This window comes from Allomesorhizobium camelthorni, assembly GCF_011045125.1.
Classification (GTDB): Bacteria; Pseudomonadota; Alphaproteobacteria; order Rhizobiales; family Rhizobiaceae; genus Allomesorhizobium; species Allomesorhizobium camelthorni.
Genome location: NZ_JAAKZF010000006.1, coordinates 1 through 111,402, shown reverse-complemented (window position 1 = coordinate 111,402; position 111,402 = coordinate 1). Strand labels below are relative to the sequence as shown.

The 111,402-nt window shown below is 62.7% G+C and carries 111 protein-coding genes, 1 tRNA gene and 1 pseudogene (1 of these 113 only partly in view); 54 read left to right on the top strand and 59 right to left on the bottom strand.

All coding sequences use genetic code 11. From position 1 onward, the window contains the following. The 3 genes from G6N73_RS07735 to G6N73_RS07725 form a co-directional block, all read right to left on the bottom strand. Window positions 1-263, bottom strand: partial view of a hypothetical protein gene (locus G6N73_RS07735; protein WP_246251750.1) — the 5' end (the start) only. Its footprint begins 931 nt before the window's first position; only the first 263 of its 1,194 coding nucleotides appear in the window; its start codon is at window positions 261-263; its stop codon lies off the left edge, out of view. A 42-nt stretch (window positions 264-305) separates the two neighbouring features. After that, the gene (locus G6N73_RS07730; protein WP_165025772.1) at window positions 306-2,534 is read right to left on the bottom strand and encodes a DUF3604 domain-containing protein; all 2,229 of its coding nucleotides are present in this window, start codon (window positions 2,532-2,534) and stop codon (window positions 306-308) included. Between the two features lie 216 nt (window positions 2,535-2,750). Continuing rightward, complete coding sequence (locus G6N73_RS07725; protein WP_165025636.1) at window positions 2,751-3,725, bottom strand: helix-turn-helix domain-containing protein; 975 nt, start codon at window positions 3,723-3,725, stop codon at window positions 2,751-2,753. A gap of 227 nt (window positions 3,726-3,952) precedes the next feature. Here G6N73_RS07725 and G6N73_RS07720 point away from each other — a divergent pair, with 227 nt between their 5' ends. The 14 genes from G6N73_RS07720 to G6N73_RS07655 all read left to right on the top strand — a co-directional run bounded on the left by G6N73_RS07720 (window position 3,953) and on the right by G6N73_RS07655 (window position 16,936). Beyond that, window positions 3,953-4,393 carry a hypothetical protein gene (locus G6N73_RS07720; RefSeq protein WP_165025633.1) on the top strand — a complete coding sequence of 147 codons (441 nt, stop codon included), beginning with the start codon at window positions 3,953-3,955 and terminating at the stop codon, window positions 4,391-4,393. An 87-nt stretch (window positions 4,394-4,480) separates the two neighbouring features. Beyond that, on the top strand, window positions 4,481-5,296 hold the full coding sequence (locus tag G6N73_RS07715; RefSeq protein ID WP_165025630.1) for a transporter: 816 nt from the start codon (window positions 4,481-4,483) through the stop codon (window positions 5,294-5,296). 63 nt (window positions 5,297-5,359) lie between these two features. Next, window positions 5,360-6,010: a hypothetical protein gene (locus G6N73_RS07710; RefSeq protein WP_165025627.1), complete on the top strand. Its 651-nt coding sequence runs from the start codon at window positions 5,360-5,362 to the stop codon at window positions 6,008-6,010. A 26-nt stretch (window positions 6,011-6,036) separates the two neighbouring features. Then, the gene (locus G6N73_RS07705) at window positions 6,037-6,819 is read left to right on the top strand and encodes an outer membrane protein (protein WP_165025624.1); all 783 of its coding nucleotides are present in this window, start codon (window positions 6,037-6,039) and stop codon (window positions 6,817-6,819) included. 120 nt (window positions 6,820-6,939) lie between these two features. Continuing rightward, on the top strand, window positions 6,940-7,230 hold the full coding sequence (locus G6N73_RS07700; RefSeq protein ID WP_165025621.1) for a hypothetical protein: 291 nt from the start codon (window positions 6,940-6,942) through the stop codon (window positions 7,228-7,230). A 155-nt stretch (window positions 7,231-7,385) separates the two neighbouring features. After that, on the top strand, window positions 7,386-7,811 hold the full coding sequence (locus G6N73_RS07695) for a hypothetical protein (RefSeq protein WP_165025619.1): 426 nt from the start codon (window positions 7,386-7,388) through the stop codon (window positions 7,809-7,811). Window positions 7,812-7,836: 25 nt separating this feature from the next. Beyond that, window positions 7,837-8,403 (top strand): OmpA family protein, encoded by a 567-nt coding sequence (locus tag G6N73_RS07690; RefSeq protein WP_165025616.1) that lies wholly within the window; start codon window positions 7,837-7,839, stop codon window positions 8,401-8,403. 97 nt (window positions 8,404-8,500) lie between these two features. Next, entirely contained in the window at window positions 8,501-9,187 is a 687-nt protein-coding gene (locus G6N73_RS07685; RefSeq protein WP_246251747.1) for an LssY C-terminal domain-containing protein, read from the top strand. Window positions 9,188-9,752: 565 nt separating this feature from the next. Beyond that, the gene (locus G6N73_RS07680; RefSeq protein ID WP_165025610.1) at window positions 9,753-9,902 is read left to right on the top strand and encodes a hypothetical protein; all 150 of its coding nucleotides are present in this window, start codon (window positions 9,753-9,755) and stop codon (window positions 9,900-9,902) included. A 290-nt stretch (window positions 9,903-10,192) separates the two neighbouring features. Continuing rightward, window positions 10,193-10,570, top strand: coding sequence for a hypothetical protein (locus G6N73_RS07675; RefSeq protein WP_246251744.1), 378 nt, complete (start codon window positions 10,193-10,195; stop codon window positions 10,568-10,570). Window positions 10,571-10,593: 23 nt separating this feature from the next. Further along, window positions 10,594-12,927 carry a Mu transposase C-terminal domain-containing protein gene (locus tag G6N73_RS07670; protein WP_165025607.1) on the top strand — a complete coding sequence of 778 codons (2,334 nt, stop codon included), beginning with the start codon at window positions 10,594-10,596 and terminating at the stop codon, window positions 12,925-12,927. Between the two features lie 3 nt (window positions 12,928-12,930). Next, entirely contained in the window at window positions 12,931-14,040 is a 1,110-nt protein-coding gene (locus G6N73_RS07665; RefSeq protein WP_165025604.1) for an ATP-binding protein, read from the top strand. After that, window positions 14,037-15,866: a TniQ family protein gene (locus G6N73_RS07660; protein WP_165025601.1), complete on the top strand. Its 1,830-nt coding sequence runs from the start codon at window positions 14,037-14,039 to the stop codon at window positions 15,864-15,866. Before G6N73_RS07665 ends, G6N73_RS07660 begins: the two co-directional genes overlap by 4 nt. A gap of 365 nt (window positions 15,867-16,231) precedes the next feature. Continuing rightward, window positions 16,232-16,936, top strand: coding sequence for a hypothetical protein (locus tag G6N73_RS07655; protein WP_165025599.1), 705 nt, complete (start codon window positions 16,232-16,234; stop codon window positions 16,934-16,936). Window positions 16,937-16,974: 38 nt separating this feature from the next. Here G6N73_RS07655 and G6N73_RS07650 read toward each other — a convergent pair whose 3' ends face one another. Then, entirely contained in the window at window positions 16,975-18,897 is a 1,923-nt protein-coding gene (locus tag G6N73_RS07650) for a competence protein CoiA family protein (protein ID WP_165025596.1), read from the bottom strand. Between the two features lie 628 nt (window positions 18,898-19,525). Here G6N73_RS07650 and G6N73_RS07645 point away from each other — a divergent pair. Both G6N73_RS07645 and darG read left to right on the top strand, forming a co-directional pair. Then, window positions 19,526-19,999, top strand: coding sequence for a DarT ssDNA thymidine ADP-ribosyltransferase family protein (locus G6N73_RS07645; protein WP_165025593.1), 474 nt, complete (start codon window positions 19,526-19,528; stop codon window positions 19,997-19,999). Between the two features lie 130 nt (window positions 20,000-20,129). Continuing rightward, window positions 20,130-21,242 carry a type II toxin-antitoxin system antitoxin DNA ADP-ribosyl glycohydrolase DarG gene (gene darG / locus G6N73_RS07640; protein ID WP_165025591.1) on the top strand — a complete coding sequence of 371 codons (1,113 nt, stop codon included), beginning with the start codon at window positions 20,130-20,132 and terminating at the stop codon, window positions 21,240-21,242. 177 nt (window positions 21,243-21,419) lie between these two features. Here the strand turns inward: darG and G6N73_RS07635 are convergent, their stop codons facing one another. The 4 genes from G6N73_RS07635 to yghU form a co-directional block, all read right to left on the bottom strand. Then, a complete protein-coding gene (locus tag G6N73_RS07635; RefSeq protein WP_165025589.1) occupies window positions 21,420-22,493 on the bottom strand; it encodes a transglycosylase SLT domain-containing protein in 1,074 nt (357 codons plus the stop codon). Window positions 22,494-22,932: 439 nt separating this feature from the next. Continuing rightward, entirely contained in the window at window positions 22,933-23,274 is a 342-nt protein-coding gene (locus tag G6N73_RS07630; protein WP_165025587.1) for a helix-turn-helix domain-containing protein, read from the bottom strand. A gap of 172 nt (window positions 23,275-23,446) precedes the next feature. Then, window positions 23,447-23,857: a hypothetical protein gene (locus tag G6N73_RS07625; RefSeq protein ID WP_206078721.1), complete on the bottom strand. Its 411-nt coding sequence runs from the start codon at window positions 23,855-23,857 to the stop codon at window positions 23,447-23,449. Between the two features lie 11 nt (window positions 23,858-23,868). Then, window positions 23,869-24,732, bottom strand: coding sequence for a glutathione-dependent disulfide-bond oxidoreductase (gene yghU, locus G6N73_RS07620; RefSeq protein WP_165025583.1), 864 nt, complete (start codon window positions 24,730-24,732; stop codon window positions 23,869-23,871). Between the two features lie 259 nt (window positions 24,733-24,991). Here yghU and G6N73_RS07615 point away from each other — a divergent pair, with 259 nt between their 5' ends. After that, window positions 24,992-25,174: a DUF1508 domain-containing protein gene (locus G6N73_RS07615; protein ID WP_165025581.1), complete on the top strand. Its 183-nt coding sequence runs from the start codon at window positions 24,992-24,994 to the stop codon at window positions 25,172-25,174. A gap of 98 nt (window positions 25,175-25,272) precedes the next feature. Here G6N73_RS07615 and G6N73_RS07610 read toward each other — a convergent pair whose 3' ends face one another. The 4 genes from G6N73_RS07610 to G6N73_RS07595 form a co-directional block, all read right to left on the bottom strand. Then, on the bottom strand, window positions 25,273-25,629 hold the full coding sequence (locus tag G6N73_RS07610; protein ID WP_246251742.1) for a hypothetical protein: 357 nt from the start codon (window positions 25,627-25,629) through the stop codon (window positions 25,273-25,275). Between the two features lie 374 nt (window positions 25,630-26,003). Continuing rightward, a complete protein-coding gene (locus G6N73_RS07605; protein WP_165025578.1) occupies window positions 26,004-26,990 on the bottom strand; it encodes a glycoside hydrolase family 25 protein in 987 nt (328 codons plus the stop codon). Window positions 26,991-27,240: 250 nt separating this feature from the next. Beyond that, window positions 27,241-27,438, bottom strand: coding sequence for a hypothetical protein (locus G6N73_RS07600; RefSeq protein ID WP_165025575.1), 198 nt, complete (start codon window positions 27,436-27,438; stop codon window positions 27,241-27,243). A 103-nt stretch (window positions 27,439-27,541) separates the two neighbouring features. Continuing rightward, a complete protein-coding gene (locus tag G6N73_RS07595) occupies window positions 27,542-28,006 on the bottom strand; it encodes an aminoacyl-tRNA deacylase (RefSeq protein WP_165025572.1) in 465 nt (154 codons plus the stop codon). A 266-nt stretch (window positions 28,007-28,272) separates the two neighbouring features. Between G6N73_RS07595 and G6N73_RS07590 the strand changes: the two genes are divergently transcribed. Then, window positions 28,273-28,569: an acylphosphatase gene (locus G6N73_RS07590; protein ID WP_425484061.1), complete on the top strand. Its 297-nt coding sequence runs from the start codon at window positions 28,273-28,275 to the stop codon at window positions 28,567-28,569. Between the two features lie 67 nt (window positions 28,570-28,636). Here the strand turns inward: G6N73_RS07590 and G6N73_RS07585 are convergent, their stop codons facing one another. The 9 genes from G6N73_RS07585 to G6N73_RS07545 all read right to left on the bottom strand — a co-directional run bounded on the left by G6N73_RS07585 (window position 28,637) and on the right by G6N73_RS07545 (window position 43,153). Further along, window positions 28,637-29,563 carry an alpha/beta fold hydrolase gene (locus G6N73_RS07585; protein ID WP_165025566.1) on the bottom strand — a complete coding sequence of 309 codons (927 nt, stop codon included), beginning with the start codon at window positions 29,561-29,563 and terminating at the stop codon, window positions 28,637-28,639. A 127-nt stretch (window positions 29,564-29,690) separates the two neighbouring features. Further along, window positions 29,691-31,136 carry a PAS domain S-box protein gene (locus G6N73_RS07580; RefSeq protein ID WP_165025563.1) on the bottom strand — a complete coding sequence of 482 codons (1,446 nt, stop codon included), beginning with the start codon at window positions 31,134-31,136 and terminating at the stop codon, window positions 29,691-29,693. A gap of 180 nt (window positions 31,137-31,316) precedes the next feature. Next, on the bottom strand, window positions 31,317-35,915 hold the full coding sequence (locus G6N73_RS07575; protein WP_165025561.1) for a translocation/assembly module TamB domain-containing protein: 4,599 nt from the start codon (window positions 35,913-35,915) through the stop codon (window positions 31,317-31,319). After that, window positions 35,912-37,894, bottom strand: coding sequence for an autotransporter assembly complex protein TamA (locus G6N73_RS07570; RefSeq protein WP_425484063.1), 1,983 nt, complete (start codon window positions 37,892-37,894; stop codon window positions 35,912-35,914). Before G6N73_RS07570 ends, G6N73_RS07575 begins: the two co-directional genes overlap by 4 nt. 181 nt (window positions 37,895-38,075) lie before the next feature. Further along, complete coding sequence (locus tag G6N73_RS07565; protein WP_165025559.1) at window positions 38,076-39,068, bottom strand: SDR family oxidoreductase; 993 nt, start codon at window positions 39,066-39,068, stop codon at window positions 38,076-38,078. Window positions 39,069-39,200: 132 nt separating this feature from the next. Beyond that, entirely contained in the window at window positions 39,201-40,712 is a 1,512-nt protein-coding gene (amaB, locus tag G6N73_RS07560; RefSeq protein WP_165025557.1) for an L-piperidine-6-carboxylate dehydrogenase, read from the bottom strand. Between the two features lie 135 nt (window positions 40,713-40,847). Continuing rightward, entirely contained in the window at window positions 40,848-41,900 is a 1,053-nt protein-coding gene (locus tag G6N73_RS07555; RefSeq protein WP_165025555.1) for an aldo/keto reductase, read from the bottom strand. Between the two features lie 123 nt (window positions 41,901-42,023). After that, window positions 42,024-42,473, bottom strand: coding sequence for a hypothetical protein (locus G6N73_RS07550; RefSeq protein ID WP_206078720.1), 450 nt, complete (start codon window positions 42,471-42,473; stop codon window positions 42,024-42,026). Window positions 42,474-42,646: 173 nt separating this feature from the next. After that, complete coding sequence (locus G6N73_RS07545) at window positions 42,647-43,153, bottom strand: DUF1993 domain-containing protein (RefSeq protein WP_165025553.1); 507 nt, start codon at window positions 43,151-43,153, stop codon at window positions 42,647-42,649. A gap of 124 nt (window positions 43,154-43,277) precedes the next feature. On the opposite strand from G6N73_RS07545, the gene G6N73_RS07540 reads away from it, so the two are divergent. Further along, window positions 43,278-44,327, top strand: coding sequence for a DUF1176 domain-containing protein (locus tag G6N73_RS07540; RefSeq protein WP_165025552.1), 1,050 nt, complete (start codon window positions 43,278-43,280; stop codon window positions 44,325-44,327). Window positions 44,328-44,377: 50 nt separating this feature from the next. Continuing rightward, a complete protein-coding gene (locus tag G6N73_RS07535; protein WP_165025550.1) occupies window positions 44,378-44,725 on the top strand; it encodes a GFA family protein in 348 nt (115 codons plus the stop codon). Between the two features lie 15 nt (window positions 44,726-44,740). On the opposite strand, the gene G6N73_RS07530 is transcribed toward G6N73_RS07535, so the two are convergent. The 8 genes from G6N73_RS07530 to G6N73_RS07495 form a co-directional block, all read right to left on the bottom strand. Then, window positions 44,741-45,622, bottom strand: coding sequence for an alpha/beta hydrolase family protein (locus G6N73_RS07530; RefSeq protein WP_425484060.1), 882 nt, complete (start codon window positions 45,620-45,622; stop codon window positions 44,741-44,743). 84 nt (window positions 45,623-45,706) lie between these two features. Beyond that, window positions 45,707-47,317 (bottom strand): NTP transferase domain-containing protein, encoded by a 1,611-nt coding sequence (locus G6N73_RS07525; protein ID WP_165025548.1) that lies wholly within the window; start codon window positions 47,315-47,317, stop codon window positions 45,707-45,709. After that, window positions 47,314-48,027 (bottom strand): XdhC family protein, encoded by a 714-nt coding sequence (locus G6N73_RS07520; RefSeq protein ID WP_165025546.1) that lies wholly within the window; start codon window positions 48,025-48,027, stop codon window positions 47,314-47,316. The genes G6N73_RS07525 and G6N73_RS07520 overlap by 4 nt, the downstream gene beginning before the upstream one ends. 4 nt (window positions 48,028-48,031) lie before the next feature. Next, a complete protein-coding gene (locus G6N73_RS07515; protein WP_165025544.1) occupies window positions 48,032-48,370 on the bottom strand; it encodes an XdhC family protein in 339 nt (112 codons plus the stop codon). Continuing rightward, entirely contained in the window at window positions 48,367-49,647 is a 1,281-nt protein-coding gene (locus G6N73_RS07510) for a vWA domain-containing protein (protein ID WP_165025543.1), read from the bottom strand. Before G6N73_RS07510 ends, G6N73_RS07515 begins: the two co-directional genes overlap by 4 nt. Further along, window positions 49,648-50,577, bottom strand: a complete 930-nt coding sequence (locus G6N73_RS07505) for an AAA family ATPase (protein ID WP_165025540.1) — start codon at window positions 50,575-50,577, stop codon at window positions 49,648-49,650. Window positions 50,578-50,616: 39 nt separating this feature from the next. After that, window positions 50,617-51,111 (bottom strand): flavin reductase, encoded by a 495-nt coding sequence (locus G6N73_RS07500; protein ID WP_165025537.1) that lies wholly within the window; start codon window positions 51,109-51,111, stop codon window positions 50,617-50,619. A gap of 76 nt (window positions 51,112-51,187) precedes the next feature. Beyond that, window positions 51,188-51,526, bottom strand: a complete 339-nt coding sequence (locus G6N73_RS07495) for an antibiotic biosynthesis monooxygenase family protein (RefSeq protein WP_165025534.1) — start codon at window positions 51,524-51,526, stop codon at window positions 51,188-51,190. A gap of 181 nt (window positions 51,527-51,707) precedes the next feature. Between G6N73_RS07495 and G6N73_RS07490 the strand changes: the two genes are divergently transcribed. Continuing rightward, the gene (locus G6N73_RS07490; RefSeq protein ID WP_165025531.1) at window positions 51,708-52,775 is read left to right on the top strand and encodes an ABC transporter substrate-binding protein; all 1,068 of its coding nucleotides are present in this window, start codon (window positions 51,708-51,710) and stop codon (window positions 52,773-52,775) included. Then, entirely contained in the window at window positions 52,775-53,779 is a 1,005-nt protein-coding gene (locus tag G6N73_RS07485) for a P1 family peptidase (RefSeq protein WP_165025528.1), read from the top strand. Before G6N73_RS07490 ends, G6N73_RS07485 begins: the two co-directional genes overlap by 1 nt. A gap of 18 nt (window positions 53,780-53,797) precedes the next feature. On the opposite strand, the gene G6N73_RS07480 is transcribed toward G6N73_RS07485, so the two are convergent. Further along, the gene (locus tag G6N73_RS07480) at window positions 53,798-54,037 is read right to left on the bottom strand and encodes a DUF2171 domain-containing protein (RefSeq protein ID WP_165025525.1); all 240 of its coding nucleotides are present in this window, start codon (window positions 54,035-54,037) and stop codon (window positions 53,798-53,800) included. 128 nt (window positions 54,038-54,165) lie between these two features. On the opposite strand from G6N73_RS07480, the gene G6N73_RS07475 reads away from it, so the two are divergent. The 4 genes from G6N73_RS07475 to G6N73_RS07460 all read left to right on the top strand — a co-directional run bounded on the left by G6N73_RS07475 (window position 54,166) and on the right by G6N73_RS07460 (window position 57,027). Further along, complete coding sequence (locus G6N73_RS07475) at window positions 54,166-54,882, top strand: DUF2259 domain-containing protein (protein ID WP_165025522.1); 717 nt, start codon at window positions 54,166-54,168, stop codon at window positions 54,880-54,882. Next, window positions 54,879-55,418 (top strand): hypothetical protein, encoded by a 540-nt coding sequence (locus G6N73_RS07470; RefSeq protein WP_165025755.1) that lies wholly within the window; start codon window positions 54,879-54,881, stop codon window positions 55,416-55,418. The genes G6N73_RS07475 and G6N73_RS07470 overlap by 4 nt, the downstream gene beginning before the upstream one ends. 61 nt (window positions 55,419-55,479) lie before the next feature. Further along, the gene (gene purB / locus G6N73_RS07465; protein WP_165025519.1) at window positions 55,480-56,787 is read left to right on the top strand and encodes an adenylosuccinate lyase; all 1,308 of its coding nucleotides are present in this window, start codon (window positions 55,480-55,482) and stop codon (window positions 56,785-56,787) included. A gap of 63 nt (window positions 56,788-56,850) precedes the next feature. After that, window positions 56,851-57,027 (top strand): hypothetical protein, encoded by a 177-nt coding sequence (locus G6N73_RS07460; protein WP_165025516.1) that lies wholly within the window; start codon window positions 56,851-56,853, stop codon window positions 57,025-57,027. Between the two features lie 15 nt (window positions 57,028-57,042). On the opposite strand, the gene G6N73_RS07455 is transcribed toward G6N73_RS07460, so the two are convergent. Beyond that, complete coding sequence (locus G6N73_RS07455) at window positions 57,043-57,855, bottom strand: VOC family protein (protein WP_165025513.1); 813 nt, start codon at window positions 57,853-57,855, stop codon at window positions 57,043-57,045. 166 nt (window positions 57,856-58,021) lie between these two features. On the opposite strand from G6N73_RS07455, the gene G6N73_RS07450 reads away from it, so the two are divergent. Beyond that, complete coding sequence (locus G6N73_RS07450; RefSeq protein ID WP_165025753.1) at window positions 58,022-58,570, top strand: RBBP9/YdeN family alpha/beta hydrolase; 549 nt, start codon at window positions 58,022-58,024, stop codon at window positions 58,568-58,570. Here G6N73_RS07450 and G6N73_RS07445 read toward each other — a convergent pair. Together G6N73_RS07445 and G6N73_RS07440 are read right to left on the bottom strand one after the other, a co-directional pair. Then, complete coding sequence (locus G6N73_RS07445; RefSeq protein ID WP_165025511.1) at window positions 58,567-59,337, bottom strand: HpcH/HpaI aldolase family protein; 771 nt, start codon at window positions 59,335-59,337, stop codon at window positions 58,567-58,569. The genes G6N73_RS07450 and G6N73_RS07445 overlap by 4 nt on opposite strands. Window positions 59,338-59,440: 103 nt before the next feature. Further along, complete coding sequence (locus G6N73_RS07440) at window positions 59,441-59,761, bottom strand: DUF1476 domain-containing protein (RefSeq protein ID WP_165025508.1); 321 nt, start codon at window positions 59,759-59,761, stop codon at window positions 59,441-59,443. Window positions 59,762-60,032: 271 nt separating this feature from the next. On the opposite strand from G6N73_RS07440, the gene purC reads away from it, so the two are divergent. From purC to G6N73_RS07390, 10 genes are all read left to right on the top strand, one after another. Continuing rightward, a complete protein-coding gene (gene purC, locus G6N73_RS07435) occupies window positions 60,033-60,827 on the top strand; it encodes a phosphoribosylaminoimidazolesuccinocarboxamide synthase (RefSeq protein WP_165025505.1) in 795 nt (264 codons plus the stop codon). A 37-nt stretch (window positions 60,828-60,864) separates the two neighbouring features. Then, window positions 60,865-61,107, top strand: a complete 243-nt coding sequence (gene purS / locus G6N73_RS07430; protein ID WP_165025502.1) for a phosphoribosylformylglycinamidine synthase subunit PurS — start codon at window positions 60,865-60,867, stop codon at window positions 61,105-61,107. Between the two features lie 271 nt (window positions 61,108-61,378). Next, the gene (purQ, locus tag G6N73_RS07425) at window positions 61,379-62,065 is read left to right on the top strand and encodes a phosphoribosylformylglycinamidine synthase subunit PurQ (RefSeq protein WP_165025499.1); all 687 of its coding nucleotides are present in this window, start codon (window positions 61,379-61,381) and stop codon (window positions 62,063-62,065) included. Window positions 62,066-62,100: 35 nt separating this feature from the next. Continuing rightward, window positions 62,101-62,505 carry a hypothetical protein gene (locus tag G6N73_RS07420; protein ID WP_165025496.1) on the top strand — a complete coding sequence of 135 codons (405 nt, stop codon included), beginning with the start codon at window positions 62,101-62,103 and terminating at the stop codon, window positions 62,503-62,505. Window positions 62,506-62,570: 65 nt separating this feature from the next. Next, the gene (gene purL / locus G6N73_RS07415; protein WP_165025493.1) at window positions 62,571-64,796 is read left to right on the top strand and encodes a phosphoribosylformylglycinamidine synthase subunit PurL; all 2,226 of its coding nucleotides are present in this window, start codon (window positions 62,571-62,573) and stop codon (window positions 64,794-64,796) included. Window positions 64,797-65,112: 316 nt separating this feature from the next. After that, window positions 65,113-65,661, top strand: a complete 549-nt coding sequence (locus G6N73_RS07410) for a membrane-anchored protein (RefSeq protein WP_246251737.1) — start codon at window positions 65,113-65,115, stop codon at window positions 65,659-65,661. Further along, complete coding sequence (locus G6N73_RS07405; protein ID WP_008836596.1) at window positions 65,609-65,842, top strand: BolA/IbaG family iron-sulfur metabolism protein; 234 nt, start codon at window positions 65,609-65,611, stop codon at window positions 65,840-65,842. Before G6N73_RS07410 ends, G6N73_RS07405 begins: the two co-directional genes overlap by 53 nt. A 30-nt stretch (window positions 65,843-65,872) precedes the next feature. Continuing rightward, a complete protein-coding gene (locus tag G6N73_RS07400) occupies window positions 65,873-66,160 on the top strand; it encodes a hypothetical protein (protein ID WP_165025487.1) in 288 nt (95 codons plus the stop codon). A 25-nt stretch (window positions 66,161-66,185) separates the two neighbouring features. Next, a complete protein-coding gene (gene grxD / locus G6N73_RS07395; protein WP_165025484.1) occupies window positions 66,186-66,521 on the top strand; it encodes a Grx4 family monothiol glutaredoxin in 336 nt (111 codons plus the stop codon). 150 nt (window positions 66,522-66,671) lie between these two features. After that, window positions 66,672-67,871, top strand: coding sequence for a Bcr/CflA family efflux MFS transporter (locus G6N73_RS07390; RefSeq protein ID WP_165025750.1), 1,200 nt, complete (start codon window positions 66,672-66,674; stop codon window positions 67,869-67,871). Window positions 67,872-67,874: 3 nt separating this feature from the next. Here the strand turns inward: G6N73_RS07390 and ttcA are convergent, their stop codons facing one another. From ttcA to G6N73_RS07370, 4 genes are all read right to left on the bottom strand, one after another. Beyond that, on the bottom strand, window positions 67,875-68,726 hold the full coding sequence (gene ttcA / locus G6N73_RS07385) for a tRNA 2-thiocytidine(32) synthetase TtcA (RefSeq protein ID WP_165025481.1): 852 nt from the start codon (window positions 68,724-68,726) through the stop codon (window positions 67,875-67,877). A gap of 107 nt (window positions 68,727-68,833) precedes the next feature. Continuing rightward, window positions 68,834-69,451, bottom strand: coding sequence for a 30S ribosomal protein S4 (gene rpsD / locus G6N73_RS07380; protein WP_165025479.1), 618 nt, complete (start codon window positions 69,449-69,451; stop codon window positions 68,834-68,836). A 277-nt stretch (window positions 69,452-69,728) separates the two neighbouring features. After that, complete coding sequence (locus G6N73_RS38235; protein WP_165025466.1) at window positions 69,729-71,450, bottom strand: adenylate/guanylate cyclase domain-containing protein; 1,722 nt, start codon at window positions 71,448-71,450, stop codon at window positions 69,729-69,731. Window positions 71,451-71,544: 94 nt separating this feature from the next. Beyond that, window positions 71,545-71,958 (bottom strand): winged helix-turn-helix transcriptional regulator, encoded by a 414-nt coding sequence (locus G6N73_RS07370; RefSeq protein ID WP_165025464.1) that lies wholly within the window; start codon window positions 71,956-71,958, stop codon window positions 71,545-71,547. Window positions 71,959-72,104: 146 nt separating this feature from the next. Here G6N73_RS07370 and G6N73_RS07365 point away from each other — a divergent pair, with 146 nt between their 5' ends. Continuing rightward, a complete protein-coding gene (locus tag G6N73_RS07365) occupies window positions 72,105-72,743 on the top strand; it encodes an NAD(P)-dependent oxidoreductase (RefSeq protein ID WP_165025462.1) in 639 nt (212 codons plus the stop codon). Between the two features lie 22 nt (window positions 72,744-72,765). Here the strand turns inward: G6N73_RS07365 and G6N73_RS07360 are convergent, their stop codons facing one another. The 3 genes from G6N73_RS07360 to G6N73_RS07350 all read right to left on the bottom strand — a co-directional run bounded on the left by G6N73_RS07360 (window position 72,766) and on the right by G6N73_RS07350 (window position 74,675). Then, window positions 72,766-72,957: a DUF3008 family protein gene (locus G6N73_RS07360; RefSeq protein WP_165025461.1), complete on the bottom strand. Its 192-nt coding sequence runs from the start codon at window positions 72,955-72,957 to the stop codon at window positions 72,766-72,768. Between the two features lie 67 nt (window positions 72,958-73,024). Beyond that, window positions 73,025-73,825 (bottom strand): glutamate racemase, encoded by an 801-nt coding sequence (gene murI / locus G6N73_RS07355; protein WP_165025459.1) that lies wholly within the window; start codon window positions 73,823-73,825, stop codon window positions 73,025-73,027. After that, window positions 73,818-74,675 carry an RNA methyltransferase gene (locus tag G6N73_RS07350; RefSeq protein ID WP_165025456.1) on the bottom strand — a complete coding sequence of 286 codons (858 nt, stop codon included), beginning with the start codon at window positions 74,673-74,675 and terminating at the stop codon, window positions 73,818-73,820. The genes murI and G6N73_RS07350 overlap by 8 nt, the downstream gene beginning before the upstream one ends. 85 nt (window positions 74,676-74,760) lie before the next feature. Between G6N73_RS07350 and G6N73_RS07345 the strand changes: the two genes are divergently transcribed. Both G6N73_RS07345 and G6N73_RS07340 read left to right on the top strand, forming a co-directional pair. After that, complete coding sequence (locus G6N73_RS07345) at window positions 74,761-75,093, top strand: TfoX/Sxy family protein (protein WP_165025454.1); 333 nt, start codon at window positions 74,761-74,763, stop codon at window positions 75,091-75,093. A 135-nt stretch (window positions 75,094-75,228) separates the two neighbouring features. Then, window positions 75,229-76,440, top strand: coding sequence for an NADP-dependent isocitrate dehydrogenase (locus G6N73_RS07340; RefSeq protein ID WP_165025451.1), 1,212 nt, complete (start codon window positions 75,229-75,231; stop codon window positions 76,438-76,440). An 81-nt stretch (window positions 76,441-76,521) separates the two neighbouring features. Here the strand turns inward: G6N73_RS07340 and alaS are convergent, their stop codons facing one another. After that, window positions 76,522-79,188, bottom strand: coding sequence for an alanine--tRNA ligase (alaS, locus tag G6N73_RS07335; protein ID WP_165025448.1), 2,667 nt, complete (start codon window positions 79,186-79,188; stop codon window positions 76,522-76,524). Between the two features lie 188 nt (window positions 79,189-79,376). After that, a complete protein-coding gene (gene recA, locus G6N73_RS07330; RefSeq protein ID WP_165025445.1) occupies window positions 79,377-80,465 on the bottom strand; it encodes a recombinase RecA in 1,089 nt (362 codons plus the stop codon). Between the two features lie 282 nt (window positions 80,466-80,747). Between recA and G6N73_RS07325 the strand changes: the two genes are divergently transcribed. Together G6N73_RS07325 and G6N73_RS07320 are read left to right on the top strand one after the other, a co-directional pair. Continuing rightward, complete coding sequence (locus G6N73_RS07325) at window positions 80,748-81,722, top strand: carbohydrate kinase family protein (protein WP_165025442.1); 975 nt, start codon at window positions 80,748-80,750, stop codon at window positions 81,720-81,722. Next, window positions 81,712-82,629 (top strand): pseudouridine-5'-phosphate glycosidase, encoded by a 918-nt coding sequence (locus G6N73_RS07320; RefSeq protein ID WP_165025439.1) that lies wholly within the window; start codon window positions 81,712-81,714, stop codon window positions 82,627-82,629. Before G6N73_RS07325 ends, G6N73_RS07320 begins: the two co-directional genes overlap by 11 nt. Window position 82,630: 1 nt before the next feature. Here the strand turns inward: G6N73_RS07320 and G6N73_RS07315 are convergent, their stop codons facing one another. Beyond that, on the bottom strand, window positions 82,631-82,954 hold the full coding sequence (locus tag G6N73_RS07315) for a TfoX/Sxy family protein (protein WP_165025436.1): 324 nt from the start codon (window positions 82,952-82,954) through the stop codon (window positions 82,631-82,633). Window positions 82,955-83,018: 64 nt separating this feature from the next. Here G6N73_RS07315 and G6N73_RS07310 point away from each other — a divergent pair, with 64 nt between their 5' ends. After that, entirely contained in the window at window positions 83,019-83,516 is a 498-nt protein-coding gene (locus tag G6N73_RS07310; protein WP_165025434.1) for a GFA family protein, read from the top strand. Here the strand turns inward: G6N73_RS07310 and sufA are convergent, their stop codons facing one another. Beyond that, window positions 83,517-83,903, bottom strand: coding sequence for a Fe-S cluster assembly scaffold SufA (gene sufA, locus G6N73_RS07305; RefSeq protein WP_165025431.1), 387 nt, complete (start codon window positions 83,901-83,903; stop codon window positions 83,517-83,519). Window positions 83,904-84,074: 171 nt separating this feature from the next. Between sufA and G6N73_RS07300 the strand changes: the two genes are divergently transcribed. Next, window positions 84,075-84,380, top strand: coding sequence for a DUF1236 domain-containing protein (locus G6N73_RS07300; RefSeq protein WP_165025428.1), 306 nt, complete (start codon window positions 84,075-84,077; stop codon window positions 84,378-84,380). 156 nt (window positions 84,381-84,536) lie between these two features. Here the strand turns inward: G6N73_RS07300 and G6N73_RS07295 are convergent, their stop codons facing one another. The 7 genes from G6N73_RS07295 to G6N73_RS07265 form a co-directional block, all read right to left on the bottom strand. Next, the gene (locus tag G6N73_RS07295) at window positions 84,537-84,926 is read right to left on the bottom strand and encodes an SUF system Fe-S cluster assembly protein (protein ID WP_165025425.1); all 390 of its coding nucleotides are present in this window, start codon (window positions 84,924-84,926) and stop codon (window positions 84,537-84,539) included. A 5-nt stretch (window positions 84,927-84,931) separates the two neighbouring features. After that, on the bottom strand, window positions 84,932-86,173 hold the full coding sequence (locus G6N73_RS07290; RefSeq protein WP_165025422.1) for a cysteine desulfurase: 1,242 nt from the start codon (window positions 86,171-86,173) through the stop codon (window positions 84,932-84,934). 150 nt (window positions 86,174-86,323) lie between these two features. Beyond that, window positions 86,324-87,592, bottom strand: a complete 1,269-nt coding sequence (sufD, locus tag G6N73_RS07285; protein WP_165025419.1) for a Fe-S cluster assembly protein SufD — start codon at window positions 87,590-87,592, stop codon at window positions 86,324-86,326. A 9-nt stretch (window positions 87,593-87,601) separates the two neighbouring features. After that, complete coding sequence (gene sufC, locus G6N73_RS07280) at window positions 87,602-88,357, bottom strand: Fe-S cluster assembly ATPase SufC (RefSeq protein WP_165025415.1); 756 nt, start codon at window positions 88,355-88,357, stop codon at window positions 87,602-87,604. Beyond that, window positions 88,350-89,222 carry an Abi-alpha family protein gene (locus tag G6N73_RS07275; RefSeq protein ID WP_165025412.1) on the bottom strand — a complete coding sequence of 291 codons (873 nt, stop codon included), beginning with the start codon at window positions 89,220-89,222 and terminating at the stop codon, window positions 88,350-88,352. The genes sufC and G6N73_RS07275 overlap by 8 nt, the downstream gene beginning before the upstream one ends. Window positions 89,223-89,229: 7 nt before the next feature. Continuing rightward, window positions 89,230-90,747 (bottom strand): Fe-S cluster assembly protein SufB, encoded by a 1,518-nt coding sequence (sufB, locus tag G6N73_RS07270; protein ID WP_165025409.1) that lies wholly within the window; start codon window positions 90,745-90,747, stop codon window positions 89,230-89,232. Between the two features lie 171 nt (window positions 90,748-90,918). Further along, complete coding sequence (locus G6N73_RS07265) at window positions 90,919-92,082, bottom strand: cysteine desulfurase family protein (RefSeq protein ID WP_165025406.1); 1,164 nt, start codon at window positions 92,080-92,082, stop codon at window positions 90,919-90,921. A gap of 226 nt (window positions 92,083-92,308) precedes the next feature. On the opposite strand from G6N73_RS07265, the gene G6N73_RS07260 reads away from it, so the two are divergent. Further along, complete coding sequence (locus G6N73_RS07260; protein ID WP_165025403.1) at window positions 92,309-92,983, top strand: alpha/beta hydrolase; 675 nt, start codon at window positions 92,309-92,311, stop codon at window positions 92,981-92,983. Here G6N73_RS07260 and G6N73_RS07255 read toward each other — a convergent pair whose 3' ends face one another. Together G6N73_RS07255 and G6N73_RS07250 are read right to left on the bottom strand one after the other, a co-directional pair. Beyond that, window positions 92,984-93,265, bottom strand: coding sequence for a helix-turn-helix domain-containing protein (locus tag G6N73_RS07255; protein ID WP_165025746.1), 282 nt, complete (start codon window positions 93,263-93,265; stop codon window positions 92,984-92,986). Between the two features lie 11 nt (window positions 93,266-93,276). Beyond that, window positions 93,277-93,588: a type II toxin-antitoxin system RelE/ParE family toxin gene (locus G6N73_RS07250; protein WP_165025748.1), complete on the bottom strand. Its 312-nt coding sequence runs from the start codon at window positions 93,586-93,588 to the stop codon at window positions 93,277-93,279. A 275-nt stretch (window positions 93,589-93,863) separates the two neighbouring features. On the opposite strand from G6N73_RS07250, the pseudogene G6N73_RS38230 reads away from it, so the two are divergent. After that, window positions 93,864-94,049 (top strand): annotated as a pseudogene (locus G6N73_RS38230) (YegP family protein); the annotation flags it as partial. A 257-nt stretch (window positions 94,050-94,306) separates the two neighbouring features. Here the strand turns inward: G6N73_RS38230 and G6N73_RS07240 are convergent. Then, the gene (locus G6N73_RS07240) at window positions 94,307-95,431 is read right to left on the bottom strand and encodes an anhydro-N-acetylmuramic acid kinase (RefSeq protein WP_165025399.1); all 1,125 of its coding nucleotides are present in this window, start codon (window positions 95,429-95,431) and stop codon (window positions 94,307-94,309) included. A 105-nt stretch (window positions 95,432-95,536) separates the two neighbouring features. On the opposite strand from G6N73_RS07240, the gene tyrS reads away from it, so the two are divergent. After that, window positions 95,537-96,790, top strand: coding sequence for a tyrosine--tRNA ligase (gene tyrS / locus G6N73_RS07235; protein WP_165025397.1), 1,254 nt, complete (start codon window positions 95,537-95,539; stop codon window positions 96,788-96,790). A 210-nt stretch (window positions 96,791-97,000) separates the two neighbouring features. Here the strand turns inward: tyrS and G6N73_RS07230 are convergent, their stop codons facing one another. Continuing rightward, window positions 97,001-100,408 (bottom strand): DUF3971 domain-containing protein, encoded by a 3,408-nt coding sequence (locus tag G6N73_RS07230; RefSeq protein ID WP_165025395.1) that lies wholly within the window; start codon window positions 100,406-100,408, stop codon window positions 97,001-97,003. Window positions 100,409-100,501: 93 nt separating this feature from the next. Between G6N73_RS07230 and G6N73_RS07225 the strand changes: the two genes are divergently transcribed. The 4 genes from G6N73_RS07225 to clpX all read left to right on the top strand — a co-directional run bounded on the left by G6N73_RS07225 (window position 100,502) and on the right by clpX (window position 104,538). Then, a complete protein-coding gene (locus G6N73_RS07225) occupies window positions 100,502-100,969 on the top strand; it encodes a peroxiredoxin (RefSeq protein WP_165025393.1) in 468 nt (155 codons plus the stop codon). Window positions 100,970-101,109: 140 nt separating this feature from the next. Then, a complete protein-coding gene (locus G6N73_RS07220) occupies window positions 101,110-102,213 on the top strand; it encodes an FAD-dependent oxidoreductase (RefSeq protein WP_165025392.1) in 1,104 nt (367 codons plus the stop codon). A gap of 133 nt (window positions 102,214-102,346) precedes the next feature. Then, entirely contained in the window at window positions 102,347-102,979 is a 633-nt protein-coding gene (locus G6N73_RS07215; protein ID WP_165025390.1) for an ATP-dependent Clp protease proteolytic subunit, read from the top strand. Window positions 102,980-103,269: 290 nt separating this feature from the next. Further along, window positions 103,270-104,538, top strand: a complete 1,269-nt coding sequence (gene clpX, locus G6N73_RS07210; RefSeq protein ID WP_165025388.1) for an ATP-dependent Clp protease ATP-binding subunit ClpX — start codon at window positions 103,270-103,272, stop codon at window positions 104,536-104,538. Window positions 104,539-104,908: 370 nt separating this feature from the next. On the opposite strand, the gene G6N73_RS07205 is transcribed toward clpX, so the two are convergent. After that, window positions 104,909-106,222, bottom strand: a complete 1,314-nt coding sequence (locus tag G6N73_RS07205) for a DUF1513 domain-containing protein (protein ID WP_165025386.1) — start codon at window positions 106,220-106,222, stop codon at window positions 104,909-104,911. A gap of 280 nt (window positions 106,223-106,502) precedes the next feature. Here G6N73_RS07205 and lon point away from each other — a divergent pair, with 280 nt between their 5' ends. Together lon and G6N73_RS07195 are read left to right on the top strand one after the other, a co-directional pair. Beyond that, window positions 106,503-108,917, top strand: a complete 2,415-nt coding sequence (lon, locus tag G6N73_RS07200; RefSeq protein WP_165025383.1) for an endopeptidase La — start codon at window positions 106,503-106,505, stop codon at window positions 108,915-108,917. Window positions 108,918-109,114: 197 nt separating this feature from the next. Then, on the top strand, window positions 109,115-109,387 hold the full coding sequence (locus G6N73_RS07195; protein WP_165025381.1) for an HU family DNA-binding protein: 273 nt from the start codon (window positions 109,115-109,117) through the stop codon (window positions 109,385-109,387). 179 nt (window positions 109,388-109,566) lie between these two features. On the opposite strand, the gene G6N73_RS07190 is transcribed toward G6N73_RS07195, so the two are convergent. After that, entirely contained in the window at window positions 109,567-109,806 is a 240-nt protein-coding gene (locus G6N73_RS07190; RefSeq protein WP_165025378.1) for a hypothetical protein, read from the bottom strand. Window positions 109,807-110,004: 198 nt separating this feature from the next. Beyond that, entirely contained in the window at window positions 110,005-110,253 is a 249-nt protein-coding gene (locus G6N73_RS07185; RefSeq protein ID WP_165025375.1) for a glycine zipper domain-containing protein, read from the bottom strand. A gap of 200 nt (window positions 110,254-110,453) precedes the next feature. Between G6N73_RS07185 and G6N73_RS07180 the strand changes: the two genes are divergently transcribed. Further along, window positions 110,454-110,978, top strand: a complete 525-nt coding sequence (locus tag G6N73_RS07180) for a hypothetical protein (RefSeq protein ID WP_165025372.1) — start codon at window positions 110,454-110,456, stop codon at window positions 110,976-110,978. A gap of 181 nt (window positions 110,979-111,159) precedes the next feature. Here G6N73_RS07180 and G6N73_RS07175 read toward each other — a convergent pair. Beyond that, a tRNA-Asp gene (locus G6N73_RS07175) sits at window positions 111,160-111,236 on the bottom strand. Window positions 111,237-111,402 lie beyond the last annotated feature (166 nt).

Sequence of the window (111,402 nt, the reverse complement as noted above, 5' to 3'; positions counted from 1 at the left end):
GAGACGGCCGACTCGGCAATGGCCTCGTTGGCCGGGACCTCGCCCTTGACGATTTCTATGACGCGAAAACCGCTCCGATCGGCCAACGGGACTGCAAGAACGGCCTCGTCGGCCGAGTCAAGTTTTTGCCCCGGTGTGATCACCGTCCCTGAAAAGCATATGGCGCAGGCCTGCCCTTCATCCACGCCGAAGCCTATCGCCGCCACAACGAACAGCAACCTCAGAATCTGCAACGATGGTCTCCCGGACAGCAGCAAGCCCATCTCCATGAATTGACCCAGGCCTGAGCCTGGGCCAATCACTTTCTAGAACGGCGACTTCTGTTGATCGAGCGGATCAAGCGCCTGCGGGGTTGGAACGACCTCGTAGTTGGCGAAGCCGAACTCGTTGCTGCGCGCGGCAAAATACTTGTCGCCAACCTTGTAGACGGTCGCCTCGTACGGCATGTTGCCGAGGGTGGTCACGATGGCTCCGTCCTTGATCGCGTAGGCAGTACCCGCGCCCAACGAGCCGCCATGAAACACGTCGCCCACTTCGCTTGGCTTCGGAATTTCGCCGTTGACGTTGCCGATCAGGCGCTGTCCGGATGTCGTCCATGCGATGCTGAAGACGTCACCGGTGACAGTGTTGCGAACCCATGTCGTCTTGCCTACGACCAGATCGTTAAGTGCCTTGTCGTCCAGCGCGGTAGCGCCTTGCGCCTGCAAGTCGGCCACCGTGGTGCCTTTGACGGTCGTCCGCTGTTCCTTGGTCGGCGTATACCAGATAGGCGAGGTCCATGCGCGCTCCTGGATCGTTGCCGGCACATTGTCCGGAGGTGCCACGCCGACCTCCTTGGCCTGGATCGTAGTCCAGCGAGGCGTGGGAATCTCGAGGGTCCGGGCATAGTAGAATGCGTCAAGGCTGGGATCGAATTCTGGATCCGTCCATGTTCCCTTCAATTCGACGCTGCCGATTGTGTTGGTGTAGCTTGCGTCGGCGATGTTCACCGTGCTGCCGATCGGCGGAACGACGCCGGTGAACTGATCGGGCGTGCGGTTCCCGGCCCAGGTCACGTCAAAGATCTTCTCGAAGCTTTGCCCATTCTTCGACCACCCCTTGACGATCTGGATGCGGTCGAGATTGCCCGAGGTCGGGTCCTTCAGCGCCCAGACTACGAAGGAAGGCGCCTTACCGTCCCCCAACGGTGGCAGATCGCCTCCCATCGGAACGCCACTTGCATAGGCCGCCTTCACCCAGTCCGCCTGGTCGACAGCTGCGGCCACGTCGGCGCCGCCGAAGAGGCGCACCTTGATGTGCGGTCCGCTTGTGGCAAAGGTCTCTTTCCTCTGCATGGCGTCAAAGAGCGATGCACGGGTATTTTCCTCGGCCCAGAGTCCGGTCAATCCCGCCGGGTTCTCAAGCCTGGTATCGAGACCCGCGAACAAGAACCCTGCCATGCGCTGCTTCATCTCGCCGTCCGCGTGCCCATGGCCGCCATAGAAGTTATTCTGGCGGTAGGGCACGCCGGTGTTGTGCGAGTCCGAGCCGCCGACAAAGCCAGTCTTATAGGGGTTGTAGTCCCGCGCCTCGTTCATCGCCAGACCGTCCTTGAGCGCCTGCCGGATATAGCTGCCGGGGACTTGCGGAAAACGCCCGGACGGATCGCCGAGGAGATAGGTGAGGATTTCGAAATTGGCGAACTCGTCGTTGGGCGACAGCGTCGGATGGGTTTCCGATGCGCCCTTGATCTGCTTGATCTCCGTCAGCCTTTCGTTGCGATCCCGGGATGCTGCCCAAGCTGCATCGATCGGCCGACCTTTCTCGTCGACATCGGTCGGGAACATGTGGCCGTCGGAGAGGTTGGCGTTGTGCGAGATCGCCAGCAGTTCGTTGCCCTCCTTGCGCTGACCGTCCATCCAGTTCCAGAGGTCCGAGGGATCGCTCGAATCGATCGAGCTAAAGGGTGTCAGCGGAACCTTCGCGCAATCCTTGAAGAAGACATTGCGATGCATGTTGCGGTTGTTCGGCGTCGACGTCCATTCATAAGAGCAGAAGGCCGTGAATTTGCCCGGTTCGTTGGCTTGGTCGGCCATTCCGACGTTCTGCTTCCAGACAGATCCGGCAACTTCAGGAGAAATCAGTTCCTCGATCGGCTTCTTGTCCACGATCGTCCCGCCGAGCCAGAGATAGATGCGCTGAATGTCAGCGGGAGAATGCACGATCAGCTTCTGCGCGATCGGCAGCTTGGCTATATCCGAGCCCGGTGTGTTGGCGAGCGAAACCGTACCGACATATTCGGAATGGTCGGTAACGCCCATCCAGTCGAGCGGCGTATCGATTTTGATGTCGTAGCCAAGCGGGTGCTTGATGGTCTGGCCTTTCGCGTATTTATAGGCGTCGGCCGGCGAGGTCTTGGTATTGCCGAAGATGTAGGCGTCGAACGACCAGCCCGTATGAACGTGCGTCTCGCCAAAGAAGGCCTCACGCTCCTGGGCCAGCGCTGAACCGGCCATCAGGGTCGAGGTCATCGCCAGAGCGCTCGCGCGCACCATGAGTGTCGACAGATGTATCCGCAGTCCGGCCATCGCTTGCTCCCTCCGAATTTTAGATGCAACGGCTTGATACCGTTGCAGAAGCTCCGCCATCTTCCCTTGGGACAAGATGCACTACGATACTAGTTGCGTCCGCCCGATCAATCTTGCCATATCGTGCCAAATCCGGAGGGCTCGCCTCGATGAATGTGGGGCGCCCGTCGGTTTGGTTAATCCCTATTGCAAGTCGCCTGGGAAGCGAGATGGCGCGGTCCCCGTCCAACGCTTGAACGCGCGCGTGAAGTGTGCGGGGTCGCTGTAGCCGACCCTGTAGGCGATCTCAGTCATTTTGTGCTCGCCTTCGTAAATCAGCCGAAGCGCCTCGCCGCGACGTGTCTCGTCGAGCAGATCCTCGAAATCGACGCCGCAATATTTGAGGCGCCGCTGAAGGGTTCGGGCCGACATCCCCATCCCTTTTGCGATCGCCTTCAGCTTGAGTTGCCGATGATGTGAGAGGCGTTCGACCAGCAGGCCTGCCGCGCCGACCGTCGACCGCAGTGATTCGGTCACCTTGGAAGCCTCGTCCACCTGGTTTTGGAGGGGCATGTCGAGCAACGCGCGATCGAATTCGATCATATCGTGCGCCGCGCCCATTTCGATGTTCGGACCGAGACATTCCTCGAGCGCATCGTCGCCGCGCGCCCTCGGGGCGGCGAGATGGACCCGTATCGCGGACGGTTCGCCGGCCATCAGCGGTACCTTACGCAACACCGCTAGGCTTCCGTAGATGAACTGTCTCGGATCCATTTCGCAACGACCTGTGAAGCGGTAGACGATTCGAGCAGTCCGGCCTTCCGTGATTAACCGAACACTTGATCCCTGATGAAGCATTGAAGCGTTGGCTGCGGCCACCTCGCAGGCATGGGCCACATCCGCTGACTTCAGGATCGACTTTCCCCACATCCCGAGTGAGCGCAATTCGGTCATATTGCCGACATGCGCGCCGCCAAACCGATCCTGTGTTGCCGCTACCATTTCATTGGCCACGTGGAAGCAAAGCACGCGTGGCAGCCAAGCGTCCGGATCCTGAAAAATATTCGGAGAGATGCCAAGGCGCTGGAAAAACTCGATCGGGGACACGCCTCGCCGAGCCAAGTAAGGCGCGACCTGCAAGAAACTTCTTATTTTGATGGACGGTGCTGAATTCAACATTCGAGAAACAATTGTCACCAAAAGGCAAGACGCAGCACGCGCACTATAGCAAGATGCGATAAACTTGAAAGACTTGGAAAAGCGAAAAGATAACGATGCGTTCCAGGGTTCTTGCCGCATGTCTTGCCGCATGGATTCACGCGGCCCCGGCCAGCGCATGCGGTTTCGAAAACCCGCAAGCTGTCGCGCTAGCTACGCTCAATTTGAGCTATCCGGATGCGGTCCATGTGCTCGCGGCAGTCTGGCGGGCCGAGGATGCAGGCTTGCTGATGCCTCGGTGGGATAGCGCCAATGGGTCGGGACCACTCGCCTTCTATCGCGCCGCCTCGGCGGTGAAGAAACTCGGCGCCAACCTTGCCGACTCGCTACCGGCAGAAACCGGCCTGGCAATGTCGGTCGTGCTAATACCGCAGGTGATGTGGACGCGCTTTGAGGTCGGACGTGAGGGTCTGAGCGTGCAAAGCCATTCCGAGGGACCCGGGGATGGCGATCTGGTGATCGTAACCGAAGAGAAAGTCGTTCGGGATCTGGTGTACCGGAAGCTGGACGCGGGGACCGCCGAAAAAACCGGGCTGCTGCGATTCTACGGAGACCCGGAAGGAATTGCAAACGTGCGGGAGGCGCTGGCGAAGACCTCAGGCGCCACTCTCGCATTACCTGGCAGATGAACCGTTGGCGGCGTCTTCTCCGGTGCCGGCAACTTCTGAAGATGTCCTGGCGACTGATGCCCTATTGCACATGAAGGATAGTTGCCAATGAGATTTAGTCCTGACTGTCTTTGCGCCTGTCTAATTGTGACATCAAGTTTAGGATGTTGTGCCTCGGCATATGCGGATGACGATACTCAAGAACTCGCCAAGAAGCTGTCGAACCCGATCGCGTCGCTGATCAGCGTACCGTTCCAGTTCAACTACGACAGCGGTTACGGTGCTGACGATGGCGAAAAGGCCTATGTCAACGTCCAGCCGGTCATCCCGTTCTCTCTGAACGACGACTGGAACCTGATATCGCGCACCATCTTGCCGATCGCTTGGCAGAATGACATCGCGGGACCGTCGGGCGACCAGTTCGGCCTTGGCGACATAACGCAGAGCCTGTTCTTCTCGCCGAAGGAACCCACCGTCGGCGGCATCATCTGGGGCGTCGGTCCGGTCTTCCTCGTTCCGACCGCCACCGATCCGTTGCTTGGCAGCGATCAATGGGGCGCCGGGCCAACCGCCGTCGTCCTCAAGCAGTTTGGCGGGTGGACGGTCGGCACGCTGGCCAACCACATCTGGTCGTTCGCCGGCGATGACGACCGAACTGACATAAACTCCACATACATGCAGCCGTTTATTTCGTACACGACACATGATGCCTGGACATTCAGTCTGAACACCGAGAGCACCTACAACTGGGAAGCCGAAGAATGGTCTGTCCCGGTGAACTTCACGGTCTCGAAGCTCGTCAAGTTGGACAAGCTTCCGGTCAGCCTCACCGGTGGCGTGCGCTATTGGGCGGAAAGCCCAGACAGCGGACCCGACGGCTGGGGATTCAGAACCGCGATCACGCTGCTCTTTCCCACGAAATGACACTCGCTCTTTGCAGCAGCGCGATACCGGCCGCAGCAAATCGATAATAGGAGGGTTAATCCCATGCGTTTGAAAACTACTCTGTTCCTGATGATGGCCCTGGGCGGAATGTATGTTTCCGCTGGATCGGGTCTTGCCCAGGATGCCATCGCCTCTCCTGCCAGCAAGCAGATCGGCGCCGCCAAACCCCAGATGGAACCGTCGCTAATCGTCCTCAATTCCGGTGGCGCCAAACTCGCCGATGGCCAGCTCGTTCTTTCCGGCATCTCCACGAATTCAATTGTGTTCGCAGATCGGCCCGTCAGGGCTGCCGGCCACGTGCTGACCACGCATCTGTTGGAAGAATGGGCGACGGGCGAAGACAGTTTCGCCAAGGATCCGCCAAATGCCACGGTATCGGTTCTCGATAAGGCCGGGGGATCGGTGGCCGATGTGGTGGTAACCCTGCGGTCGCCGAAGCTCGAGGGAGATACGTTGACCTTTGCCGTCGACGTCCTGGAAGGAAGCCTGGACGGCGCGGATGGCCCGGCTTCGACCTTCATCGACATCATCGGTATGCCGTTGACGCCTCTATCCTTCGCTGGCGCCGCTCGTCGCGCGGCCTATCGCGGCGCATGGTACGCGGGAGCTGCAGCAGGAGCTGCCGCGGCTGCTGCCCCGTACTACTATGGCCGCCCACGGTGCGGCTACTATCCGTATCCGCCTTGTTACTGATCCACCCGAACACGAAGGAGCCTTCCATGAAAAGCATCGTCAAGGTCTGCTTGATCTGGGCGGCTCTTTCACCAGCCTCGGCCGGCGCTGCGGATCTCATTGTCGCCGCCGCACCCGAGCCTCAGCCGGTCGCCGAAAGCGGGTGGACCTTCTCGGTCACGCCCTATTTCTGGGCAGCCGGGCTTTCGGGCGAGCTGTCCCAGTTCAACCTGCCGGTCGTCGACGTCGACGCCAGCTTCAGTGATATCTTCGACAATCTCGACTTCGCCGCGATGCTGATCGGCGAGGCCCGCAACGGTCCCTACAGTCTGTTTGGTGACCTGATTTACGTCAAGCTTGGTGCCAGCAGCGATACGCCGCTCGGCATCGCCGCCGACAGCGCGGACGTGGATGCCTCCACGTTCGCCGGACTGGTCGGGGCTGGCTACTCCGTTCTCGAGGGTCCCACGGGACGCCTGGACGTCGTCGGCGGCGTGCGCGTGTGGTCGGTCGACACCGACATCTCATTCAGCGGTGGGATCCTCGATGGTCAGACCCGAAGCGACGGCGCGACCTGGGTCGACGGCCTCGTCGGCGTGCGCGGCAACTACGCCTTCACACCCAACTTCTACGCGACGGGCTGGGGGCTGGTCGGCGCCGGCGGGGCAGATATCGATTGGGACCTCATGGCCGGCATTGGCTACAACATCAATGAGACCTTCTCCGCAACACTCGGCTATCGGGCGCTCGGCGTAGACTACAGCGAGGACGGCTTCCTGTTCGACGTGGTGCAGCAGGGGCCGATCGCCGGGTTGACGATCCGTTTCTAGGAATAACGTACGTCCTGCCCTGCAATATTTATCGCAGGAAAGATAGCGCAAGCGACGCATCTGATTGACAAGGAGGCATCTGCAATGAGGACATATCAGTCGAAGGGAGTGCTGCTGACGTTGGCGATCGTCGGCAGCGTTATGGCTGGAAGCGGGAAAGCGGCGGAAGAAGCCGGCCTTGGCACTGTCGTTCCAGAAGCCGAAATGACCATGTTTTGTCAGACCGCGGCAGCCGCAAAATTTGAAGTGCAACTCGACGCCATTACGACAGATCCGCCGGTCAGTCGGGAGGGAAAGCTTCTGGTGTTGGGCACGGTGGACGGCGAAAACCGTGATCTCGGTTTCGACTGCCGCTTTGAACAGAACGGAGCCTATCTCGGCATAATCGGTGCGCCCGCCATGAGTGATTGACAAGAAGCAAGATGAGCTGCCGTCATCGCACTGCGACAGCACAAGATCGGTTGCGGGTTAGCGTGCCAGCTTAGACACGAAAGCTTGCTGCGTGAAGAAGCGCAAAGGCGTCCCCGGTCGAGTTTCTGACCTAGCGCCAAACACAGGAGGGATGAATGACGAATAGAATTGGCGCGCTTGGCGGAATGCTGCTGGCGTCGCTGCTCGCCTGGATCGGCGCCAGCCATGCACAGACCGTCAGCTATGCCGATGCCATGACGATGCTCACCAGAGATTGCGGCGCCGACGTGAAGAGGTTTTGCAGGGGGCTGAACCTCGGAAACAATGAGATAAGGAACTGCCTCGTAGGACACCAGGGACAGGTCTCGCCTCAGTGTACCGCGACTCTGGATGCTGTCACGGCGTCGATCGAGCGGCGACTGGCCGCGCAAGCCAGCGTCTTCAAGGTGTGCGCCGGAAACGCGAAGCAGCATTGCAAGGGCGTCGTTGGGGAGGTGCATATCCTCCAATGCCTTATCAAAACCGAGCGAGTCGACAGCGACAAATGCAACCAGGCGATAACGGATGCCGGATGGCGCTGAACCGCGCGACACAGGGAGAACAATTATGGCCTTTTCATTTTGCGGCAGTTTAGTTGTGGCGCTCCTTGTCTGGAGTGGGTCGGCTGCAGCCCAGCAACTGACTGATAGGCAGCTGATCAGTACCCTTGGCCAGATGACCGCAACCGCGCCTGTCGTCGATGTCGGTTTACTGGTTCAGGAAGCAACTGCGAATGTCACCCGCGGTGTCGCCGAGTTGCCAAACTGGGGCAAGCTTGCCCAACTTCCGCAGCTGGCCGTCGAAATTGATTTCGAGAACAACTCGGTCGCAATCGAGCCGGAGTCCTACCGCACGATGGGGCTGATCGCTGATGCGCTGCACCATCCACAGCTGCGCCACTACAAGTTTCTTGTCGTCGGTCATACCAATGCCACTGGCAAAGCCGAACACAACCTCGAACTCAGCCTGCAGCGCGCCGACGCTATCATGATCTCTCTGACCACCACATTCGGAGTGCCGCCTGGCCAACTTATCGCGATTGGCGTGGGGCAAGAGTTGCCTCTCGACGCTGCCAACCCGAAATCTCCAGTGAATCGCCGGGTTCAGCTCGTCAATTTGGGGGTGACCAAGTAGCGCCGCCGCTAGGCGAGGCCACTTAAGACAACCGACAATCGGCGACTGATCCGGTGAGTGCTAAAAAGGTCGAGTTGCGATGCGTCGACAAACCATAATGCGCATCCTACTGCATGGTTCGTTGGCCTTGGTTGTGGTGTACCTGCTCTTGGCCTACTTCGTGGTCCCTGAAATCTGGATCATGCGTGACGAAGGGCGGATTTCCAAATTCGACAGCATGGTCACCACAACGGGACAGGACATTCCGGGTGACCCGATTAACGTCGGCCTCGTGGGGACGAAAGAACAAGTCATGAGGGCGTTCGCGGCGGCGAATTGGGGCCCGGCGGACGCGATCACTTTGCGCAGCTCGATCGACATAGGTTTGAGCGTGGTTCTGGATCGGCCCGACCTCGATGCGCCCGTCAGCCCGTTGTATTTCGAAGGAAGAAAACAGGATCTGGCATTCGAAAAGCCCGTCGGCCAAAGCGCTGACCAGCGCAATCACGTCCGCTTCTGGCTGACGACCCGGCTTGCCAACGATGGCCGTCCGATTTGGCTTGGTACCGCTAGCTTCGACCGAGGCGTCGGACTAAGCCACGACACCGGTCAAATCACCCACCACATTGGGCCTGACATCGACGCCGAGCGCGATCTAGTGATCCGGGACCTTTCGGATGCGGGACAGGTTTTGTCGACGCAAGAGATCGAGGGCCGCGGAGCGACAAAGGATGGACGCAACGGCGGCGGCGATCCCTACTTCACTGATGGGAAGGCGATCGTTGCGTTCCTTAGAGCAACGTAACCCGTCGCGTTCGCACCAGCGATGTCCGCTTCTGGAGGACGGCAGAAAGCCAGCGGAATGACCGCAATGGGGCGCAAAGCTGCCGCCATCGTGAGAGGACGGAGGCCGCCAGCGGGTGATATGCCGACGTTCTGCAGAGTGAGTAGCGCATCGCGAACCGGTCACACGATGCCGCAGTCTTGCGTCCGTATTGAAAGGCTGCTCGAGATCGAACGCGTCACGCGATCGATGCCGATCGTCTCATCCCAGAATCCCTCGGTTTAGAATCTGCGATCGGAAAACATCAGATCCTATCAAATCCGATGAATCCTGGTAACCACTCCTACATTTCTTGACGCCAAAAGGCGCTCCCGGCAGCGATCTTGCCGGCGGCAGAGGGGCAGCATTCAGTGTTCAAGTTCATATCGATAGCAGAGCGGAACGGCCGCGAAGCATTGGGCTGAGGCCCCGGTATGTTCATGCCGGACACTCACCCGGCTTGCAGTCCGTTCCCTCGACATCTGATCCGACAGCTCCGCGGACGTTCCGCGGAGACCGACAGTTTGCGTTTCAGAGGGAGTTTACCATGCGCAAGAGGGTTTCCATCGACCATTCCATTCCGCGGGCAGCGGTGCCTAAGGAACTCCATCCCGATTGGCTGGCCTCCGCCGCCGTGACGGCACGTGCGGAGCGTGACGGCGAAACCACCGAAAGGAGCTTGTCTATAACGCTCTGACGGAGGGCGGTGGTTCTTGGATTCCGCCGGAACCTAGCCGCGCCTCCCGCCCGATCCCGCTGCGCTCAATCGCGTCTTATCGCGGCTCCATCGTTGACCACGCCCGCAACCGGGAATTCGTCTACGAGAGTCTGCCCGAGCGGGGCTTTCTCTACATCGCGTTAACCAACCACGAAGTGGTCGACTATCATGACCAGCCGCCCAGGGTGGACTTCGTCTATCCCGACGGAACGCTAGGTCATCATTGGTTCGACGCGCTTCTGACGTTGCACGACGGACTCCGGGTTGCCGTGGACGTCAAGCCGAAGGACAACGTCGAGAAGACGGGAATCCATGAAATTCAGAGGCTGATCAAAGAGCAGGTCGGGAAGCGATTTGCTGACGTCTACCTGGTACGAACCGAGGACAACATCCACCCGGATGACGTTTTCGACGCGTGGCTTCTGCTGCGCGCCCGCCGTTTCGCCTGCGCCGCGTCTGATGCGGTCGTGGCGGGGCTCGCGCGGGGCTTGCACGGATGGTGCCGCGTTCGCGACCTTGTCGTCGCGTCAGGGCTCGGCGGTGCCGCTTTCAACGCCGCCGTCCGCCTGATCGGCGACGGCGGGCTCGAGGTTCGGGACTACGCCCGGATTTCTTACGAATGCTTCGTCAGACGCGCCCGCGTCTGACTTTCCCAACAAAGGAGGATTCCATGAACGTCTTCAACGGTGACCAATTCCGCTCTTCTGCTCCAACGACCTATGGTTTCGGGCCTGGTCACGTGTTCGCAATTCGCGACCTTGATGACCTGCTTTACGAATACGTCAGCCATGATCGGCACGTACTGACCGCGAAGCCAGTCTCCAATCCGGAGCTTCCTCAAGTGTTCACGCAGGAAGAGTTCCGCGCGCTGGTCGACGCAGGAAAGGTCGATCCCCGCATCGAGCAGAACAGCGTTTCCCGCCAGACCCTCCTGGCCCGCAACCCCGACATCAAGTCCATCCGTGACCTGGCAGATGCCGAGCAGGATGAGCTGTCCTTCTACTGGCAGCTCTGTCGGCATGTCGTTCAGATGTACGATGACGGCGCGACTAGCCTCACTGACAAGGCGCTGCAGAAAGCGATCGCGAAAATCATGGGGAAACTGGTCTTCGGCGCAGACAGCTCTGAAGATGAACAGCCTCGCCGAAAGCCCGGGAAAGGCAAAGCCGCAAAGGAGCCGGGCGAGCGCAAGATCAAAGCCCGGAAGCGGGTGGCCAACTACGAGATTCCCGCCCCTTCTACTCTACGCAAGTGGATTCGGGTCCTCGTCGAGCACGATTGGGACATCCTGGCGCTGCGTGACCACCGCAAGGGCCGTGTCGGCTATCACGTCCCGAAGGTCACCGATCCTCATTCCGTCGCTCTGATGGCGAAGTGGGTTCAGCAATACCTCGACCGAAGCCGCCCCTCCGCCGCGACGCTTTACAAGCTGATGACAGGTTCTGTGCGGCTCGAGGACGAGAACGCGGTGCGGGAGCGTATGGGCAAGCATCCGTTGCCTCACAACGAAACGCCGTCGTTCGCAGCGGCGAACGTGGCGCGTGCGGCTGAAGGGCTTCCTCCCCTACTCTTGCCATCGAAGAGCACCTTCGAGCGAGCTATCAGGAAGCTCGACAAATACCAGGTCGTGCTGGCGCGGCAGGGCCCCGAAGCTGCCCGGAAGCAGTTCAAGGTCAGCGGCAGACGCGAGGTGGTGCTGTTCCCGGGGGAGCGTGTTTCTATTGACTGCTGGCGAGTCCAGCTGAAGACCGCGAAACTACCTCAGGAGTTCTGGGCGGGCCTTCCTGAAAAGCTCATCGGGGTGGCTGGAAAGGTGCGCCTCATTCTGTGCCTTGCCATCTGCGAGGCCACGAAGGTGGTACTTGGCGCAAGGCTTGCCGTGAATGCCGGTGGCGAAGTCGCGATGCGTACGCTGGAGATGGTTTGCCGCAACAAGAACGCGATCGCGTTGGCGGCAAGTTGCCGCTCGAGCTGGGACCATGCCTGCACCCCCATGACGGTGCCGACTGACTCGGGGCCTGAGTTTATCGACTCCGCTTTCCGTTGCGCTGTCCGCGACATCGGCTCCGCGAACGAAATCGGCCCTGCTTCGCATCCGGACGCACGCGGCGTGGGAGAACGGTTCTTCAAGACGGTCGACGTACAACTGATGCCGTTCTTCCAGGGTCGTACCTTCTCCGGCATCGACGACAAGGGCGAAATTGATGCTGGTGCCGTCACCAACGTCGTCGCAGAGACGCTCGGCAAGGCACTCGTGCGGTACGTCGTGGATGCCTACCACAATACGCCACACGGGGGGCTCGGCGGGCAGACACCCAACGATGCCTGGGAGGAACGTACCGCCCTTCATCAGGTTCTGCCTCCGCCTCCGGCCCACAGGCTGCGCACCGTTTTCGGTTTCTCGGACAACAGGCGCATCCAGAACCGTGGCATCCGCTTCCTCGGCCTCTACTACCGCTCAAGTGAACTTGCCCTGCTGCGAAGGAGCGTCGGGCAGGCGGACGTGCGGATCAGGGCTGACCTCGAGAACCTGGGGACGGTCTGGTTTTCGAAGAACGTGCCTGGTGCCAAATGGGAGTCCGCCAACTGTGATCTCGACATGGAAGGCGTTTCCGCGGCGCTCTGGATCGACACCGAAGCAGCCCTGCGTCGCAAGTACGCCAATGTCGCAAAGCTGAGCGAGCATATCGTTTATGCAGCGCTCCGCGATCTCCGCGAGACGGGCAGGCATTCCGCGGCTGCGGCCGGGATCGGTCCGTCAACCATGGCACGCGAGGATATCCTGAAGCACGAGACGGAAATCGTCCGCCACTTCGGCTACGTGACCGCTGGCGAACGCGGGCATTCGTTCGATGGCTTCGATGGCATCGATGCCATCGATGGCGATCTTGCACAGGATTCCGAGGTTCCTTTGGAGAGTGGCGAGGTGGCTAGCGAGGAGTCGCAGCGTCCAGTCACGCGTCGCCGTGGACGTCTCGGCTCTGATTTTCTCAGGAAGGAGTAGACCATGAACATGATGAACCCTCAGCCTATGAACTCCAAGTCCGCCGCCTTCTTCCAGCGGATCTTGGCGAACCAGTCGGACAAGCGACGCTCTGTGAACGAGGCGATGGGCAAGGTCCTGTCGGTCTACTTGCCGACTATCTATGAGGAGCAGTTGAACGAGCAGATCGATTGGCTGCTGGACTCAATGCTTATCGAACTGGGCCAGCAGCCCGGCGTCCCCGCGCTTGAGAGCCAGGTGCGCGGTGGTCGGGTGCTTATCGTCACTGGGAAGGCGGGCGCCGGCAAGTCGCGTGCGCTCGCCCATGCTTTCGTCACTCGTCCCGAGTTTGAAGGATTCGGCAAGCCGGGATGTGAACTGCTTTCGGTCGTGGCTCCCTCGCCCTTCACGCTGGGCGCGCTCGGCAACGAGATCGCCCGCAAGCTCGGGTACCACGGCCGCAGGGAGATTCAGCACAGCAAGGTCTGGCCCGTCGTGCGTGAACTGATGAAGGAAAGCGGCGTGCGCATCCTGCATATCGACGAGGCGCAGCACGGAGACGAGATCAACAGCGACAAGGCGGCTCAGGAAATGGAGAACACCTTGAAGCGGATGATGCAGGAGGACGAGTGGCTTGTGTGGCTCATCCTCTCAGGCCTGCCCGAGCTGTCCAGGTTCTGCCAGGATGACGACTCGATGAAGCGGCGCGTGAGGGTCGTGGAGTTCGAACCGTTGAGCTTTGCCACTCATGCCCAGCCGGTTCAGAACATCTTGAGTGATCTCGTCGCCTTGTGCCCAGCCGTAACATGCAACAGCCTGAAAGCCGACGACTTCGCTCACCGTCTTCTTCACGCTGCGACTTACCAGTTCGGCATTCTCGTGGAATACGTCCAGGATGCGATCGCTGAGTGTCTCACTGTGAACGGCGGCGGCGATCTGGGCATCGGCCATTTCGCTGACGTGTATACGATCCGGACGGGCGTGAGGGACGACGCATTGAATCCTTTTCTCGCTGCCAACTGGCTCGCGATTCCGGTCGAGTCGGCCCTCTACGAGGACGTCCTTGATGACACAGGCAACCCCACGGGCATGAGAAAGCCAAAAGGTCGCCAGACGAAGGGCATCAGGAAATGAGGCTGACTCTGACCCTCGACAACGGTGACGGTGAAACTCCTTCCGATTTCACGTCGCGGCTTTCGGCGCGCGCATGCAGGGACAGTCTGCGGGACTTCTGCCTCGACTTCGGTCTCGACGCCCAAGGCATCATTGACGGCCGTGCTGAGTCCGTCGGCAGGCTGGCCGATCTTGCCGGAGTCGACCAGGACGGTCTCCTCGCGGAAGCGTTCGTCAGGGTCGGAAACCAGCGGCGGTATAAGCACAAGGGGCAGGACCTGCTGTGGAGCAGCCTCCTGCGCAGCCGCGTCCGCATGTGTCCCGCGTGCATGACGGAGGACATCGAGAACCTCGATTGCAGGATTGCTGCACGGCCCCACCGCCGTAGCATCTGGATCATCAAGCCTATCCGCACCTGCATCCGACACGACATGGCGCTCGCAGAAATCGGCTCACTCGAATCGCCAGCGCAGCTGCACGACGTGTCGCAGGTGATTGCGTCCGCCCTGCCCCGGCTTCCGCACCTGCTCGACCATGCCACACGGCGCACACCGTCAAGCCTCGAGTGCTACATCGTCGACAGGATCGCAGCCACAGCCGGAGTGTCGTGGCTGGACGGCTTTCCACTTCATGCGGCGCTCCATATCGCGCACGTCCTCGGTGCCGTGGCGCAGCACGGGTCCGACGTCGTCTTGGACGATCTCAGCGATGATGCTCTGTGGCAGTGTGAGGCGGCAGGTTTCGCGATCGCCGACCGCGGCGAAACCGGGATCCTGTCGCTGCTGGATGATCTTCGCGAGCGCTTCCGTGACAGCCGATACTACGGGCACGGGCGCAAGGCGACGTACGGGCGCCTTTATGACTGGCTGGCGCACGAGAACTCCGATCCGGCTTACGACCCCCTTCGCGAGATCGTTTTCCGACATGCGGTGGAGACCATGCCGCTCGGGCCGGGCGAGAGGCTGCTCGGCCGGGAGGTTGTCGAGCGGAGGACGCATTCGATCCGCTCCGCCTCCCTGGAGTTCGGCTTGCATCCGAAACGGCTACGCAAACTCCTGCGGACGGCAAAGCTGACGGGGAAGCAGTCGGACGTGCTGGCGGACGACCGGGTGGTCTTCGACGCAGAAGCGGCCGAACCCTTTCTCCGGGATCTGGCGCAGAGCATGAGCCTCGAGGAGGCCAGAGAATATCTCAACGTCCCCCGCCCGCATGATCGCGGTCTGTTGGAGCGGGGCCTGATCAACCCTATGATCACCGGAGGAAGGTCCGACGGCGAGCACGCCTTCCTCAGGAGCGATCTCGACGACCTCCTCGAGCGGCTGCTCCGGAATGCAGACCCGATGCTCTGTGGCGATACTGCGATGGTTCCGATGATCACGGCGGCAAAGCATTCGTGCTGCGCGGTGATGGACATTGTCGCGCTGGTGCTGGACGGGAAGCTGAAGCGGGTCGGGCGGGACACTTCCGACAGGGGTTTCATCTCCGTCCTTGTCGACGCCGAGGAAGCTAGGCCGCACGTGGTCGGCCCTGCATACGAGGGCCATTCATTGAGGGAATTGGAGAGCCTCCTGCCCGCGAAATCACGAGCGGTGAAAGCGCTCCTGGAGCAAGGACTCCTAGTGGCCGAAACCGTGAAGAACCCGGTGACGGGATGGATGCAGCCTGTGGTCCTTCCGGATGAGTTGGCACGGTTCAAGAGCGAGTTCGCGTCGCTGCATATTCTCTCTAGGGAAGGAGGCGAACACATCCGGCGCGTGAAAAAGTCGCTGGTTGCCGCCGGCGTGCATCCGGTCGCCGATCCCGAACTTCTCGGGCAGACGCTCTATCGCAGATCCGATCTCCCGTAAGCCCCTCAGCATTGCTGCTTTTTCAGTAAGCCCCGGCCTCGTCGACCGGGGCTTTTTCTTTGGGCCGCCTGGCCGTCAGTGTGCCTTGGATTCTGAGCCCGCTTCGTACGACGCGTTCGTGAGCCCCGATGAAGCACTCTTAAAAAAGAGCGAGTGATTACAGCCACTTACAACCATAGGTGAGCAAAATAGCGTGACGCGTCAGGCCTGACCCTGACGCGTCACGCTATCTCGCTCTACGTCATGATAGATGGCTCGTTCGACACACGAAGTCTGCTCACCTCGTTCAAACGGCCTGGAAGTCTGGGCCGTTTCCTATTCCAGACTTCGCCATCTGAGCAGTCAGCACGTAAAAGGACATGAAAATGGGCGCAATCAATCTTGCCGACAATGAAAAGCGTTCCATCGAGGCCATCGACGAAGGAAATCTAACGAAACTGATCGACGAGGCAATTTGGCAAGAGAATCCCGTACCCCTATACGGATTGTCTCTCTCCAGCTGCGGATCCGATGTCGCCGGAAAGCTGAGTTACTTCGAGGCGGCTCTTAGAGAATGCCGAGCAGCCAAATCAGCTAAAAAGCGTGAAGAAACAGGGACACGTGCGAAGCATGCCGGAAATGAGTTGGCATTCGCCTTCAGGTCATTGAAGCGGCGCATGGAAATTGAAGAGCAAGAAAGCCAGCTTTTCTACGTCGAAGACCACATCTACACTCCGCACTCCTTCACCAAGAACATCGAGGTCAGGGTGTCATATCGTTGGCGCCGCACCGTCGAGGACACTTGGGCACACGGGCGTATTACCTTCCATCATCAGGCCAATCCGCACCCCGCATATATGCAGCCGCGTCCAAAAAGGAAGCCGAGCGCCGCGCAACAAGCACGGGACCTACAGGACGAACTGTGCCGGACGTGGGAACATCTGAAGGATATGGCGCTCTACACTCTCAGGGACTACTTCAGGGACGGGGGCGACGGAAGCAAGATACCCGAAACGTTCAAAGCGAGGACCGATTCTTACACCGGGGACTTGAACAACCGCTGCGCCGAATTCTGGCACGAGAAAACCTAGACGCTAGTCTGACACATCGCGACCCGCACAGATGTCGGTCAACGTCGTGGCCTGAAACTCTCCGAAAGAAGGGCAAGACATTCGTCGAACGTCTGTTGGTCGATGCAATGTTCCTCTGGTCGCTTCCCGTCAAGACAGTGGTTTGATGAACGAACCCATAGGTCTCCGCGGCTAATGTCCCGGTAAGCCGTGCGTGCCTGGCGATAAAGCTTGTCGATCAGATCACGTCGACGTCTTTCCTGGTCAAATTTCCGCAGTCGGTCCATTTTCCAACTCTCGAGAGCCATCATGGCGTTGGTCCATCCGCGACTAGACGACATCGCCGCTTCGCGCGGAGTATCGCCCTCCAATTCCTCCAGAGAGGTATCAAGCCAAGCTGTTACGACATCAATATCGAACACACTGCAGGCTGCCACCAATACGTCGTTGACTCTCTTGGATGCTTCTAACTCTTTCCGCTTTTTCTCGTCAGCTTCCTTTTGCGCGGCCGCCATTTGCTTCGCCTCAGCCCGAATGGCGATCTCTTCCATGACAGGTAGACCGATGGCTTCGTTCGGACGAGGCGGGTACTCTGCCATCTCGTCCCGAAGCGTCTTGAGACGATGGACGAGAATCTCGAACGCTTCGTCGTCCGCGATCGCCTCCTTTGGCACAATGCCCTCGCCGACCTCAGAAATGAGCCAGCCATCAAAGTCGAATTGATCCTTCAGCGAAACCGTGTGAATTCTTGCCATTACCTGGTCAGTGAGCAACTTCAACTGCTCAGTACGCTTGTAGGGTCTTTCGAGTTCGTCCTTCCGCGGTTGGGTCAAAAACTGAAACCCGCGTCCCGCGATCAACTCGTCATGCTCTGACCCCTGTTTTAGAACTCCCGACCTCTCGAGTTTCGAGAGGAAGTTGCGCAGCGCGAGCCATGGGGAAAGTTGCTTGCGGCCGGTAACCCTCTGGATGATGGCAGCATCCTCCTTGCTGACATACGCGAAGTTGTCCGCGATCCATCCCTGTTTCTTGAAAGCGTCGAATGCCTGCTTGTGAGTGAACGCCGTGCCCGGCATCGCCAATTCCAAGAGGACAAAGGACCGCCATTCGCGATCTGAAACAAGAAAGCCCGTAACGGGCTCATTATACACGATGGCGGGTTCAAGTCCGAACTCCATCGCTTTGGCTTCCCAAACCCCAGGCGATCCAGAGACTGGCTGAGGTAACTTGGCAAGCATTGCACGGATTCGCCTCTCTTGGACTTCAATTCGATCTCTCTCCATCGCCGCAAGGCGGGCGTGTGCACTAGCCGTCCTAGGATTATGCAGCCAGGAGCGAGGGGCATCCGACAGTATCGCCTGTTCCAAGGACTCCAGCGGTTGGTCCCGGTATCCAGAAAGATCGATTTCGATGGCTCCGATATCCATCACCCGCAGCTTCGCAAGTTTATCTGGCCCGCACTCATGCGTGACCATAAATTCAACATGCAGAATTCTATCGCCTTTCTGGCAGACAACGTCCGGCACGACCTCGCCAACCCTCTGTTCGAGCATGGCGCTTTCGAAGTGGAATTCCTGCTCCCGGACGACCTCCAGAGAATTCCTGCCATCGGTCGCGTCGAGTGCAGACAGACGGATCCAGAGCGCTTTCGCCAAGACTGCCTTTGCGAACTTGTGAAGCGCGGTTTCACCAGGAGACTGGCAATCGACGCCTTCCACGGCATGCTGAAAGTGCCTCCGCTTCTGGCCCCTGTGAGCAACCATGCGGCGACCACATCCAGGACAGACACACCTGCAGGCCAGCCCGGACGACACGTCCTCGATGTGGAGCGGATCTCCGGTGTCAATGGATTCGGCGACGACTAACTTGCCGTCGTCCGAACAGGAAATCAGTTCGTGTAGGGTGATTTGCCTTGAGCGCGCAATTTGATCCCCCTCGACAGAGGGCGGGTTGTCCAGGCTTATAATGGCTGTCAGACGCATTCACTAATCATAGTCCAGATCCGGGCTTCAAGTCATGTACGCATCAGCTCTGGCAACGCGGCTTGCATAAATTGCCAGTCGCTCCGAGTTAACCACCCATCATTTTCCCGATCGACTCCTACGCGCGTTCCGGCTATGAACCCGGGCATGTTCAGGACGGCGCACATACAGCTTTGACTTCTCCGGTGGCCCAGTGGCCGCCATGACGCTGTCTGCCTGCAACCTGGAGCCTGAACATGCCCTTCCCCTCACCCGCCATCGCATAGCGCGGCTTGCCGCCTCGGCCCGCTCATCGCGTGTCGCCTCCGGAGTGACGTCGATCTCTGATCCCGAACTTCCCGGGCGAACTCGCTGTCGCGGACCCGATCTCCCGTAAGTTCCCATAGCTGCCTTCATTCAAGCCCCGGCCTCATTCGGCCGGGGCTTTTTGCGTTCGTCCGCCTGGCCGTCGATGCGCCTAGGATTCTGAGCGAGCTTCGTGCTACGCGTTCTTGAGCCCCGATGAAGTGCTCGGAAAAATGAGTGAGCGATTCCAGCGGCTTGAAGCTATAGGTGAGCGAGATGCAATGACGCGCCAGGCCGCTATCTTGAATCGTACTGAATTGCTTTGTGAGGGCGAGCAATAGGAATGGACCCACGTGTCACCGAGTTGCACTGTATTATGCCGATGGGAAACATCGACTCGGTTCTGACACACGGCGTACTGTCCTACGAGCGCGCAGCCAAACTGAAGCATCATTCTGTGGCTATGCAGCCGATACAGGATCGGCGCGATCAGAAGCAGGTTCCAGGCGGCTTGAAGCTCCACCAGTACGCCAACCTCTACTTCCATGCGCGTAACCCGATGCTGTTCAAGCGAAGGGCCGGAGCAGCCGACTTGTGTGTACTACGAGTTTCAACGGAGGTGTTCGGTCTCGATGGCACAGTCATCTCGGACCAAAATGCCGCAAGCGATTACGTGCGCTTTCTCCACCCTCGCCAGTGGAAATTGCTGGACTTTGACGACATATACGCGATGGACTGGACACATCCGGGCGATCAGGTCGCCTATTGGCGGCATAAGGCTAGGAAATGTGCTGAAGTTCTGCTCCCCAACGTATAAACCCGAGTTTTCTGACGGGAGCCTATGTCGTTGATGGTGCCGCAGCAAACCGGCTGGCGACGCTTGGATTTGCTCTGCCGATAACCGCCGATCCAGTGCTATTCTTCAGGTAGGAGAATCGAATCCACCCATGTTTAAAGTCCTTATTGGAGATTTATTCGCGAGCCGAGCGCAGACTCTGGTGAACACCGTCAATTGCGTCGGCGTTATGGGCAAAGGGGTGGCCGAACAATTCAAACGCCGCTTTCCGAGAATGTTTGACGATTACCAAAACCGCGCAGCCCACAAGCAAGTTCGCCTGGGTCAGCCTTATCTATTCGAAGATGAGTCAGGCGTACGCATCATCAATTTCCCAACAAAAGATCATTGGCGCTCCCCGTCACGTCTGACGGATATTGAGCGTGGACTCGACTATCTAGCGGCACACTTGGGTAGCTGGGGCGTTACAAGCTTAGCGATGCCACCGCTGGGGTGTGGCAATGGAGGGTTGGATTGGTCCGAAGTTGGGCCGCTTATATTTCAGAAGCTCCATGGCCTTCCCGTTGATGTAGAAGTGTACGCACCCTACGGAACGCCCAAACAGCAGCTGACGGAGGCTTTCCTGGCATCTCCATCTCAGATGAGCTTGGAGGGCAAAGGACGAAAGCCAGATCCACTTAAACCAGAATGGGTTGTGCTTATGGAGGTTCTTCGGGAGTTGCAGGATCAACCATACGCAAACCCGGTGGGACGGACGATCTTCCAAAAAATCAGCTACGTAGTGACCGAGATGGGCGTTCCGACTGGATTCCAGTTTGGAAAGGGAAACTATGGCCCCTTCTCGGGCGACGTTAAGCTAGCGCTTCATGACTTTGCCAACCGCAATTGGCTTCATGAGCAGCATCTTGGACGTATGATGGCACTTCGCGTCGCACCTCAATATGCAAAAGATCGAAATCGCTTTAAAGAGCAGATTGATCGTTACAGGACAAAGACTGCAAAAGCCGTTGACCTTTTCAGCCGGATCAAAAACACGGAGCAAGCTGAAGAGGTTATGACTGTATTATTTGCCAGCCGCCAGCTCAAGAAAAGCAAACGAGACAATGAGCTGACAGAAGAAGAGCTATACGACTATGTACTAGATTGGAAAAATTCCTGGCGTGCTGAAGAGAAGCGACATGCCGTCGCTAGTGCTATTCGTAACCTCGTGTTGCTGGGCTGGCTGAACCTAAAAGTCAGCGAGTCGATAACGGAGGCAGGCTAGTAACAGCGCGCGGTGAAACGCCATCCCTGGCCCGATCTGTGCTCGGCATGGGGCCAAGCCCGAGGATGACGAAGCGGGGGGTACGCGGCAAAACACGAGCGTCAGCGAAAGAGCCCCCGCGTCGCTACCACCCTATCCCGCGAAACAACTCGCACCACTCCGGATTCGTCTTCTCAATCAGGTAGGTCGATCTTGCCGCAGCCAGCGTTTGAGTGATTTCTCGCGCTGCATTGCCATAGCCAGCCGTTCGCCCAAATCGTAGACGAGATTCTCGATGTCGGCTGCTGTCCAGGGCGACAGGGCAGCCTCTTTCACGCGAGTCTCGACATCGCTGTATTTGCCGATGCGGGCTTCTATGAAGGAGCGCATGCGCTGGCGAAACTGGCCCACGGTGAGCTGTTTTCCCTTGGCCTTGAACATCGCGCCGTTGAACCGCGCCGCCTTGGGGAAGAATTCGCTGGCCTTGGCATCGGGCTTCTCTTCGGCGTTCGATAGGAGCTTTGCTGCGCCGTTGGCGCCAAGAAAATGGGGGAGGTAGAGATCCCTCTCGTCCATAGCCGTATCGAGGCGGGCTTCGATGCGTTCCTTGGCGGCGAGCAGGTTCTTGGCCGCAAGCACCGCCGACAAATAGGGGTCGCGCCTGAGCTCCAGGATACGGTCCTCTTCGGCCTCGTCCTCGACGTAATGGTGTTCGCGCTCGCCGTCGGGGCGGGTGAGGATCATCTCCGCCTCGTCGCCCAGGCCGAATTCCTCGCCGTATTTCTTGACGGCCTCGAGCCAGGTCTGGTCGAGGAACTGCATGAGGCCGAGCGCCGATCCTTTGGGCGGACGGTTGTTGATGTCGAAGGAGGACTCCTTTTCGGCGATCGCAAAAAGTGTGTCGGCAGGAAATTGGGTGTCCTTGGCGGCACGCAGGATTTCGCCGGCGATGTGCTGCGAGACCTTGTACTCGCCGAACTCGTGCACCGACATGCCGACGACCATCTGTTCCGCGCCTTCCGAAAGGATGGAGACGGTGTCCTTCAGGGCATCGACCAGCGCGTCTTTGACTTCCTTGCGTTGAGGGACAGTGACATCCGGATCGATGATGTCGAACTCGGGAACGGCAGAGGGGAAATCCAACAAAGGGGATGGAACGACCGTGGAAAGCGCAACCTCGATAACGCCCCCGGGCATTACCCCTGAATGGAGCGGCAGCGGCACGATAGCCACTGTCGCCGCCAAGCCAAGCCCCGCAATTATTTTCGACAAAGGCCGTCCGCTCCCCGAAAGGAGAACGCCCCCGCAAGCAAAGAATTCACGTGTTTTTGGAGTGACGCCAAGGTCCCCCTCCCGTTCCCTGTCGCTGCCCAGTTGCGTTGGAGCAGGTCTATTTCAACGTTGAGCCGTCAACGTCGAAAAAAGACAAGAAGAACGGTCAGTGCGTCCGCTGAATAATCATGGTTCGTGGCGGTACAATGGCCACAGTGCGGCAAAACAGGTCATCATGTACAACAGTGTGATTTTAGTATGCGTTGCGCAACCGATGCATTGCTTGTGAAACTTCCGGTTGCGAGCAGAACGTTCTCCAGGCGTTCCTTGCTCATTCACTTCGGCGTCGGCGATCCGGTTCATTTCATACCCGCACCCCAGCACCCCTGGCGTGGTCCAGCCTTAACCATCGATTCTGAAAAAACGTAACGCCAGACGCCTAGAGCCTCTCCAAGACATCGATGCAAAGCTTCAAACGATCCAGAAGCTCATGCAACGTCCGCAGCAACGTGTCCTTGGCCGCGGCGGGAAAGGCATACGGCGCCTGGCCTTCCGAAAAGCCGCCGACTAGGCTGCCATATTCGCGCAGGATCGCCATTGCCGCTTCGTAGCGACCGGCTGGAATGCGGCTTTGGCCCCGCTCATATTTGCCGAACTGCTTTGGCGAGATGCCGAGCCGCGTAGCGAGCTGTTCCTGAGACAGGCCGGACGCCTTTCTCAACCGCGCAAGCTCCCGGCCCTTGGCCCTGTCATGATCGTCAGGTTTTCGCGAAGTCTGCATGTCGCTGCGTCGTCAAAGCGCGACATTTAGACTCGCCAACCCCTCCCAACAATGCACCCAAGGTTCCTATCGGCCGCTTCCTGGCCACCTTGAATTCCCATAAGAGGAACTCAAAGCGGCGAGCGGCAGGAAGTAACGGACGAATCCCTGGCCCAGCTTCGCGAAAAATCCGCTACTCCCTCGAAGCCAGGCACGGATCGAGCATCACCTGCTCTTCGCCAACGCGCGAATAGCCGCCGGCGAAAAGAACGACGTCGCCCGGCTGCATGTCGTTAGTGCTGTAGGTCACGCACAACACCCGTACGTCCGGCTCCGCGCACATTACGAGATAGGCGAGCGCGCCGTCGGACTCGACCGCCGACAGCGCGCCGCGGACCGACATCGTGATGCGCGCGTCGACCTGCGGCGCGCGCTCCACCCAGCTGCCGATGGTCTCGCAGTTAGCCGGCTGGTCGGCATAGCCCTCGCCGAGCCGGAACGGCCCGGCGGGGTCGCAGCATTCTTGCGCGAGCGGCTGGGTTGCCGCGGCAAGCAGCAGCGCAGGCACAAGCGCCAGAGCCCTTGGCGGGAAGCCCCGGAACATATCGGATGCCCTCACTCCGCCGCGATCTTGTCCTGCGTATTCGTCTCGAAATCGCTGGCGTCGTGGCGCTCGCGCAGTTGGCCCGCCGGGTCGCCGCTGGTGCGGTTGACCATGCGGCCGCGCTTCACGGCCGGCCGCGCATGGAGCTGGTCGGCCCAGCGCAGCAGGTTCTTGTATTCCTGCACCGACAGGAACTCGCCGGCCTCGTACTGCCAGCCCTTCACCATGCCGCCATACCAGGGCCAGATCGCCATGTCGGCGATGGTGTATTCGCTGCCCGCGACAAATTCCGTCTCGGCGAGCCGCCGGTCGAGCACGTCGAGCTGGCGCTTGGTCTCCATGGCGTAGCGGTTGATCGCATATTCGATCTTCTCCGGGGCATAGGCATAGAAATGGCCGAAGCCGCCGCCGAGGAACGGCGCGCTGCCCATCTGCCAGAACAGCCAGGAGAGCGTTTCGGCGCGGGCGGGCTGCTCGGTCGGCAGGAAAGCGCCGAACTTTTCGGCGAGATGGACCAGGATCGCGCCGGATTCGAAGACGCGGATCGGCGTCGGCCCGCTGCGGTCCATCAGCGCCGGGATCTTGGAGTTGGGATTGATTTCGACGAAGCCGCTGCCGAACTGGTCGCCGTCGTTGATGCGGATCAGCCAGGCGTCGTACTCCGCCCCGCTATAGCCGGCTTCCAGAAGCTCCTCCAGCATGATGGTGACTTTGACCCCGTTCGGCGTCCCGAGCGAATAGAGCTGCAGCGGATGCTTGCCCACCGGCAGTTCCTTCTCATGCGTCGGCCCGGCAATCGGGCGGTTGATGCTGGCGAAGGCGCCGCCGCTCGGCTTGTTCCAGGTCCATACTTTCGGAGGGGTGTATTCGGTCATTGGCTCGCACTCGGTTGTAGATCAAGTCAGGGATAGATGGGCCAACGGCCCGTCGACTGCAATGATGTAGGTCGGGCAATCCGGATGCGCCAACGCTGCGGAACAAGCTCGCAACTGTGTGCTGCGTGCACGAAAAATCACACGTCGGGACTCATGCAACCGCACGCGCCCCATGCGGCACGCTCAAGTTGCAGCGGGTTCGTAGAGGGCCGGCGGCGAATCGCCTACGCCTGACGTTGCATCAAGAAAGGGCTGGGCCATGGCATCCTGCACGGACAGAAACGGCGACACCTGGGAAATCTACTACGGGACCGACGGTTACCGCTGGCGGCGCACCGCCTCCAATGGCCGGATCGTCGGAGCATCGACGCAAGGCTATTCGAACCGCGCCGATTGCGTTGCCAACGCCCAGCGCAATGGCATGACCTGCACTCCTGTTTAGCGGTCGTTTTTGACGGCTTTCGTCCAACACCCCGCTGCCTGCGGCGACACCTTCTCTCTCAAGGGAAAGGGGGAATACGTCGCGTTCGGCCAGGCTAATCAGTACCCCTTCGGCGGCACGAACAGGCAGATGGTGCGGCTGTCACTGGCGCCGGCCACCGAGCACCAGTGGTAAACGCCGTCGGGCGAATTCTTCACGCGGCTGTCATTGTAGGCAACGACCTCGCCGGTATTGTTGATCACGTAGCCCTCAGGCCGCTCGCTGATCGCCCTCGCGCTGACTTGGCGGCAGTCGATGCCCGAGCAGCAGGAGTAGGGGTAGGCCCACCCCAGCGGCCTTGCGGCGGTGGGCAGCGCTTCATGCGCGCGGGCGGGAGACGCGGCGAAAATCGGCGCGGAAAGCGTGGCCGCGAGGGCGAATGCGAAATGGGAAGGCGTCTTTTCCAAGTTGAACATAAGCTTTTCCTCTGGCGTGGTGATTTCCCGAGGCGACTCTCCCAAGCTGTCTACTTTTTGTGCAGCTTGAAGGCTGCTTAAACTTTCGGCAAGAGCCCAGGATGTCGCACGCGCTTGCGTTGTGGAGGTGGCAACACGCTTGCATCCGGCGCGACCCACGTGCTGGACGAACACGGGCGACGCGAAAGCCGCAAGGCTGGAGAGGCGCAGCGAAACGGGCGCGGACAGAGAAATCGCAGGCGGGTGAGAAACGGTCGCCGAAGGCGGCGGAAACCAACGATTTGGCGAATGACGAAACGTCCGGAGCCATGGCGGGGGCCGGCTCGCGGGGAGATAAAGGTCGGCGAGAAGCGCCAGCCGGTGAAACCGAGCCCCTACCCGGCGTTCTGCCCCACCCAGGCCCGCCACTTGCTTTCGTCGCCATGGAACACGTTGAGATCGATGCGGCCCTGCACGCCATGCGAAAGCCCGGATCCCGAATATTGCCAGAACACCCACTTGCGGCCGGGATAGACTTTAGCCGGGTGCGCCGCCACCGAGCGCAGCCAGAACGGATGGTCCGGAAATGCGCCCCTCAAATTGTCGCGGTAGAAGTCTGGCGCGGTGTAGATGATCGGCCGCTGGCCGTAATGCGCCTCGAGCCTGTCCATGAAGACCTGCATCTTCTCCAGCACTTTCGCGCGCGACGGACGCTTCCTGCAGTTTTTGGAATCGCCGTTCCATTCGACGTCGATCACCGGCGGCAGCGCGCCGGCGACCTTGGGCACGTTGCGGATGAACCAGTCGGCCTGCTCGCCGGCGGTGCGGCACCAGTAGAAGAAGTGGTAGGCCCCTCGCCTCAGACCCGCCTCGCCCGCCGCACGCCAATTCTTCCTGAACATCGGGTCGAGATGGTCGCCGCCGTCGGTCGCCTTGATGTAGGCGAAATTCGCGCCCTGCGACCGGAGTTTCGGCCAGTCGATCTCGCGCTGCCAGCGCGAGACGTCGACGCCGTGCACCGCGAGCTTCGTCGGCGACCTTTTGCCGAAATTGATCGGCTTGGCGTCGCGGAACCGGTGGCGGTGGATTTTTCCGCCGGCATAGGGCGCTTCGCGCAAAGCCGGCTTCGGCACCGCGACCAGCGCGATCGGCGTCACTTCAGGTTCGGCGGGCTCGGCGACCTCCTCCACCTGCGCGGTTTGCACGACAGCCTCTGCCGGAGCGGCAGTCCCCACATCGGCCTGCGGCACGGCCGCATCGGGTCTCGGGATCGAGCTGGTGGTTTCGAGCGACGGCGCCAGGCCGTCGACGCCGGAACTCGATGTGCATCCGGCAATGCCAAGGCATGCGAGGAGGGAGGCGACGATGGCTGTCGAACGCATTTGGACCCGTACGCAAAACAATTGAGACCGAAGGCGGACGCCAGCGGAGACGATTTCACTAACGGGAGATTACCAAGAAAGATTGAATCCAAAGTTTCCGCACCGGTTAACGATGGCGCGGACGCTTCCGTCGCCATAGATGGCGGCGGTGAAGCGGATCAGAGTCAGTGCGGAAGTGCTTGACCTGCTTGGCGCCTGCGCACCCCAATGTCGGGAGTTTTGTTTAAGCCTGTACCGTGGGTGCCTGCCGCTACACGCACCATCCTTGCTGCAGGGATGCTTTGGCGATCACATGGGCAGGCGGAACAAAGGGCTTGCGGTCCGCCCGGCGGCGCGCCTGTTCGAGCAGCATGCGCACCTCGTCCGGGCGCACGCGGTCGCGTTCCATGACCAGCTTGATCAGCGGATCGCTCAACAGTTCGTCCAGTGTGTCCCTGGTCTCGGTCATCTGTCGCTCCTCGATCGCCGCCCGCACCTTAGATAGGGCGGCGATGATGGCGCGCCAATGTCGCTACGATGACGATCCGATGTCGCGGCGAAAAAAGTTCGCCTCAGCCGCTGATGCGACCGTGCGGCATGCCGTACATCAGACGCTCGAAGCCGTTGCCCGAGACATGCACGAGCGTGCGGTGGTCGCCACCCTCGAAGTAGATATCGCCGCGGCGCTCGAGCCCCTCGTCCACCACGCTGGCTACCCGATAGGGCGCTCCGAAGATCGGCACGGCGCCAGTGTCGCAATCGGGGAACAGCGCGCTGGCTTCTTCCTCGGTGGCGAGTTCGACCCGCTCGCCGACGATTTCGCCGATCTTGGCGAGATCGACCTGGCGCGAAGCGGGAACCACGGCGAGCAGGTAGCCGCTGTCCCATTTCAGCACCACGCCCTTGGCCAGCGCATTGCCGGGCACGTGGCTCGCCTCGGCGGTCATCGCCGACGAACCGGTCTTGCTGTGCCGGGCGACGTCGTACGGCACGTGGTTGTCCTCGAGATATTCCTGCATTGTCATCGCTATACCCATGGCCGTTTCCTTTCGCGGTTGGCTCGCTGCAAGGCGGCCGGGCGGGCGAAAGCAGCGGCGGGGAAATTGCGCGGGAATGGTCGCAGGAGACCGTGCCGCGCCTTGGCCAGTTCCTCGCCGTTTTCGCCGGCTGGCCGAATGGCCGCCCTCTTTTTCGGGACGGCCCTATCAGTGGAAAGAATACACCCGCCGGTCGGCACCGGCAACTGGCCGGCAATGCCCGTTGCATTCCGCCCATCATGCGCCAGATTTGCAAGCAGAGGCGCATGGAGGCCGCGGTGCAGGGTGAACGCAAGGCGATGCTGGTCCGGATCAGCGGCAGGGTGCAGGGCGTGAGCTTCCGTATATGGACGCTTGAGGAGGCCGAAAGGCTGGGGCTGTCCGGCTGGGTCCGCAACGAGGCCGACGGATCGGTGAAGGCGCTGATCGCCGGGCCGGAGACCGCCGTGTCGGCTATGCTCGCCCGGTTCTGGAAGGGGCCGCGGGGCGCTTCGGTTTCCGGCGTCGTTTCCGAAAGCGCCGATCCGGACCAGGCCTCCGCCGGTTTCCGGATCACCGGATAGGTGTTCGCGCAAACAAATGGCCGGCAAAGCCAAAGCCTCGCCGGCCAAAACATTCACTGCCCGATCGCTATTTTCCGGCCACCAGCTCGTCCCAGCTCTTCACCGCAGTCTCGCCGTTCAGGAAGGGAAGCACGGCGCCGGCCAGTTCCGGCGCGAAGAAGACGTCGTAATGGGTACGGTTCGGAATGATCGCCAGCCGGTTCTGCGACAGGTTCTCGCGCATCCAGCCGGCATCCTTCAGCCCGCCGCCGAGCAGCTGGTAGAATTTGATCACATGCTCGGGCCGGTACATGTCGCTGTCGCCGAACACCAGCATGACCGGCATCTTGAGCTTGGACACGTCCGCCGACCAGTCATAGGGCTTGCGCATCAGATTGCCCATCTGATCGAGTAGTTTCGGAAAATCCTCCGGCTTCGGCGCCACCGCGACATAGGAGGCGTACATGGGCGTTTCCTTCATGAACTCCGCCGCCGCCCCGGTGAGTTGCACCTGCTGCGCCTTTATCTCGGGATAAAAGCCGTCGTCGGAGAAGCCGGCCGAAACCAGCGCCAGCCGCCGCACCGCCTCGGGATGCTGCACCGCGAGCCGGAAGGCCGCCCCGCCCCCGAACGAATAGCCCAGCACGTCGACCTTTTCGTAGCCGAGTTCGTCGAGCAGGGCCGCCAGATCGTCGCCGATATCGGGGAGGCTGATGTCGCGGCTCCCGAGCGCCGTGCGGCCATGGCCGTGGAGGTCGACCGCGATCACCTGCCGGCCTTCAGAAAGCGCAGGCAGTACGGGGCCGAACATGTCGATCGAGCCCAGTCCGCCATGCAGAAGCAGCAGCGGCTCGCCCTCGCCGCGGATCTCGTAGTAGTAATTGACGCCGTTAATTTCGGCATGGCCGGCCTTTGCCGGCGCGACGGTTTCGGCCTTCCTGGCCTCCTCGGCGACGGCCGGCACGGCGAGCAAGGCCGCCGCGGAAGCGATGAGGGCGATCAGCGTGGATTTCATGGTGTCGGTCTCCTTGGCTTCGCAGGTCCGCTGACCGGCCTGCTCTGTCGATACCCCAAGGACGAAGGGCAGCGCCGAATGCCGACACGGCGCTCGAAATTTTTTCGCAGGGCGATTCAGACCGGCTCTAGGAAAGTGCGGCGGCTATCAGTTCGGGCCCGCGCTCATCATCTTCGGCCGAAGCTTCGAGATAGGTCATCGGCGCGCGCAGCGTCCATGTCACCCCGTCGGGCGCATAGGTCACGGCGCCCACGCCGCCCAGCGCCGTAGGGGTCACCTTTTCCAACACGATCTTGCCGAAGCCATGCTCGGTGACCTCGGCGACGGCCGGACCGCCGAGTTCGGCCCAGGAGAGGCAAAAACTCTTCTTGCCCTCGCTGTCGCGTTCGAGCGTCCATTCAACCTTGATGGTTCCGCCGAAGGCTGAAAGGGCGCCGTATTTGGCAGAGTTGGTCGCCAGTTCGTGGAAGGCGATGCCCAGATACTGGACGGCATTCGGCTGCAGCACGATCGACGGCCCCGACATGGTGATGCAGTCCTCGTTGCCGAACGGCTTCACCTGCGCGAGCAACAATTCGAACACGGTGGCGCCGCGCCATTCGGCCAGCACCAGAAGATCGTGCGAACGGGCAAGCGCCATGATCCGGTTGCGCACCTGCTTCTCGAATTCGAGCGAATCCCGCGACCTCTTGCTGGTCTCCCGGATCATCGACAGGATCACCGCATACTGGTTCTTCACCCGGTGATTGACCTCGCGCATCAGCATCAGAATGCGATGCTGGCTTTCCTTGCGCTCGCTGATGTCCCTCGCGATCTTCGACGCGCCGATAACGCGACCGGTGGAATCCTTGATCGGCGACACGGTCAGCGAAATGGAGACCTTCGAGCCGTCCTTGCGGAGACGGACCGTCTCATAATGATCGACCCGCTCGCCCTTGCGGATGCGCTCGATGATGCCCGGTTCCTCGTTCTGCCGGTCCTCGGGGATCAGCATTGTGATGGGCTTGCCGATCGTTTCCCGCGCCGTATAGCCGAAGAGCCGCTCAGCCCCCTTGTTCCAGCTTCTGATGATGCCGCCCAGATCCTTGCTGACAATTGCGTCGTCCGACGATTCGACGATGGCCGACAGCAGTTGCTGGCTCTCCTCGCGCTTTTTCTGGGTGCTGAGATCGACCAGCATGTTCAGGGCGCCGATCATTTTGCCCGATCGATCGCGCAAGGGGGTCGGAAAAGCCAGGAAGGGAACACGCGTGCCGTCCGGACGTTCGGCTATGGCCTCGCTGCCCCGGACCTCACGCTCTTCGCGCAGCGCCACGGCCATCGGGCATTCCTCATGCTTCATCGGCGTGCCGTCCGGCCAGCGAAGCCGCCACGAGCCGCACCATTCGTCCTGGCCGATGCGCGGGCGATGGCCCCAAAGCTCGGCGGCGGCCTCGTTGTAGAAGGTGATCCTGCCGGACATGTCGGTGGTGTAGATGGCGGCTGGGAGCACCATCAGCACCTCGCGCCAATGGGACGCTTGCGGCTCCAATGCGTGCAGCGGCACGACGACGTCCTGTTGCGGGATGTTCAAGACGTCTCCCCGGCAGGGTGGAAACGGCAAACTTGCATCCAGTCGTGGTTGGCGGTCTGCATCGAGCCCCCGTTGCGCGAATTCCGGGAATTCCCCTCTGTAGCCAGACCGAATGCGCAGAAAGGGATAAGGTTCCCTGCCTCGCGGAATTTTTTTGGACTCCGGAAGAAATCGCCGGGCTCAGTAATCCTTCTCGTAAAATATGCCGGCGCCGGAATCGCCGCCGGCCCCGACTGAGCCGCGCGCCTTCAGATTGTCGGTGATGTCGAGATTGATGGTGGCGCGCGTGGTTCCGCGCGCCCCTGCTTCGACGCCAAGATAAATGTTATCCTGAATATAGCGCCCTGCCCGCAAGGCGGGGTTGCCCTCCGCGTCGGTGACGACGTCGATATCGTCCAGACCCGTGGCGGAGCGCAGGCTGCCGAGCAGCGAGGTGTTCGCGCCGCCCGCCAGTTCGGCCGCGGCCGCGGCAAGCTGCGCGATCTGGAAAGGCGACAATTCGTTGATGCCGCGGTTGAAGATCAGCCGCGCCAGCACCTCGTCTTCGGGCAGTTCCGGCTGTGAGGAAAAGCTGATGTCGGGGTCGGAGACACGTCCGCTCACCGTGATGAAGACGGTGATATCGTTGCCGCCCGAGCGCGCCACGAAATTGATGAAGGGATCGAGGTCGCCGACCAGCGTCACCGTACCCTCGTCGAAGGTGATGCGCTGGCCGAGGATGGAAAGCCGGCCGCGGATCAGGTTGAAAGCACCGACCGGCTGGACATCTGTCGCCGGTCCGGTCAGGCGCACCGAGCCGCCGACTTCGGCGTCGAGCCCCCGCCCGCGCACGAAGATGCGGGTTGGCGCGCTGACCGCGATGTTGAGCCTGACAACGCTTGGCCGCGCGGTGGGCGTCGGCGTGCCGTCGCCCGCCCTCGCCCGGCGCAGCGTCTCGGCCACCGGTTTCGGTGGGTCGATATGGATGACGTCTATGGCAGCCGCTCCGCCGCCCAAACTCTCCGGCACGGTGATCTCGGCGCGCTCGACCGCTATGTCGCCCGAAACCAGCGGGTCGCGGGTCAGCGGACCGGTCACCGCCAGGCTGCCGCTAAGCGTCGCCACGACGAGATTGCCGTCGGCATAGCGCGCCTGGCTGAGGTTGATCCTGATGTCGGCGGGGAAGCCGGCCAGCGCGTTGGTCGAAACCGAACCCGAAGCCGTGATCGTGCCGCCGGCAGCAATCGCCGCCGACGCGTTGCGGATGGTCACCCGGTCGCCATCGATCGCCGCAGACACCGCTATGTTGCGCAGCCGGATGTTTGTCTGCGGATCGATGAACTGAGCGCCGGAGGTCGAGATCGTGCCGCGTATGGCGGGTTGTCTCAGGCTTCCCGAGATCGTCGCGGCGAGCGAAACCGTGCCGGAAGCCTGGGCGCCGCGTTCCGCCAGGAAGCGGTTGGCGAGCGAAAGCGGCGCCTGGCTGTCGACGGTGACCGAGACGCCGGTGCCCGAGAGCGGCAGCCGTCCGTTGGCGGTGAGTGAGAGCCCCTGCGGGCCGCTCACTCTCGCCGAGGACAGCGTCACCACATCGTTGGCGAAACTGCCGGAAGCGGTTGCATCGAGCGGCGACAGCCCGGCCGAGTCGAGGGCCGAGGCGCGCAGGCCGGCGCCGCGCAGATCGAACGATGCCGCGGGCCGGGCGAGCGGTCCCGTCACCCGGGCGGTTCCCGACAGGCTGCCGCCGAGATTGCGGCCGGGGACAGCGGCGTTGAGAACGGCCAACGGGAACGCATTCAAGGCGACATCGAGCGCCAGCGCTCCTCCGGCCAGCGGCACGCCGCCCCTGACGGTGGCGCGAAGTCCTTCAGGACTGGTGATCGCGGCGTCGACATTCAGCCTTTCAGCGCTCGACGTACCCGTGGCGTCCAGGCTGACCGTACGCAGCCCAGCCTGCCTCAGCGCCTCAGCGGCGATTGACCTGCCCTGCGCATTGAAGCGGATGTCCGGTCTGGCGCGCGTGCCGCCGATCGTCGCCGTGCCGTCGATGGTGCCGCCCAGCGCCAGATCGGGACGGATCGTGTTGGCGATCGCCAGCGGCAAGGCGGCTATCGTAACGGAAAGGTCGAGGCTTTGCGCGATCGTGCCTTGCGCGCTCACACGCCCGCCGCCGACGTCGAAGGCCAGATTGCCGACGGAAATATCCTGTCCCCTGACCTCGAGCGCCGCCGGCTCGACAAGCCGCGCCGCAAGCCCGCCTTGCGCCAGTTCGACGGTCTGCAGGCCGAGCCGCCAGCCGCCATCTACCGGCGACAGCGCGCCGGACGCCGCTGCGGTCGCGCCATTGTCGAGCGTGGCGTCCCCGGAGAAGTTGGTGGTCGCGCCGCTGCTTTCGGCGGTGGCCGAAAGACGCGCCACCTCGATGCCAGCAGCGGTTACTTCGGTTGCTTGCAGCGAGCCGTTGGCGACAGGCACGTTGAAGAGATCGGCGATGCTCGCCTGCAGATCGGCCCGGCCGAGCCTGACCGTATCGGCGACGAGATTTTCGGCGTTCGCCTTGATCGTGGCGTTCTGCCGATCCTGGTCGGGCGCGAGCGTAACATCGGCGTTTACCGCGCCGGTCGCCTGGACCAGCAGCAGCGCGGCGGCAATTGAGACGTCGGCGGAGGCGAGTTTCAGCGCGCCGTCGAACAGGCCGGCGGGGGTCTGGGTGACGTCGCCGGTGATCCGCGTTCCGCCGGCGGAAAAATCCAGCGCGCTCAGCCGGCGGCCGCTTTCGTTCAGCGCAACGCCGCTCGAAAGCTGCACGCGGGTCCCGTCGAGGAAGGCGTTGCCGGTGACCTGCCCGTCGAGGTCGCCCTCACGCAGCGTGCCTTCGAAGCCAATCACCGCCTCGCGCAAGTTCTTGCCGACCAGCGAGCCCTCGGCCACTTCGGCCCCGAAAGTAAGACCGATCAGCCCGCCGGAACCCGATGCGCGGCCCCTGGCCGTCAGGCGGCCTGCGGCGTCCTCGGAGACAAGCGCCAGATCGGTCAGCGCCAGGTCGAAATCGAAATCGGCGGCGTCCGTAGCAAAGCTGCCGTCGGCCGTCATCGAGACCTGCTCGTTGAAGATGCGCAGTCCGTCGGCGACGAGGCCGGTTTCGCCGCGCGCGACGCGGCCGGTGATGCGCGTCTCACCCTGCAGCAGATTGTCGGCGGCGGGGCTGTCGATCGTCAGTCCGGTGGCGACGCCGTCCACGGTCAGATCGAAACCGCCGGTGATCGGCTCCACACTGCCGGAGGCGTCGAGATCGAGCCCGCCCGAAACGTCGCGCCCCGCCAGTTGCGAGAATGGCGCGATGCTCGTCGCGTTGACGGCGATGTCGCCGCGGAAGGCCAGTTCGGCAATGTCGCCCGCCAGAGAGACGCTGAAGCCGTTGCCGGAAAGCAGAGCCCTGGCGAGTTTTACCGGGCCGCCCGCCCGCCAGTCGCCTTCGATGTCGAGGTCGATCGCATCGCCGAGCGCTTCGGCGAAGTCGGCCCGCGTCGCGGTGACGCCGGTGGCGCCGCCGTCGACCGCGAAGGTGATCCGCCGCTCCGCCGGCTGGCTGATGTTCTCGGCCACTCCGTTCGCTGTCAGCTCTATGTTTTGCGCGGCAAAGGTATCGGTGGCGAGTTCGGCGACGGTCAGCGACCCGGTCCAGTTCTCGCTCGCGCTCTCGCCGAACGAGATCGTCAGCGCGGCGCGGCCGACCGTGGTCTGGCCGCCGGGAACAGGCAGCACGACGCGCTCGGCGCTTTGATTGTCAACGGAGGCATCGAGCGTCAGCCTTTGCAGGAAATTGTCGGCGGTGGTTTCGGCGGCGGCGGTGAGGCTCAGCGCGCCGCTGCGCAGGTCCAGGCTCTCGAGCGCGAGCCCTCCGTCGGTCTTGAACACGCCGTCGGCCACAAGCGTCGTCTCGGCGCCGAAGAATTCACGGAAGCGCGGCGGGATCAGCCGCGCGATCGGCCCCTCGACATTGGCGGCAAAGCCAAGCCCGCCGGATTGCTGGCGCAGCCTCGTCGTGCCGGTCAGGACGCGCTCAGCGTCGGCGTCGAGCGTCAAAGCGAGGTCGAGTTCCTCCAGCGGCCCCTCCCCCGCCAAGGTCAGCGCTACCGGCGGCCGGCCCTCGATGTTGAGCACATTGGCGACGATGCCGTTTGCCGGCTCGGTCAGCGAAAGGTCGAGGTCGAGCACCTGCGTGTCGTTGCGATAGATCGCGGTCAGCCCGAGTTGTCCGCCCGGCCCGTCCAGGCGCGTGATGTCAAGCGCGGTGTCGAGCGAGCCGCCCGCAAGCTGGAGCCGGCCGGTGATCGCCAGTTGCGAGGCGAGCCCGAAGACCTCCGCGCCGAATGTGACGCGCGGTACGTCGAGCGCGCCCAAGGTGACGGAAAGCGGCAGGTCCGGCACCCGGAAGGAGCTCGCTTCAGGCGCGGGCAGGCCTTCTTCCGGGAGGGGCCGGCGCAGCACGTCGATGCTGTCTGCCGCAAGCGTCTGGATGTTGAGGCGTCCGAGCAGCAGCGCCGAGCGGGTCCAGACGATGCGGGCATTGGTGATCCGCAGCCATATGCCCTGGCGGTCGGCGATGGTGATTTCGCTGATCGTCGCGTTGGACGACAGCACGCCCTGGATGCCTCTGATCCTGATCTGGCGGTTCGGCGTCGAAAGCTGATCCTCGACGAAGCCGATGAAATAGGATCGGTCTTCCTGCTCCGTGTCCTGCGCGAAAGCCGGCAGCGTGAAGAGAACGAATGCGATGGTCAGGATGATGCGGGTCAAAACGCTTGTCCTATTCCAACGTAGAAAGCCACATCCGGGTCGTCCGGCCCCGGATCGAGCGGCATTGCGAGATCGAGCCTGATCGGGCCGAGCCCGGTAATGTAGCGCAGGCCCGCGCCCACGCCGACCTTCAAATCCTCGGAAAATTCGGGAAATGAATCGGCATCGACATAGCCGGCGTCGGCGAAAGCGACGACGCCAATCGAATCGGTGACGCGGGCGCGCAATTCCGCCGAGCCCTCGATCAGCGAGCGCCCGCCGGATACGTCTCCATCCGGAGACGGAATACCGATGCTGCGATAGGCATAGCCGCGCACGGAACCGCCGCCGCCGGCGAAGAACAGCTTGTCCGGCGCGGTTTCGTCGACCGGCGAGCCAACCACCGAGCCGAGCTTCAGCCGCGCGGCGGCGACGATGCGGTCGTCTTCCCCGAAGCCGTAATAGACGCGGCCTTCGGCGGTCGCGCGAAGCGCCGCGTTGCCGTAGTTGAACTCGAAGAAAGGTTCGGCCAGAACCTCGATGTAGTAGCCCTCGGTAGCATCGGCGGCATTGTCGCGCCGATCGAGGATAAGGCCGCCCAGGAAGCCGACAGTGTCGAAGTCGCGTTCTCCAAAGTCATCGTCGAACCGCGCATGCTCGCCATAGGCGAAGAGCCGCGCCGAGAGATGTTCGGAAAACATGTGGTTGAAGCCCGCCTGCGCGGTGACGGCGGCACGCGTATAGGGGTCGAGCACCTCGCGGTCGCCGATCAGCGAAGCGATGAAATCCGTGTCAGGCGTATAGACGCCCGGCTTGGTGAAAGTCGCCGCGAGCCGATAGGTGAAGTCGGCCGGGTCGAAGCCGCCGCCCTCGCCGGCGTCGTTGCCGATGCCGGCCACTTTGGCGTCGAAGCGCAGCCTTTCGGCGCGGCCGAACAGATTGCGGTGCAGCCAGAAGGCCTCGAAACCTGCCCCGTCGAGCGACGAATAGCTTGCGCCGACGCCAAACCGCCTCGGCAATCGTTCCTGCACGATGACGCTGATTGGCAGCAGGCCATCCTCGCCGATCGCCTCCGCTTCCTCGATACGCTGGGCGCGGAACACGTCGAGCTTGGCGAGCCGCGTATTGGCCCGCTTGATGTCGTCGGGGTCGTATTCGTGGCCGAGCGGAAGATCGGTCATGTAGGCGACGAAAGCCGGGTCCATGCGCTCGGTGCCCTCGACCGTCACCGGCCCGTAAGCCGCCCTGCGTCCGGGATCGAGTTCGAGCGTCGCATCGATCAGATTGACGTCATGCGCTGCTTCCACCCGGCGTTCGATGGCTTTCGCCTTGGCGTGGCCCTGCTGCCGCCATGCCTCCACCGACAGGTTTTCCGCCTGCAGGATGACACCGGAGAGCGCGACCTGGCCCGGCGAGAAGCCCTTGCGCTCCGGCGCTTCGACCTCGTCGTCCGGATCGACGGGCGGCGGCGCGCGATTGACAATGCTGGTCTGGCCGAAATGGAAAAGCGGTCCCGGATCGATGGCGACCCGCACCGCGGCGGGATCGGGCAATTCGGTGTCGGGCGGCAGATCGGCGGCTTCCCGTCCGTCGACCAGGATGCTGATCGAGCCGCCATAGCGGCCCAGCGCATAGAGTGCAGCGAGGACGCGGCGATAGTCGCCGCGCGCCTTGGCCAGAAGCCCCGCCGCGCCGGATGCCGGCTTCTCGCGATCCTGCCACAAAGTGGACGCGCCCTTGAGCGCAGCCTCGACGTCGTCGCCTTCGGCAACCGGCGAGACTACAAAATCGACCGAATAGCGTTGCGGCTCGCCGATGATGTCCTCGGCCTCGTCGTCCTTCGGCTCGAAAATCTTGATTCCGAACAGTTCGAGCGAGGAAGCGGGTTCGGCAATCGCCAGGGCGACAACGCAAACTCCCGCGATTGCCCACAGGCGACTAGAACACAAACCCAGCACAGGCGTCCTCGATGCAGTCCCCACCGCCTCGCGCGCAACCATAACGATATCGGCGCGGCTGCGCATCCAATAAATGTCGGCAATGCAAAGCACTAGCCGCAGGCGTGACCGATCTGCATCAGCCGTCCGCCGTGGCAAGCCTGGTTCGCGGGCAGAGCGTTGGCGATTATGGCGTCGCCGGCCGCGGTGCCGGTAGCCGCTCAGGTTCGTGGCTGCCCTGTTTTCAGTAGCCGCCGTAGCCGCCGATGATCGGCAAGATTTCCCCGGTGATGTAGCTGGAGCAATGCGACGAGGCGAGGAATACGTAGGCCGGCGCGATCTCCTCGGGCTGCGCCGGGCGCTTCATCGGTGTGTCTGCGCCGAACGTCGCGACGTCCTTGGCTTCCTTTTCGGATGGATTGAGCGGCGTCCAGACCGGTCCGGGCGCGATCGCGTTGACGCGGATGCCCCGCGGCACCAACTGCGCCGCCAGTGCCCGCGTGAAGGCGTGGATGCCGCCCTTGGTCATCGAATAGTCGATTAGTTGCTTGCTGCCCGTTATGCCGACGATCGAACCCGTATTGATGATCGCAGAGCCGGATTTCATGTGCTCCACCGCCGCCTGAGCCATATGGAAGTTGCCGTAGAGGTTGGTTTTCAGCGTCGTGTCGAAATGTTCGGGCGTCAGATCCTCGAATTTCGCCGAATGGAGCTGGAAGGCGGCGTTGTTGACCAGAATGTCGAGGCCGCCGAGTTCATCGACCGTCTGCCTTACTGCCGCGCGGCAGCCCTCGCGCGTCGAGATGTCGCCGGGGATCAGGATGCAGCGTTTGCCCTCGGCCTCCACCGCCTTTTTCGCCGCCTTGGCGTCCTCGTGCTCGTCGAGGTAGTTGATGGCGACTTCCGCCCCTTCGCGGGCGAACAGCACCGCCACCGCCCGGCCAATGCCGCTGTCGCCGCCGGTGATCAGGGCGACCTTGCCCTCCAGCTTGTGCGAGCCGATGTAGAACGGCGCGTCGTACATCGGCGCGGGATCGAGCCGCGCTTCCAAGCCCGGCTTGAGCTGATGCTGCTTCGGAAAGGGTGGCTCCGGATAGCGCCGCGCGCCGGCCTGCATGGCTCCTTCCGACTTCTTGCCGGTATCCGCCTTGTCGGCGGCCTCGATGCCGCCCTGGATTTCGCGCTGCTTTTCAGAAGCTTCCGCCGCCTTTGGCGGCGTCTTGGGGTTCTTGTCCATGGTTCCGCTCGCTGTATCGGTCAGTGTGCGTGTGTAACGCCCGAGCGGCGAAACTGTTCTCCGGAAAGACAATGCAAAAAGCCCGGCGCGTGGAAGCGCGCCGGGCTTGGGAGGTTTGCGTTTGACGCCGGCCTAGTCGATGTCGAAGGACACGCCTTGCGCCAGCGGCAGCGACTTGGAATAGTTCACCGTGTTGGTGGCGCGGCGCATATAGGCCTTCCACGCGTCCGAGCCGGATTCGCGGCCGCCGCCGGTTTCCTTCTCGCCGCCGAAGGCGCCGCCGATCTCGGCGCCCGAGGTGCCTATATTGACGTTGGCGATGCCGCAATCCGAGCCGTCGGCGCTGAGGAAGCGTTCGGCCTCGCGCATGTCCAGCGTGAAGATCGACGAAGAAAGCCCTGCGCCGACTGCATTATGCTTGGCCAACACCTCGTCGAAATCGGAATATTTCATCACGTAGAGGATAGGCGCGAAGGTCTCTTCCAAAACCGGACCGGTCTGGTCGGGCATTTCGACCAGCGCCGGCCTGACGTAGAAGGCCGCGGCGTCGCCGGTGTCGATCCGGCTGCCGCCTGTCACCTTGCCGCCTTCGGCCTTGGCATGGTCGAGCGCCTTTTCCATGCCACGGAACGCCGCCTCGTCGATCAGCGGGCCGACAAGGGCGTTCGAGGTCAGCGGATTGCCGACCGAGACGCTTTCGTAGGCCTTCCTCAAGCGCTGGACCAGCGCGTCATAGATGCTCTCATGCACGAACAGCCGGCGCAGCGTCGTGCAGCGCTGCCCGGCCGTGCCCATGGCGCCGAATGCGATGGCGCGCAGCGCCATGTCGAGATCGGCGGACGGGCAAACGATGCCGGCATTGTTGCCGCCAAGTTCAAGGATGGCGCGGGCAAAGCGCTTGGCTAGGCGCGGGCCGACATCGCGGCCCATGCGGGTCGAGCCGGTAGCCGAGACGAGCGCCACCTTCGGATGATCGACCAATGCCTCGCCGACGGCCCGGTCGCCGATCAGCAGCTGCGCCAGACCTTCGGGCGCATCGCCGAAACGGGCCATTGCGCGCTTCAGGATCGCATCGCAGGCGAGCGCGGTCAGCGGCGTCTTCTCCGACGGCTTCCACACAACGGCGTCGCCGCAGACCAGCGCAAGCGCCGCGTTCCAAGACCAGACGGCCACGGGGAAGTTGAACGCCGAAATCACGCCGACCACGCCGAGCGAATGCCAGGTCTCCATCATGCGGTGGCCGGGGCGCTCGGTGGCGATGGTCAGGCCGTAGAGCTGGCGGGAAAGTCCGACCGCGAAATCGCAAATGTCGATCATCTCCTGGACTTCGCCCAGCCCCTCGGACGGGATCTTGCCGGCCTCGATCGAGACGAGGCGGCCGAGTTCGGCCTTGTGGGCGCGCAGCTCCTCGCCGAGCAGCCGCACCAGTTCGCCGCGGCGCGGCGCCGGCACGAGCCGCCAGGCGCGGAAGGCCGCGTCGGCCTGTTCGATAATGCGGGCCGCCTCGGCAGGCGATACCGAACGGACGTCGGCGATCTTCTCGCCCGTGATCGGGCTTTTGGCGGGCAGGTCGCCGCCGGTGAAGCTCTCCTTCGAAACGCCGAGGCTGGTCAGCAGTTCGGCGGTCTCTTGTGCGATTGTCATCGTCAAATCTCTTCTTGCTGTTCGCGATTTGGCTCGCGCGGGCTGGAATTCGCCCGCCGCGAGCGTCAGATGGCGCTTGTTAATTCATTTGCGCGCCGCCGTGAACTCACCAGCGCGCGCAATCCGTCGCGCCAATCAGGGGCACGGATTGCCGGTGCGCTGGTGGATCGCGTCGACCGCCTGCTGCATCTCGTCGGTCCAGCGCACTTCCGCTGAATCGAGCGCCATGTTGAGCTGCGGGATGCTGGTCGCACCGATGATGTTCGAGGTCACGAAAGGCCGGCTGGTGACGAAAGCGTTGGCGAAAAGCGCCGGCTCCATGCCGAAGTCGCGGGCGAGTTCGTTGTATTCGAGCTGCACTTCAGCCGCGTTCGGCGTCTCGTAGCGCTGGCCGCGATTGAAAAGCTGCGAACGCGACCCCTCAGGCCGCGCGCCATGATCGTATTTGCCGGTGAGATAGCCCTGCGCCAGCGGCGAATAGGCGAGCAGCGACACCTCCTCGCGGCCGCAGACCTCGGCCAGATTGACCTCGAAGGTGCGGTTAACGAGGTTGTAGGCGTTCTGCAGGCTGGCGGCGCGCGGCCCCACGCCCTTGTCACTCTCGGCAATGAACCGCATGACGCCCCACGAGCTTTCGTTGGACAGGCCGAAATGGCGAATTTTTCCTGCCTCGACCAGTTCGGTGAATACAGCCAGCGTTTCGGCGATCGGCGTCTCGTCCTCATCGCGCGGCGCCGGCCAATTGCCGACTCGCGTCGAGTTCGATCCCCACGGGACCTGCCGCTCCGGAAAATGGATCTGGTAGAGGTCGATATAGTCGGTCTGGAGCCTTCCGAGCGACTTATCGATCGCGTCGAATATATCGGTACGCACCAGCTTCGAAGGGCGGCCGCCGCGGAACCAGTCATTGGCGGTGCGCCCGACCACTTTGGAGGCGACGATCACGTCCGCCCGGTTTCGGCGCGCTTTCATCCAGTTGCCGATATAGGTTTCGGTCCGCCCCTGCGTCTCGGGCTTGGGCGGGATCGGGTAAAGCTCGGCGGTGTCGAGGAAATTGACGCCGCGCTCGAAGGCGAGGTCCATCTGGGCGTGGCCTTCGGCCTCGGTGTTCTGCTGGCCCCAGGTCATCGTTCCGAGGCAGATTTTGGAAACAAGAAGATCGGTGCGGCCAATACGGCGCTGTTGCATGGTTTGAAATCTCCGGCGGGAAAATGGTTTGGGCGGCAAAGCGCTGGGGTGAGGTGCGCATCATAGCCAGCGCCGGACGGCGCGCCAAGAGGCAGGCGATGCAACAGTTATCCGACCGGCGGATCAGCGCTTCGCGGCGGCTCGCCTTTTGGCGTCGTCGATCAGCATGTTGGCCACCTGCATGCGCACCATGGCGCGCTGGCGCAGATGCGGCGCGACGCGGTCGGGATGGTTCTTGAAGGCGAAGCTGCGCCGCAAGCGGCCGAAATCGGCGGCTGCCTTGGCCTCGTCGAGGCCAAGTTCGACGGCAATGGCGGCCGGCTCGATTGACGGCAGGCCTTCGGCGGGAACGGCGTCGCCGGCCAGCAGCGGTTCGGCCTGGCCGAGCAGCGCCGCCAGTTCTGCCTCGAACTCCTCATTGGTCCGGCGGTATTCGGCGGCGGCTTCGTCGCTCGAAACCTTGATCCGGCCGGAATGCAGTTCGTCGGCGACCGACAGATAGTCGAACGGAATCGACGGCGGCCGTGCCGTATCATCGGCGGGCGCCTTGGCGACGAAGAGATCGTCGAGCAACGAAGCGAAATCGCGGTTTGCGCCCGTTCCGATGACAGCCTCCTCGCCTTTCCCGTTTGGTCCCGATCACCGTTACGAGAATCCGGTTAAAAATCACTCCGAAACTTGCGGACGAATTTACCGGCTAAGCGGCGACCGGCGCAAACGCCCGGCCGCCTCTCGGTTGTGGAGACCTAGATCGCGCCGATGAAATCGGCCTTGCCCAGCGGCACGCCGTTGTGGCGCAGAATAGCGTAGGCGGTGGTGACGTGGAAATAGAAGTTCGGCATCCCGAACTGGAGAAGATACTGCAGGCCGGTAAACTTCCGCTGGCCGCCCAGCAATCTCATTTCGACAGTCCTTTCCTCGGAACCGTCTATGTCGGCGGGCGCGAAGCCTTCGAGATACCGCACCGTTTTCGCGATCCGCTCCTGAAGCTCGGCGAAGGACGCTTCATTGTCCTCGTAGCTCGGGATCTCGCGCCCAGCCAGACGAGAAGCGATGCCCTTGGCGTTATCGCTGGCTATCTGGACCTGCTGCGTCAGCGAGAGCATGTCGGGCGCGAGCCGCGCGGAAAGGAACACTTTAGGGTCGATCTTGCGCGCAGCCGCGTTTTCTTCCGCCTTGGCAAGCACTTGCGACAGCGCGTTCAGCCGGTTGATCAAAACCGGAATCGACGCCTGATACATTGAAATCGTCATGTGGAAATCCCTCGGAACGGGCCGGAATGGCCGAAGCGGAGATAGGTGTTCCACAGGTGGTCTTTCAAGCGCCATCACGACGCCGCAATCCATGCTAGCCTGCTTTCGCTGACGGAGATTCCCGATGAGACAAGCGATTCTCGCAACCGCCATGTCGATGTCAATCGCCGGCATCGCTGCTCCATGGGATGCCCGCGCCGCCGAACCGGACTATCTCGACGACCGCTCCGACGCGGAAGCAGTCGTGAAATCCTTCTACAACGCCATCAACCGCCGCGAATTTTCCCGCGCCTGGTCCTATTTCGGCGAGACCAAGCCGTCGGCGAATTTCGAAAGCTTCGTCGCCGGCTTCGAAGGCACGAAATCCGTGCGCGTCGTGACCGGTGAGCCAGGCGTCGAAGGTGCGGCCGGCAGCACGTTCTTCAACGTCCCCGTCGCGATCGCTGCGACCGGCGTGGACGATACCGAGCGGGTTTTCGCCGGCTGCTATACGGCGCGCCTTGTAAATCCGCAAATCCAGGAGCCGCCGTTTACTGGGCTGCATCTGGAACGCGGCGCGCTGAAACCCTCCGACCAGTCGGCCGAAGAAGCGCTCCCGGCGCAATGCGGCGACGGACCGCCGCCCCCGGCACGCGACGCCGAACTCGAACAGGCGAAGAAAGCTTTCGCGGCAAGCCATGGCGAGGAATGCGCTCCACGGGGCCAAGATGCGCAACCCACCGAACCCGAGCGCTACATTATCAAATTCCACAATACCGTCAGCACTGACGACGGCGAACAGGAAGTGCAACTCTTCCGCTTCTTCTGCACCATGGGTGCCTACAATGAAGCGCATTACTATTATCGGGCCGATAAAGTCCGCGGCGTCAGAGAAATCCATTTCGCGACGCCCGAACTTCAGATCCAGTATCAAAACGGCGACAGCGAAGGAAAAGTCGAGGCCGTAAACATCATCGGCTATCGAAGCGATGGCGAACTCATCAATTCGTTTTACGATGAAGCGACAAAGACCATCACATCGCACGCCAAGTGGCGCGGCGTGGGCGATGCCTCGTCGACCGGAATATGGCTGTTCCGCGATGGCGAGTTCAGTCTCGTCCAGTACGATGTTGACGCGACCTATGACGGCGAGATCAACCCGGAAACCGTGCTCGACTACAACACCGCGCCTTAGGCGCCGCCTACGCCGCTTGCCGACCCTCCATCAATCCAGGGAGAAAACGCATGCTCTACAAAGGCAATTGTCACTGCGGCAAAGTCGCTTTCGAAGTCGAGGGGGAACTCACCGCGGCCGTAGCGTGCAACTGCTCCATCTGCTCCCGCAAGGGAGCATTGCTGTGGGCCGTGCCGCGCGACAGGCTGCGCCTGACCGGTTCCGGAAACGGCATGGGAACCTACGCGTTCAACAAGCATGCCATCGAGCACCGCTTCTGCCGGACATGCGGCATTCATGCCTTCGCCGAGGATGCGGCACTTGAGAGTAAGCCCTCGGCCTACATAAACATACGCTGCCTCGAAGGCGTCCATCTTGCTTCCGTGCCGGTGATCGATTTCGATGGCCGCTCGATGTGAGCGCCACAAGCAAGCTCACCGGACGGAAAGCATCCAGTTGAGCGTTTCGCGCCAATCGGTCATGCGGATCGGGGTGCCGTGAGTCCCGGTCTCGAAGCGCACGAAGCGAACCGGATAGTTCGGCGACTTCGCTTTGATCGAGCGGAAGAATGCTTCCTGCTTCTCGACCGGGAAGACCGTGTCGCGGCTGCCATGGCCGAAGAACACCGGCACTTTCACGCGAAAAGCGGGGCTGGCCAGAAAGCCGTCGTGCCAATGCGAGCCGAGCAGCAGCAGACCGGATAGGCGCGGACCGATCGCCTTGTCGCCCGCGAGGGTCCAGCACAGCGCGCCGCCCATCGAGCCGCAGGCAATGAATATTTTCGCGCCGGGCGACTGCCCGGCATAATGCCCGATCAGCGCTTCGATTTCCGCCGCGCCTTTTCCGCCGAAATCGGAAAAATCCGGCGACAGATAAAGCCCGCCATTTCGGGCCATCAAGTTCTTGATGCGGTTGAAATTGCCGCCGAAGCTGAAGTCGTCGACGCCCTGCTTGCGGCTGCCGCCCTGCCCGTGAAGGTAGATGGCAATGAATTTCGCGCCCTCCCGCCTTCCGACCGCGACATGGCGGATCTTGCCCGCGCCCGTCCTCAGCACCAGATCCTGCTGCGCCTTGCGCACGCCGGTCGAAACATATTTCCCGCGAGCCCGCCTCTCGGGGATTTCGTCGCGGCCGTTGATGTCGCGCATTTCGTTGTAATCCACGACCATGTACGGCCCTTCCCGCGACAGGATGGCTGGATAGGCGAACAGCTCGTCCTTGTAGGGCTTCAGGGTTTCGGCGGAGGCAAGCGAAGGGAGGGCGGACAGTACGAAAATCAAGACAAAGCGGCAAAACCTGATGTGGGATTTTTGCACGCTTGCTCCTCGATTCGGCGGTCCGATCGCATTCTTGTCGTCAAATAATTTGTCAGCAGCAAGATAGTTGTTTGACGGACAGGTTCAGTCCTGCAGCACGCCGCCGGCGCTTTCCAGTGCATCCCTGGTGTCGACATCGATGCCTGCGCCTTCGCCGATCTCGACATCGACGACGTTCAAGCCTTCCGCTTCGACCAGGTGGCGAGCACCGGTATCGCCCTCAAGCTGCGAGACGGCGTGGAACAGAGAGCGCGGCAGGATCACAGGATTGCCGCGCTTGCCGTTGTGTACAGCCCTCACCACCGCTGCGCCGCCCGATTTCTCGAAAGCCCCGATCAGATGATCGAGGTCGCCGGCTGAGATGCCCGGCATGTCTGCAAGTACGATCATCGCGCCCGTCACGTCCGCCGGCAGGCTCGCTACGCCCCGCTTCAGCGAACCGGAGAGGCCTGACGCAAAATCCGGGTTGTGCGCCATCTTCACGTCGAGGCCGGACAGTGCGGTGCGAATTCGATCGGCCTGGTGGCCGGTAACGACGGTCACGCCCCCAGCCCGCGCAGCCAGCGCCCGCTCCGCCGAGCGGCGGACCAGCGGCTTGCCCTCGAACAACGCCAGCAGCTTGTTTGGCCCGCCCATGCGGCTCGAGCGGCCGGCGGCGAGCAGCACGATCTCGACCTTCGGCTCTACAGGCGTGGCTGGTGCCTCGCGCGGCTGCGGCCGGGTTGGGATCTCCATGAGAAGCCCGCCGACGCCCAGCCCGGCAATGTCCGCCGCCGTCACGTTGAGACCGGCGATCAGCCGGTCGAGCACCCAGTCGAAGCCGTTCTCCTTGGGACTGCGGGCGCAGCCCGGCGCGCCGAGCACCGGTTTGCCACCGAGCCTGCCCAGAACCAGCAGATTGCCGGGATCGACCGGCATGCCGGTGCGGACGACCGCGCCACCGGCCGCGCGGATGGCGGCCGGGATGACATCGTCGAAATCGCTGACCGCCGATGCGCCGAAGACGACGACCAGGTCACAATTTTCAGCCAACTTGACGATGGCCGCCGCCACGGTATCCGTCTCATGCGGCGTCCGCAGTTCTTCCGCGGCGCGGCTTTTCGAACGCGCCAGCCGCGCCGCGGTGATGCGCGTGGTTTTTGCGAGCACGCTATCCTTGATGCCCGGCAGCACGGTTTGGACGATGCCGATGCGCTTCGGGCTGAAGGGATGAACGGCGAAAATCTCGCCGCGCCCGCAAAGCCCGGTCACGGCCTCGACCGTGTCACGCGTAGCCGCGAACGGGATGATCTTCACCGTCGCCACCATCTGGCCATGCTCGACCGCGGCAAAATTCGCCAGCGTCGCGATGGTGACGGCGGGATCGACAGCGTTGATCGCATCTATCATCGCCGCATCGACGGTGAATACGCCGGCCTCGCGCGCATGGAGGTTGACACGGCCGGTGGATGGCGGCCTGGCCTCGATGCCGCGAAACAACATCCCTCCGGCGATCCTCGCCGCCGCTTCGTCCTCGCCGAGATCGTCCGGCGCAAGCACCGCCGCGACCACTTCGGCGACGTTCGCTGCCTTCAGCGCCGCGATATCCTCCGCCGTCAGCACATGCGCCTTGCGCAGACGCCTGCCGGCAAGCTGGATGGAATGAGCAAGCACCGCGCCTTCGGCTTGCCCGACCGGAACAGGACCGAACTTCACGCCGCCTCACCTCTGGCGGCGGCGGCCGCCGCTCCGCGCGAGCGGAACGCCTGGATCACTTGCGCCAGCACGGCCACCGCGATTTCCGGAGGACTCGCCGCGCCGATCTCGATGCCGATCGGCGCGTGGATGCGCGCGATCTCGTCTGCCGTCGCGCCCATCGCCAGCAAGCGCTCGACCCGCTTCGCATGCGTCTTGCGGCTTCCCAGCGCGCCGACATAGAAGCAGCCGGCGTCGAGCGCAGCCTTCAGCGCGAAATCGTCGATCTTGGGATCGTGGGTGAGCGCGGCAAGCGCGGTGTAGCCGTCGAGCGGCCGCGCGGCGAGCACGTCCACAGGCCACTCAGGGTGAAGCGTCACGTCAGGAAAACGGTCCTTCGTGGCGAATGCCGTCCTGGGGTCGATGATTTCCAGCGGATAACCGGCCACGCGCGCCATCGGCGCCAGCGCCTGGCTGATGTGCACGGCGCCGATAACCACCAGGCGCGGCTGCGGCAGATGCACGTTGAGGAAAAACGTCCGCCCGTCGGCCTCGACCGAGCCGGAGCTTCCCGACCGGAATGCCTTGGCGGCCGCCTCGCCTAGCCCGCCCGCAACGGCCTCGCCCTCGCAGACAATGCGGTCACTGCCATCGCCGAGGTCGGTGACCAGGATGGCTGCGCGCCGCGCCCGGCGCTCTTCGTTCAGTTTTTTCAGCGAAATAGGATTCATGCGCTCAACCCAGCCGCTCGACATAGACTTTTATGCGCCCACCGCATGACAGCCCGACCTGCCAGGCCGTTTCGTCGGCGACGCCGAATTCCAGCATCCTCGGCTTGCCGGTCTCGATCACGTCGGCGGCTTCCGCGACCACCGCGCCTTCGACGCAGCCACCCGACACCGAGCCGTGGAAATTGCCGGCGGCGTCGATGACAAGGTGGCTGCCGGCCGGGCGCGGGGCGGAACCCCAGGTCTCGACGACGGTGGCGATCGCCACCTCCTTGCCGTCCTGCAGCCAGCCCTCGGCTATCGCCAACGGATCGCGGCTTTCGTCGAGATGAGCGAGATCGTTCATGGTCGATCCTCCGTGAGAAGAATATGTTGCGCCGCGCGCGGCCTGCCAATAGCCAGCCACCGGCGCGGGTCGACATCGCGGCTCGAAGCCTTGTCCAGAGAGGCGCAAAGGTCGGCCAGCGCGTTCAGATTGTGGACCGCGCGAAACTCGTCGACATGCGGCAGCATGGCCCTGACGCCACGGGCGCGCGGCTCGAAACCGTCGAAGCGCAGGAGCGGGTTAAGCCAGATCAGCCGGCGGCAAGATTTTTTCAGGCGCTCCATCTCCTCGCTCAGGGCGGCGACATCGTCGCGCTCGAGCCCGTCGGTGATGATGAGCACGACCGCCCCCTGCCCGAGCACGCGACGCGACCACAGCCGGTTGAATTCGTGCAGCGTATCGCCGATGCGGGTGCCGCCGGACCAGTCCTTCACCGCCGTCGAAGCCTCGGCGAGCGCCTCGTCGGGATCGCGATGGCGCATCTGGCGAGTCAGGTTTGTCAGCCGCGTGCCGAACACGAATGTATGCACGCGCCGCCGCTTCTCGGTCAGCGCATGCAGGAAATGCAGGAATATCCGCGTATACTGGCTCATCGACCCGGAAATGTCGGCAAGCACCACCAGCGGCGGGTGGATTTCCCGCCGCGTGCGGAATTTCGGCAGGATCAACGCACCGCCGGTACGCGCTGCGGAACGCATCATGGCGCGCGGATCGATGGTGCGGCCGCGCTGGTCGAGCTTGAACCGCCGCGTCGCCACCAAGTCGAAAGGCAGAGTAAGCGCCGCGATGGCGCGCTTAGCGTCGCCGATCTCGGCGGCGCTCATCTGGGCAAAATCCTTGCCGCGCAGCACTTCATTGCCGGAAAAGGTGAAGCGCGCATCGACCTCGATCTCGGGAATTTCACGCCGCGGCTGGTTTTTCCGGTGGCCTTCGAACATCGCCTCGCTGACGCGGCTTTCGGCCGTGCGTGGCTTTTCCCGCTCGCGGTGGTCGGGCGCGACCGGCGAAAACATAGCCAGCATCTTCTCGATCAGCTCGCGCGATTTCCAGAACAGCCGGAACGCCTCGTCGAAGGTAGCGTGGTCCTCGTGGCGGGTGACGAGAACGGCATGCAGCGTCCAGTAGAAATCTTCGCGGGTTCCGATGCCTGCCGCCAGCACCGCCTCGATCGCGTCCTTCACCGAAGCCGGCCCGACCCGCATGCCTGCCTTGCGCAGCGCCCGGGCGAAATAGACGATGTTGTCGGCGAGGCGCCCTTCCGGCTTGGCGACTTTCGGAGCGGAAGAGAATTTTTCCATCTACTCGGCCGCCGAAAGCTCCGCCTTCACCTCGTGGAGCAGGCGGCGGCCTTCGCCCTGTTCGATGCGGGCTATGTCGTCCTGATATTTCAACAGCACGCCGATCGTGTCGGAGATGGTTTCGGGGTCGAGTGCGATCTTGTCGAGTTCGGTCAGCGCGCCGGCCCAGTCGATTGTCTCGGCGACGCCGGGCACCTTGAACAGATCGATCTCGCGCAGCTTCTGGATGAAGCGCACGACCTCCGCCGAGAGGCGGTGGTTGGCCTGCGGCACCTTGCGCCGCACGATCTCCAGTTCGCGCGCCGCGTCGGGATAATCGACCCAGTGGTAGAGGCAGCGCCGCTTCAGCGCGTCGTGGATCTCGCGCGTGCGGTTGGTGGTGATGATGACGATCGGCGGCTCCTCGGCCTTGATCGTGCCGAGTTCGGGCACCGTCACCTGGAAATCCGAAAGAATCTCGAGCAGGAACGCCTCGAATGCCTCGTCGGTGCGGTCGAGCTCGTCGATGAGGAACACCGGGGCAGCACCCGCCTCGCCGGTCAGCGCTTCCAGCACCGGCCTGCGGATCAGGTATTTCTCGGAGAACACGTTGCGCTCCATGTCGGAACGCACGACCGATCCCGCCGCCTCCTCCATGCGGATCTCAATCATCTGGGCGGCGTAGTTCCACTCATAGACCGCCGAGGAGACGTCGAGCCCTTCATAGCACTGCAGGCGTATGAGCTTGCGGCCGAGTGCCTGGGCGAGAACCTTGGCGATCTCGGTCTTGCCGACGCCTGCCTCGCCTTCCAGGAAGAGCGGCCGCTTCATGCGTAGCGAGAGGAATAGGACGGTCGCCAGCGCGCGGTCGGCGACATAATCCGCGCCGGCCAGCATGTCGAGCGTCTCGTCGATCGTCTGCGGCGCGGGACGCGGTTGCAACTCGCTCATTCGACCTCCGGAATGCAGGGGCGGCTCCCAGGCTAACCTCTAGAGCGCGCGATATCCCCTGTTGAAATAGATCAGCGGTTCGAGCGTATCGCCGATGCGCAGGCCTGTCACCTTGCCGAAAAGCACTCGGTGGGTGGCGTGGTCCTTGGTGTCGACCAGTTCGCAGTCGAAGACGGCGAGCGCGTCCACCAGCGTTGGCGCGCCCGAAGCGATCGTGTCCCAGCGCGCCATGGCGAAGCGCTCCTTGGGCGGCAGGCCGCTGAGGCCCGAAAATGCGACAGCCAGCGGCTCTTGATCGGCGCGAAGCGTGTTCAGAGCGAAATTGCCGTTTTCCAGGAAGGCATCGTTCTTGGGATTTTCACGGTTGACGCACACCAGCACCGTCGGAGGCATATCCGAAACCGAGCAGGTAGCGATCACGGTAGCACCGCGCTTTCCGGCCGGGCCATCGGTCGTCACCACATGCACGGCGCCGGCGAAGTTCGCCATCGCGTCGCGATAGGCCTGCGGCTCGATGTCGGTTTTCTTCAGCACCGGCGATTTCCCGTGATTTGCGTTGCCCGCTATATATGGCCATGAAGCGCGCGCCACAAGCGAAGCCGGCAAGCCGCTAAATCTCCAGCCGCATGTAGTTGGCAATGTCGGTCTTGATGCCTAGCCGCGAGAACATTTCCTGGCGATCGAAGCCGATATCCGCGTGCAGTTTCGCCACCGCCGCCGACACGCGGGCTATTGCGTCCTGGCTGGACCACTCAACAAAGGTCACGATGTTGAACTCGCCTGGGCCGGATTGCTGCTCGAGGATGAAGTCTCGCACGAAGCCATCCTGGTCCCGCAGCAACGCATGGGTCGTCGCTACCCGGCCCAGGAACTCGTCTCGGCCGTGCTCCGGAACGACGAACTTGTCGACGCGATAGAGTGGCTCGCCATTCGGCTTCTCTTCCACCATCTCATTCTCCTTTCCAATTCCGCTTGCGCGGCATGAGAAAACCAGTCTGCAACCTCAACCATGCTTTAGGTCAAGCGCCATTTTCGTCTTCAATCTCATGAGTTGCGCGGGAAGCGGCCACCCTTTACCAGTGGCGGCAATGCAGGCGGCTGGAGCCGCCGGACGGAGGACGTCGAGCGACATGCGACTTGGCACAAGCTGCCTGGCGGGGATAGCGGGTCTGTTGCTGGCCGCACAGGCGCAAGCGCAGGAGCCGCGACTGGGCTTGTCCACGCCGCTCAGCGGCGCCTCGGCGATCCTCGGCGTCCAGATCCTGGACGGCGCCGCGGTAGCGGCTGGGGCAGAAGAGCTGGAAATCGCCAGCGACGGATGCACCGCCGAAGGCGGCGCAAAGGCCGCGCGCCAGTTCGTCGAGGCAAAGGTGCGGATCGTCGTTGGCTTCCTGTGCACGGAAGCGATTGAGGCGGCGCTGCCAATCCTGAAGCAGGCGGGCATTCCCGTCGTCACCGTCGGCGTTAGGACCGACAGCCTGACGGACGGCCGCGAAAAGACCGGTTGGCCGGTTTTCCGGCTCGGACCGCGCGCCGACGGCGAGAACGCGGCTGCCGCCGCGATCGTACCGAAACTCTGGCGCGACGAGCTTTTCGCCATCATCGACGACGGCACCATCTATGGCCGCGAGCTTGCCGAAAGCGTCCGCGCCTCCGCCGAACAGGCCGCACTAAAGCCGGTATTCACCGACAATTTCCGGCCGCAGATGGACAACCAGGTCGGCCTCGTCGGGCGTCTTCGGAGGGCCGGCGCCACACATGTCTTCGTCGGCGGCGACCGTGACGACATAGCGATCATGGCGCGCGACGCAGCCGCCGCCGGCGGCGGCATGGTCTTTGCCGGCGGTGAAGCGTTGCGCGCCGCGCCCGGCGAAGTGCCGCTTGCCGAGGGAACACTGATGATCGGCCTGCCGGAATGGTCGGAAATCGCCGGCAACGACGCTCTTGCAGCCCTCAGGGAGAGCCAGATCGCCCCCGACGGTTATGTCCTTCCTACATTCGCGGCGGTCGAAATCGCCCGCGCCGCCCTTGCAGATGCGGACGCTACCGGAAAGCCATTGCCGGACATCCTCGCAGAGCGGGAATTCATGACCGCCATCGGGCCCGTCCGCTTCGACGCCAAGGGTGACCTCGCCGACAATCCCTATCGCGCCTTCCGCTATGACGGCGAGCGCTTCATTCCATTGGGAGACGACTGATGTTCCGCCATGGGCCACGCAATCTGATCACCGATGTCGACGGCCTGCTGGTCGGCAATGCAGACGATCAGCGCCTGAAATCGGGCGTCACGGTCGTAGTCTGCGAGGAACCGGCGGTCGCCGGCTACCAGATACTCGGCGGCGCGCCGGGCACGCGCGAGACCGACCTGCTCAAGCCGCACAATTCCGTTCAGGCAGTCAACGCGGTGGTTCTCTCCGGCGGCTCCGCCTTCGGGCTCGACGCAGCTTCGGGCGTGCAGGCGGCGCTGCGCGAGCAGGGAATCGGCTTCGAGGTGGGCGGGTACCGCGTTCCGATCGTGCCAAGCGCCATCCTGTTCGACCTTCGCAACGGCGGCGACAAGGACTGGGGCCGCTACCCGCCCTATCGCGAACTCGGTTACGATGCCGTGCAGGCGGCTAGCCGCGATTTTTCGATCGGCACGGCCGGCGCCGGAACCGGAGCCCTGTCGGCCGGCCTGAAGGGCGGCCTCGGCTCGGCTTCGGTTGTGCTCGACAACGGCATCACCATCGGGGCGCTCGCAGCGGTCAATCCGACGGGCTCGGTGACGGTGGGGCGCAGCCGCCACTTCTGGGCCGCCCCCTTCGAGATTGGCGACGAGTTCGGCGGCCTCGGTTATCCCTCGCCGGTGCCCGAGAACGCCAGGAAGCTCCTGCTGAAATTTCGCGACAGGAACGCGACGGGAAACACCACCATCGCCGTCATCGCCACCGACGCGATGCTGACCAAGGCCGAGGCCAAGCGCCTTGCCATCGCTGCGCATGACGGCTTCGTGCGTGCGATCTGGCCGACGCACACGCCGGCCGACGGCGATCTCGTCTTCGCGCTGGCAACCGGGCGCAGCGGCAAGACGGTCGAACTGGACGACGCGATCGACCTTTATGCCGCCGCCGGCGCGACAATGGCGCGCGCCATAGCGCGCGGGGTCCATGCCGCCACGGCCGCCGAGGGCGATCTGTTTCCGGTGTGGTCCTCTCGCCTCTGAGCGTAGGCTGCTGGGCCGTTATTCTTCCTCGAAAGTGACGGCAACGTCGGAATTGGCCGACAGCCGCACCTTTTCGCCTTCCACCTCGGCGATGAGGCTGGCCGGTATGAAGTGGTGGTGTCCCCGGTGGGAGCCCTCGCCGCTGTCCTTGCGGGTCAGCTTGATGCGCTGCCCCTCAACCTTGTCGACCGTGCCGATATGCACGCCATCGGCGCCGATCACTTCCATATGCTCGCGAATGCCGCTCATGTCGGCCATTGTCTGCCTCCTTGCTTCTGACCTGACGCCCTAACGGTCGGCGGCAGGATTGGATGCATCGCGTTCGTGAACGCGACGTTAGGGTTCGCGCGCGATATTCAGGCGACCTCGATGCCCGCGGAGAAACCATGCGAACCGCACTTGCCCTGCTTATTCTTCTGGCGGTCGCGCCGGCCTCGCTCGCGGGCGACGTCGCCGAACTCGAAATATTGGGCTTCAGCGATGACGGCTCGGTTTTCGCCTTCGAGGAATATGGCGCTTTCGACGGCTCCGGCTTTCCTTATTCCAACCGCTATTACATCGATGTCGACAGCGATGAGTTCCTGCCGGCAACGCCGATCAGGGTACGTCTCGAAGACGAGAACGCCACGGTCGAGGAAGCGCGGCGGCAATCGCGCGAACGCGGCGAAAAGATCGTCGGCCAATCCGAGCTTAATGCAAACCGGGGCTTCACCGCCGGCTCGAATGCGGTGACCGAGCTTTCGGCCGACCCCTATCGGATGATGGTCAATCCGCGGCCGATCTTCTATCCGGTCGACGATCCTCTGGAGTTCCGGCTGGAGGAAATCCCGCTCAACAACACCGCGCAGTGCGAGAACCACGGCGAGATCAACGGCTTCCGTCTCCTGCGCATAGACGCGTCGAAAGGTGGCCAGACGCAGGTTCTGCATGAGGACAAGGCGATCCCGCAGAGCCGCGGCTGCCCCTACGGCTACGGCATAGGCGCGGTACAGACCCTCTATCACGATGGCGGCCTGTCCGCCTATGCGGTGCTCATTTCGTTGCGTACATACGGCTTCGAAGGCCCAGATTTCCGCTGGCTCGCGGTTACGGGACGGTGGTGATCCTGCCGGTCGACAGCGCTGCCCACGGCCGCCCCGCTAGCAGAGCGTTTTCGGCGCGGCTGCGCCGCGCGCGCCCTTCCCTTGCCACAACATTCGCCGGCGCCATCCTGTGGGGGTTGGCGATGGGCGCCGGCGCCTACGCCAACCTTTTCCTGGGCGCCTGGGAAACCCCGGCCAAGCTGCAATTCGTGGCGGCGCTGTTTGCCGTTGGTGGCGCGCTTGCATTCCCCTTGGGGCTGTTCCTCGCCCGCTTCTTCTCCGAGGAGCGGCGTGTCGAGGCCTCCTTCGCCGCTGCTTTGCTCTGCTTCGCCGCCGCTACGGTGGCGGTGACGGCCGTCCTCTACGCTATCCAGTACCGTTCCTACTATTCGGCGTGGCATGCGGAGGCTTTCTCCATCACCTGGATGTTCCAGCTCGTTTTCACGACATTGGCCGCGCTCTATCAGTTCTCGGTGCTCGGCGTCCGGCTGTTCTTCCCGTTCGGTTTTTTGGCGCTGTTCGCCGCCGCATTCTGGTTTGCGCGCAGTCCACGTTGAGCATTTCCGCCGCCTCTGTTAGGACGCGGCAGGATTTGCCTTAAACAGAACTGGACCCGGGATGATCCCTCGTTATTCGCGGACCGATATGGTCGCCATCTGGTCGCCGGAAACCCGCTTCCGCATCTGGTTCGAGATCGAGGCGCATGCTTGCGACGCGCTGGCCGAACTCGGCGTGATCCCGAAAGAAGCCGCCAGGACAATCTGGGAAAAGGGCGCCGCCGCCAAATTCGACGTCGAGCGCATCGACGAGATCGAGCGCGTCACCAAGCACGACGTGATCGCGTTCCTCACTCACCTCGCCGAATTCGTCGGCCCCGATTCGCGCTTCATCCATCAGGGCATGACCTCGTCGGACGTGCTCGACACCTGCTTCAGCGTGCAACTCGCTCGCGCGAGCGACATCCTGCTCGCCGACATCGACCAGCTTCTTGCCGCGCTGAAGCGGCGCGCCTTCGAGCACAAGGACACGGTCACGATCGGCCGCAGCCACGGCATCCATGCCGAGCCGACGACCTTCGGCGTCAAACTCGCCCTCGCCTACGCCGAATTCTCGCGCTGCCGCGAGCGCCTGGTCCACGCGCGGGAAGAAATCGCCACCTGCGCGATCTCGGGCGCGGTCGGCACCTTCGCCAATATCGATCCGGGCGTCGAAGAACATGTCGCGGCAAAGCTCGGCCTGAAGCCGGAGCCGGTGTCGACGCAGATCATACCGCGCGACCGGCACGCAATGTTCTTCGCCACGCTCAGCGTGGTCGCCTCCTCGATCGAGCGGCTGGCAACCGAAATCCGCCACCTGCAGCGGACCGAGGTGCTGGAGGCGGAGGAGTATTTCTCACCGGGCCAGAAAGGTTCGTCGGCGATGCCGCACAAGCGCAATCCGGTGCTGACCGAGAACCTGACCGGGCTGGCGCGCATGGTGCGCTCCTTCGCCATGCCGGCGATGGAGAACGTGGCGCTATGGCACGAGCGCGATATTTCGCACTCCTCCGTCGAGCGCATGATCGGCCCCGACGCGACGATCACGCTCGATTTCGCCCTGGCGCGGCTTACCGGCGTCATCGACAAGCTGGTCGTCTACCCGGAAAACATGCTGAAGAACCTCAACCGGTTCCGCGGCCTCGTCCACTCCCAGCGGGTGCTTTTGGCGCTCACCCAGGCCGGCGTGTCACGCGAGGACGCCTATCGCCTGGTGCAGCGAAACGCCATGAAGGTCTGGGAACAGGGCGCTGATTTCCTTGAGGAACTCCTAGCTGACAGCGAAGTGACGGCCGCCCTCCCGGAAAGCGAGATCCGCGAAAAATTCGATCTCGGCTACCACACCAGGCACGTCGACACGATTTTCCGGCGGGTGTTCGGCGAGGCCTGATTTAAGGAACCCGCCAGTAGCATCACGCGTTGTGCGCCGGTTCAACCGGGATGGGCGGCGAGAATGGCCGATCATGACACGACCACGGCAAACGGTAAGGTAGTGTGGTTCGCCGCCGGAGCGCTGGCAGTGGCCGCGCTGGTGGCGCTGTTTCTCTACGCGGACGGCTATTTCGACCGGTCCAACAGCGTCGAGCTGCGGATCGAGGCGCCCGAGAACGGAACCGTCGAGGGCCAGTAGCGCCCTCTGTCCCGATCATACCTTGTCCGGCACGACTCGGATTACCGTTCCCCAGGGATCCCGGACAGCCTTCTCGGACTGAGCTTCGGCCGAGCGCATCTCGATCCACGAAAGCCCGGCGCGGCCCGGATCGCGCATCCCCGCACCGGCGCTCTGCCAGCGGTTGGCGCCTATATGGTGGTGGTATCCGCCAGAAGACAGGAACACGGCGTCGGCGCCGTACCTGGCAACAGTGTCGAAGCCGAATTCCTCGCGCCACCAATCTTCCGCCGCAACCGGATCGCCGACGCGCAGATGGACGTGGCCGACGACGCTGTTTTCCGGCGCGCCCCGCCAACCGGCATCTCCCGCCGGTATCGCGGCGATCAGCCCGTCAATATCGAGCCTCTGGGTCGCCATCTCGATGGACGAGCCGTTCCACGACCATGCATCCCGCGGCCGGTCGGCATAGATCTCGATGCCGTTGCCTTCCGGATCGTTGAGGTACAGCGCCTCGCTGACCAGATGATCCGATGCGCCGCTCACCGGAATGCGATTTTCGAAAGCGTGCCTTACCCAGCGGGCGAGATCGGCGCGGCTCGGCAGCAGGAAAGCCGTGTGGAAAAGGCCGGCGCTGCGCGGGTCGTCGGGTTTAGCGGCCGGATCGGCTTCGATATCGAGCAAAGGCCGGCCGCCGGCGCCCAGCAGGATCGCTCCGCCATCCCGCGACAGTTCCTCAAGGCCGACGGCATCGCTATAGAATTTTGCAAGCGCCTCGGCGTCACGCGCCTTCAGGCCCACGCGGGCAACGCTGACCGGCGTTGTCGCGGCAAACGGCATTTCTGACATATCGGGCTCCTGTAGCGGCCGGAAAATCGAACTTGCCGCGAACATCGGCATGCGCGGCGCTTCGCGCAAGCACCGCGAAAGCGAACACGCTGTTCATCATAGCGCTGCGTTCGAGTGCATCCGCAAAAGGTTGCATGGCCGGCGCGGCGTGGCTACATGGCGCGCCATGAAGGTCAAGGACGCAGATATACTCATCGTGCCCGGCTACACCAATTCGGGGCCGGAACACTGGCAAAGCCGCTGGCAGGCCAGGCTGTCGACCGCAAGGCGCGTCGAACAGGCGGAGTGGTCGAAGCCGGTTCGCGAGGATTGGACGGCCGAGGTCGCCAAAGCCGTCAACGAGGCCGAGAAGCCGGTGGTCTTCATCGCCCATTCGCTCGGCGTCTCGACGGTCGTCCAGGCGATCCCGCAATTCCGCAAGCCCGTAGCCGGCGCGTTTTTCGTGGCGCCGCCCGACGTCGCCAATCCGTCTATCAGGCCGAGGCACCTGATGACCTTCGGCCCCTATCCGCGCGAGCCGCTGCCCTTTCCCTCTATCGTGGTTTCGAGCAGCAACGACCCGTTCTGCCCGATCGAGGTCGCCGAGGATATCGCCGCAGCCTGGGGCTCGCTGTTCATCCATGCCGGTGAGGCCGAGCACATCAATGCCGAAGCGGGCTACGGCCCGTGGCCCGAGGGCACGATGGCCTTCGCCAACTTCCTGACGAAGCTTTAGCTTATCGATCCGCGGGCTGCCTTCAGCAGCGCCTCTGCACCCAGCGCGATGTATTTCGGCTCGGTGCCCAGCGCCATGAACCGGTAGCCCATGGAGACGAAGCGGCCCGCCATGTTCGGGTCGACCACGAAGATCGCCGCATGCTTGCCCGCTTCCCTGGTGCGGCGCGCGATCGAGGCGACCGTCTCCATCATGTCCTCAAGGCTTCCGTCGACCGTTGCTCCATTGCTCCAGGCGATCGAGAAATCGGCCGGGCCGACGAATATGCCGTCTATGCCGGGCGTGTCGAGAATGCCGTCGAGCGCATCGAGCGCGGCCCGAGTCTCGATCATGGCGAAGGAGACGGTGCGTGCGTTCATGTCGCCGAGCCAGGTGTTGTAGTCGCTGCCTTTGTGCCGCGGAAATGCGTAGGTCGGACCCCAGGAACGCTCTCCCACCGGCGGGTATTTCATCGCGGCGGCAAACTGCTGGGCGTCCGCGACCGAATTCACCATCGGCGCGATCACCGCTTCGGCGCCGAAATCCAGCGCGCGGCTCGCCATGTCGAACCGTCCGACCGGAATGCGGACCACCGGATGCTTCTTGGCATGCATGACCGGCAATATGCCGCGAACCACGCTGTCCTCGTGGTGTCCGCCATGCTGCATGTCCAGCGTGACGGCGTCGAACGCCTGTGCGGCGACGATTTCGACCGTCAGCGCGTCCGGTACGCCCGACCAGGCTGTAAACAAGGTTTCGTCGGCTTCCAGTCGCGTTGCCAGGTGCATGGGGAGCTTTCCTCGATCGGGGACCGCATCTTCACCCGGAAATCCCTAAACGCAAAGAAAAACCGCCCGCTAAGGCGGACGGTTGCATTGGTCCACGGCAGGATCAGCTGTTCTTGACCTCCTCGATCGCCTGCGCCAGCAATTCGTCCATGGTGCGGCGGATCTGGTGGTCCGACTGCTGCACGCCGGCGTCGTCGAAATCCTTGCGCACCTTGCGGAACACGTCGTGGTCGCCGGCTTCCTCGATGTCGGAGATGATGACCTCCTTGGCGTAGGCCTCAGCCTCATCGCCGGTCTTGCCGAGCTTTTCGGCGGCCCAGAGGCCGAGCATCTTGTTGCGCCGGGCGGTCGCCTTGAAACGCTGTTCCTCATCCATCGCGAATTTTTTCTCAAAGCCCTTTTCGCGATCGTTCAAGCTGCTCATGGCTGTTCCTCCGGAGGTGGCTGCGATTCGTCATTGCCGGTCAATATGGGCTTCCCCAGCACAAACCAAAAGGTCGCGCCCGGGTCAATACGCCCTGTCTTCTGCTGCAGTGCGGCATTTCGCTCGGGAAAGCGGTTGATTGGCCTGATTTGCCGATTGAGCAATTGGCGGGATTGGGATAGAGACCGCGTTGAAACCCGTCATTGCCGCGCATGAGCGTTGACGCAAGGGTCGGTTGCCAGGCGCCTGCCCCAATCCAGAGAAAAACCAGATGAAAAATCGCCGCCGCATCTACGAAGGCAAGGCCAAGATCCTCTATGAAGGCCCCGAGCCGGGAACGCTGGTCCAGTTCTTCAAGGACGACGCCACCGCCTTCAACAAGAAAAAGCACGAGATCGTCGACGGCAAGGGCGTCATCAACAACCGCATCTCCGAGCACATTTTCAATCATCTGAACCGGATGGGCATTCCGACCCACTTCATCCGCCGGCTCAACATGCGCGAGCAGCTGATCAAGGAAGTCGAGATCATCCCGCTCGAAGTGGTGGTCCGCAACATCGCCGCCGGCTCGCTGGCCAAGCGGCTCGGCATCGAGGAAGGCACGGTGCTGCCGCGCTCGATCATCGAGTTCTACTACAAGGCCGACGCGCTCGACGACCCGATGGTCTCGGAAGAGCACATCACCGCCTTCGGCTGGGCAAGCCCGCAGGAGATCGACGACATCATGGCGCTGGCCATCCGCGTCAATGATTTCCTGTCCGGCCTGTTCATGGGCATCGGCATCCAGCTCGTCGATTTCAAGATCGAATGCGGCCGCCTGTTCGAGGGCGACATGATGCGCATCGTGGTAGCCGACGAGATTTCGCCGGATTCCTGCCGCCTGTGGGATGTGAACACCCAGGAGAAGATGGACAAGGACCGGTTCCGCCGCGACATGGGCGGCCTCGTCGAGGCCTACCAGGAAGTGGCCCGCCGCCTCGGCATCATGAACGAGAACGAGCCGCCCCGCCCGACCGGCCCGGTTCTGGTTGCTTCCGCCGACGGCCCGAAAGGCAAGCCGCACTGAGCCGGCCCACTCATAACCAGACAGGAGCGTAGCAGGCGTGATCAAGGCCCGTGTGACCGTAACCCTAAAGAACGGCGTTCTCGACCCGCAAGGCAAGGCGATCGAGCATGCGCTTGACGGCCTTGGCTTTGCCGGTGTCGGATCGGTGCGCCAGGGCAAGGTGTTCGACATCGAGATCGACAGCGCAGACCGCGCCAGGACCGAGGCCGACCTCAAGGCCATGTGCGACCGATTGCTGGCGAACACGGTGATCGAGAACTATACTGTAGCCATAGACTGAGGTTGCGCCGGAGACTCTGATGGCGGAAATAAGCAGCGATCTGATCTACGAAATTCTTAAAAGCGTTCAGACACGGCTGAGCAATGTCGAGTCTGTGGCGATAGAGCATTCGCATGGCTTGAACGCAATCCGCGGCCATTTGGCGTCGATGCAGGCCGAGCAGCAATGTGTATTCGATCCTCACACGCATCGACCAGCGACTCGATCGAATCGAACACCGCCTCGAATTGCGCGAACTCGCCGAACCTCAAAAACCATTCGATCACACCACATGAAATCAGCCGTCGTCGTCCTTCCTGGCCTCAACCGCGACCGCGACATGATCGCGGCGCTGACGAAAATCTCCGGCAAAGCCCCGGTCACGGTCTGGCAGACCGACACGGAAATTCCGGATGTCGACCTGGTCGTCATTCCCGGCGGCTTTTCCTATGGCGACTATCTGCGCTGCGGAGCCATAGCGGCGCGCATGCCCGTGATGCGGGCGGTGGCGGAGAAGGCCGAAAAAGGCGTGCAGGTGATCGGCGTCTGCAACGGCTTCCAGATCCTGGTCGAAGCCGGCATGCTGCCCGGCGCGCTGATGCGCAATGACCATCTGAAATTCGTCTGTCGCGAAGTTAAGCTGCGCGTCGAGAACGCCAATACGAGTTTTACGAGCAATTATGCGCCCGGCCAGATCATCCGCGCTCCGGTCGCCCATCATGACGGCAACTACTTCGCCGATCCGGATACGCTGGCCCGCATCGAAGGCGAAGGCCGGGTTCTCTTTCGTTATGCCGAAAACACCAACCCGAACGGCTCGATCAATGACATAGCCGGGATCGTCAATGATCGCGGCAACGTGCTTGGCCTGATGCCGCATCCGGAAAACCTGATTGAAGCCGCGCATGGCGGCAGCGACGGCCGCCCTTTGTTCGAAAGCGCGCTTGGCATCGTTGCCCGGCAACCAGAACCGGCCTGATACCCGGACAATCTCCAGCAGGCGGATCTTTGCGGATGAAGAAATTTGCGATTGTCGCCGGCGCAGCTTCATTGCTTCTGGCGCTGGCGGCCTGTCAGTCCAAGACCCCAACGCCTTCCGGATCTGGAAAGAGCGCTTCGCTGATGGCAATGGAAACGGTCGCCATCGCCGCGCACAAATGCTGGTTCGCCGCCAGGGATCCAGCCTTCAAGGCCTACCGTATGGCAAATGAGCTGAACTCGTTCAGCGGTACGCCGCGCTTTCTGCTGGTTCCGGCGAAGAATTATGAAGGTAAGCCGCTGCTGGTGGTCCAGGCCACGGGAAATTCATCCCGCGTCGACGTATTCGGGCCATTGATGGGCGAGCCGCTCGGCGCGCGCATAGGCGCCGACATCGGACGCTGGGCGGCAGGCAACGATGATTGCGGTGGAACCGCTTGATAATTTCGCGCCATTTGGCGGATTGCGTTAGACAGACTTTCCAGCCCGAGCAACCGGACAGGACCATGACCATTTCCAACACCGTAAAGATCACTGACGAGCTTATCGCCGCACATGGGCTAAAGCCCGACGAGTATCAGCGCATCCTCGACCTTGTCGGCCGCGAGCCGACCTTCACCGAGCTCGGCATCTTTTCGGCCATGTGGAACGAGCACTGCTCGTACAAATCCTCGAAGAAGTGGCTGCGCACGCTGCCGTCAACCGGCCCGCAGGTGATCCAGGGGCCGGGTGAAAATGCCGGCGTGGTCGACATCGGCGACGGCGACTGCGTGGTCTTCAAGATGGAGAGCCACAACCACCCCTCCTATATCGAGCCCTACCAGGGTGCGGCGACCGGAGTCGGCGGCATCCTGCGCGACGTCTTCACCATGGGCGCGCGCCCGATCGCGGCGATGAACGCGCTGCGCTTCGGCGCGCCGGACCATCCCAAGACCCGGCATCTCGTGTCGGGCGTAGTGTCCGGCATCGGCGGCTACGGCAATGCCTTCGGCGTTCCGACGGTCGGCGGCGAAATCAATTTCGACGCGCGCTATAACGGCAACTGCCTCGTCAACGCCTTCGCCGCCGGCCTCGCCAAGACCGATGCCATCTTCCTGTCGCAGGCCAAGGGCGTCGGCCTGCCGGTCGTCTATCTCGGCGCGAAAACCGGCCGCGACGGCGTCGGCGGTGCAACCATGGCCTCGGCCGAATTCGACGACAAGATCGACGAGAAGCGGCCCACCGTTCAGGTCGGCGATCCATTCACCGAAAAATGCCTGCTCGAGGCCTGCCTCGAACTTATGGCGTCAGGCGCGGTCATCGCCATCCAGGACATGGGTGCCGCCGGCCTCACCTGCTCGGCCGTGGAAATGGGCGCAAAAGGCGATCTCGGCATCGAACTCGACTTGGACAAGGTGCCGGTTCGCGAAGAGCGCATGTCGGCCTACGAAATGATGCTCTCCGAAAGCCAGGAGCGCATGCTGATGGTGCTGCGCCCGGAAAAGGAGGAAGAGGCCGAGGCGATCTTCCGCAAATGGGGTCTGGATTTCGCCATCGTCGGCCACACCACCGACGACCTGCGCTTCCGCATCATCCATCAGGGCGAGGAAGTCGCGAACCTGCCGATCAAGGAACTCGGCGACCAGGCCCCGGAATATGACCGGCCATGGGTCGAGCCAATGCCACGCCAGCCGCTCGCCAGGGACGACATCCCGCAAGCCGACATCGCCGACGCCTTGCTGAAAATGCTCGGCGGGCCGGACCTGTCCAGCCGTCGCTGGGTCTGGGAACAGTACGACACGCTGATCCAGGGCAATTCGCTGCAGATTCCGGGCGGCGACGCCGGCGTCGTACGCGTCGAGGGTCATGCCACCAAGGCTCTGGCCTTCTCCTCCGACGTTACGCCGCGCTACTGCGAGGCCGACCCCTATGAAGGCGGCAAGCAGGCTGTCGCCGAATGCTGGCGCAATCTGACGGCGACGGGCGCCATGCCGTTGGCGGCCACCGACAATCTCAATTTCGGCAATCCCGAACGGCCGGAAATCATGGGCCAACTGGTCAAGGCGGTGCAGGGCATAGGCGACGCCTGCCGGGCGCTCGGCTTCCCGATCGTGTCGGGCAATGTATCGCTCTACAACGAAACCAACGGACAGGGCATATTGCCGACGCCGACCATCGGCGGCGTCGGCCTGATCCCGGACTGGTCGAGAATGGCCCGGATCGGCTTTGCCCGCGAAGGCGAGATGATCCTGCTGTTCGGCGCTCCCGACTGGTGGGGCACGCATCTTAGCCAGTCGGCCTATATGCGCGACTTCCACGGCCGCGCCGACGGCCCGCCGCCGCCGGTCGATCTCGCCCACGAGAAAAAGGTCGGCGACTATGTCCGCAAGCTGATCCGCTCCGGCGTTGCGACGGCCGTGCACGACCTCTCAGATGGCGGGCTGGCTGTCGGATTGGCCGAGATGGCGATGGCTTCCGGCATCGGCGCCACCGTCTCACAGCTTGCCCAGGGCGATCCGATCCCGCAGTTTTTCGGCGAGGACCAGGGCCGCTACCTGGTAACGGTCAATTTTTCTGCGCAAAGCGGCGAATTCGAAGCGATGCTCGCCGAGCTGGAGCAACTCGGCATTGTCGCTCCGTGGATCGGCGCCACGGGCGGCAGCGAATTGAAACTCGGGCATACCCGTGCCATACCTGTGGCAGAACTGACCGCTGCTCACGAATCCTGGTTTCCGAGATTCATGGACAAGTGAGCGGCGCGTAGAACTCAAAGGGGGGTTCTGTGTACGGAGGCGGCGTCTGACTGGCTGGACGCATTTTCGGCGGTGGGCCCGCCTGAAATTCGTCGGCCCGAGGCCGCCGCGCCATCCCGGCGGTTTCGCCGGTCCGGTCGTGATCCTGGGTTCTGCACCGTCGAGCGCCAAGCCTGCAGGCTTCGATCCAGCCAGCTACCAAGTCGTCACGGTCAATGCCTCGCAGGCCAAGCTGGACAAGTGGGGCGTCGACAAGCCGGCGGCGACCTTCATCCATTTTTACAACATCGAGGGCGGTTCGGAGAACGCGCGGGCCGTGCGGCATGTGCTTGCCGGGCGGCGGACAGGCGAATTGTACGTGATTCGCTGGACGCTCGGGCTTGAAGCCCTGCAACGCGGCCTCGCTGCGTTCGATTACCGCTATGACCGCCTGCACCAAATATCCAAATACCACCGCATGGCGCTGCATCTGGCGATCATGCGGCGATTGAACGAGGAGGAAGACAATTCCGTTAAATTCTCCAATGGATTGACGGCAGTTTTTTATGCGCTGGCCAGCGGCGCTCCCTCCGTGATCCTCTCCGGCATCAATCCTCATTCCGCGGGTCATTTCTACAACGGGGCCGGCGCCAGACGCTTGCATGCCGAGACCGATCTCGTCCTGATCGAGGAATTGCGCAGGCGCGGCGCGCCGATCTTTACGGCAGATCCCGACGTCGCGCGTATGACCGGTCTTGATCTCTGGTCCGCAAAGTCCGACGTATATGCGACCGCTACTGGCGGATTGTTGAAGCTGATGCGGGAGCAAATCGATGGCTATGGACGCGCACGAGATCGAAAAACTGATCCGAGACGGTATACCTGACGCAAAAGTGACCATCCGCGATCTTGCCGGCGACGGCGACCACTACGCGGCCGAAGTGGTGGCCGAAAGCTTCCGCGGCAAGACACGGGTGCAGCAGCACCAGATGGTCTATGATGCCCTGAAGGGCAATATGGGCGGCGTTCTTCACGCCCTTGCCCTTCAAACCAGCGCTCCGGAGTGATATATCCCCTTTATGGAAGAGACGGAGAGCATGACTGCGGGCCAGATTGCGAACCACACATTCGCATATCTGAGGCGCATCGAAAGCCAACTGAAATCGGTGACGGAAGTGCTTCTCCGGCACGAGACTCGTCTTGGACGCATCGAGCGTGATCTGGGTGATGTGAGAAGGGATTTGGGCGAAGTCCGAAGCGATATCGTTCTCGTTGAAAACCAGATGCTCAACCGCATGAATGAAATTCTTGACGTCGTCCGGCGGCTTGACGAACACAGCCACCGGATATCGATGTTGGAAACACCAAACACGATCGGTTCCTAGACCGACGCAATCTCAGGACAACATGATGAGCGGAATCAACGAATACATAGACAACGAGGTGAAGAGCAACGACGTGGTCGTCTTCATGAAGGGCACGCCGGGCTTCCCTCAGTGCGGATTTTCGGGCCAGGTCGTGCAGATCCTCGACTATATCGGCGTCGACTACAAAGGCGTCGATGTTCTAACCTCGAACGAGCTGCGCCAGGGCATCAAGGATTATTCCAACTGGCCGACGATCCCGCAGCTCTACGTGAAGGGCGAATTCGTCGGCGGCTGCGACATCATCCGCGAAATGTTCCAGGCTGGCGAGTTGCAGAGCTATCTCGCCGAAAAGGGCATCAGCGCCAAGGGCGCTGCCTGATAGGGGAACCAGACCGATAGATTCCGGTTTTCTCCGGAATCGTTTGCAGGATGCGCCGGGCTCTCCGGCGCATTTCCTTTTTGAGCATAGCATTAGGAACTTCTCATGGACCAGCAGGCTGCACCGACCACCGTGGCGACCGGCCTGTCGATCCCGCGCTGGGAGTTCATTGCCCTTGCCGCCGCGCTCATGGCGCTCAACGCGCTCGCCATCGACATCATGTTGCCGGGGCTGCAGCAGATCGGCGCCAGCCTCGGCGTCGCCGACGAGAATGCGCGGCAGTATGTCATCACCGCTTACGTTACCGGCTTCGGCTTGGCGCAGCTTTTCTTCGGCCCGCTGTCCGATCGGTTCGGGCGGCGCGTGCCTTTGCTTGCGGGCCTTGCAGTCTATGTGGCGGCCGCTTTTGCCTGCGCCTTCGTACCGACTTTCGGGGCACTGCTCGCATTCCGTTTCGTCCAGGGTCTTGGCGCAGCGGCCACCCGCGTCATCGCCGTTTCAGTTGTGCGCGATACATTTGGAGGGCGCGCCATGGCGGAGGTCATGTCGCTGGTCTTTATGGTGTTTATGATCATCCCGGTTGTCGCACCCAGCGTCGGCCAGATCATCATGCTGGCAGGCGAATGGCACATGATCTTTGCTTTCATGGGCTTTGTCTCGCTCGCCTTCACCATCTGGACCTGGAGGAGGTTGCCCGAGACGCTGCACGCATCGTTTCGCCGGCCCCTTACCGCCGCTGCAATCACCGACGGCTTCCGCATCGTTCTGACCAACCGCGTCGCCATCTGCTACACCATCGCCATAACCGCCCTTTTCGGGGCATTGTTCGGCTTCATCAATTCCGCGCAGCAGATCTATGTGGGCATTTATGAAGTGGGTGCGCTGTTTCCGATCTATTTCGCGGCCGTTGCAGGGTTGATGGCCCTGTCATCGTTCCTCAACTCCCGCTTCGTCGGAAAGTTCGGTATGCGTCGGCTGGCCCATGGCGCGCTGCTCGGCTTCCTGGCGGTCACGGGCCTGGCGTTCGCCCTGTCACTGCTCGGACCGCTGCCGCTATGGCTGTTCGTGACGCTTTTTGCCCTCGCCATGTTCCAGTTCAGCTGGATCGGCTCCAATTTTAACGCACTGGCCATGGAGCCGCTCGGCCATGTGGCGGGCACCGCCTCTTCCGTTCAGGGTTTCATGCAGACGGTTGGCGGCGGCATCGTCGGCGCCATAATCGGCCAGAGTTTCGACGGCACCGTGGTTCCAATGGCGGCAGGCTATTTTCTCTTGGGGCTGGCCGCGCTCGGAATGGTCTTGGTTGCCGAAAAAGGAAGGCTATTCCAGCCGCACAATCCGCCGGTCTGACGCTTACGGCTTCAGCGCCAGTCCGGCAAAATCGAACAGCTTGCAGTCGAGGAGATGCGATGGCCGGACGTTTGCCAACGCCCGGATCATCGTGTCCTTGCGGCCCGGCATGCGTTTTTCGATGTCGTCCAGCATCTGCTTCATGAGATTGCGCTGCAGCCCTTCCTGGCTGCCGCACAGGTCGCACGGAATGATCGGGAATTTCATCGCGTCGGCGAATTTCTGCAGGTCGGCCTCGGCGCAATGGGCGAGCGGGCGCAGCACCGTCACGTCGCCCTCGTCATTGACGAGTTTCGGAGGCATCGCCGCCAGCCTGCCGCCATGGAAGAGGTTCATGAAAAACGTTTCGAGCACGTCCTCGCGGTGATGCCCGAGCACCAGCGACGAGCAGCCCTCCTCGCGCGCAATGCGATAGAGGTGGCCGCGCCTGAGCCGCGAGCATAGCGAACAGTAGGTGTTGCCCTCGCCGATCTTGTCGGTGACGATGGAATAGGTGTCGCGATATTCGATCCGGTGGCGGATGCCGTGGCCTTCGAGGAAATCTGGAAGGATGTGCTTCGGAAAATTCGGCTGGCCCTGGTCGAGATTGCAGGCGATGAGTTCGACAGGCAGCAGGCCGCGCCATTTCATATCGAGAAGCAGCGCCAGCAGCCCGTAGGAATCCTTGCCGCCCGAAAGCGCCACCAGCCAGCGCTCGCCGGGCCGCGCCATCGCGAACTCGTCGATCGCCTGCCGCGTCTGGCGCAGCAGCCGCTTGCGCAGCTTGTTGAACTCGACCGAGGACGGCGCATCCCGGAACATCGGGTGGCAGCTTGCATCGTCGGTTTCGACGACCAGATCGGGCATCATGTTCATGGGTGGTCCAGCCTGTTTGGCTCAATGGTCCGAACGGCTTACCGGACCATACGGGCAAAGAAAAGGCCGCCCGAAGGCGGCCTTTTAACTTGGACGGAGTATTCCGATTAGCGGGAATAGAACTCGACGACGAGGTTCGGTTCCATCTGGACCGCGTAGGGAACGTCGGCCAGGCCGGGAACGCGGGCGAAGGTGGCGACCATCTTGTTGTGGTCGACATCGATGTAGTCCGGCACGTCGCGCTCGGCGAGTTGCACCGATTCCAGAACGATGACCAACTGCTTCGACTTCTCGCGGACCTCGATCACGTCGCCGGCCTTGCAGCGGTACGAGCCGATATTGGTGCGCTTGCCGTTCACGTTGATGTGGCCGTGATTGACGAACTGGCGGGCCGCGAAGATGGTCGGCACGAACTTGGCGCGATAGACCACCGCGTCGAGGCGCGATTCGAGCAGGCCGATCAGGTTTTCAGGCGTATCGCCCTTGCGGCGGTTGGCTTCCTCGTAGGTCTTCCGGAACTGCTTTTCGGAAATGTCGCCGTAGTGGCCCTTCAGCTTCTGCTTGGCGCGCAGCTGCAGGCCGAAGTCGGAAAGCTTGCCCTTGCGGCGCTGGCCATGCTGGCCGGGACCGTATTCACGCTTGTTGACCGGGGATTTCGGGCGGCCCCAAATGTTTTCGCCGAGACGGCGGTCGATCTTGTACTTTGCTGATTCGCGCTTGCTCATCGCATTCCCTTTCAAAAAGATACACCCGCAACCTCATGTCACGAGTGAAGGAAACGCGCCCTCCTCTGGCCTCCGTTTTCGAGACCTGACAGGATTTCCCACGCACGCTTTGCGAAGAAACCCACGGGACACGTCATTCATGCAAGGCCGGGAAAAGCGATTTTTCATCCGGTCTTGCGGCATTACAACAGAAGCGCCGGACCTTTCGGCCCGGCGTTGGCGGCTGCATAGGCCAAGCGCCGGACGATGTCAATGCATTCGTCGCCGGTCACAGGCCTCAGGCTACCTTCTTGGCCGTCCGGCGCGCCAGAAGCTTGCGCAACTCGTCGCTCACGGCGAACCGCGCCACGCGAACCGGCTCGAACTTCCCCCTGATCATCACCGTATCGAGCGCGGCGCCCTCCATCGAATTGTCCAGCAGCGACAGTGCTTCGGCCGAGGCCACCAGTGTGCAGTCGAGCCGTTTGGCCTCGGCTTCGAGCCTTGCCGCGACATTGCCTGTATCGCCCAGGAACGGCAGCCCGTCCGTGCCACCCTTCCAGCCCGCGCCGACGACGGCCACCCCGACATGCAGCCCCATGCCGATGCGGAACGGCTCGGGCAACTCAGCCCGGAGTTCCGCGTTCAGGGCGTCGATCCCATCCCAAACCCGCAATGCGGCGCTGAAAGCGTCGCGCGCCGCTTTCTCGGCGGTTCCGTCAACGCCGAAGACGCTCATGATGCCGTCGCCGGCAATGTTGGTCACGTGGCCGCCGCTTTCTCTGACCGCTGTCGACACCATCTGGATGTAGCGGTCGAACAGGAACAGCACGTCATAGGGCAGGCGGTCGTCGGCAAGCCGTGTCGACTGACGCATGTCGACGAACAGGGCGGCGATCTCCATCTCGCGGCCACTCCCGATCGCGCCGAATCGGCGCGAGGCCAGGACCGGATCGCTCGCCGGATTGACCAGGGGAACCACCGCAACGTTGCCGGTCGGCCGGATCTGGCAGGCAAGCCGCACGTCCGGAGGAGCGCCGATCCTGGTGAGCAGGCGAAGCTCGTCTCCGCTCGGAGGCGAAAGATACTCAGCTCCGGCAAGGACTCCCACGCGGCAGGTCGAGCAACGGCCGCGCCCCCCGCATACCGAAGCGTGCGGGACGCCTGCCCAACGGCTGGCTTCGAGTACCGAAAAGCCGGCCGGGACCGACACCATGCGGCCATCCGGATAGGCGACGCGGATGGAGCCGTAGCGCCGCGCATGCCAGTTGCGGCCCGCGCGCAGGGTGAAGACGCCCGCGACCAGCCCGCGATAGCCGACGAGAATGCCGTCGACGATGCGGCTCACCTGCGCCCAGTCGCTGGCTTGCCTTGTGCCCGGCCGATCGGCGACATGCTTGCCGAGCGATGCCGGCGCGTTGGCGGCTACATAGCGCATGTCGAGGCCGGCATTCAGGAAGCCGAGAGCGGCGAGCACCGGAACCAGCGTCGCCAGCGCTGCCAGCGCGGGCACCGCGCGCGCATACCATCGCTTGGATCTCAGCCATGCGCGAATGCCCAGGCAGCCATGAATCCACACGATCGCCAGGAGAAGATATTGTCTCGGCAGGCCGAAATCCGGCGTCGCCACCCAATAAAGGTACAGCACGCGATCATAGCCGACACTCAGATCGTAGACGCCCTCGCCGATCCGGATGGCCGCGGCATGGGAGATCAGGAGCAATGGTATCGACAGGCCGAGGGCGATCTGCATTGCCTCGCTTGCCGGCATGCGGAAATGACGGCGCCGGTAGAGCGAGTAGAGACCCAAGGCGACGTGGATGGCGACGGCGCCGTAGAGCAGCACCAGGCCCGGCATGGTCTGCCAGGGATCCAGCAGGAAGTTGGCGGCCGCCTCCATTGTCCCGGCGGATCTGATCCCGAAGGCGTGGTTCAGGAGATGGGAAGTCGCATAGATGAACAGGACCAAACCGGTCGCAAGCCGCAGCGGCCGCATCATCCCGCGTTTGGGGTTACTCACTATCCTGTTCTCCGAGGCAATCCGCGGGCCGGGCGGTTCTGCCGCGGTCAGCCTATCGACCAGCCGGGGAGAGCGCGTCAAGGGCAAAGCGCAGCTATAGCTGCCCCGTATCGAACCTGCTGCGCGCCGCCTTCAGCGCATCGCGGTTGCGCGCCGCCCAGATGCCAAGCGCCGCCACCGGCACGGCGATCGAATGGCCGAGTTCGGTCAGCGCATATTCCACCTCCGGCGGCGTCGTCGGCCTTACCGTGCGCCGCACCAGCCCGTCGCGCTCGAGCGAACGCAGCGTCACCGTCAGCATCCGCTGCGAGATGCCCTCGATCGACCGTTTCAGCGCGTTGAAGCGCGTTGGCGCCGCCTGCAAATTGATGATGACCAGAAGGCTCCACGTGTCGCCGACGCGATCCAGAACCTCGCGTATGGGGCAATTGCCCTCTTCGTCGCGCTCGAAACCCGGATGGCTGTCCAGCATCGGCGCTGCAGCGGAAGCGTTGGTCCGAGCGTTCATGCGGTTCCCTCCAGGTAACCTGGGCAGAAAATCATGCGTACTTACGTGTCCCCGCTTTCGCGGCTAGTGGTGACTTCCGGTAACCTGATTACCACCAATACCTCCTTCGCCAAAGCGGCGAAAGAGCCGGAAACGGAGTATTTCGCATGAAAATCGTACTCATCGGCGCATCGGGCTTCGTCGGAAGCGCCATCCTCAAGGAAGCTGTCAGCCGCGGCCATGCCGTCACCGCCATAGCGCGCGATATCGGCAAGGTCGAGAAGCTTGACGGCGTGACGGCAAAGTCGGTCGACGCCACGGACGTTGCCGGGCTGACGAGCGCTATCGCCGGACACGAGGTCGTGATTTCCGCCTTTAATGGCGGCTGGGGCGACCCGGACATCTATCGCAAGCATCTCGATGGCTCGCGCACAATCGTCAGCGCCGCCAAGGGCGCGAAGACGCGATTGATCATGGTGGGCGGCGCCGGCAGCCTTCATGCGCCCGACGGCAGCCAGTTCGTCGATTCGCCCGAGTTTCCCGCCGAGTGGAAGCAAGGCGCGCTGGCCGCCCGCGACGCGCTCGCCGAACTGCACAACGAGACGGAACTGGATTGGAGTTTCCTGTCCCCGGCCTTCATTTTGAAGCCGGGTGAACGCACCGGAAAATACCGGACAGGCGGCGAGCAGCCGGTGGTCGACGAAGAAGGCCAAAGCACGATCTCGGTCGCCGATCTCGCCGTCGCCCTTGTCGACGAGGCGGAGCGGCCGCAGCAAACGCGCAAGCGTTTCACCGTCGCGTACTAACGGACGGTCCCCCTGCCGGAGATCAGTCCTTCGACTTCTTCTTCTCCGGCAGGCCCTTGCGCTTGGTTTCGGCCAACTCCTCGAGTTGCTTCTCGCTCATGGACTCGACCATGGCCTTGGACGCGCCTTTCAACTCGCTTTTCTTGATCTCGCCGCGCTTGGCCGACAAAGCCGCGCCGGCCGCTTTCTGCTGAGCCTTGGATTTCGCAGGCATCGGTTTGTCTCCCGTGATTGCGCTTCGGGAGGAACTCGGCAAGGCAGGCGAGGTTCCTGACGGCTGCTTATGCGATCGTCAGCCCAAAACCCTGCATCAGCCGGCGGATGGAGAAATCCGGCCTGCCGGAGGTGAAGACGGCGAGGTCCAGACCTTGCACGGCGTCGGCGCGTCTTTCGACGGGCGCGCGCTCGGCAAGCAGTGACAGCGCCCGCCTTGCGATCGCCTCGGCCGGATCCAGCCAATCCACCGGCCAGGGCGCGGTCTTGCGCATCCGGTTGACGAGGAACGGATAGTGCGTGCAGGCGAGCACGACGATGTCGGTCCGGCCGCCATCGCGCTCGATGAAGCACGGCGCGATCTCTGCCCGCACGGCCTCCTCATCGACGAAGCCGTGGCGCATATAGGCCTCGGCGAGCGCAGCCAGATGCGTGCTGCCGACCAGCCGGACATTGCATTTCGAAGCCCATCTGGCGATCAGGTCGCGGGTATATTGCCGCTTCACCGTGCCCGGCGTGGCGAGCACCGACACGAGGCCCGAGCGCGTGCGCTCAGCGGCCGGCTTGATCGCCGGGACCGTGCCGACGAACGGCGTATCGGGATAGGCCGCGCGAAGTTCGGCAAGCACCAGAGTCGAGGCCGTGTTGCACGGAATGACGAAGATTTCGGGGTCGTGCCTGGCGATCAGGTTGCCGCAAAGCTCAACGATACGCGCGCTCAGCGCCTCCTCTTCCCAATCGCCATAGGGGAAGGCCGCATCGTCCGCGACATAGACGAAGCGGCGGTCGGGCATCAGCACGCGGGCTTCGCGCAGCACCGTCAGCCCGCCAATGCCGGAATCGAACATCAGTATCGGCCGGTCAGTCATTCTCGGGCGCCTCCCCGCCTGGCTTGCGCCTGCCGCTTCCGGCACTGGCGTCAGCCTCGGCCTTGCGTGCCGGATAGCCCGAGCCGCGCGGTTCCTTCGGCGAAAAATAGTCGAGCGAAGCGACCACGCCGCGCAGCACTTCGAGTTCCTTTTCCGAAAAGCCGGCGCGGGTCAGCACGGCGCGCACCTTGTCGACCATTTTCGGCTTCTTGGCCGGCGTGCGGAAATAGCCGCGCGCGTCGAGTGCGGCTTCGAGATGCTCGAACAGGCCATGCAGGTGCTCCTTGGCGGCGGGTTTGACCACCGGCCCCGAAAACGCCGTGTCGGTCTCCCGGTCGAGACCGGATTTCATCCACTCATAGGCCATCAGAAGCGTCGCCTGGGCGATGTTCAGCGATGCATATTCGGGATTGACCGGAAAGGTGACGATCTCGTCGGCCAGGCTGATCTCCTCATTGGCGAGGCCGAATTTCTCGCGCCCGAACATGATGCCGGTGCGCTGCCCGGCGCGATGCCGCGCCCGAAGCGCCCTGCCCGCCTCGACCGGCCCGCGCACCGGTTTGAAGCCGTCGCGCTCGCGCGCCGTGGTGGCGAAGACGAATTCCAGGTCGGCGAGCGCGGAAGGCAGGTCGTCGAATACCACGGTGCTCTCGATGACGTGCGTGGCGCGGCTCGCCGCGGCCGTCGCCTTCTCGTTCGGCCAGCCGTCGCGCGGCTTGACCAGCCGCAGTTCCGCCAAGCCGAAATTGGCCATGGCGCGCGCCACCATGCCGATATTCTCGCCCATCTGCGGCTCGACCAGTATGATCACCGGTCCTTCGGCGATCGGCCCGCCTTCCCTGTCTGTCATGAATGCGCTGATCCTTCATTTGCGCGTCTGGGCCGTCCCTGCCATATTCCGCTTCGAAGATGAAGCTCGGGCTAACGGCAGAACGATGGCAAGCCAAATCGCAGACCGTATGCGGGTGCGGACGAAGGACTACGCCAACAGTGACGAAATCCGCATGTTCGGCGGCGTCTGCTTCACCATCAACGGCAACATGCATTGCTGCGCGATGAGAGCCGGCGATGGCCTGTTCCGGGTCGGCCCGGAACAGGAGGCGCAGGCGCTTGCCCGGCCGGGAACGCGACGCATGGAACAGGCCGGGCGCGCGATGAAGGGTTTCGTCATCGTCTCGGCCGACCAACTCGGCGAAGAACAGGCGCTGAAGGACTGGGTCGCGCTCGCCGCCAATTTCGTCGAAAAGCTTCCGCCGAAGAAAAAATAGCGCCGCAAATCGCGCCTCGCGGCGCCGCGTTTCAACAGCGTTTGCGCACGCATTGCCGCTTTGCTATAGGGGCCGCAATCCCTGTCGCGAAGCCCGGAAATCCCGGCGCTCCCATCCGAAAACGAGGTACTTTTCATGGCGAAGATCAAGGTGGCCAATCCCGTCGTCGAACTCGACGGCGACGAGATGACCCGCATCATCTGGCAGTTCATCAAGGACAAGCTGATCCACCCTTATCTCGACATCGACCTCGAATATTACGATCTGAGCGTCGAGCACCGCGACGCGACCAACGACCAGGTGACGATCGACGCGGCCAACGCCATCAAGAAGCACGGCGTCGGCGTCAAATGCGCAACAATCACGCCGGACGAGCAGCGCGTCGAGGAATTCAACCTCAAGAAGATGTGGAAATCGCCGAACGGCACGATCCGCAACATTCTGGGCGGCGTCATCTTCCGCGAGCCGATCATCATGAAGAACGTGCCGCGCCTGGTGCCCGGCTGGACCAAGCCGATCATCGTCGGCCGCCACGCCTTCGGCGACCAGTACAAGGCCACCGATTTCCGCTACCCCGGCAAGGGCAAGCTGTCGATCAAGTTCGTCGGCGACGACGGCCAGGTCATCGAGCACGAGGTCTATGACGCGCCCTCCTCCGGCGTCGCCATGGCCATGTACAATGTCGACGAATCGATCCGCGAATTCGCCCGCGCCTCGCTGAATTACGGCCTGCTGCGCGGCTATCCGGTCTACCTCTCGACCAAGAACACCATCCTCAAGGCCTATGACGGGCGCTTCAAGGACATCTTCCAGGAGGTCTACGAGGCCGAGTTCGAAGAGGAATTCAAGGCGAAGAAGATCTGGTACGAGCACCGCCTGATCGACGACATGGTGGCGTCGAGCCTGAAATGGTCCGGCGGCTACATCTGGGCCTGCAAGAACTATGACGGCGACGTGCAGTCCGACACAGTGGCGCAAGGGTTCGGCTCGCTCGGCCTGATGACCTCGGTGCTGATGACGCCGGACGGCAAGACCGTCGAGGCCGAGGCCGCGCACGGCACGGTCACCCGCCACTATCGCCAGCATCAGAAGGGCGAGGAAACCTCGACCAACTCCATCGCCTCGATCTTCGCCTGGACGCGCGGCCTCGCCCATCGCGCCAAGCTTGACGACAATGCGGAACTCAAGAAATTCGCCGACACGCTGGAAAAAGTCTGCGTCCAGACGGTCGAGGCCGGCTACATGACCAAGGATTTGTCCCTGCTCATCGGCCCGGACCAGCCGTGGCTCTCGACCACGGGCTTCCTGGACAAGATCGACGAGAATCTGCAGAAGGCGATGGCCTGACGCCGCTTCGGTCCGCACCAAAAAGAAAGCGGCCGGTTCCGCGAGGGACCGGCCGCTTGATTCACAGGATTTGATTTCGGCTTAGGCCGCTTCCATCGCTGCCTTGACCGCCGCGATCGCCTCGCCTGATTTCGCCGCATCGGGTCCACCGGCCTGCGCCATGTCCGGACGGCCGCCGCCGCCCTGCCCGCCGAGCGCCGCGGAAGCCGCACGCACCAGATCGACTGCGCTGAACCTGCTTATGAGATCGTCGGTGACCGCCACCACCACGCTGGCCTTGCCGTCTTCGCCTGCGCCTACGAACACCACGACGCCCGAACCCAGCGACTGCTTGCCGGCATCCGCCAGCGGCTTCAGATCTTTCGGCGACACGCCTGACACCGCCTTGCCGAGAAAGCCGACGCCCGCGACGGTCTCGCCGTCGCCACCCGCGTCGGCCGCTGAACCGCCCCCCAGCGCGAGCTTCTTGCGCGCCTCGGCGAGTTCCCTTTCGAGCCTGCGCCGCTCTTCCAGGACAGCCTCGACACGCGAGACCGCGTCGGCCGGCGACACTTTCAGCGCCGCCGCGACCGCCTTCAGGCGGCGATCCTGCTCGTCGAGATGCCGGCGCGCCGCTTCGCCCGTCAGCGCCTCGATGCGGCGCACGCCGGAGGCCACCGCCGCCTCCGAGACCAGGCGGATCAGCCCGATATCGCCGGTGGCGTTGACGTGCGTGCCGCCGCACAACTCGACCGAATACGGCTTGCCTGCCTTGTCGCCATGCGTGGCGGTTCCCATCGAAACCACCCGCACCTCATCGCCATACTTCTCGCCGAACAGCGCCATTGCGCCCTCGGCGATGGCGTCGTCGACGCTCATCAGCCGCGTCGCGACGGGGCTGTTCTGCACGACGATCTCGTTGGCCATCGCCTCGACGCGCTCCAGTTCGGCGGCCGAAATCGGCTTCGGGTGCGAAAAGTCGAAGCGCAGCCGCTCCGGCGCGACCAGCGAACCTTTCTGCGCGACATGGCTGCCCAGCACCTCTCGCAGCGCCTCATGCACGAGATGCGTCGCCGAATGGTTGGAGCGCAGCCGGGTGCGGCGCGCGTGATCGACCTTCATGCCGACCGCGGCACCGGCTTTCAGCGCGCCCTCGGCCACCCGGCCGAAATGCACGATGAGGCCGTCGCCCTTTTTCTGCGTGTCGGTGATGTCGATCGCGAAGCCGTCCCCCGACATCGTGCCGGTATCGCCCATCTGGCCGCCGGATTCGGCGTAGAACGGCGTCTGGTTGACGACGATCGCGACCGTCTCGCCGGCCGAAGCGCCATCGACGACGGCGCCGTCGCTGACCAGCGCCAGCACGATGCCTTCGGCCTCCTCGGTGTCGTAGCCTAAAAATTCCGTCGCGCCGGTCCTTTCCTTGACTGCGAACCAGACCGTCTCGGTCGCGGCCTCGCCGGAGCCCGCCCAATTGGCGCGGGCCTCCGCCTTCTGGCGCTGCATGGCGGCATCGAAACCGTCGAGATCGACCGAAACGCCGCGCTGACGCAGCGCGTCCTGCGTCAGATCGAGCGGGAAGCCATAGGTATCGTAGAGCTTGAACGCAGTTTCGCCATCGAGCCGGTCGCCGCTGCCCAGTTTCTCGGTGGCTTCCGACAAGAGCCCGAGGCCGCGCGCCAGCGTCTTGCGGAAGCGGGTTTCCTCGAGCTTCAGCGTTTCGGAAATCAGCGCCTCGCCGCGCGCCAGTTCCGGATAGGCCAGGCCCATTTCGCGCACCAGCGCCGGAACCAGCCGCCACATCAGCGGGTCGGCCGCACCGAGCAGCTGCGCATGGCGCATGGCGCGGCGCATGATGCGGCGCAGCACATAGCCGCGGCCCTCATTCGAGGGCAGCACGCCGTCGGCAATCAGGAAGCTCGAAGCACGCAGATGGTCGGCGATGACGCGGTGGCTCGCCCGGTTCTTGCCTTCCGCCTTGACGCCGGTCGCCTCCTCGGAGGCATGGATCAGCGTCTTGAACAGGTCGATGTCGTAATTGTCGTGCACGCCCTGCATGACGGCGGCGATGCGCTCCAGCCCCATGCCGGTATCGATCGAAGGTCGCGGCAGCGCGACGCGCTGCTCTTTCGTCACCTGCTCGAACTGCATGAAGACGAGGTTCCAGATCTCGATGAAGCGGTCGCCGTCCTCGTCGGCGCTGCCGGGCGGACCGCCCGGAATCTGGTCGCCATGGTCGTAGAAGATTTCCGAACACGGACCGCACGGCCCGGTGTCGCCCATTGCCCAGAAATTATCGCTGGTGGGTATGCGGATGATCCTGTCCTCGGGCAGGCCGGCGATCTTGCGCCAGAACCCGGCCGCCTCGTCATCGGTGTGATAGACGGTGACCAGGAGCCGCTTTGCGTCGAGGCCGAACTCCTTCGTGATCAGGTTCCAGGCGAGTTCGATGGCGCGCTCCTTGAAATAATCGCCGAAGGAGAAATTGCCGAGCATCTCGAAGAATGTGTGGTGGCGGGCGGTATAGCCGACATTGTCGAGATCATTGTGCTTGCCGCCGGCGCGCACGCATTTCTGCGAGGTCGCGGCGCGCGAATAGGAACGGCTTTCGAGGCCGGTGAAGACATTCTTGAACTGCACCATTCCGGCATTGACGAACATCAGCGTCGGATCGTTGCGCGGTACGAGCGGGCTCGAGGCCACGACCTCGTGACCGTTCTTGCGGAAATAGTCGAGAAATGCCGACCGGATCTCGTTCACGCCACTCATGTCACAGCCTTTGTTGCCGCCCTGCCGGGCAAATTGGACATGGCCTTTTAGCGGGCGCTTCTGGACCTGTCCACAAACACGAATTGGCGGAAAACAGCCGCTTCGCAGGCGATATCCGGCAGGTCCATTCAAAACGAAACCGCCGGCACAAATGGCCGGCGGTTTCGCAGGGATCGGGTCTGAACCGGCTACATCTCGCCGGCTTCGTCCTCGAAACCGTCGCTTGGGCCGCCGCCTTCAAGGAACTTTTCGGCAATCAGCCCGGCATTCTGCCGCAGCGCCAGCTCGATCTCGCGCGCCGTGTCGGGATTGTCGCGCAGGAACAGCTTTGCGTTCTCGCGGCCTTGGCCGAGGCGCTGGGAATTGTAGGAGAACCATGCACCCGACTTTTCGACCACGCCGGCCTTGACGCCAAGGTCGACGAGCTCGCCGGTCTTGGAGACGCCCTCGCCATACATGATGTCGAACTCGACCTGCTTGAAGGGCGGCGCCAGCTTGTTCTTGACCACCTTGACCCGGGTCTGGTTGCCGACCACTTCATCGCGGTCCTTGACCGCGCCGATGCGGCGGATGTCGAGCCGCACCGATGCGTAGAACTTCAGCGCGTTGCCGCCCGTGGTGGTCTCGGGCGAGCCGAACATGACGCCGATCTTCATGCGGATCTGGTTGATGAAGATGACCATGGTGTTGGAGCGCGAGATGGAAGCGGTGAGCTTCCGCAGCGCCTGGCTCATCAGCCGCGCTTGCAGGCCGGGCAGCGAATCGCCCATCTCGCCCTCGATTTCCGCGCGTGGCGTCAGTGCCGCCACCGAATCGACGACCAGCACGTCCACCGCGCCGGAGCGCACCAGCGTGTCGCAGATCTCAAGCGCCTGCTCGCCGGTGTCGGGCTGCGAGATCAGGAGGTTTTCGAGGTCGACCCCGAGCTTGCGGGCATAGACCGGGTCGAGCGCGTGCTCGGCGTCGACGAAGGCGCAGATGCCGCCCTTCTTCTGCGCCTCGGCCACCGTGTGCAGCGCCAGCGTCGTCTTGCCCGAGCTTTCCGGCCCGTAGATTTCGATGATGCGCCCGCGCGGCAGGCCGCCGACGCCGAGCGCTATGTCGAGCCCGAGCGAGCCGGTCGGCACCGTCTCGATCTCGACGATCTTCTCGTTCGCCCCCAGCCGCATGATCGAGCCCTTGCCGAAGGCGCGCTCGATCTGGGATAGCGCGGCGTCCAGAGCCTTTGATTTATCCACCGATTTGTCCTCTACCAGCCGCAATGAATTCTGAGCCATGATACATTACCCCTTGGTCGTCAATGAAGGCCCGACAATCCGGTATCCCTGCAAATTCGTACCTCTTTTGTTCTCATTTGGCAAGAGGGGTCAAGGGCATGATTTCATTGCATTTTCCAATTTTGTTCCAGTTTTGTGCTCGCCGGAACGTTCCGGTCGGCCGAACCACCGGCCCAACCATGCCGCCAAAGGCGACGATTCGGCGCGGCAGGTTGCCCGCCGGGGATGCTGACACTAATGTCGCGCCCAACCTAGAAGAATAGACGCTCGGCAGGCGCTTTCATGTCCTTTCCTAAAATTTTGGCCGTCGGCGGCGCGCATATCGACCGGCGGGGCCAGGTCACAGGCGCCTATGTGCCCGGCGCGTCCAATCCCGGCGTGATGGCCGAGGACGTCGGCGGCGGCGCGTTCAACGCCTTGCGCAATGCGGTTCGCCGCGGTGCGAGCGGCGCTATCATGTCGGTTCGCGGCGGCGATGCGGCCGGCGAGACCGTTTCGCGCGCCATTTTCGACGCAGGGATCGCAGACCTGTCGGCGATCTTTCTCGACCGCACCACGCCGAGCTATACCGCGCTCCTCGACCGCGACGGCGACGTGATCGCAGCGCTTGCCGACATGGCGCTCTACGAGACCGCATTCGCCAAGCAGCTCCGCCGCGCCAGCTTTCGCGCAGCCGTGGCCGAGGCCGATGCCCTGTTGTGCGATGCTAATCTGCCAGCCGACGCTCTTGCGCGTTTGGCCAGGCTGGCGTCGGGCAAGCCGCTCTTCGCCATCGCCATCTCGCCGGCCAAGGTGGTGCGGCTTTCCGAAATCCTGGAAACGCTCTCGTGCCTGTTCATGAATTTTCGCGAGGCAGCCTGCCTTGCCGGATTGCCGGGCGATGCACGCGTTGATGATGTCGTCGCCCGCCTGCACAGCATTGGGCTTTCGAGCGCCGTCATCAGCCGCGGCGGCGCGCCAACGGTGGCATTCGACCGTTCTGGCCTCTTTTCGATCACGCCGCCGCCGCCGCGCAAAATAGTCGACGTAACCGGCGCCGGCGACGCGCTGGCGGGCGCGACCATGGTCGCCCTGCTGCGCGGCCTACCCCTTCGCGAGGCGTTGCGCGAAGGCATGGCGGCGGCGATGCTTGCCGTCGAAAGCCCAGCATCGGCGCCGGAATTTTCCGCCCGCGACTTCACTGCCGCCCTTGCACTTGTGCCGAAGGCCGAGGCGATGCATCAGGACGGCAGAATCGGAGAGACCAATGACGCCTGAGAATGCGCTGCCCTTTATCGACATCCACCCGCCTGTCGCCGACGCATTGGCCGCAGGCCAACCTGTGGTGGCGCTGGAAAGCACCATCATCACCCACGGCATGCCCTATCCCGACAACAGCGCCATGGCCGCCAATGTCGAGAAGATCATCCGCGACGAGGGCGCCACGCCCGCCACCATCGCCGTCATCGGCGGCAGGCTGAAGATCGGGCTCTCCGACGCCGAGCGCGAGGCGCTGGCGCAGACCACGGGCGCAATGAAGCTGTCCCGGGCCGATCTCGGCTTTGCGGTGGCGCAGGGCCGCACCGGCGGCACAACGGTGGCGGCGACGATGATCGCCGCGCACCTTGCCGGCATTTCGGTCTTCGCCACCGGCGGCATAGGCGGCGTGCACAAGGGCGCGGAAAAGAGCTTCGACATCTCTGCCGACCTTGACGAACTGGCGCGCACGCCGATGATCGTGGTGTCGGCCGGCGCAAAGGCCATACTGGACATCGAAAAGACGCTGGAAGTGCTGGAGACGCGCGGCGTGCCGGTCGTGGCGTTCGGCTCGGATGTCATGCCCGCCTTCTGGTCGCGGCAGTCGCCATTCGCCGCGCCGCTGCGGCTCGACACGGCCGAGGAGATCGCGGATTTCTTCAAGACGCGGCGCGTTTTGGGGACCGATGGCGGCATGCTGATTGCCAATCCGGTGCCTGAGACCGACGAGATCGCCGCAGAGGTGATGGCCGGGCACATCCAGGCGGCGCAGCAGACCGCGGAGGCGCAGCGCGTCTCGGGCAAGGCGGTGACGCCGTTCCTGCTGTCGAAAATCCTCGAACTGACCGGCGGCGCGAGCCTGAAAACCAACATTGCGCTGGTGGAAAACAATGCGAGGCTGGCAGCGCGGATCGCACGGGCGCTGTAGTCTATTTCCTGGCCCGCAGCGCCGCCTCGTAGGCCTTTTTCGTCCAGACCACCATCTCTTCCGGGTCGTCGACCGCCGAGACCGGGATCGACCAATAAGGCATCGCCGTCGGCTTGCGGTTCTTCTGGCCGTCATAGATCCACTGCCGCGAGCCGGCCGCGGCAAAGTCGACAGCGCTTTCCTGGTCGGCCTTGAGCAGTATCTCGCCATCGACCTCGAGCCCGACGATCAGGCCGTTGTGGTAGACGCCCTTGCCGCCGAACATCCGCTTGATGGTGACCGGGCCGAGCCCGTGGAAAAGTTCCGCAATGTCGGCATCTTGCATGGCGGGCGATCCTCTTTCACTGTTTGAGACATATTTACCATCATCCAGCCGGGGAGAACACTCGATGCCGATGCTGCTCAAAGGTTCCTGCCGCTGCGGCGCAGTCCGTTTCCAGGTCGCCAGCCACACGCCCGTTCCTTTCATGCTGTGCTACTGCTCCATCTGCCGCAAGCAGCAGGGCGGCGGCGGATATGCGATCAACCTCGGCGGCGATTCGTCCACGCTGAAGATCGAGGGCGAAGAGCATCTCGGTCTTTACCGGGCGGAAATCGAGGATGAGGAGCGCACGCATTGCGAGGTCTCGACCGGCGAGCGCCGCTTCTGCCGGGAATGCGGGTCGGCGCTGTGGCTTTACGATCCGACCTGGCCGGAACTGGTGCACCCGTTCGCCTCGGCTATCGACAACGAACTGCCCAAGGTGCCGGAGCGCGTGCATATCATGCTGAAATACAAGGCATCATGGGTCGAGCCGAACATCCGCGAAGGCGACAAGACGTTCGAGATCTATCCGGAGGAATCGATCGCCGACTGGCACAAGAAGCGCGGGCTATGGGTGGAGTAGCTACGCTGCGCTCTGCGCGCGCGCCTCGGCGAGCTGCTTGAGATCGGCCGGCTTGAGCTCGACCGATTCGCCGCAGCCGCAGGCGGAGCTCTGGTTGGGATTGGTGAAAGTGAAGCCGGTGCGCAGCGCCGTCGCCTCGAAATCCATTACCGTTCCGAACAGGAAGAGTGCGGCTTCCGGCGCGACATAGACATGCGCGCCGTCGCGCTCGATGTGGTCGTCCTTGGGGTTCGGCTCGGTCACCAGATCGACCGTATATTCCATGCCGGCGCAGCCGCCCTTCTTGATGCCCAGGCGAACGCCCTTGGCGTTCTCACGGCTTCCCATGATCTCGTTCACGCGAGCGGCGGCCTTCTCGGTCATGCTGATGACGGCGAAGCGTCCCATATTCCTGTCTCCATTCCATGCAGGTTCAAGGCCTGCCGGATGCTTTCTCATAGCCTAAGATGGTGAAGATTCCCATCCCATGCAAGCTCGTGATCGGCCGTAACATACTTCACTTCTGCGGAACCGTTCGGACCGATAGCGGTTAGGGCACGTCAAACCCAGGAGGTTGAAATGACTTTCCGAAGCACAATTGCCGCCGCCATCCTGCTCGCCGGAACCGCCTTCGCGGCTGCCCAGACCGTCGTGGTCACACCCGAACAGGAGGTCGTGGTCCGTGAATACGTGAAAACCAATCCGGTCATAGTCGACCGTCCGTCAAACTTTGAACTGGTAGTAGGGGCGATCATACCGGATATACTCAAGCCCGGCGAAATTGCCGAAAACACACTGCCGACCAGGTATCAGTATGTCGTCATGGACGGCCGCACCGTGCTGATCGAACCGGAAACCCGAAGGGTCGTTCACATAATCGACTGACGGGGCGCGTTCGGGTGTGTTGAGATTCAGGTCAGGCCCAGGCGAAAATGGCGGATTTCGAGAACCGGAACGGAGCGTACATTCAGGTACGTGAGTACCGGAAGCGCAGAAAGCCGCCATTTGCAGACGGGCATCACCTGAATATCAACACACACCCTAATACCAACCCACCGCCACCTGCGCCTCTTCCGACATGCGATCGGGCGTCCAGGGCGGGTCGAAGGTCATGTTGACCTCCACATCGGAAACGCCTTCGACTGCGCCGACCGCGTTCTGCACCCAGCCCGGCATTTCGCCGGCCACCGGGCAGCCGGGCGCCGTCAGCGTCATATCGATCTTGACCGAGCGGTCGTCCTCGATGTCGATCTTGTAGACCAGGCCGAGTTCGTAGATGTCGGCGGGGATTTCCGGGTCGTAGACGGTCTTCAGCGCCGAGACGATGTCGTCGGTCAGTCGCGCCAGTTCTTCGGCAGGAATCGCCGAAACAGTCTGTGCGCCAGCGGATTCCGCTTGCGTGGGCTCTGTCGTAACCGTTGCGTCGTCCATGCTCATCACCCGAAAAATTTCCGCGCCTTTTCAAGCGCTTCGGCCAGAACGTCGATTTCAGCCTTCGTATTATACATGCCGAACGATGCCCTGCATGTGGAGGTCACGCCAAAACGTTTCAACAGCGGCTGGGCGCAATGGGTTCCGGCCCGCACCGCAACGCCTTGCCTGTCGATCACCATCGCGACATCGTGCGAATGGATGCCCTGCAATTCGAAGGAGACGATCGCGCCCTTGCCCGGCGCATCGCCGAATATGCGCAGCGAATTGATCGAGCGCAGCCGCTCATGGGCGTATGTCTTAAGCTCGGCCTCGTGAGCGGCTATCCGCTCGCGGCCGATCTTCTCCATATATTCGAGCGCCGCGCCCAGCCCGATCGCCTGGACGATCGGCGGGGTGCCGGCCTCGAAGCGGTGCGGCGGGTCGTTGTAGGTGACCTCGTCTTCGGTCACCTCGAAGATCATCTCGCCGCCGCCCTGGAACGGCCGCATCCGCTCCAGCATGTCGCGCTTGCCGTAGAGCACGCCGATGCCGGACGGGCCATAGACCTTGTGGCCGGTGAACACATAAAAATCGCAGTCTAGGTCCTGCACGTCGACCGGCATGTGCACGGCCGCCTGGCTACCGTCGATCAGCACCGGAATGTTTTTCGCGTGCGCGATCCGCACGATCTCCTTGATCGGCGTCACCGTACCCAGCGCGTTCGACATATGGGTGATCGCGACCAGCTTGGTGCGGTCGGTCAGGCGCTTCTCGAATTCCTCGATATGGAACACGCCGAGATCGTCGACCGGAGCCCAGACCAGCTTGGCGCCCTGGCGTTCGCGGATGAAATGCCACGGCACGATGTTGGAATGGTGCTCCATGATCGACAGCACGATCTCGCCGCCCTCGCCGATATTCGGCATGCCGAAACCGTAGGCGACCGCGTTGATCGCCTCGGTGGTCGACTTGGTGAAGACGATTTCTTCCGTGCTGCCGGCGTTCAGGAAGCGGCGCACGCTTTCGCGAGCCTTTTCATAGGCATCGGTGGCTGCGTTCGACAGGAAATGCAGGCCGCGGTGAACGTTGGCGTATTCCTTGGTGTAGGCGTGGTTGATCGCATCGAGCACGGCTTGCGGCTTCTGCGCCGACGCGCCATTGTCGAGATAGACCAGCGGCTTGCCATAGACCTCGCGTGCAAGGATCGGAAAGTCGCGGCGGATCGCCTCGACGTCGTAGGGGGTGGTTTCGACTTTCTGGTCCATATCCAAGTCCTTGCCGCCCCTCATCCCCCTGCCGGGACCTTCTCCCCGTGAATAACGGGGAGAAGGAGGCTGGCCGCGACGCCGACGCCCCCCTCTCCCCGTACTTCACGGGGAGAGGGTAAGGGTGAGGGGCGGCGCGGCCGATCCATGCTACCCATGCGTCGCGAACCAGCCGTCCAGCAGCGCCTCCAGCGCCTCCACGATCGGCTCTTCTTCCAGTTCCTCTATCACCTCGGCAACGAACGCTTTCACCAGCAGCCCGCGCGCCGTCTTCTCGTCTATGCCGCGCGACATCAGGTAGAATAGGTGGCCGTGGTCGATTTCGGTGACGGTTGCGCCGTGCCCGCAGACCACGTCGTCGGCGAAGATTTCCAGCTCTGGTTTGGTCGAAAACTCGCCGTCGTCCGAAAGCAGCAGCGTGTTGCAGGCCATCTTCGCGTCGGTCTTCTGCGCATACTGCGCGACGTTGATGCGGCCCTGGAACACGCCCCGCGCCCGCCCGGTGACGACATTGCGGATCACTTCGGTCGAGGTCGTGTGCGGCACCGAATGGTCGAGCACCATGGTCACGTCGGTGTGGCTGTCGCCGGCCAGAAGGTTGACGCCGCGCAGCTTGAACTCCGCGCCCTCGCCAGTCGCGTCGACCACAACCTCCTGGCGCACAAGCTTGCCGCCGGCATTCATGATGAACAGCGTCAGCTTCGAATTCTTGCCGAGTTCCGCCTTGAACTGCGCGAAATGCGTCGTCGTCTCCGGCTGGTCCTGCACGATGATCCACAGGATCTCGGCATCGTCGCCGAGCAGCAACTGGCTGACGGAGCTTGCGAGCGCCGCTCCGCTGCCGGTCTGGCGTTCGACGATGGTCGCCTTGGCCCCATTGCCGACCCGCACCGGCAGCCGCACATGCGTCTGGCCGCCGGCCTGCACGTTCTGCAGTTCCAGCGGTGCTTCGAGTTCGCGGCCTTCCGCAATGTCGACGAAATAGCCGTCGCCGACGAAAGCGATGTTCAGCGCGCCGATGGCGTCGTCCGAACCATAGGTCTCCAGCGCCGGGGCGAAGCTGCCGTCGGCGAGCTTTTCGACAAGCGGCTGAACGGCCACGCCGTCCATTGCAGCTGGTTTTGCCGAAGCAACACCGTTCAGCACGGACAGCACCGTCGAACCTTCGATGAGCGGCGCAATCGCCCTGGCGTTCGCCGTCTCGTCATGCGGCGGCACGCTGGTCAGCAGCCGGCGCAGATCGGTGTAGTGCCAGGATTCGACGCGCTTGGTCGGCAGGCCGGCCTTTACCGCCTCGATCGCATTGTCGCGCTTGACCATCACCGCGCCGTCGCCCGGCAACAGCGAAAGCCGCTCGCCGAACGCGTCGATGAGCGCCGTTTCGGCGAGCGTGCGCTGGGGCGTGATTTGAAGGTTCATAACCGTCACCTATGCCGCCTCTTCGATGATCCCGGCATAGCCGTTCTCTTCCAGCTCGACCGCCAGCGACTTGTCGCCCGACTTGATGACCTGGCCGCGATAAAGCACGTGGACCGAGTCCGGCACGATGTATTCGAGCAGGCGCTGATAGTGGGTGATGACGACGATGGCGCGGTCGGGAGACCTCAGCGCATTGACGCCGTCGGCCACGATCTTCAGCGCGTCGATGTCGAGGCCGGAATCGGTCTCGTCGAGCACGCAGAGTTTCGGCTCGAGCAGCTTCATCTGCAGGATCTCGGCGCGCTTCTTCTCGCCGCCGGAAAAGCCGACATTCAGCGGACGCTTCAGCATCGCCATGTCCATGTTGAGCGAGCCGGCCGCTTCCTTCACACGCTTCAAAAGCTCGGGGATCTTCAGCGGTTCCTCGTCACGCGCCTTGCGCTGCGCGTTGATCGCCACCTTCAAAAACTCCATCGTCGCCACGCCCGGTATCTCCATCGGATACTGGAAGGCAAGGAAAATGCCCGCCGCGGCGCGTTCGGCCGGATCCATCTCAAGGATCGAGTGGCCGTTGTAGAGGATGTCGCCCTCGGTCACCTCATAGTCCTCGCGGCCGGCGAGCACATAAGAAAGCGTCGATTTGCCGGAGCCGTTCGGCCCCATGATCGCGGCGACCTCGCCCTTCTTCACGGTGAGGTTAAGCCCCCGGATGATTTCGGTGCCGTCTTCGGCGATGCGGGCGTGGAGGTTTCTGATTTCAAGCATTAGTTCCGGTTCCATTTTGTTTCAAGTTAGCAAATTTTTGCCGCGACTCTTTGAAATCAACGCCTTCACAAGCATAAACAAAGTCAAAACCAAATTTCGTTATTGAAATCCAGGAAATATACATCTCTTGGCCGTTGGCTCTGATTTTTGAATCTTCCTTTTTGAGACACCCGTTTCTTATCAAGCACCCAATGTTTAGCTCTCGATCTTTGTAGAAATCAGTGCTAAGCGGCATTGCGCTAGGCCCTCCCACCTGAAGCACGTGAACATTTGCTTGCAATCCCCAGCCCTCGACCCATTCAAGAATCTCGCCCCAGGTTGTCTCCGGTTTTTCGCAAAGTTCCGTTAGCTTCTTAGGTACCGGATTGGGAAAACCACGGTTCGCCATAAGCCAATCGTATTCCAACGATGCAAAGGAACTCGTATCGAGGGCAAAGAAGCGCAAAAGCTCAGCGTCTTTTTTGTCAATTTGTCCCAACAGGTCTGCATACGCCACATGGGCAGACTTGTAGTTTGCGGAAGCCGACGCCAGCAATTCAGCCCATTGTTCAGTAAGATTGTCTTCTGACTCGTCCTCTAAGGATGCCTTTTCGACCCATTGCAGCAGAAACTTTGGAGGCACGGGCCGAAGCTCCAACCCTCTTTCGACAGCAATCTCCCGTGCTCTCGCTATTGCTCGCAACGCAGATGATTGACGAAAGAACCTTATGTGATCGCCGACAACTCCACCCGCCTCCGAAAAAGGACTCAACAGGTCAGCAATCGCATTTGTAATGCGCGAAGCTCCTTCCCCGCTTGCTCGCAGTTCCACTAAGCCAGCGTCGCCCTTCACCGAGACCGAATTCTCCGCTCCATCACTGGTCATCTGCTTCTTACCCCACGCTCCCCTCAAGCGAGATGCCGATCAGCTTCTGCGCCTCGACTGCAAACTCCATCGGCAACTGCTGGATGACGTCCTTGACGAATCCGTTGACGATCAGCGCGATCGCCTCTTCCTCCGGAATGCCGCGCTGCATGACGTAGAATTTCTGGTCGTCGGAGATCTTCGATGTCGTCGCCTCGTGCTCGAACTTGGTGGTCGAGTTCTTAGCTTCCATATAGGGCACCGTATGCGCGCCGCACTGGTCGCCGATCAGCAGCGAATCGCAGTTGGTGAAGTTGCGTGCGTTGGTCGCCTTGCGGTGCGAGGAAACCTGGCCGCGATAGGTATTCTGCGAGAAGCCGGCGGCGATGCCCTTGGAGATGATCCGGCTTCTCGTATTCTTGCCGAGATGGATCATCTTGGTGCCGCTGTCGACCTGCTGATAGCCGTTCGATACCGCGATCGAATAGAATTCACCCTGACTGTCGTCGCCGCGCAGGATGCAGCTCGGATATTTCCAGGTGATCGCCGAGCCGGTCTCGACCTGCGTCCACGAGATTTTCGAGCGGTCGCCGCGGCAGTCGCCGCGCTTGGTGACGAAATTGTAGATACCGCCCTTGCCCTGCGCGTCGCCGGGATACCAGTTCTGCACCGTCGAATATTTGATCTCGGCGTCGTCCAGCGCGATCAGCTCGACCACCGCGGCGTGAAGCTGGTTCTCGTCGCGCTGCGGCGCGGTGCAGCCTTCAAGGTAGGACACATAGGCGCCCTCCTCCGCGATGATCAGCGTGCGCTCGAACTGGCCGGTGTTCTTCTCGTTGATGCGGAAATAGGTCGACAGCTCCATCGGGCAGCGAACGCCCTTCGGCACGAACACGAACGATCCGTCGGTGAAGACAGCCGAATTCAGCGTCGCGTAGTAATTGTCGGAGGTCGGCACGACCGAACCGAGATATTTCTTCACCAGTTCCGGGTGCTCGCGGATAGCCTCGGTGATCGAGCAGAAGATGACTCCGGCCTCGGCCAGCTCCTTCTTGAAGGTTGTCACCACCGAAACGGAATCGAACACTGCGTCGACCGCGACCCGGCCGGACTTGTAGACATTGTCGTTGGCTTCATCGAGCTCGGAATCCGCCGGCTTCTGCACGCCGGCCAGTATCTCCTGCTCGCGCAGCGGGATGCCGAGCTTTTCGTAGACCTTCAGCAGTTCGGGATCGACCTGGTCGAGCGAGGTCGGCCCCGGCGTCGATTTCGGCGCGGCGTAGTAGTGGATGTCCTGGAAATCGATCTTCGGATAGTTGACGCGGGCCCAGGTCGGCTCCTGGAGCGTCACCCAGCGGCGATACGCTTCGAGACGCCAATCCAGCATCCACTGGGGCTCGTTCTTCTTCGCGGAGATGAAACGGATCGTGTCTTCGGACAGGCCCTTGGGCGCCTTGTCCATCTCGATCTCTGTCTCAAAGCCGTATTTGTATTGGTCGACGTCGATCTTTCGGACCCGATCGATCGTGTCCTGCACAGCAGGCATCAGCGTTCTCCATCCACGCCGGGGTCAAGGCCCGGCAGTTTTCAAACTATGGCGCCGCTGGGACGGCGTAAGTTCAATATAGTGCGTTCCTTCAGGCATTTCACCCGCCGGGACTGCAAACCAGCCGCCCCGAAAACACACCGCTCATGGCCTTACGGCCGTTTCCGCCGTTCAGGCGGCCTTGGTCCTGCCGGCACGCCGCGCCAATAGGTCGCGCAACGCCGCCGCAAATTGCACGATCTCGGCATCCGTGGTTGCCTGCCCGATCGAAACGCGCAGCGCGCCTTCCGTATCGGCGTAGCCCATCGCTTTCAAGACATGGCTTGGCCCGACGCGTCCCGAAGAACATGCGGAGCCGGCCGAAAGCGCCACCCCGGCGAGATCGAAGGCGATCTGCGCCGTCTCGGCCTTGATGCCGGGGATGGCGAAGAACACCGTATTGGCCAGCCGCTCGGTGGTGCGCCCGAATATCCGCGCGTCGGGCGCGGCGGCCAGCACCAGATCCTCGATGCCGTCGCGCATGGCGCGGACAGCCCCGATTCGTCCAAGATTCTCCACCGCATGCCGAGCCGCGGCGCCGAAGCCTGCAATTCCCGGCAGGTTCTCGGTGCCGGCGCGGTGGCCCTTTTCCTGACCGCCGCCGGCAATGAGCGGCTTCGGCATCATCAGGTCCGACGCGCCGACGATCGCGCCAACCCCTTTCGGGCCGCCGATCTTGTGCGAGGACAGTATGAGGAAATCGGCGCAACCAGCCGTAATGTCGAGCGGAATCCGCCCCGCAGCCTGCACCGCGTCGAGCGCCAGCACGCCGCCTGCGGCCTTCACCAGCGCCGCGATCCGGCCAAAAGGCTGCACCACGCCGGTCTCGTTGTTCGCGGCATGAACGGCGACCAGCGGCAGGCCCTCGCTTTTATCGTGCTCGTCCAGCGCGGCCTTCAAGGCCGCCAGATCCATCACGCCCTGCGCATCGACGCCGATCCTGGTCACGCGATCCGGAGCAAAACTCCCGCCCGCCAGCAGGCAGGGATGGTCGGCCTCGCAGACATAGAGCCGCGACATGCGGATCGATCCCCGCCCCATGCGCCAGTCCGGCGAAAGCAGCGTCGCCGCCGCTTCCGTCGCGCCGGAGGTGAAGACGACATGTTCTGCCTTGGCATTGACCAGCGTGGCGACATCGCGGCGCGCCTCCTCGACGATCCTGCGGGCGGCGCGTCCCTCGCTGTGCACCGACGACGGATTGGCCGTGACGTCGAGTGCGGCAAGCATCGCCGCGCGCGCCTCTGGCAGCAGCGGAGCGCTTGCATTGTAGTCGAGATAGGCGCGTAGTGCGGCCATTCCGCTCAATCTGTCCTGTCAGTCTGCATTCGGGCGCGGCCGGACGTTATTTCCTTGAAATTCCAAGGCAAGCCGTCCTATTTACCCGCTTTGCCGAACGGGCGGCATCAGCCACCCAGTTTTGAACAATTCTAAACTAGCTTCTAGAAAGACGCCTGTCGCGCGTCAAGGCCAGAGGATGAATTGTTCCAGCCGGCAAGCGTTTTTGTAGGAACTGGAGTCATTCATGCCTGAGGTCATTTTTACCGGTCCGGCGGGTCGCCTGGAAGGCCGTTATCAGCCGTCGACCGAGAAAAACGCGCCGATCGCGATCGTGCTCCACCCGCACCCGCAATTCGGCGGGACGATGAACAACAAGATTGTCTACGACCTCTTTTATATGTTCCAGAAGCGCAACTTCACGACATTGCGCTTCAATTTCCGCGGCATCGGCCGCAGCCAGGGCGAATTCGACCATGGCACCGGCGAATTGTCGGACGCCGCCGCCGCGCTCGACTGGATCCAGTCGCTGCATCCGGATTCAAAGAGCTGCTGGGTCGCCGGCTATTCTTTCGGCGCCTGGATCGGCATGCAGCTTCTGATGCGCCGGCCGGAGATCGAGGGTTTCATTTCGGTCGCCCCGCAGCCCAACACCTACGACTTCTCCTTCCTGGCGCCCTGCCCTTCCTCCGGGCTGATCATCCATGGCGACGCCGACAAGGTCGCGCCGCCGAAAGATGTCCAGGCCCTGGTCGACAAGCTGCATACGCAAAAGGGCATCACCATCACGCAAAAGACGCTGCCCGGCGCCAACCATTTCTTCTCAAACGACATGCAATTGCTGATCGACGAATGCGCAGACTATCTCGACCGGCGCCTTGCCGGCGAATTGTCGGACCCGCGCCCGAAAAGACTGCGGTGATCAGGCCGCGTCGGCGATATCCAACCTGACAGTCAGACCCGCTTTGACCGCTAGGCCGACAAGCGCCTCGATGCTGAAATTGTTGATCTTGCCTCTCAGCAGATCGTTCAGCCGAGGCTGGCTTATCTCCAATCTTCGTGCGGCTTCCTTCTGAGTGACATTCCAACTCCGAATCCTCTGCTCGACGGCAATCAGCAGGTTGGAGCGCATCGTCATCTCGGCCGCTTCTTCGGGCGTGTCTTCCAGCGCATCCCAGACATTGTCGAATATCTGCTGTTCCATCTTCTTCTCCATCAGATTTTCCTGAAGCGCTGGATAGCCAGATCGAGATCTCGCTTCGCCGTTTGCTGGCTTTTCTTCTGAAACGCGTGCAGCACAAAGACCATCTCACCGACGCTGGCGACGTAGATGATCCTGAACGCGCCGGCCTCGTCGCGGATTCGGATTTCCCGCACACCTGGCCCGACCGTTTTCATCGGCTTCCAGTCGCTGGGCTCGATTCCGTGCTGGACCTTGAACAACTGAACACCAGCCTCCTTTCGGGCGGAGAGCGGGAATTGCTTTATCTGCTGTAGCGAATCTCCGAGAAAATTCAGTCGCTTCATCTTCGGGCTCACTCTATATCAGAATTGATATAAGCTCAATAACTAACCGATGCGGGGGAGGCGGGACGGCACATGGAAGCCGGCGAATTGTCGGACTCGCGACCGAAAAGACTGCGGTGATCTATAAGTTACTGCTAACAAAGCCCCTTCATAAACTGTCCCATCTGCGCGCATCGCTTCGGTGGAAAGTCTAGCCTGTCACTCGACAGCCGACTTACTGCGTGGCAGCTTTTGCTTGTGACCGAATCACAATCTCACATGAGGGGATACCGCCCGTGAGCAAATTCGAAATCTACAAAGACAAAAAGGGTGAAACGCGCTTCCGCTATCGCGCCGCCAATGGCGAGATCGTGTTCAGTTCGGAAGGCTACAAGGCGAAAGCCTCGGCAACGAAGGCGATAGAGTCGATCAAGAAGAACGTAGCGACGGCGACAGTCGAAGAAGTCGTCCCTGCCGCCAAGAAGGCGCCCGCAAAGGCGGCCAAGCCTGTGGCGGCCAAAGCCAAGGCCGCTCCCGCCAAGGCAGCCAAGTCGATCGCGAAAAAGGGCGTGGCAAAGGCCGCGGCGGCGAAGGCTAAACCGGCGGCAAAGGCCAAGCCCAAGGCAGCACCAAAGGCCAAGGCCTCCGCGTAACAGGCGGTCTTCCGCGTCGAGCTGCGTCTGCTCCGGTCCGCTCGCTCCCGGCGAGCCGGAGTTTTCTCTGCGGATCGGCGACGACGCTACGGCTTCGCCAGCACGCCGCCGCTGACCGGTTCGCGGCATCCGGTCGTCGTCGGAAAAGTCAGCGGCAAGCCTTTCAGCGAGCGCATCGCCAGATAAGCCCAGGCTTCCGCCTCGGTTGCGTCGCCGTCCAGTCCCGCATCTTCGGCGACGATCACCCGTGCGCCGACCTTCTCCGCCCCGGCTTTCAGGTCGCCGACGATGTGCGGATTTTTCCGCCCGCCGCCGCAGACGATCCAGAGTTTCGGCTTTTCCGGCATGTGCTCGGCCGATTTCAGGATCGCCTCGGCCGAGACTGCGGCAAGCGTCCTGGCGCCGTCCGAAAGCTCCAGCCCGCGCGCAAGGTCGAGCGTGAAATCGTTGCGGTCGAGCGATTTGGGGCCGGATTTCTCGAAGAACGGGTTTTCCAGGTAGCAATCCACCACGGTGCTGACCACGCCGCCTTCGCTGGCGATCGCCCCGCCGGCGTCGAACGGCACGCCGCCCTCCCGGCTGACCCACTGGTCGATCAGCGTGTTGCCGGGGCCGGTGTCGAAGGCGACCGGCGCGCCTTGCGCCGGCACAAAGGTCACATTGGAAATCCCGCCAATATTGACGAACACGACCGGGAATTTTCCCGCAAAAGGGTTTGGCAGCGAGCGCGCGAGCGCCGCATGATAGGCGGGCACAAGCGGCGCGCCCTGCCCGCCATGCGCCATGTCGTTGGCGCGCATATCGCAGACCACGGGAATCCCGGTTTCGCGGGCAAGCAGCGCGCCATCGCCGAGCTGCACGGTCACGCCGGCCGCCGGCCGGTGCAGCACCGTCTGGCCGTGAAAGCCTATGATGTCAGGCTTGCCCCAGTCGCCGGCCTCCGATTTCAGGAACGCCTCGACCGCCACCGCGTGCCTCAGGCTGATTTCACGTTCCAGTTCGGCGAGACCGCCCGACCGGTCCTCGCGCTTGACTATTGCCTTCGCCGTTTCCAGCGCCTCCTCGATGCGCAGGCGAAACGCTGCTTCGTAGGGCACGAACATTGACGGCCCGGCTTCGATATGGTTTTCGCCGTCGGTCTTCACGAACGCGATGTCGATGCCGTCCATGGACGTGCCGCTCATCAGGCCGATCGCGCATAGTGCCGCCATTTTCGCCGCCGTTCTTGTGATTCCTCGTGCGCGGATGCTAAACGCGCGCATCCACTCTTGCCATGGCGGGCGCGCGCCCGCCGCGATGTTCCCCGGGATAGCAAAATGTCCGCCTTCAAGTCCGACTTCCTGCGCACAATGTCCGAGCGCGGCTTCATCCACCAGACTTCGGATGATGCCGGTCTCGACAGGCTTTTTGCGACGGAGACGGTGACGGCCTATATCGGTTTCGACGCGACCGCCAGGAGCCTGCACGCCGGCTCGCTGATCCAGATCATGATGCTGCACTGGCTTCAGCAGACCGGCCACCGGCCGATCGCACTAATGGGCGGCGGGACTTCGATGATCGGCGACCCATCCTTCAAGGACGAGGCGCGCAAGTTGCTCACGCCCGCCGACATCGAGGACAACCTCGCCGGCATCCGCCGGAATTTCGCGCCTTACCTGAATTTCGGCGAAGGCCCCGGCGACGCTATGATGGTCAACAATGCCGACTGGCTGATGGAGATCAACTACGTCAACTTCCTGCGCGATGTCGGCCGGCATTTCTCGGTCAACCGCATGCTGGCTTTCGATTCGGTGAAGATGCGGCTCGACCGCGAGCAGTCGCTGTCCTTCCTCGAATTCAACTACATGATCCTGCAGGCCTACGACTTCGTCGAGCTCTACAAGCGCTTTGGCTGCCGCCTGCAGATGGGCGGCTCCGACCAGTGGGGCAACATCGTCAACGGCATCGATCTCGGCCGCCGCATGGAGAATGCGTCCCTCTTCGCGCTCACCACGCCGCTGCTCACCACCTCCTCCGGCGCCAAGATGGGCAAGACGGCGTCAGGCGCCGTCTGGCTCGATCCGGAAATGCTGAGCGTCTACGACTTCTGGCAATACTGGCGCAACACCGAGGACGCCGATGTCGGCCGTTTCCTGAAGCTCTACACGACGCTGCCGATGGACGAGATCGCCCGGCTCGAAGCGCTCGGCGGCTCCGAGATCAACGACGCCAAGAAGATCCTGGCAACCGAGATCACCGCGCTTCTGCATGGCCGCGCCGCCGCCGAGCAGGCGAGCGAAACCGCGCGCAAGACCTTCGAGGAGGGCGTCACCGCCGACACGCTCCCGACGGTGGAGATCGGCCGGGACACGCTGGAGGCCGGGATCGGCATCCTGTCGCTGTTCGTGACGGCGGGGCTCGCGGCCTCGAATGGCGAGGCGCGCCGCCACATTCAGGGCGGCGCCATGCGCCTCAACGATCAGCCCGTCGCCGACGAGCGGCGCATGGTCACGCCGGCCGACCTGACCGCCGACGGCGTGGTCAAGCTGTCGCTCGGCAAGAAGAAGCACATTCTGGTGCGGCCTGTGTGAGAGTCTGTCTCCCCCTTGCGGGCAGGCCAGTCGCATATGGAACCTGTTTGCAGGCCGGGCTCACCTCCAAGCGCCCTCGTGGTTCGACAGGCTCACCATGAGGGCTACTGGACGATTCGCCACGACTGCGACTTGGCAGAGCCAGACGCAGATGCCCAAAATCCCTCATGGTGAGCCTGTCGAACCACGGGATTTTGGGCGGCTTTAACTTCAATTATACTCAAAAATGGACCGGAATATCCCCGGCGCGATGACCGATAGCGGGTTGACCTGGAGTTGCGGCGACTTGACCGGGCCTTCCAGCTTGTAGGTCACGCCGATCAGCCCGCGGTCGCGGCCGTTACCCAAAATCACGCCGAACAGCGGAATCTCGCCGAAGATGCGATTCAGGCCATAGGCCGGCATGAAGGTGCCGGTCATGGCCATGCGGTCGTTCTTGTCGTAGAGCGTGCCCTGGAAGGTCGTGCCGATCATCGGACCGCGCAGCACGCCATTGTCGAGCTTCAGATAACCGTTTCCCTTGTCGATCTGCGTGGCGCCACGCTCGAATTGTACCCGCGACGTGTCGATGTCCTTGCGGACGGCCTGGTTCAGGCTGCGGTCGCCGCCCGCCGGCGCGGTCGAGACGATCGAGGCGAGATTGGGTTCGTTGACCACCCAGAAATTGGTCGCGTCGACGCGGCCCCGCATCGGCCCGTCGCCCTTGCCGGCCAGAGCGAGCGTGATCGCGCCGCCTTCCATATGCTCGTAGATGTTGAGGAAGCGAAGGATCGCGCCGGCATCCGACGACTGCATGTCGAGCTTCCGGCTGCCGCCTTCGGAAGCGTTCTGGACCGTCACTTTTCCGCCAGCCCCAGACACGGCCGAGACTTTCAGGCCGTTCACCTTGGCGCCGGCGCCGCTGTAGTCGAGCTTCACATTGGACAGTCTCTCGCCGTGAAAGCCGCCCAGGCTTTCCACGTCGAGCGTCAGCGAAACCGGCGCCGAACCGCCCGATGTCATCGTGCTCGCCGCGTCGGAGGTGAATTGCTTGATCAGCGAGCGTGCATCGAAGGATGCACCCTCGACCGCCACGGAATAGCCCCTGCCGGTGCGCTCTACGGTCACGTCGACATCGTCGCTGCGGTTCAACTGCACTCTGTCGAAATCGGCTTTCGCCAGCCCGCCATTGGCCAGCGTCACCGCGCCCTCGATCGCGAAGGATTTGCCCGACAGCGAGAAATCAGAAAGCGTGGTGGTGTCTCCGTCCTTGGCGAGCGTGAAGCTCGCCTCGGCCGCGACGCCCGGCCCCTTGCTCCAGCCGGCCCAGGGAATGTCGAGCCTGGCCTTCGTCAGATCGGCCTTGACCTGCTGCGTCGCGCCCTGCCCGTCGAGTTCGACGCGCACCGGGCCCGAAACCATCAGCGACAATCCCGGCGCTAGCGCGTCGCGCGTTTTGTCGTCGAGGATGAGCGCTATCTTGCGCTGGCGTTCGGGGCCTGCGGGCCGGAGCGGCTCCACCAGCTCGATCTCCGCCTCGGCCCCGTTGAGCTTGCCCTTGGCGGATATGACCGCCTTGTCCGGGTCGACGGTGATCGTGCCGTCGGCATCGCTCAGGGTTTGGCCATTGAACGGCTTGGCCACGGCGAGTTCGGCATAGTTCAGCCTCACCAGCCAATCGAGCGTGCTGCGGTCGATGCCCTTGTGCAGCGGAATGTCGGCCTTCACATTTCCCGAAACCTGCCCGGAAAAATCGTCGGGCGTCAGGTCTATGAAGCGCATCCCGTTGATCGGCTCGTAGGAGGCGAGTTCGGTCACGGCCGCCGCGTCTCCGGTCACGTCGATATCGAGCGCGCCGATCACCGGCTTGCGGTTGGCCTGCTTGATGGCGAGCGTACCGTTGCTTGCGGCGACGCTGCGGCCGCTCGGCATATAGACCGTGCCCGATGAAAGCGCGATGTCGATGTCGTGGCCGGCGAATTCGACCACGCCATTGGCGTCGCGCACCGGCGGTATAAGCCCGGCCGTGTCGAACCGCGTGCCATCGACCTGGAAACGGCCGGAAACCTCTTCCGGCGACAGCGGCACGCCATTGCCGAGCCGGCCGGGCAGCACGCGAAGCTGCATGCGGCCGTCGGGCACGCGCCCGCCGAACACATGATCCAGCACCCACAATCGCGCCTTGTCGGCCCCAAACCATGGCCAAAGCTGCTTCACATGCGAAACCTGCATGTCGCTCACCGTGAAGGCCAGCGCGAAGCCCGGCGCCTTGCCCGGCACGAAATCGAGCGAGGCCGAGCCGAACGCCTCGCCGGAGCCGCTCTTGATCGCCACCTCTTCGGCGACCAGCCGGTTGCTGCCCGGCGTATAGACGCCGTTGATGCCGGTCATGAAATTGAGAGCCGGCTCCGGCGAATCGCCGGGCGCGAGCGTGGCGCTGCTGCTTACGAGTTCGAAGCGGTAGGCCGGCTCCTCACCGGCTTCATCGCTCCGAGGTCTCGGTCCGACCGCGCCGTTGAATTCGAAATTGTTGCGTCCGCTGGCGACGTGAAGCCGGTCGATCTCGATCTTGCCCGAGCCGGCGACGAGCGTTGCGGCGGCCGAAGCGCTGCCGGCGAGGACGCCGCGTGCGCCGAGGTCGAGAGCCGATTCGTGCAGAGTCAGCGCCGCTTGGAGCCGGGCCGGCTCGGCGCCGATCCCTTCCTGTCCCGAAAGTCTGATGTCGATCGCGCCGAGGCGATTCAATCCTTTGCTGGCCTGTTCGCCGGGCAAAGCCGGTTCAGGTGCGGCGGCCGCCGATTGCAGGTCGAGCACGCTGATGCGCCGCGAAACCGGGTCGCGCACAGCCGAACCCTCCAGCGTCACGGCGCGGCCGTCGATCTCGGCTGCGGCGGAAAACGTCAGCTTGCCGGGGCCGGAGGCCGCAAGCGTCGCGCTGACGATCCTGACCACCCTTATCCTGCCGTCTTCCGGCAGCACGATCTCGACATTTTCCAGGTCGAGGCGGTCCGCCGCTCCGGGGCGCACCGCGTCGAGCGCGCGGTGGAGGCGGTCGAACGTCACCTCGATCACGCGGTCGGGATCGATCAGGCCCGCCTCGTTGCGCAGCACATTCGTCCAGTCGACGCCGTCCTGTTCGGGCATCACAGCCGCCATGATGCGGGCGTTTGAGATCGAGGCGCTGCCAAGTTGCACGTTGCCGGAGAGCAGCGGCAGGAAGCGCACGCCGAAGCGCATGACGCCGGCGTCCACCATCGGCGCGCCGTCTTCCCCCTTTTTCAGGCTGACGTCGCGCACTTCCAGCGCCACCAGGCTCGAGCCGTCGAGCGACAGGCGCGCCGGACCGACCGCTGCGTCGACATCCATGCCGGCAAGAGTGCTGATCGCCTTCTCGGCTTCCAGGCGGAGCCGCTCCGAACCGAGGCCGGATACGCCCGCTGCATAGACCAGGCCGGCGATCAGTCCGAGTACAGTAACGGTGACCGCGACGCCGACGGTGCAGGTATTTGCCGTGCGGCGGATCAGGCTCGGCTTCGGTGGCCGGAGATCTTGCCCTTCAGCCGAAGGAAACGCGCCGAGGTCGGCGATTTCGTCGCGCCTGAAGCGAATCTTCTCGTGCTTCCGTAGTTCGTGATCCACACGATATCCTGCATTGAATTCCGGCGTGGACGAATCCGCCGGCGGCATTATAACCCTGTCGGCTCGCGCATGACATCAAACAGGGGCACGGACATGACCGAACTTTCTCCGGGACAGGACGCACCGCAATTCGAGCTGCCGCGCGATGGCGGCGGAACGCTGACGCTCTCGGCCCTGCGGGGCAAGGCGGTCGTCCTCTATTTCTATCCCAAGGACGACACCAGCGGCTGCACCGCCGAAGCGATCGACTTCTCGGCGCTCAAGGCGGATTTCGAGAAGGCCGGCGCGGTCGTCATCGGCATGTCGCCGGATAGCGCCAAGAAACATGACAAATTCAAGGCCAAGCACGGCCTTTCGGTCGATCTGGTCGCCGACGAGGAGCGAAAGGCGATCGAAGCTTACGGCGTCTGGGCCGAAAAGAGCATGTATGGCCGCAAATATATGGGCGTCGAGCGCACCACCTTCCTGATCGACCGCGACGGCAGGATCGCCAGGATCTGGCCGAAGGTGAAGGTGCCCGGCCACGCAGCGGAAGTGCTCGAGGCGGTGCGCGCGCTCTAATCGCTCGGGACCGCTTCTTCCCGGCGGCGTTCATCGTCAATGGCGTGAATCAATTCTGACTGGTTGCCAAGATGGCGCCAGCCTTTATGTTGCCGGCCTCGATTTGAATTGATGCGTGCTGCAACGGGCGGGGAGACAGGGTGAAGGTTGCAGTCGTCGGCGCTGGCATTGCAGGCCTTTCCTCCGCCTGGGCGCTGGCGAAGCGCGGACACAAGGTGACGCTGCTCGAACAGGGCGCGATCCCCAACCCGCTCGCAGCTTCCGGCGATCATCACCGCATCATCCGCCGCGCCTATGGCGCCGCAGCGGGCTACGGCCGGCTGATCACCGAAGCCTATGACGCATGGGATGAGCTTTGGGCTGATCTCGGCAAGAACCATCTCGATCCGCGCGGCTTCATCTGCGTTTCGCGCGAGGCGGGCGACGAGGCCGAGCAGTTTCGCGATGGGCTGGTCGGAGGCGGCTATCCGCTCGAGATGCTCGACGCCGGCGAAGCCGCGGCGCGGTGGCCGTTTCTCGAGCCGGGAACATTTCGCTACGCTTTCTTCTCGCCGGAAGGCGGCGCGCTGCACTGCCGCAAGATCGCGGCGGGACTGGCTAGCTGGCTGCGGAAAAATGGCGTCAACATTTACGAGAACAGCAAGGTCATCGCGATCGACGAGGATCATGGCGAGATCGCGCTCGAATCCGGCGAGAAGATGCGGGCGGACAAGATCATCGTCGCGGCCGGCGCATGGGTGCTCAAGTTATTTCCTCGGCTCGGCGCCGATCTCACAACCTACAGAACGGCGCTCGCCTATGTCGAGCCGCCGGCGGACCTGAAAGCGGCGTGGGAGGCTGCGCCCGTCATACTCGATGTCGGCGGCAAGACCGACGGCTACATCGTGCCGCCCTCCGGCGGAGCCGGCATGAAGTTCGGCTCAGGCCTGCACAAGGTTCCCACCAGCGACGCCGACTGGAACCGTTTTCCGGTCGAAGGCGAGGGCGAGGCGATCCGCGACCTCTTCCGGCCACCGATCGCCCGCATCGGCGAGTACAAGGTGACCGAGGTGGTGACCTGTGCCTACACGTTCACCGCCGACGAAAAATTTCTGGCGGTCGAGCGCGGCAAATGCCTCGTCGTTTCCGCCTGCTCCGGCCACGGCTACAAATTCGGCGCGGCGGTCGGTCGGCGGGTGGCGCGGGCGCTTGAAAGCGGCGACGTGCCGGGCTTGAAGAGATGGCTGCGGGCGGAAGCCGCATAACCGCGTCGTTATCCTGAATTGAGACTCCGCAGGTCGCCCTTGCACAAGGCCGAGCGGGCATCCTATTTAACAGGGGACAATTCAGATCGATTCCGGCTCGCAGGCGCGGACATCCTACAAAGAAGGCTAATCCATGAGGCACCCCGTCGAAACCTACATGAATCTCGTGCCGATGGTGGTCGAGCAGACGAACCGTGGCGAGCGCGCCTATGACATCTTCTCGCGCCTCCTCAAGGAGCGCATCATCTTTATCACCGGTCCGGTCGAAGACGGCATGGCGACGCTTGTGTGCGCGCAGCTTCTGTTCCTCGAGGCCGAGAACCCGAAGAAGGAAATCTCGCTCTACATCAATTCGCCCGGCGGCGTAGTGACGAGCGGACTTGCGATCTACGACACCATGCAGTTCATCAAGCCGGCGGTGTCGACGCTGTGCATCGGCCAGGCGGCCTCGATGGGTTCGCTGCTGCTTTGCGCCGGCCACAAGGATATGCGCTTCGCCACGCCCAACGCCCGCATCATGGTGCACCAGCCGTCGGGTGGCTTCTCCGGCCAGGCATCCGACATCGAGCGCCACGCGCAGGACATCATCAAGCTCAAGCGCCGGCTCAACGAGGTCTATGTCAGGCACACCGGCAAGGACTACGACACGATCGAGCGGACGCTCGACCGCGATCATTTCCTGACCGCCGACGAAGCGAAGGACTTTGGGCTGATCGATAAGGTGATAACGTCGCGCGAACTGATCGAAGGCGCGCCGGCCCTCTGATCGCCCGGCGATGGAAATCATGGCGCGTTTTTGATTGCCCTGCGGCAATTCGGACACAATTTGTTGTTCCCTCGGCGGGGACGGCCACCTACGTTAAGGCGATGTTGAGTTTCGGCGGCTTAGCTTTCAGGCTGGGGCGCCGCGAATCATCATCACGTTTTCTGATTTGTGTTCGTACAGCGTGCGTTGCGGGGCGCCAGAGGTTGGCAGCGGCGTATTCCCGCGATAATTAGGTATGGAGACGCTCAGCCAGAGGACCGGCCGGGTTGCACTGAAAGGACTTGGAAAAGATGAGCAAGGTCAGCAACGGGGGCGGCGACTCCAAGAACACGCTCTACTGCTCATTCTGCGGCAAGAGCCAGCACGAAGTGCGCAAGCTTATCGCCGGCCCGACCGTATTCATCTGCGACGAATGCGTCGAACTGTGCATGGACATCATCCGCGAGGAGAACAAGACCTCGATGGTGAAGTCACGCGAAGGCGTGCCTACTCCGCAAGAGATACTGAAGGTCCTTGACGATTATGTGATAGGCCAGCCCTACGCCAAGCGCGTGCTGTCGGTCGCCGTCCACAATCACTACAAGCGGCTCGCGCACGCGTCGAAGAACAACGATGTCGAACTGGCGAAGTCCAACATCCTTCTGATCGGCCCGACCGGCTGCGGCAAGACGCTGCTGGCGCAGACGCTCGCCCGCATCATCGACGTGCCCTTCACCATGGCCGACGCCACGACGCTGACTGAAGCCGGTTACGTCGGCGAGGACGTCGAGAACATCATCCTGAAGCTTCTGCAGTCGGCCGACTACAATGTCGAGCGGGCGCAGCGCGGCATCGTCTATATCGACGAGATCGACAAGATCTCGCGCAAGTCCGACAATCCCTCGATCACCCGCGACGTCTCGGGCGAAGGCGTGCAGCAGGCGCTCCTGAAGATCATGGAAGGCACTGTCGCCTCCGTGCCGCCGCAGGGCGGCAGGAAGCATCCGCAGCAGGAATTCCTCCAGGTCGACACCGCCAACATATTGTTCATCTGCGGCGGCGCATTTGCCGGCCTGGACAAGATCATCTCGGATCGCGGGCGCAAGACTTCGATCGGATTCTCCGCCACCGTCGCCTCTCCGGAAGACCGGCGCAGCGGCGAGGTCTTCCGCCTGGTAGAGCCTGAGGATCTCTTGAAATTCGGCCTGATTCCCGAATTCGTCGGCCGTTTGCCGGTCCTGGCGACGCTGGAGGACCTTGACGAGCCGGCGCTGATCCAGATCCTGACCGAGCCGAAAAACGCGCTGGTCAAGCAGTACCAGCGGCTGTTCGAGATGGAGAATGTGGACCTGACCTTCCACGAGAACGCGCTGTCGGCGATCGCCAAGCGCGCCATCGAGCGCAAGACCGGCGCGCGCGGGCTTCGTTCCATCATGGAAGCGATTTTGCTGGACACGATGTTCGAGCTTCCGGCGCTGGAAGGCGTGCAGGAAGTCGTGATCTCGGAGGAAGTGGTGACCGGCAGCGCCCGGCCGCTCTACATCTACTCCGAAAAGGAGAAGAAGGGCGTAAGCGCCTGATTTTCCTACACAAGCAATGATTTGCAGCGGCGCCTTCGGGGCGCCGTTTTGCTGTGTGCATTGGGGAAGGGGCACCCCTTTCCGGGGGATAAAATCGACCGCCAGCCGCCGGACGACACGGAAATTTGTGAGCCTTTCCAGCAATTTGGCGGAACAAGGCAGGCGGTCGGCGCCGGAATTTGTGCACAATGTCTTCCGGCTCGCGGTTCGGGCCGCAATTCCTGTCAAAGAAGAGCCGCAGGCTTGCAGGACGGCACATTCTTCACCACCCCCACCCTTTATCCCTCCCCGCAAGGGGGAGGGGGTCGTCAGCGTCCCATTCCAATTACATGCGATTGCCCTGCCGCAAGGGGGAGGTCAACTGGCGGTCTCACGCCGCCGTAATATGGCTGTGGCCGAAGAACACGGGGTAGAGGCAGAGCTCGCGCACGAGACGATGGGTGCCGCGCTCGAACACGAACATGTTCTCCCAATGACCAGTGACGGCATAGTGCTTGTCATCCGGCAGGAAGGTGACGCCGGCGGGATAGCGCAGGCCGACCGTGCGAGTGTCGAGGCTTTTCGACACGGCTCCGGTTGCGCCGTCGAACACCATGACGCGATGCGTGGTGGGGTATGTTGCGATCGCCTCGTCATGGCGCTCGTCGTAGCGGATCGACAGGCCGTGCCGCATGAGCTTCGTCGACTTCGCGTCGCCCATCCTGGTGAGCCGGTTGCGGTAGGCGTCGTATTTCAACGTGGCTGCCGACATGTAGTTGTAGCCGGGGTCCGTCGTGACGTCGGCCTCATAGGCGACGTCTTCGCCCCTGAGCTGGCGTGCATCGTCGCGGTCGCTGCCGTAGCGTGCCTGGATGGCGAAGATGCGGTCCAGCCGTCCGGCCGCAAGGTGGCGCAACTCCGTCTCGTCCCGGCCGGTGATGCGCTTGTCGACCAGCTTGCCGCTCGATACTTCCACCACCGTGATCGACGCCTGCACGACGCCGCGCGGGATGGTGTACTTGCCGGTCTTGGCAGAAATCGTCGAGCCATAATTTGCCGCGACGATGTATTTGCCGTCGGCCGTCAGCCGGATGTCGTGCGGATCGATGCCGTGCGTCGAATAGGCCTCAGTGATTTGCAGCGTCTTGGGATCGCGCACCGTAAGCCGTCCGTAATGTCTTTCGAGCTTGCCCTGGTAAGGTACCGAAGGCGCGCGCTCGGAGAGGATCACCGTTTTCCCGCCGTCGAGATAGATGGCGTGTCCGCCGCCGTGCCAGCCGTCGCCGAGCGAAGGGCCGATGGCCGCAAGCTCCAGCGTCTCCGGGTCGAAGGCGGTGTGCTGCTCGCCGTCCATAGAGCAGAGGACGCCGATCGAGCGGTCCGGCGCGACCTCGACATCGTGTGCGGCGACCGGCAGCAGCGTCTGCTTTATCGAGCCGTCGAATCCGACCCGCGTCAGCATCTTGTAGATCGCCTGGCCGGTGATGGCGCGGTTGAAGCGCCGATTGCTGGCGAGCGGCTTGCCGTTGGCGAAGGCGTGATCCGGAAAATAGCCGGGCACGTAGACAGCGGTTTTCTTCAACTCCTTCGGGACGGCCTTGACTTCAGCACGAGCGGTGGCTTCGGCCGTTCCGGCGGCTGTCGCCGCGCCGGCCAGCGCAAGCAGGGCGCCGCCGGTCAGAATAGAGCGTCGATCAACGGTCATGGCAGTCTTCCGGTCACACTTTCACCACAGCCCAGCGAAAAAGAACTGTCGGCGCCGCAAGCATGAAAACAAGGGCGTCAAAATTGCAAGGCTGGTGCACGGATTCTTGTTCGCTCTTGATCTTTGCGCAACCGGACGCCAACTAACCAATTGTCGGGCCGGGGCTGAATTCCGTGCTGAACTTTCCGTAGCCATTCGGCGTATAGGCGGATCGGTTCGCGGCCGTTAATATGAGATTCGCGGTTGGCCAATGTGCGGCCGCGACATGAAAGGTTGGACAATGGCCAAATTACCCCGATCTTCCGGCAACGGTGTCTACGCAGTCCTCCCACTGCGCGATATCGTGGTGTTTCCGCACATGATCGTCCCGCTCTTCGTGGGGCGTGAAAAGTCGATCAAGGCGCTGGAAGACGTGATGGGCGGCGAGAAGCAGATCCTTCTCGCGACCCAGATGAACGCCGCCGACGACGATCCCGAATCCGATGCGATCTACGACATCGGCACGCTCGCCAATGTGCTGCAGCTTCTGAAGCTGCCTGACGGTACCGTCAAGGTGCTGGTCGAGGGCACCGCACGCGCGCGGATAGCGTCGTTCACCGAGCGTGCAGAATTCCACGAGGCGAAAGCCGTCATGCTTGCCGAGCCCGAAGAGGAAGAGGTTGAGGTCGAGGCGCTTGCCCGCTCGGTGGTCTCCGACTTCGAAAACTACGTCAAGCTGAACAAGAAGATCTCGCCCGAAGTGGTGGGCGCGGCCAGCCAGATCGACGACTATTCCAAGCTCGCCGATACGGTCGCCTCGCACCTTGCGATCAAGATCACCGAAAAGCAGGAAATGCTCGGCACGCTCTCGGTCCGCGAGCGGCTCGAGAAAGCCATGGGCTTCATGGAAGCCGAGATTTCGGTGCTGCAGGTTGAAAAGCGCATCCGCTCGCGCGTCAAGCGCCAGATGGAGAAGACGCAGCGCGAATACTACCTCAACGAGCAGATGAAGGCGATCCAGAAGGAACTCGGCGAGGGCGAGGACGGCCGCGACGAGGCCGCCGAGATCGAGGCGCGCATCAAGAAGACCAAGCTTTCAAAGGAGGCCCGCGAAAAGGCGGAAGCCGAACTGAAGAAGCTGCGTTCGATGTCGCCCATGTCGGCGGAATCGACGGTCGTGCGCAACTATCTCGACTGGCTGCTGTCGTTGCCCTGGAGCAAGCACTCCAAGGTCAAGCAGGATCTTGGCTTTGCCCAGGAAGTGCTCGATACCGACCATTTCGGCCTCGACAAGGTCAAGGACCGCATCGTCGAATATCTGGCCGTGCAGAGCCGCCAGAAGAAGCTGAAGGGGCCGATCCTCTGCCTCGTCGGCCCTCCCGGCGTCGGCAAGACCTCGCTCGGCAAGTCGATCGCCAAGGCGACCGGCCGCGAGTTCATCCGCATGGCGCTCGGCGGCGTGCGTGACGAGGCCGAAATCCGCGGACACCGCCGCACCTATATCGGCTCGATGCCCGGCAAGGTCATCCAGTCGATGAAGAAGGCGAAGAAATCCAACCCGCTCTTCCTGCTCGACGAGATCGACAAGATGGGCCAGGATTTCCGCGGCGATCCGTCCTCGGCGCTGCTCGAAGTGCTCGATCCGGAACAGAACTCGACGTTCATGGACCACTATCTCGAGGTCGAGTACGACCTGTCGAGCGTGATGTTCGTGACGACGGCCAATACGCTGAACATCCCTGCGCCCCTGATGGACCGTATGGAGATCATCCGCATCGCCGGCTACACCGAGGACGAGAAGGTCGAGATCGCCAAGCGGCATCTGATGCCCAAGGTGGTGCGCGATCATGCGCTGCAGCCGAAGGAGTTCTCCGTCGACGACGACGCCATCCGCGGCATCATCCAGACCTACACCCGCGAGGCGGGTGTGCGCAGCCTGGAGCGCGAACTGATGAAGCTCGGGCGCAAGGCGGTGACCGAGATCATCAAGACGAAGAAGGAATCGGTGCAGATAACTGCCGAAAACCTCTCTGACTATCTCGGCGTGCCGCGCTTCCGCTTCGGCCAGGTCGAGGCGGACGACCAGGTCGGCGTGGTCACAGGGCTGGCCTGGACGGAAGTGGGCGGCGAGTTGCTGACCATCGAAGGCGTCATGATGCCCGGCAAGGGCAAGATGACGGTCACCGGCAACCTCAAGGAGGTGATGAAGGAATCGATCTCCGCCGCGGCATCCTATGTCCGCTCGAGAGCTATCGATTTCGGCGTCGAGCCGCCTTTGTTCGACAAGCGCGACATCCATGTGCACGTGCCGGAAGGCGCCACGCCCAAGGACGGTCCGTCGGCGGGCGTCGCCATGGCGACCTCGATCGTCTCGATCCTGACCGGCATTCCGGTCCGGGCCGATGTGGCGATGACCGGCGAGATCACGCTGCGCGGCCGGGTGCTGCCGATCGGCGGCCTCAAGGAAAAGCTCCTCGCCGCCCTCAGGGGCGGCATCAAGAAGGTGCTGATCCCGGAGGACAATGCCAAGGATCTGGCCGAGATCCCCGACAATGTGAAGAGCGGGATGGAGATCATCCCGGTCGCCAGGGTTGGCGAGGTGCTCAAACATGCCCTGGTCAGGATGCCGGAACCCATCGAATGGGTCGAACCGGTGGGTCCCGTCGCGACGCCGCCGGAAGCTGTCGACGACGCCGGCAAGGCCTTTGCCCACTAGGTAAAACCGCCGATTGTGCACTGCAACCTGAAAGCCGGGCTTCGCGCCCGGCTTTTTCGTGTGAAAAACCCCGGAATTCCGCGCTTTTTCTTGGTTTTTGGTGAGATTCCCGCTTGGTTGGAGGAACAGTTCTTTCTACAGTCCGTTTCCTGCCGGTCGAGTCGTTTGTCCCGGTTTTCTCATGGAAGGAAATTTTTATGAACAAGAACGAACTAGTGTCTGCCGTCGCCGAGTCGGCCAATCTTTCCAAGGGCGACGCGCAGTCTGCCGTTGAAGCGGTATTTTCCGTGATCACCGGCGAACTCAAGAAGGGCGGCGATGTCCGCCTCGTCGGCTTCGGAAATTTCACCGTGTCAAAACGCGCTGCTTCGACCGGCCGCAATCCGCAGACCGGCGCCGAAGTGAAGATTCCCGCCCGCACCGTGCCGAAATTCTCGGCCGGCAAGGGCCTCAAGGACGCCGTCAACTGATATCATTGCGATCAAGTTGCAGTCCGAAAAGCCGGGTTCGCCCCGGCTTTTCTTTTAGGGCCCCTAGCGTCGCCGGCTAGAGCAAGCCGCCCGATTTCGGAATCGGGCATCTCGCTCTAGCTTTTTTGTTTTCGCATCGTTTTTGCCGAAAACCGGCATCCACTTTTCGGCACGATGCTCTAGATTCCGAGCATTTTCTTTGCTTCGCCGAGCGCTGCCAGCGAACCGGCATGGTCGCCGGCATTGTGCAGGTCTTCGCCCTGCTTGCGCAATTCCTTGACCTTGGTCATGTCCGCTTCCGAAAGAGAGGCGGTCGGCAAGGCCGCGTCGATTGCGGCCATTTGCGTCGGACAGGAATTGGCGAACGCGCTCGCCGGCGCGATCGTCAGCAGAAGAGCAAGTGAAATGGAACGTAGCATCTTAGTCCTCCCTGCGGGGTTGCGAATGCGATGCGAGACCAGCCCACCATGATACGCTGAAGGCCGGAACGCCTCAAATAAACGGGGATTGCGACGTTTTTATTCCCTGCACCGGAGGCGTTTCCATCCTGCTGCCTTTTCCAAATCACGCCGACGGTAAGGGTGGAAGCCGTCGCTAACCGCCGCGCCTATGCAAGCTCAGCAATCGGCGATGAAGCGGCGGCCGTAGCGGTCGCGGTAATAGCATTTGCCGGGTTCGCTGGCGTTGCCGATCAGCGCGCCGGCGACCGCGCCGATACCGCCTCCCACCACCGCTCCGCCGGCATCGCCGCTCGCGGCGCCGCCGATTATTGCTCCGGTCGCTCCGCCGATCACGGCGCCCTTTTCAGTCTGGCTGCACGCGGTCAATGCGGCCATCGCGGCCACGGCGATCAACATGTTACGCATTTTGGCATTCCCTCTCTGGATCTGGACTGCCCACCAAACCCGCCGCGGGGCCGATTGTTCCGGCGGGGCAAGGGCGGAGCCGCAGGGCGCGCCTGAACCCTGTTCAAATCACCGTGAAACCAACTGAAGCCCTGGAACGGCCGACACGCCGCCGCGTTCCCTGTTCACCGAAGTTGCACTCCAACAGGAGGAGGCATGCCATGGCTTACCGCGAATACTTCCACACGCCGGTGACGCAAGGCGACATCAAATGGGGTTTCCAGCAAGGCCTGGTAGCGGGCGTCGTCGCAGGTATTGTGTTTGCCGTTTTCGAAATGCTGGTGAGCGCGTTCATGATGGGAGCCGGCGCGTTCTTCATGCCCCTGCGCATGATCGGCGCCATCGCTCTTGGTTCGCAGGCCCTTGACCCCGGCTACTCGCTTTGGACGGCGGGGTTTGCCGGCGTTGTCGTCCATCTTGTGCTCGCCATCATATACGGGCTCATATTCGGGGCGATTGCGACAATGCTGCGAGGCGCGGCCGCCTTGATCGGCGTCGGCTGGATTTACGGACTGGCCCTGTGGCTCGTGAATTTCTACGTGATCGCGCCGACGATATTCCCGTGGTTCCTGGATGCAAATCCGGTGGTGCAGTTCATCGCCCACACCTTCTTCTTCGGCGCAGTGCTCGGGTTGTGGTTCTGGAACGCGCAACAAAGAAGCGGGTTAAACGAGCCGACGGCGTAGGGCCTGGCCCATCCGCGGATGGGGCCGCGCGGAGTTCCGGCTGAACGCAGTCGAACGTGCTCGGCCCAACTCCGACCGCGGGCTACCCGGTTACAGATGTCCGCAATACGATAAAAGCTCCGAACGGCCGGCGAGCCGTTCGGAGCTTTCATGAACCACCTGAATTAAGTGATTGAATAGATGGCGCGAGTGACGGGGCTCGAACCCGCGACCTCCGGCGTGACAGGCCGGCACTCTAACCGACTGAGCTACACCCGCGCACTGACGCTGCAACAGAGTGCGGCGTCGTTGGGCGTGGGATTAAGGGGTTCGGCATGGCCTGTCAAGCGGTGCGATGGCTCAATAAAGCCATTCGATGCGCGCTTTTGCGGAGCCGGCCAAAAACGCCGCGGCATCGCCTGAGGTGTGTTGAGATTCAGGTGAT

Excerpts from the sequence above, each read along its gene's own strand:
- G6N73_RS07730 (WP_165025772.1), bottom strand. The coding sequence starts at position 2,534 with ATGGTGCGCGCGAGCGCTCTGGCGATGACCTCGACCCTGATGGCCGGT.
- G6N73_RS07725 (WP_165025636.1), bottom strand. The coding sequence starts at position 3,725 with ATGTTGAATTCAGCACCGTCCATCAAAATAAGAAGTTTCTTGCAGGTC.
- G6N73_RS07715 (WP_165025630.1), top strand. The coding sequence starts at position 4,481 with ATGAGATTTAGTCCTGACTGTCTTTGCGCCTGTCTAATTGTGACATCA.
- G6N73_RS07710 (WP_165025627.1), top strand. The coding sequence starts at position 5,360 with ATGCGTTTGAAAACTACTCTGTTCCTGATGATGGCCCTGGGCGGAATG.
- G6N73_RS07705 (WP_165025624.1), top strand. The coding sequence starts at position 6,037 with ATGAAAAGCATCGTCAAGGTCTGCTTGATCTGGGCGGCTCTTTCACCA.
- G6N73_RS07695 (WP_165025619.1), top strand. The coding sequence starts at position 7,386 with ATGACGAATAGAATTGGCGCGCTTGGCGGAATGCTGCTGGCGTCGCTG.
- G6N73_RS07690 (WP_165025616.1), top strand. The coding sequence starts at position 7,837 with ATGGCCTTTTCATTTTGCGGCAGTTTAGTTGTGGCGCTCCTTGTCTGG.
- G6N73_RS07685 (WP_246251747.1), top strand. The coding sequence starts at position 8,501 with ATGCGCATCCTACTGCATGGTTCGTTGGCCTTGGTTGTGGTGTACCTG.
- G6N73_RS07680 (WP_165025610.1), top strand. The coding sequence starts at position 9,753 with ATGCGCAAGAGGGTTTCCATCGACCATTCCATTCCGCGGGCAGCGGTG.
- G6N73_RS07670 (WP_165025607.1), top strand. The coding sequence starts at position 10,594 with ATGAACGTCTTCAACGGTGACCAATTCCGCTCTTCTGCTCCAACGACC.
- G6N73_RS07665 (WP_165025604.1), top strand. The coding sequence starts at position 12,931 with ATGAACATGATGAACCCTCAGCCTATGAACTCCAAGTCCGCCGCCTTC.
- G6N73_RS07660 (WP_165025601.1), top strand. The coding sequence starts at position 14,037 with ATGAGGCTGACTCTGACCCTCGACAACGGTGACGGTGAAACTCCTTCC.
- G6N73_RS07655 (WP_165025599.1), top strand. The coding sequence starts at position 16,232 with ATGGGCGCAATCAATCTTGCCGACAATGAAAAGCGTTCCATCGAGGCC.
- G6N73_RS07650 (WP_165025596.1), bottom strand. The coding sequence starts at position 18,897 with ATGCGTCTGACAGCCATTATAAGCCTGGACAACCCGCCCTCTGTCGAG.
- G6N73_RS07645 (WP_165025593.1), top strand. The coding sequence starts at position 19,526 with ATGGACCCACGTGTCACCGAGTTGCACTGTATTATGCCGATGGGAAAC.
- darG (WP_165025591.1), top strand. The coding sequence starts at position 20,130 with ATGTTTAAAGTCCTTATTGGAGATTTATTCGCGAGCCGAGCGCAGACT.
- G6N73_RS07630 (WP_165025587.1), bottom strand. The coding sequence starts at position 23,274 with ATGCAGACTTCGCGAAAACCTGACGATCATGACAGGGCCAAGGGCCGG.
- G6N73_RS07625 (WP_206078721.1), bottom strand. The coding sequence starts at position 23,857 with ATGTTCCGGGGCTTCCCGCCAAGGGCTCTGGCGCTTGTGCCTGCGCTG.
- yghU (WP_165025583.1), bottom strand. The coding sequence starts at position 24,732 with ATGACCGAATACACCCCTCCGAAAGTATGGACCTGGAACAAGCCGAGC.
- G6N73_RS07615 (WP_165025581.1), top strand. The coding sequence starts at position 24,992 with ATGGCATCCTGCACGGACAGAAACGGCGACACCTGGGAAATCTACTAC.
- G6N73_RS07610 (WP_246251742.1), bottom strand. The coding sequence starts at position 25,629 with ATGTTCAACTTGGAAAAGACGCCTTCCCATTTCGCATTCGCCCTCGCG.
- G6N73_RS07605 (WP_165025578.1), bottom strand. The coding sequence starts at position 26,990 with ATGCGTTCGACAGCCATCGTCGCCTCCCTCCTCGCATGCCTTGGCATT.
- G6N73_RS07600 (WP_165025575.1), bottom strand. The coding sequence starts at position 27,438 with ATGACCGAGACCAGGGACACACTGGACGAACTGTTGAGCGATCCGCTG.
- G6N73_RS07595 (WP_165025572.1), bottom strand. The coding sequence starts at position 28,006 with ATGGGTATAGCGATGACAATGCAGGAATATCTCGAGGACAACCACGTG.
- G6N73_RS07590 (WP_425484061.1), top strand. The coding sequence starts at position 28,273 with ATGGAGGCCGCGGTGCAGGGTGAACGCAAGGCGATGCTGGTCCGGATC.
- G6N73_RS07585 (WP_165025566.1), bottom strand. The coding sequence starts at position 29,563 with ATGAAATCCACGCTGATCGCCCTCATCGCTTCCGCGGCGGCCTTGCTC.
- G6N73_RS07570 (WP_425484063.1), bottom strand. The coding sequence starts at position 37,894 with ATGGTTGCGCGCGAGGCGGTGGGGACTGCATCGAGGACGCCTGTGCTG.
- G6N73_RS07565 (WP_165025559.1), bottom strand. The coding sequence starts at position 39,068 with ATGGACAAGAACCCCAAGACGCCGCCAAAGGCGGCGGAAGCTTCTGAA.
- amaB (WP_165025557.1), bottom strand. The coding sequence starts at position 40,712 with ATGACAATCGCACAAGAGACCGCCGAACTGCTGACCAGCCTCGGCGTT.
- G6N73_RS07555 (WP_165025555.1), bottom strand. The coding sequence starts at position 41,900 with ATGCAACAGCGCCGTATTGGCCGCACCGATCTTCTTGTTTCCAAAATC.
- G6N73_RS07545 (WP_165025553.1), bottom strand. The coding sequence starts at position 43,153 with ATGACGATTTCAATGTATCAGGCGTCGATTCCGGTTTTGATCAACCGG.
- G6N73_RS07540 (WP_165025552.1), top strand. The coding sequence starts at position 43,278 with ATGAGACAAGCGATTCTCGCAACCGCCATGTCGATGTCAATCGCCGGC.
- G6N73_RS07535 (WP_165025550.1), top strand. The coding sequence starts at position 44,378 with ATGCTCTACAAAGGCAATTGTCACTGCGGCAAAGTCGCTTTCGAAGTC.
- G6N73_RS07520 (WP_165025546.1), bottom strand. The coding sequence starts at position 48,027 with ATGAATCCTATTTCGCTGAAAAAACTGAACGAAGAGCGCCGGGCGCGG.
- G6N73_RS07515 (WP_165025544.1), bottom strand. The coding sequence starts at position 48,370 with ATGAACGATCTCGCTCATCTCGACGAAAGCCGCGATCCGTTGGCGATA.
- G6N73_RS07510 (WP_165025543.1), bottom strand. The coding sequence starts at position 49,647 with ATGGAAAAATTCTCTTCCGCTCCGAAAGTCGCCAAGCCGGAAGGGCGC.
- G6N73_RS07505 (WP_165025540.1), bottom strand. The coding sequence starts at position 50,577 with ATGAGCGAGTTGCAACCGCGTCCCGCGCCGCAGACGATCGACGAGACG.
- G6N73_RS07495 (WP_165025534.1), bottom strand. The coding sequence starts at position 51,526 with ATGGTGGAAGAGAAGCCGAATGGCGAGCCACTCTATCGCGTCGACAAG.
- G6N73_RS07490 (WP_165025531.1), top strand. The coding sequence starts at position 51,708 with ATGCGACTTGGCACAAGCTGCCTGGCGGGGATAGCGGGTCTGTTGCTG.
- G6N73_RS07485 (WP_165025528.1), top strand. The coding sequence starts at position 52,775 with ATGTTCCGCCATGGGCCACGCAATCTGATCACCGATGTCGACGGCCTG.
- G6N73_RS07480 (WP_165025525.1), bottom strand. The coding sequence starts at position 54,037 with ATGGCCGACATGAGCGGCATTCGCGAGCATATGGAAGTGATCGGCGCC.
- G6N73_RS07475 (WP_165025522.1), top strand. The coding sequence starts at position 54,166 with ATGCGAACCGCACTTGCCCTGCTTATTCTTCTGGCGGTCGCGCCGGCC.
- purB (WP_165025519.1), top strand. The coding sequence starts at position 55,480 with ATGATCCCTCGTTATTCGCGGACCGATATGGTCGCCATCTGGTCGCCG.
- G6N73_RS07460 (WP_165025516.1), top strand. The coding sequence starts at position 56,851 with ATGGCCGATCATGACACGACCACGGCAAACGGTAAGGTAGTGTGGTTC.
- G6N73_RS07455 (WP_165025513.1), bottom strand. The coding sequence starts at position 57,855 with ATGTCAGAAATGCCGTTTGCCGCGACAACGCCGGTCAGCGTTGCCCGC.
- G6N73_RS07450 (WP_165025753.1), top strand. The coding sequence starts at position 58,022 with ATGAAGGTCAAGGACGCAGATATACTCATCGTGCCCGGCTACACCAAT.
- G6N73_RS07445 (WP_165025511.1), bottom strand. The coding sequence starts at position 59,337 with ATGCACCTGGCAACGCGACTGGAAGCCGACGAAACCTTGTTTACAGCC.
- G6N73_RS07440 (WP_165025508.1), bottom strand. The coding sequence starts at position 59,761 with ATGAGCAGCTTGAACGATCGCGAAAAGGGCTTTGAGAAAAAATTCGCG.
- purC (WP_165025505.1), top strand. The coding sequence starts at position 60,033 with ATGAAAAATCGCCGCCGCATCTACGAAGGCAAGGCCAAGATCCTCTAT.
- purQ (WP_165025499.1), top strand. The coding sequence starts at position 61,379 with ATGAAATCAGCCGTCGTCGTCCTTCCTGGCCTCAACCGCGACCGCGAC.
- G6N73_RS07420 (WP_165025496.1), top strand. The coding sequence starts at position 62,101 with ATGAAGAAATTTGCGATTGTCGCCGGCGCAGCTTCATTGCTTCTGGCG.
- purL (WP_165025493.1), top strand. The coding sequence starts at position 62,571 with ATGACCATTTCCAACACCGTAAAGATCACTGACGAGCTTATCGCCGCA.
- G6N73_RS07405 (WP_008836596.1), top strand. The coding sequence starts at position 65,609 with ATGGCTATGGACGCGCACGAGATCGAAAAACTGATCCGAGACGGTATA.
- G6N73_RS07400 (WP_165025487.1), top strand. The coding sequence starts at position 65,873 with ATGACTGCGGGCCAGATTGCGAACCACACATTCGCATATCTGAGGCGC.
- grxD (WP_165025484.1), top strand. The coding sequence starts at position 66,186 with ATGAGCGGAATCAACGAATACATAGACAACGAGGTGAAGAGCAACGAC.
- ttcA (WP_165025481.1), bottom strand. The coding sequence starts at position 68,726 with ATGAACATGATGCCCGATCTGGTCGTCGAAACCGACGATGCAAGCTGC.
- rpsD (WP_165025479.1), bottom strand. The coding sequence starts at position 69,451 with ATGAGCAAGCGCGAATCAGCAAAGTACAAGATCGACCGCCGTCTCGGC.
- G6N73_RS07370 (WP_165025464.1), bottom strand. The coding sequence starts at position 71,958 with ATGAACGCTCGGACCAACGCTTCCGCTGCAGCGCCGATGCTGGACAGC.
- G6N73_RS07365 (WP_165025462.1), top strand. The coding sequence starts at position 72,105 with ATGAAAATCGTACTCATCGGCGCATCGGGCTTCGTCGGAAGCGCCATC.
- G6N73_RS07360 (WP_165025461.1), bottom strand. The coding sequence starts at position 72,957 with ATGCCTGCGAAATCCAAGGCTCAGCAGAAAGCGGCCGGCGCGGCTTTG.
- murI (WP_165025459.1), bottom strand. The coding sequence starts at position 73,825 with ATGACTGACCGGCCGATACTGATGTTCGATTCCGGCATTGGCGGGCTG.
- G6N73_RS07350 (WP_165025456.1), bottom strand. The coding sequence starts at position 74,675 with ATGACAGACAGGGAAGGCGGGCCGATCGCCGAAGGACCGGTGATCATA.
- G6N73_RS07345 (WP_165025454.1), top strand. The coding sequence starts at position 74,761 with ATGGCAAGCCAAATCGCAGACCGTATGCGGGTGCGGACGAAGGACTAC.
- G6N73_RS07340 (WP_165025451.1), top strand. The coding sequence starts at position 75,229 with ATGGCGAAGATCAAGGTGGCCAATCCCGTCGTCGAACTCGACGGCGAC.
- alaS (WP_165025448.1), bottom strand. The coding sequence starts at position 79,188 with ATGAGTGGCGTGAACGAGATCCGGTCGGCATTTCTCGACTATTTCCGC.
- recA (WP_165025445.1), bottom strand. The coding sequence starts at position 80,465 with ATGGCTCAGAATTCATTGCGGCTGGTAGAGGACAAATCGGTGGATAAA.
- G6N73_RS07325 (WP_165025442.1), top strand. The coding sequence starts at position 80,748 with ATGTCCTTTCCTAAAATTTTGGCCGTCGGCGGCGCGCATATCGACCGG.
- G6N73_RS07320 (WP_165025439.1), top strand. The coding sequence starts at position 81,712 with ATGACGCCTGAGAATGCGCTGCCCTTTATCGACATCCACCCGCCTGTC.
- G6N73_RS07315 (WP_165025436.1), bottom strand. The coding sequence starts at position 82,954 with ATGCAAGATGCCGACATTGCGGAACTTTTCCACGGGCTCGGCCCGGTC.
- G6N73_RS07310 (WP_165025434.1), top strand. The coding sequence starts at position 83,019 with ATGCCGATGCTGCTCAAAGGTTCCTGCCGCTGCGGCGCAGTCCGTTTC.
- sufA (WP_165025431.1), bottom strand. The coding sequence starts at position 83,903 with ATGGGACGCTTCGCCGTCATCAGCATGACCGAGAAGGCCGCCGCTCGC.
- G6N73_RS07300 (WP_165025428.1), top strand. The coding sequence starts at position 84,075 with ATGACTTTCCGAAGCACAATTGCCGCCGCCATCCTGCTCGCCGGAACC.
- G6N73_RS07295 (WP_165025425.1), bottom strand. The coding sequence starts at position 84,926 with ATGGACGACGCAACGGTTACGACAGAGCCCACGCAAGCGGAATCCGCT.
- G6N73_RS07290 (WP_165025422.1), bottom strand. The coding sequence starts at position 86,173 with ATGGACCAGAAAGTCGAAACCACCCCCTACGACGTCGAGGCGATCCGC.
- sufD (WP_165025419.1), bottom strand. The coding sequence starts at position 87,592 with ATGAACCTTCAAATCACGCCCCAGCGCACGCTCGCCGAAACGGCGCTC.
- sufC (WP_165025415.1), bottom strand. The coding sequence starts at position 88,357 with ATGCTTGAAATCAGAAACCTCCACGCCCGCATCGCCGAAGACGGCACC.
- G6N73_RS07275 (WP_165025412.1), bottom strand. The coding sequence starts at position 89,222 with ATGACCAGTGATGGAGCGGAGAATTCGGTCTCGGTGAAGGGCGACGCT.
- sufB (WP_165025409.1), bottom strand. The coding sequence starts at position 90,747 with ATGCCTGCTGTGCAGGACACGATCGATCGGGTCCGAAAGATCGACGTC.
- G6N73_RS07265 (WP_165025406.1), bottom strand. The coding sequence starts at position 92,082 with ATGGCCGCACTACGCGCCTATCTCGACTACAATGCAAGCGCTCCGCTG.
- G6N73_RS07260 (WP_165025403.1), top strand. The coding sequence starts at position 92,309 with ATGCCTGAGGTCATTTTTACCGGTCCGGCGGGTCGCCTGGAAGGCCGT.
- G6N73_RS07255 (WP_165025746.1), bottom strand. The coding sequence starts at position 93,265 with ATGGAACAGCAGATATTCGACAATGTCTGGGATGCGCTGGAAGACACG.
- G6N73_RS07250 (WP_165025748.1), bottom strand. The coding sequence starts at position 93,588 with ATGAAGCGACTGAATTTTCTCGGAGATTCGCTACAGCAGATAAAGCAA.
- G6N73_RS07240 (WP_165025399.1), bottom strand. The coding sequence starts at position 95,431 with ATGGCGGCACTATGCGCGATCGGCCTGATGAGCGGCACGTCCATGGAC.
- tyrS (WP_165025397.1), top strand. The coding sequence starts at position 95,537 with ATGTCCGCCTTCAAGTCCGACTTCCTGCGCACAATGTCCGAGCGCGGC.
- G6N73_RS07225 (WP_165025393.1), top strand. The coding sequence starts at position 100,502 with ATGACCGAACTTTCTCCGGGACAGGACGCACCGCAATTCGAGCTGCCG.
- G6N73_RS07215 (WP_165025390.1), top strand. The coding sequence starts at position 102,347 with ATGAGGCACCCCGTCGAAACCTACATGAATCTCGTGCCGATGGTGGTC.
- clpX (WP_165025388.1), top strand. The coding sequence starts at position 103,270 with ATGAGCAAGGTCAGCAACGGGGGCGGCGACTCCAAGAACACGCTCTAC.
- G6N73_RS07205 (WP_165025386.1), bottom strand. The coding sequence starts at position 106,222 with ATGACCGTTGATCGACGCTCTATTCTGACCGGCGGCGCCCTGCTTGCG.
- lon (WP_165025383.1), top strand. The coding sequence starts at position 106,503 with ATGGCCAAATTACCCCGATCTTCCGGCAACGGTGTCTACGCAGTCCTC.
- G6N73_RS07195 (WP_165025381.1), top strand. The coding sequence starts at position 109,115 with ATGAACAAGAACGAACTAGTGTCTGCCGTCGCCGAGTCGGCCAATCTT.
- G6N73_RS07190 (WP_165025378.1), bottom strand. The coding sequence starts at position 109,806 with ATGCTACGTTCCATTTCACTTGCTCTTCTGCTGACGATCGCGCCGGCG.
- G6N73_RS07185 (WP_165025375.1), bottom strand. The coding sequence starts at position 110,253 with ATGCGTAACATGTTGATCGCCGTGGCCGCGATGGCCGCATTGACCGCG.
- G6N73_RS07180 (WP_165025372.1), top strand. The coding sequence starts at position 110,454 with ATGGCTTACCGCGAATACTTCCACACGCCGGTGACGCAAGGCGACATC.